The organism is Acinetobacter sp., assembly GCF_036666595.1.
Taxonomy (GTDB): Bacteria; Pseudomonadota; Gammaproteobacteria; order Pseudomonadales; family Moraxellaceae; genus Acinetobacter.
This window is the reverse complement of record NZ_JAVWVO010000006.1, coordinates 115,343-216,262: the sequence shown is the minus strand read 5'-3', so window position 1 is coordinate 216,262 and position 100,920 is coordinate 115,343. Positions and strand designations below refer to the sequence as shown.

The window sequence follows — 100,920 nt, the reverse complement described above, 5'->3', positions numbered from 1 at the left end:
GATCAATCAGTAAAAATCCACACAAGTTGTTCTTCATAATCTCTTAATGATCTTCTCACTGATTCGTCATCAGCAAGACCTTCGCTTTAAGTTATTCACTACATTGCGTTGGTGTGCTGCGTATTCTATACAGTTTTATTTGCAGCGCAAGTGCATTTATATAAATAATTTTAAAAACCCACCCGACTGGTCATTTTTAAATCAAAATAAATGTTTTGGATTAAATTATAGTCAATATTATCAAACTATCCACTATTTAAATGCACTATCTAAATAATAAAAACAGCTAATGCTGCTTTTATTTTGAATGAATAGGCTATTGTGCTTGTTCAGCAAGCCAAGCCATAAACGCTTGGCGTTCAGATTTAGATGCACTTTTCCAAGTATTAATTAATTGTTGAGCATTGCCAGCACTTGTTAAATCTTTTTGTTTATCTGTCCCAGCTTTCGCAACAACAGCTTGTGACGTATAGACTGGTGCAGGCTGTACCACTGTCGTTGCTTTTTGAGTTAGATCGGTTGGTGCATCAGTAAATAGATTTTGAAGAATGCCTGCATTTTGAGTTTTACTGCCCTTTAGCTCAACCAGTAACTGATTTTTGGCATTGTAGAGACCAAAGATCGGCTGCTTGGCATAAGCTTTTGCATCATCATGGTTTTGCGGAGGATTGATCAGTGCCAAACGGTAAGACTGTTGGTCTTGTAAAATTGGGGTCTTAATATTCACAATCCCTGAGCGAACGATATCGTGTGAGCCAATACCTGGATGCTCTTCAAAAAACTGGGTATAGCGAACACTGATAATATTCTCACCTGCATCAATATTATATTTATTGTCAGAACTGAATAAACGACTCTTAACCTCTTGCCCATTTAAGCCTTCAATTTTTATTTCCTCTGGGGCAGTAATAGTCACTGCTGAAAATACTGAAGTACTCAACATCAATGCTGCTGTTACAAGGGTTATGCGTAAGGTCATTTTTACACTCTATCGATGGTTTATTAAAGTTTAGTTGCACTATGCAGTGTATAAATGACAATTTTATGACAATTTCTGAGCTTAGAACCAACTCGCAACTACAATATATATTGCTAAGCTTTGATATTTTAAAGATAAATCCCTAAACAAAAAAAGAGCAGATCAACTCTGCTCTTTTTCATTTTAATGACTAGCTATTAATTAAATTTTTTAAAGCGATCCACTTCCGCCATAAATGTTTTCTCACCTGCAGGTGCTTCAATCGAACCAAAAACAAGTTGTGCACGGAGTTTCCAATTTGCGGGGATATCGAAGATTTCTGCAATCTCAGCATCTACGATTGGATTATAGTGCTGTAATGACGCGCCAATATTTTGCTCAGATAATGCAGTCCATACGGCAAATTGAGCAATTGCAGAAGAATGTTCAGACCACACTGGGAAATTATCTGCATAAAGTGCAAATTGTTCCTGCAATGATTTTACAACATCTTGGTCTTCATAAAATAAAACCGTGCCATAACCCGCAGCAAAGCTATTAATTTTCGTATTTGTGCCTTCAAAAGCAGCTTCTGGAACAATTTTACGTAAAGTTTCACGTACGATATTCCAGAACTGTAAATGCGACTCACCAAATAAAGTCACAATACGGGAAGTCTGTGAATTGAACGCAGACGGGCTGTGATTTACCGCTTCTTTAATTACAGATTCAATTTGTTCTGGTGTTAATGCTACGTTTTTACCAACAGCATAAATGGTGCGACGTTGTTTGATGTGGTCTAAAAATGACATGTTATTTTCCTCAGCGATCTCACGATCTTGTTATATACAGATTCATATTCATCATAGCTATTATTTTGAATTTGAACATGCTTAATTCAGCGACATAGTGTCTTAAAAATAGAACAATATGCCACAATATTACAGAACTTGATCCAGAGACCAATAAAGATTATCTCGTGTCATTATGCATAGATCATAAAGCGCTCTTCATCTTTATAATGTTCTTTTTCAACGGCTTTTTCCTCTATAGAACCAAAGACCAATTGCGCACGTAACAACCAATGTTTTGGAATCTCAAAAACCTTGGAAATATCAGCATCAATACTCGGGTTATAATGTTGTAATGAAGCACCCAAACCCGCATCTGCTAAACAAGTCCATACAGCATATTGGGCCATACCTGAAACTTGCTCTGACCAAACTGGAAATTCTGCCGCATCAAAAGGAATTTTCTTTTGTAATTGTTGAATGATCTGTTGATCTTCATAGAATAGAACTGTGCCAAACCCTGCCGAGCATTGATCAACCTTCAGTTCTGTACCAGCAAAAATATGCGCGGGGACTAACTTACGCTGCACTTCTTTTACAACATTCCAAAAATGATGATGCGCATCGCCCATTAAAATCACAATACAAGTACTTTGTGAATTATGCGCCGAAGGACAACTTCGCACAGCCTCTTGGATCAATTCAGCTAAATACACCTGACTTAAATGCACACGCTTTCCTAAAACATAAATACTACGGCGCTTTTTTAGTTGATCTATAAATGTGGTTTGTTTTAGGTCTTCTGCGTGATTTTTTTTAAATTTTAAGTCTTTGGTTAAATCCGTTGTTAGAACTTGTCCAATTTTATGTAATAAAGCCATACCGTGTTCCCCAAAATGTACAGTGATGCCTATTGTGTTAGGTGCTAGTGTAATCTCAGGAGAATCACTTATATTCATTACGTGATTCCTAAATGATTGTTTTTAAAACAAACAAATTGAATAAAAAAATAAACTCCGCATTTAGCGGAGTTTATGTGACTGATCTAACACTTTAAAATTGTGCTGTTCAATCTTATTTCTCTGTTTCGAACAAAGCAGCAACAAAGGATTTTGCAGAGAAAGGACGTAAATCGTCAATTTTCTCACCAACACCAATGAAGCGAATTGGAACATGTGTACGACTGGCAATATTAAATAGTACACCACCTTTCGCAGTGCCATCGAGCTTGGTAATCGTCAGGCCTGTCAAACCAACCGCCTCATCAAACATTTCTACTTGATTAATCGCATTTTGACCCGTTCCTGCATCGACCACCAACATAACTTCGTGTGGTGCAGTCGCATCAATTTTTTGCATGACACGTTTTACTTTGGTCAACTCTTGCATGAGATGACCTTTGTTATGTAAACGACCTGCGGTATCTGCGATCAAGACATCAACACCTTTCGCGCGTGCACTTTCAAACGCATCGAAAATTACGGAAGCGCTGTCAGCACCATGACCTTGTGCGACTACGGCAATATTATTACGTTCACCCCAAATTTGAAGCTGTTCAGTCGCTGCCGCACGGAAAGTATCCCCCGCAGCAAGCATCACTTTCTTGCCTTCACCTTGTAAACGTTTTGCCAATTTACCAATGGTTGTGGTTTTACCCACACCGTTTACACCCACCACCAAAATCACATAAGGCGTTTTGTTCGGATCGATATGTAAAGGTTTCACACGTGGTGCTAGTAAAGCTACTAACTCTTCCTGAAGCGCTTTATATAGTGAGTGCGAGTAAATTAAATCGCCACGTGCAGTACGTTCAGTTAAGTTGGTAATAATGGTTTTCGTTGCATCAACACCGATGTCTGCGACCAAAAGCTGCTCTTCAACCTCTTCAAGCAGTTCGTCATCAATTTCCTTACCACCGATCAAAATATTGACCATACCATCGGCAAGGTTTTTACGAGTTTTGGTCAACCCGACTTTCATTCGGCTAAAGAAACCACCCCTTTCAGATGCTTCTGTTTCTTCTGAGCTTGTTTCAGTCACAATGACTGGATTAACCACTGTTTGCTCTTTTGTTTCAACGATTGGCACATTGACCACAGGTAAACTTGGTAGTGTGACATCGTCATCCCCGATATCAGCATCAATCAAAAATTTGTTCTGCTCATTAGATTGCTGTTGCATGCCGAATCCTTGAAAAGCACTGCGTTTAAAAAGACGGATTCTACCATAAAAGATAGGCTTTCGCTTAGCAACAATACTTTATGTAAACACTTAACAAATCAATACTTCTGGCGCTTGATCTACTTCGCATTTTTCTTAAGAATGGTTATTTATTGAAATGCTTTAACTTCACTTCAACCTGAGCCCAAATTTTATATGCATCACTTATTAGTCACGCATTCTTATAAAAAAAGTTTAGTTGCACTGGGTTTAACTCTACTTTGTTTACCTATAACTACCCATGCACAAATACGCAGTGAACTTACCCGCAGTAGTTTTGAAACTACTTTAAGCAATGGCTTGCAGGTGATTATCCGTGAAGATCACCGCTCACCGATGGTCATGACCCAAATTTGGTACAAAGTCGGCAGTACCGATGAGTCTGGAAATATAACGGGTATTTCTCATGTACTGGAACATATGATGTTTAAAGGCACATCCAAAGTTCCCAATGACGAATTCAGTCGCTTAAGCCGAATCTATGGCGGTACCGTAAATGCCGCAACATTTACCAATTACACCAATTACTATCAGCTTTATCCTAAAACTTACTTCCCGATGGCTCTAGAGCTTGAAGCAGATCGTATGCGCAATCTCTTACTACGGAAACAAGACTTTGACCCTGAAATTAAAGTGGTGATGGAGGAGCGACGCCTGCGTACCGACGACAACCCACGCTCACTTGCTTTCGAACGCTTCAAATGGATTTCGTATCCCACAAGTCACTATCGTCAACCCGTCATTGGGCACATGAAACACTTGCAAAATATAAGCCTAGATGACGTGAAACAGTGGTATCAAAAATGGTATAGCCCAAACAATGCAATCTTGGTGATTGTGGGTGATGTCAATGCAGAATCCGCCCTCAGACAAGTTCAAAAATACTTTGGCGACATCAAAAGTCATCCAACACCTGTACGCAATGATGTGACTGAGTTTGAGAACATTGGCTACCGTCACATGGAGCAAAACACCAATGTTGAGGTGCCAAATTTATATATGGCTTGGAATGTGAAATCACTTGCAACAACAAGCAATCCAGAAGATGTTTACGCGCTCACACTTATTCGAAGCTTGTTAGATAGCGGGATTAGCTCTCGATTGCAACAGCGCCTTGTGCGCGACAAAAAATTAGCGACCGCACTGAGTGTCAGTTATGACCCTTATAACCGTGGAGACAGTTTATTTAGTATCTCCGCACTTCCAGTCACTGGCGTGGAACTTCCAGAGCTACAAAAAGCCATTGAACATGAAATTGAGCGACTCAAAACAGAAATTGTTCAACCACAAGAGCTTGAACGGATTAGCACACGCTTTGTTGCAAACTTAATTTATGGTCAAGATGACATTGTCGGGCAAGCAAAGATGATTGGAAACTTAGCAGTGAACGGTTTGAATTATCGACTGATGGATCAGCTTCCACAGCATTTTGAAGCAGTTACACCTGAAGATATTCAGCACGTTGCCCAAACCGCTTTTGTTCGTAATAACTTAAGTACGTTGTACCTTCAACCAGAAAAGAAGGCCGCAAAATAATGAAAAATCAAAAGACCGCCTTTCGCCTGCTATTTATTACCATGTCTGCTTTTTGCACTACCAATGTAATTGCAGATGTAAGTACAAGCAGTGTTAGCAATGATGATCCACGTACATTACAGTCTATTGCTTCTCTACAAAGCTTAAAACAAGTTCAAACCAGCGACCTTTATACAGCACCACATGTACACGAACTTAAAAACAGATACAAAGTTCGAAGTCTATTTGTTGAGTCACTCGCCTTGCCGATGGTGGATATTCAACTTACCTTTAATGCAGGCTCTGCACGAGATATAGAAGTAGAAAAAGGCCTATATGGCGTTGCCAATATGGCGGCACAACTCATCGATGAAGGCACTACGCAACATGATGCAGTTGAAATCGCGAATGCCTTTGAACAAGTCGGGGCTCGTTTTAGCGTAGCTGCACACCGTGACATGTTTGTGGTTCGACTGCGTTCGCTGTCTGACCCTAAAAAACTAGATACTGCAGTGAGTACTATGCTTGAAGTATTAAAAGACTCTACTTTTAAAAATAACAGTATTAGTTTGATGGTGAGTAATACCCAAGTGGGTCAGAAGCAATTGAAAGAAAGTCCGAGTCGATTGATGAGTATTCGCTTTTATCGCGCGCTCTACGGTTCGCACCCTTATGCTGAACCGATTACGGGAACCAATGGCAGTATTAAAAAAATTACGACTCAGCACTTAAAAAAATTCAGAGATGAATTTCTGGTTAGTCAAAATATGAATATTGCACTGACAGGCCAACTCAGTGCGAAACAAGCGCAGAAACTAGCTGAACGAATAAGTGCAGCCCTCCCACAAGGTGAAGCGGCAAAGCCACTTGCTCTACCACAAGATAAACCCAACTTTGATATTCAACATATTCTGTTTAATTCAACTCAAGCCCATGTCACCATGGGACATCTATCAACCACGCGGGATGATCCGGATCGTTTAGCGCTCGAACTAGCTAACCGTATGTTGGGTGGGGGTGGATTTAGCTCCATTTTAATGAAAGAACTACGCGTTAAACGTGGATACACCTATGGAGCAAACAGTGCTTTTACATTTAGTCAAGCGGCTGGAAGTTTTAGTCTAAGTTATTCAACCCAGCAAGATCAGCTCATGGACAGTATACAAGTGGCACATAAAGCCCTAGTTGACTTTGTCCATCAACCAATTGATGCACAGCAGTTAGAAGAAACTAAAGCCGGTATGTTACGCAGCCTACCCAACAGCTATAGCAGCAATGCAAACATCAATGCACAACTCGGCTCTATAGGATTTTATCAACAAGATGCGAATTATTTAGCAGATTACCCAAAACGTTTAGCTGCGATCACGCCTTTAGATGTTCAAAATGCGATACGTAAACACATTCACCCTGAAAGTCTTACGCTTGTGATTGTCAGTAACGCTTTAGATAAAGAGCAACTTCGACATATTTTAGAATTGAATCTTGATCCGAACATTAAGCAAAGCATACCGCATCCTGATCAAATTCCTGCGATTATTGAACCTCCGGAGCCAATGCCGGAAGCTGCTTCGCCCGATTCTGTTCAAACTGATGAGCCTGCATTAATCTAAAGTAATCAATATAGGAAATCTGGTTTTCCAAAACCAGATCTTGAGCCATCTCTTGTGTTTCTGGGAAAGTCGCTTGATGAGATAAGCGACTTACATTTTCAAATTGGTTTGGAGAAATAGGCTGAGATAAAGCAATACTCGATAAAACGACAATAAGCATAATGATCGATGCCATCAGACCATTATAAATTTGTACAAGCGTAATCTGTGATTTTAATTTAAGAATTTTTTGGATCGCAATGTGCATAACCTACCTCTAGTGAAACTAGTGTAAGTAGTGAATTGCATAATCACAAGTTGAAATGCTGAAAAATGCCCCCATTAATGCTAAAGAGGACATAATTTCAGCAAGTCAGATTGTTTGTAAAGCAAAAGTCTAACCAACAATGCTACGAATAACTGCAAAATAGAGCACCAAGGCAATTACCCCCAATGCAATCATAATGGCGAAAGCCCCAACACCATTTTCTGCATCTGCAGGGTGTGCAGGATCGTCATCTGCAATACGTCTTAGCTCCCCATTGTATGTTTCATAAAAATCAACTCGTTGATTTTCATCAAGCTGACGTGTGAAATCATAAACTCGTTTACGTTGTGCCAAACAAAAATCCCCAAGATGAATTTCTTGATGGAAAACTGCTTCATCTAATAGTGTTCGGTGATATTGCGCCAACGCTACAATTTGAGAAACAGTTGGAGGCATATCAAAATCAAAACCGTCTAATGTATTTGTCATGTTATTCTCCTTATAAAATACAGTTTCCTGTTTTATTATCATATTCAATCTTTTGATTGTTCATTGTTTAATCATGTAAACAAAATAAGATGAAGAATACTCGACAATATATTTGACAATTCCAGCAATTTGTAATAAATATTTAACATTAGCGTGATATTTATATCTAAAGGTAAAATTACCTTTAAGTGATCATAATTAGAATAAGGAGCTTAATATGATTCAACAAATCTCTCATCATGACTTAGAACATGCGTATGCGGATGCAGTAAACACCATTCAATCACAAATGAACTTCGTAGAAGCAGTACAACAGTTAGAAAGCGTTGCACGCGCTGGCCACGGTAAAGCAGCACTGTTTTTGGCAGAACTTTATTATCAAGGTTTCCGCGTAGAGCGCGACTCGCTTAAAGCACAATACTGGCAACAGCTTGCCACCATGAAAGCATAATAAAACGTCACCTAGGTGGCGTTTTTTTTGAGCCTAACATTTTGATATGACATATTTATTTACATAGTTATGCAAAGCTTACACTGAACTTTCATCTTAATTATTTAAAATAGCGTCATGTTCCTTAATGACATAACGCTATGTACAAAATTTTGAAACTACAACCGATTTCAAATCATTTATATTTAAAAATCAATATTCTAAGAGGCATGATGTACTGCGGTATTCTTTGGGGGCTTTACAACGCTGAACAGCAAGGCTGGGCGATGACCTCAGATCACGATGACTATGTTTTCCCCTTTTGGCTCAATGGTTTACACGCACACCAATATGCTCAATTACACTGGCCAAACTATATTCCTAAAAAAATCACGCCGCAAGATTTCCAAAGCGCATTACTGCCTACTCTGTCACGCTTAAAAGTCACCCCTGCGCTATGTAATGGCACAAAGCGTATGAAGCTCAGTACATCTCAAATGCGTCACTTTTTCTTCAATGACCGTATTCTAGCGCCAGCTTAAGGCTCATTAAAATAATGAAGCTCAATTAACTTATTATTTTATTGAGAGCTATGACTGTAAAGTATTTGCTTTTTTTTTAAATCGCGCTAATTTAAATATAAAAGAATAACCACAACCGAGGATATGCCCTATGACCAATGTTGCTCAAGTATTAAAAGATAAAGTACATCAAGCAATCTACACCATCAGCCCTGAAGCCACCGTTCTTGAAGCAATTTCACTTATGGCAGATAAAGGCATTGGTGCACTTGTGGTCACACACGGAGAACGCGTTGTAGGTATATTGTCCGAACGTGACTACATGCGCAAAGTCATGTTGATGGAACGTACTTCAAAACAAACCACAGTCAATGAGATTATGACAGCCAAAGTACTAACGGTCACAACAGCCGTTACGGTTGAAGAATGTTTAGACCTGATGACAGACCGCCACCTACGTCACTTGCCCGTGGTTGAGCAAGATAAATTATTGGGACTCATTTCGATTGGTGACTTAGTTAAAGCGGCAATGGATGATCAAAAGAAACTGATTGAGCAACTACAACAGTATATTTCAGGTTAAGTTTTAATGTTTAGGTGTTAAACCATAAACATATACTCAGTATTAGCTACTAATGATAAAAAGATAAAACCAAGATCATAAAAAATCCCTGCTCTAAGCAGGGATTTCTATGTAAATATGGAAAACTTGAACCTTAATTCAGACCTAATTTTGCAGCGACATAGTCTGCATCTTTGTCGCCACGACCAGATACATTCACCACAATTTTAATATCTTTGGCCAACTTTGGAGCTTCACGCAGTACCCATGCCACGGCATGCGAGCTTTCAAGTGCAGGGACAATCCCTTCAACACGTGACAACCGCATAAACGCATCCAAGCACTCTTGATCAGTCGCAGTGGTGTATTCAACACGACCTAAATCTTTCAGCAGACTGTGCTGAGGACCGACGCCAGGATAATCTAAACCTGAAGCAATCGAATGCACTGGTAACGGTTCACCTTGATCATTTTCAAGTACATAACACGCCATACCATGAATTTGACTTGGTTTGCCTAAGGTTAAGGTTGCCGAGTGCATGTCGGTATCTAGACCATGACCAGCAGGCTCTACACCAATTAGTTTCACATCTGCATCGTTTAAAAATGCGGTGAAAGCCCCCATAGCATTTGAACCACCACCGACACATGCAACCACATAATCTGGGTTAGCACCAAAGCGCTCATGGGTTTGTTCTTTAATTTCTTTACCAATAATCGACTGGAAGTCTCGCACCATCATTGGAAATGGATGTGGCCCAACAACCGACCCAATAGCATAGATATAATTGCTTGGATCTTTTAAATACTCTTCAAAAGCACTGTCCACAGCATCTTTCAACGTTGCAGTACCACGTGTCACTGAAATGAGTGTTGCACCAAGAATTTTCATTTTGACGACATTGGGATGTTCTTTTTCAATATCCACCTGCCCCATATGAATTTCACACGGAATCCCGACCAAAGCACAGGCTGTTGCTAATGCAACGCCGTGTTGGCCTGCGCCCGTTTCTGCAATGACTTTGGTTTTACCCATATATTTTGCAAGCAGCGCTTCACCCAAACAGTGATTAATTTTATGTGCGCCTGTGTGGTTTAAGTCTTCACGCTTTAGATAGATCTGTGCCCCGCCCAACTGTTCAGATAACCGTTTTGCATAAAACAACGGACTTGGACGACCAACATAGTGCGCAAACAGTTCAGCAAGTTCAGTTTGAAATTCTTCTGTTACACGAATTTGCTCGTAAGCGACTTTAATGTCATCCATTGCCGCTTTTAAGTGAGGTGGGATAAACTGACCACCATAGTTCCCAAAAAAGCCCGCATCATTCGGCAAAGCAATACCATTAATTTGATGATCCATTTTTTATGATCCTTATTCTTTAAATATGCTTTCTTTCCAGCTTTATCGTGCTAAATACTTGGTCATATCCTCAACACCTTTGAGGGTCATTGGGTACATATGGTCTTCAAAAATTTGTTTAATTAAACCAATCGTATGGGTGTAATGCCAATAACGATCTTCTTCTGGGTTCAACCATGCTGTTTTTTCAAAATGATTGCATAAGCGCTGCAGCCAGACATTGCCTGCCTCATCATTCATATATTCAACCGAACCACCCACAGAATTGAGTTCATAAGGTGCCATAGAAGCATCCCCAACCACAATTACACGATAGTCGCGTCCGTAGGTATTGAATAAATCCCATGTATTCATACGGGTGCTTGAGCGACGCACATTGTCTTTCCAAACATAGTCATACAAACAGTTATGGAAATAGAAATATTCTAAGGTTTTAAACTCAGTTTTTGCCGCACTAAACAGTTTTTCGCATTGCGCAATGTGTGAATCCATCGATCCACCCACATCAAACAACATCAGCACCTTAATACGATTACGACGCTCAGGCACGAGCTGCACATCGAGTATGCCTTGCTTCGCGGTTTCACGAATTGTACCGTCGATGTCTAACTCTTCAGCCGCACCTTGTCTGGCAAATTTACGTAAACGACGCAATGCCATCTGCATTTGGCGCGTTCCGAGAATTTGATCATCATCCAAATTCTGATATTTACGTTGTTCCCAAACTTTTACAGCAGAACGTTTACGTCCCGGCCCACCAATACGCACCCCTTCAGGATGATCACCATAAGCACCAAATGGAGACGTTCCTCCAGTGCCGATCATCTTGTTTCCACCCTGATGTTTCTTATGCTGTTCGCGTAAGCGTTCTTCCAGCATTTTCATGAGTTCTTCTAATGAACCGGCTTTCTTTAATTCTTCACGCTGCTCAGGAGTTAGATGCTTTTCTATGAGCTCTAAATCAAACCAGTCTTTCGGTAACTTTTGAACTTTATTGAGTAAATCATCTAAATCAAAAGTTGAAATTCCATCAAAATAGTCCTTCATACCTCGGTCAAATTTGTCAAAGAAGCGTTCATCTTTCACCATAATAGTTTTGGCGAGTTGATAAAACTCTTCTTGATCAGCAAAGACCAAACCTGAAGCAACAGCTTCATTCAGATCGATCAGTTCACGCGTCGAGACGGGAACACCGTATTTGCGTAAGGTATAAAACAAGCGCACAAACATGCGTGTTTCTCCTTTAGCGACGCGACATAAAGGCTAAACGTTCAAGCAACTGTACATCTTGTTCGTTTTTAATAAGTGCGCCATATAAAGGTGGAATGGCTTTAGACTTATCATGATTACGCAGTACATCTTCTGGCATATCATCGGCCATCAGCAAGCTTAACCAGTCAATCAACTCAGAGGTTGATGGTGGTTTTTTTAGACCCGGAACTTGACGTAATTTGAAGAAAACTTGCAATGCTTCATTGACCAATGCCATTGAAATTTGCGGAAAATGAACATCAATAATTTCACGCATGGTTGCGTCGTCTGGAAATTCAATATAATGGAAGAAACAACGACGTAAGAATGCATCTGGAAGTTCTTTTTCATTATTTGAAGTAATAATCACAATAGGACGTTGTGATGCAGTAATGGTTTCGCCCGTCTCATAGACATAGAAAGACATCTTATCCAATTCATGCAACAAGTCATTTGGAAACTCAATGTCCGCCTTATCAATTTCATCAATCAATAAAACACAACGTTCTTCACTGGTGAACGCTTCCCACAATTTACCCGGTTTAATATAGTTTTTAATGTCATAAACACGGTCGTCACCCAGTTGACTGTCACGTAGACGCGAAACCGCATCATACTCATATAAACCTTGCTGGGCTTTTGTGGTTGACTTGATGTGCCAAGTCAATAATTTTAAGCCTAAGCTCTCAGCCACTTGTTCAGCCAGTAAAGTTTTGCCTGTACCCGGCTCACCTTTGACCAATAAAGGCTTTTGTAAGCTACGTGCAGCTTTTACAGCAAGTTTTAAACTATCGGTAGCGATGTACTGATCTGTACCCGTAAATTGTTGTGTTTCAACAGACATGATTAAACCTTATTTTTATTAATTACAGTGGTGAATGATTGTTACTGACAACTACTTTGGTTTTATTAGCCACATATTTTGACCAAAAGAAACCGATCACAAGCCCCACACCCATGACAAAGAGAATCAGTGACAAATTTGACCAAATGAGTGCTGATTCTTTCGTTAACACACCGAAAAGCAAGCCAAAAATAGCCGGTGCAATCGATGAGTTTGGACCTTCGGAAACCGTTGGCGTCAATAAAACGGCAAAGATCATCATCCATGTGATGCCACCCAACAGCTTCGGCAGGCGTGTGGCGATGGAATACCAACACCACAAAATCAGCAAACTGCCCAAAAGGTAAACTGTGACAGCAATACTGTCTTCAGGAATTGAATCGAGCATTGAAAGAAAACTATCCACGGTGCAACTCCTGAATTATGCTTTATGCGCCACGAAGGCCTTCTGGTGCCACAGCGTTCGGATTGATTAATCCTTCTGGCGGCATTTGTAGGAAGAAGCCTTGAGTTTGAATCGAATCCATGACATGCAATACATTTACACGGGCCAATTTACGCGCTTCACTCAGCTCTAATGACATCACAAAAGTCGCTCGACCAAATGCAACACGAACAGCTTCAGGTAAAACATTCAATGGGCTAAAATCTTCAGCGGCTTGATCGGCTTCAGTTGGGCAAGCAATATAAAGATACATTTCATCTTTTTTGCTTGATTTATAAATAGAACATTGCATATCTAAAACAGCACTCAAATAACTCAAGCCACAGGATACATCAAATAAAAGCAGCTGACATTAGTCATGATTAACGCATCAGTCGTGATTTTGTATAAATATTCAAACTTCAGACCAATTGACTAATTATTAATCCATCACTTTCATTTGCGTCGAAAGATAGCTTTCATCACGGCGTAGGAGCTGAATTAAAGGTTGGGTTAACAAATCATAGCGCCAACCTAATAAATAATCAGGCAAGTCTTGCTCATCATTATGAAAAACCACATGTTGATGCAGTGCGTTCATCCACTTTTTGCGCATCAACACTTCTTTAGGAATGCTGGTTTCATTGACCACATTTTGAATTAAGTGATCAATCTTCTCTCCCACATCTTTTGAAGAATGACGGATCGGACGTGCCATGCGTAGCGGCCAATCTGCTTGCTCAGGCAAGAACTTCACCAAATCTAAAATGGTTTTGCCATACTCGCGGACAACGTTTTGACGTATGTCTTTTACACCCGATAACTGAAAAGCATTTTTTGGGTTTTTTTCAACCAAATCAATCATGCTTGAGTTTTTCAAAATGAAACTACGTGGTGTATTTAGCGCTTTCACCATGTGTTCACGCCATACAGCCAACTGCTGTAACTGCATTAACTGACGACGTGAATGTCGATAGTTACCAATATCTTGATAGAGTAAATGCAAAGGCGTTTCTGTCGCGATTTCTTGCGTCAGATGCTGACAGTCTTCAAGTGCAAAATGTAAGAGTGACTTTGAATCTAGTTCTTGTTTAACTTTTTCTGAGAGATTCATCAAGTACAGCACATCGTTTGCCGCATAGCTCAGTTGTGCAGGGCTTAATGGACGTGCCAACCAGTTTGAACGCGTTTCCCCTTTGTCGATATCAACATCCAACATTTGTTTCAGGGCATTTTGATAGCTCACTTGTAAGCCATGTCCTAAGAAAGACATACCCACTTGGGTATCAAATACATTGTTTAAAGTTTTATGCTGTGCATAGTGATAAATCAGGTCAATATCTTCGCTACATGCATGAAAGACATTTTGCTGTGCGCGAAAAAGTTTATTCCAAAATTCAGATAAATCGAGTGTCGTCCCATCAAGTAAATAGACATTGTTTTCGACATTGATTTGAAATACGCCTAACTTCGGCCATAAAGTATCGACTTTGATGAATTCTGTATCGAGTCCATAGACTTCGTTACGATCCATTTTTTCTAAGACTGGTGTTAAGTCTTGTTGCTGCTGAATAAACTGAAACATATCCTACTGCGTCTAATGCTAGATGCTCTTTGGGCTATCTTACCTGAATAAGATGATTTAGCTATCAAGATTTCTAAAGGTTTTTTAATTATTTGCCGTTTTTTGTGATTTTTTTATACAACTAGATTCAAATTAATATTTTTTTTATCTTAATCAAGATTGCAGTCTTGTAGCTCAACTAAAAAATGAAACAAGTATCGAAATACTTATTTCATTCGCATTCTATTATGTACAGCTTGGCTTAAGGTATGACTATCGACATATTCAAGTTCACCACCCTGTGGTACACCTTGTGCAATACGCGTCATTTGGACCGGTAAATGTTTCGTCGCCTCGACCAAATAATGCGCTGTGGCCTGACCCTCTACCGTTGCATTGGTCGCCAAAATTACTTCTGTTACTTTACCATCGCCTAAACGCTGGATTAGATAAGGAATGCCGATTTCTTCAGGCCCAACACCATCAAGTGGAGATAAATGCCCACCCAATACATGGTACTTACCGCGGAAACTGCCACTCTGCTCAATCGCCATCACATCTGCGGGTGACTCAACCACACAAAGTAGTTGATCGTCACGTTCATGCGAGACGCAAATATCACAAACTTCGTTTTCAGTCAGTGAGTGACACAAACTGCATTCGTGAATATAACTGGTGGCTTCGTTCAAAGCATGTGCAAGACCCACAGCCCCTTCACGATTTTTCATAATCAGATGAAGCGCCATGCGCTGAGCCGATTTCGGCCCAACACTTGGCAAAATACGTAAAGCTTGTACCAATTGATCAAAACGATCGCTAAACACTATACGTATTCCTTAATTAGAATAAACCAGCAAGACCCGGTGGTAAGCCTGCACCTGAGTTTGCAGCTTTCATACGCTCTTCAGTGATTGCTTCTGCTTGACGTGCCGCATCATTCATTGCCGCAGCAATTAAGTCTTCAATCATGTCTGCATCATCTTGCAATAATTCAGGATTGATTTCGATACGTTTTACCACATTACGGCAAGTCATCGTCACTTTAACCAAACCACCACCAGCTTCAGCATGCACTTCAGTTTGTGCAAGTTCTTCTTTGGCTTTTTTAATGTTGCCTTCCATGTCTTTTTGCATGCGTTGAGCTTGCTGCATTAACATATTAATGTTCATTAAAATCTCCGAACATAAAATTAAAAATTAGATTAAGTCTAAACCACGTGTGATATCGCGAATAATATCATCAATATCTTCTAAACCAACAGAAACACGAATTAAACCTTCACGAATTCCTGCGGCTTGTTTCGCTTCTGGTGAAAGTTTGCCATGGGTAGTCGTTGCAGGATGGGTAATGGTCGATTTGGCATCGCCCAAGTTACCTGTAATTGAAATAAACTGGGTATTGTCAATAACAGTCCAAGCCCCTTCGCGCTCGCCTTTCACCTCAAAAGAAACAATCCCACCAAAGCCTGTTTGTTGCTTCGCTGCAAGTTCATGCCCAATATGCTCAGGTAAGCCTGCGTAATACACTTTTTCGACTTTCGGGTGTGTATTTAAGAATTCTGCCAGCTTTTGCGCACTTGCTGAGTGCTCGCGCATACGTAAACGTAAAGTCTCTAAGCCTTTTAAGAATACCCATGCATTGAAAGGACTCATTGAAGGCCCTGTGGTACGTACATAACCAAACACTTCTTCGAGTAATTTATGACTACCCACCACGGCTCCACCGAGAGCACGACCTTGACCGTCCAAATACTTCGTCGCTGAATAAATCACCAAGTCCGCACCAAACTCAATTGGGCGCTGTAATACTGGCGTACAGAAACTATTATCAATTGCTAAAAGTGCGCCATTGGCATGTGCGATATCAGCAAGTGCTTGAACGTCTGCCACTTCAGCCAAAGGATTCGACGGAGACTCAACAAAGAGCAATTTAGTTTCAGGCTTAACGGCATTTTTCCATGCATCTAAATCTGTTAAATCGACAAAGTCGACAGTTACACCAAACTTAGCCACATATTTTTCAAACAAAGATACGGTCGAACCAAATACCGCACGTGAACAAATCACATGATCACCTAGTTTTAAAAATGACATTGCAATAGCCATAATTGCGGCCATACCTGAACTGGTTGCCACTGCCCGTTCTGCACCTTCTAAAGCTGCAAGGCGTTTTTCAAACATTGCAACAGTTGGGTTGGTAAAACGCGAGTAGATGTTCCCTGGCTCTTGACCTGAAAATTTTGCTGCGGCCTCTGCTGCATTTTCATAGACAAATGATGAAGTTAGAAAGATAGGTTCGCCATGTTCTCCCTCGAAACTACGCGTATGCCCAGTACGAATGGCTAAGGTATCTAATTGGTATTCAAATTCGTCTTGTAGGCTCATGGCTCTGGTTCAGTCGACAGACTGCCTTTGTAAAGAATTGCCAACATTTTGAGCGTCTAGGCTATTTAAGGTCAAGGTAAAATACGCGAATATTGATTAGACTTCGATCAAACTTTCTGCTTATTTGAGATCTAAGACCTATATGCACTCTTTAAAAACTAAAATTTCAACGCATCAAAATAAATTAAAGAATCTTTCTACGCGTATTTTTAATGGAAAGTCACTCATTTTGTCACAAAGCACACCTTATGAAGTGATTGAAACATTTGATCTGACCCAAATTCGCTATTACGCACCTGAAGTGCGTAAGTATAAAGAACCCTTAGTTTTTGTGGTCCCACTAGCCATCAATATGTCTATTTACGACCTTTATCCTTATCGCTCGCTGGTGAAATACTTCCAACAGCAAGGCTTTGCCGTATATGTGATTGATTGGGGGAAATTAAATATTCATAACCGTCATTTTAACTTTCTGACGTTTATTGATCATTATATTCCACTCTGTATACAAAGCATTTTAAAACATAGTGATAGCGAGCAAATTTCTCTGCATGGCTGGAGTATGGCTGGCATTTTCGTGACCTTGTATACCGCCCTGCATCAACCTAATTTTGTGAAAAATTTAATGGTTTTGGGGAGTCCAATTGACAGTTATAAATCTGGGCGAAATGGACAGTTCTTTGCATACCTCAATCGAATCATTTCAAAAAGCAAAGCATTACAACAGCAAATTTATCAGGGCAAAATACCAAAGCGTCTACTTCATACTTCTGGAGGGTTAAATACTTTTGGTTTTAAAATCATTGATCCTATCGGATGGTTTCAAAGTCATAAGAATCTGCTACTTAATTTAGATGACCATGAAGCCTTGTATGAACATGCCACCATTGGCGGTTTTCTCAATCGTATGATTGATTATCCCGGCGGCATCAACCAAGACATGCTTTTTAATGTTTGGCTGCGTAATCCACTCAAAACTGGACTAATCACATTAAATGAGAAAAGCATAGCTTTAAAAAATATACAGTGCTCATTGCTTGTGGCTGCGGGCACAACAGACCAACTTGTTACAGCAGAGGCAGCTCAGCCATTAACCCAATTGACAAGTAGCACCGATGTCACGTTTACTCTTATCCCAGGGGGACATTTAGGACTGATGTCGAGTAAGCGTAGTGCCGATGAATTTTGGCCACAACTGGCTCAGTGGTTAAGTGAACGTTCAAGTAAAATTTAAATACTAAGGTTTGACATGATTCAGTCAGTTGCATTTATCGGTCTAGGCGCCATGGGTTATCGCATGGCATCACACTTACCTAAACACTTTGAACGCGTGTGGGTATGGAATCGCAATTTTGATAAAGCAAAACAACATGCCGAAGCCTATGGCACGCAGGCGGTCGAACTTAAGCAAGCAGTTCAGGCCGATGTAGTCTTCTCTTGCCTTCCAACCAGTCAAGATATTGAAGACTTACTTGCACAAGTTGAGCTTAAAGCAGGCAGTATTTGGGTCGATTGCACCAGCGGTGTACCTTCTTCTGCAAAAAAAGTAGCTGAACTGCTTAAACAACACGGTGTGGACTTTTTAGATGCACCTGTGAGTGGTCAAACCATTGGTGCTGATAATGCAACCCTTACGGTTATGATCGGTGGTGATGCCGCAGCTTTTGAACGCGCACTACCAGCTATTCAAGCGTTTGGAAAACTGATTAAGCATGTCGGCGAATCAGGTGCTGGTTTTGCAGTTAAAGCCGTAAACAATATGCTTTTGGCTGTGAACCTCTGTGCTGTTGCCGAAGGTTTTACCACACTCAAGGCTCATGGCGTAAACTTAAACGAAGCATTAGATTGCATTAATGCATCGAGTGGTAAAAGTGGCGTCACTGAAACTGTTTTGCCCCAGCGCATCCTTAACCGCAGCTTTCCGCTTACGTTTGCACTCCCTCTATTGGCAAAAGATACGGGCATCGCCGTTGATTTAGTCCGCGAAGCAAAACTATCCGCACCTGTGATTGGACTGGCTCAAAGTTTAATTCAAACTGCCAGTGATTTATCTGAAGCAGACAGCGATTTTTCTTCCGCAGTTAAACTATATGAGTCATGGAGCAAAATTACTTTAGAGTAATGCTTATCATAGTCAGTCATACTTTAACTTTAATCATAAGTTAAGCTATTCCGATGACCGAACAAAAAGCCTCATAAAGAGGCTTTTTGTTTATTTCTAATTTTATTGACGTTTTGATTCATTAAATGTCTAACTACATATTTAAAAGCCATACGCTGTATCAAGCTGAGTTCCTGTTGATGCAAATTATAAAAATCATCTGGGCTATCAAATAAACCGAAATCTTGGTTAATCCCCTTATCTTGGATAAAAGTATCATTCAAATTCCAATCGATAGGTGGATTTTCAAAATTCTCGGTAAATACCCCAAAACCACAAAAGGTTGTTTTTTGATGCTTATTTATACTTTGTAATTTTTCTAGATAGAGTCGATCAAGAATTACACCCTCCAAAATATACCATTGTCCATTCACATGAACTTCGACCCAACTATGTAAAATATTCTTGGGCGATAACTTATACCAAATGCCTTTGATTGCGCCTTTTTGTAGGGCTTTATCGATGGTAAACCCGTGTATCCGAGTGGCTACCCCCACCGCTCGAAGTAACGCCATCAATAACGTTGCTTTGGTATTACACTGACCATAACCGTCGCTTAAGACTTGAGATGCCTGTATCGTATCTCCCGTGTTATAGCCAAATTGAACCTCATCACGAACGAAGTTATAAATATTTCTCACCTTATCTACTTCATCAAGATCTCTCCATTTGCGTTGTTCAATCAAATTATGAATTGATGGATGATGATAATCTAAAATCGGTGTCTGTTCTAATAGCCTTTGCATACTCAGCTCTCCAGTCTAGTCATTTGATTTAAAACTATGGAGTTAGTCCAAGGTCAATATTTTTACTGCCCACTTTTATAATGAATTAAGACTAAAGATTGTTTTGAGCTTGATTAATTTTATAGTAGAGCTCTGTATACTCAATTAATTCAGCACATATAATTTTGTATAAAAAACCGAATTAAATTTAGGATAAACAATTTATGCTCAAAGTCATTGCTCAGGATTTTATTAAACTAGAACATATTGATAGAGTCATGCCTTTATATCGTGAACTTGTAGAAAAAACAAAAGCGGAACCGAGATGTATATCCTACGACCTATTTATTGATCAGAAAGATGCTGGGCATTTTATATTTATTGAAGAATGGCCTGATCGCGCAGCGCTAGATGCGCATTGTGAAACGGAGCATTTTAAAAGACTAGTACCATTAATTGACCAATACCAAAGAGCTGCAGGAACGTATATATTGATGGATAAGTTTTTACACCAAAGTAGCTTCACCTAAATCGAATATGGCATCGAAAAATAAAACTATCCGATAAATACGTCCATATAAAATTACAGCGAAACATCTTAATTTAAATATTTTTATCTTTCATTGCAGGCATGAGGATTTCTTTAATACAAGATGCATTACTGGTGGAGATGATAAATTTTATGGCTAGAATGACATCAGATAAAGGAATTAAAGCATGATTAGTCTCTGCCAATACAGTTGCGGTTGGAACATCTGCTTCATATTCTGTCGCCAAATACCCTAGATTTAAAACACTCACCCCAATCAGGTCGTTACGCAAAATCTCCCGCAATGATTGAGCAATTCCACGCAAAGCATATTTCGTTGCAGAAAAGACCAACTCTTTGCCATTATGATTATCTACACCCCATGTAGAACCAATCAATATGACTTTAGCGTTATCCGATAACTTTAAATTTTCTATCAAGGACTGAAGAGACTGAATACAGGTATTAATATTTGTATTTAGAATGGTATTTAACTCAGCAGATGAAACCTCTTCAAAGTTATAATTCTCTGTAAAAGCATTATTTTCCCAGATTCCAACATTATAAATAAGAACATCTATTTTTTCATCTTTGACTGCTTTTTTTACTTTATCCACCGCATCTTCAGGAGTAGATAAATCTGCACAAATCCAATTCAATTGAGCATTATTTTTAGGCATATTACGGGAGACACCATAAACTTTATCCTGAGCTTCAGGCACCAAGTTTACAATCGCTTTGCCTAAGCCTCTACTTGCGCCATAAATTAGAAAAGTTCGACTTAAACCATTCATATTTTAATTCATCCTTTCATAACGAACTACATAATGATTTAAACTTAAGTTAAGTGTAAATCAAGCTTTATTCATCATTTTATATTTTGCTCAATGGTTTATATTTAGTCGCTAAAGACTATGATTATCTAAATTACAGACAATAATTTATATTTCCATAATTTGTTTTCCACCCACTTATTTCAAGTAACTCTTTGACACATTTCATTAAAAAATAGTAATAAATGAAGTTTTTAGACTGTCTAAAATAAGCATGAAAAAAGTCTATTTTAGACAGCAAAATATCATTAAACGATAATGATGCATAAGCGCTTAATCCAAAAAAAATGAATAACTTAAAAAAATTCATTGCTAATCGTATAAAAATGCCTGAAATAGCATTTGAGATGAGGCGAACATTAAAGGTTAAAAATGCTGACGCACCGAAGCACTGTGGCCCTCTCAATGAAATTTAAAAATGTTAGAGCCTAAGAAAAGTTGTAAAAATAGACTAAATTAAATAAAAAACTTAAATATCCATTTCTACCTGGTATTCTAGAAGCAATTGATATATATACATTTTATGTATTATATGCAGCAATTATGAAGTAAAATTACAATTGAGTAAGAACTCACCATTGAATAAACAGAACAAACCCCTATAAAGTAATAGCGTGACTACATACAATGTTACAAACTGAGGAAATTCTCATGAAAAAGTTGACTGTAGCGGTTTTTGCCAGTCTTGCAACATTAATCGGGGCGCAAAGTTTTGCGGCATCACCTGAGCAAGAGTGCCAAAAATTAAAAGATGATCATGATGTCATTTATGCATCTAAAGGTTTCTGTTTTAAGGACCCTGAAGCGAAAGCAAAATTTGGCAATGATAATTGCTACACCACTAAACCCAAATTCTCTGAAAAAGAGCAACAACGTCTTGACGCCATTAAAGAACGTCAAAAAGAACTAAACTGTAAGTAAATCAGTTTAAGCGAAACTTAAGGAATAGACATGGCTTACGATGAGCAAAACATTTTTGCACGAATTTTACGTGGTGAACTTCCAGCCATTAAAGTATATGAAGATGACCAAGTTCTTGCATTCATGGATATTATGCCTCAAGCAGACGGTCATACTTTAGTCATACCCAAAACACCTGCGGTGACTTTACTCGACCTCCCTGCCGATGCTGCTGCCTACACCATTCAAGTGGTACAAAAAGTAGCAAAAGCCATTGAAGTCGGTTTGGATGCCCAAGGGATTGTTCTCATGCAACTGTCTGGAGCTGCTGCTGGGCAAACCGTTCCCCATGTACATTTCCACCTCATTCCGAGTTCGGTACATGAGCTAGGTAAGCATGCGTTACAAATGGGTGATCAAGAAAAAATCAAAGCGCAAGCAGAAAAAATTCGTGCTGCTTTGTAATTCCATCCATTCAATCAAGGAGCTTCGGCTCCTTTTTTAGGCCTAAAAATAAATAAGATCAAGAATATAAGTATCCAGAATCTACCTTAACATTTTATCGCGGAAATACCTTTGACATTGGATTGTTTAATATTTTTGTAATATTCCCTTAATATTAATGACTTATTTGTAATCAATAATGAGCGCCAAGAGACAGAAGTCTGATGAATAAAAAGACGACTGAATAACCTTTTATAGACGAATCAACAAAAAGTCTTTCTTGGAGCTACACATGAAAAAAACACTTTGCGCATTAGCAGTTGGGGCAACTTTACTTACACCAGCTTTAGCGATGGCTGCTGACGTAAAAATTTATGGCCGTGCGCATGTTTCTTTAGACTATCTGGATGATGGCGCTGACTATAATGAAGTTGGTCTTTCTTCAAACTCTTCACGTCTAGGCTTCAAAGCTGAACAAGAACTTGAAAATGGCATGACTGTATTCGGCCAAATTGAGCAAGAAATTAACTTCGCAAGCGGTTCATCAAATGACAACGTTGAGTTTGCTACTCGTGATACTTTTGTAGGCTTAAAAGGTGACTTCGGTCAAGCACGTGTAGGTCGTTTTGACAGTCCGTTCAAAGCTGCACGTGGTCCAATCAACTTCTTTGGTGACATGGTTGGTGACGTACGTAACGTAACACGTGTAGGCAACTTGAAGTTTGATGAGCGTAATGCAAACACCATCGAATATAAATCACCTAAATTTGGCAATGGCTTCAATGTATTAGGTGCACTTTCTTTACATGAAGCGAATAGCCCAGATGCAACAAAAGATGGCGCTAAAGACAAAGATAAAGCCTATGACTTAGCTTTAACCTATAAAGAAGGTAACGTTGACTTCGCTGCTGCATACGAGCACTACGAAGAAGAAGCAACTAACGGTGAGCGTGATGGTTTCCGTATCGCTGGCGCATACAAAATCACACCTGACTTTAACTTAGGTGGCATGTACCAATTCCTACAACATGACAACTCTACAGTTACTCCTGATGCACAAGTCTTTGGTGTAGCGGGTGAATACAAGTTTGCTCCAAAAACTTTAGTACGCGGTGAAGTATTCTACCGTGATGTCGATGCAGATGATGCAAACTCAACATTACTCGCTGTTGGCCTTGAGCACCGTCTAGACAAAGCTGTTCGTGTTTATGGTAACTTAGCAACGGTTATTAATGATGACAAATCAAACCTAACCCCTTGGAAAGAAGGCCGTACAAATAGCGTAAGCGGTGTAGCGGGTGAAAACAGTCTTGGGCTTTCTCTAGGAATGCGTTACGACTTCTAAGTTAACGCTCCACTAAAAATTAAAAAACACGCTTCGGCGTGTTTTTTAATTTAGAATTTTAAGTAATAAAACAGCCATTGTATGATGGCTTTTTATTTCGGATTTAGCGCTTTAAGAAACCTGAAACCAAGTTTAATACCTGTTGGATATCCGCGTTGGCTTCTTGAGGATTAGTTTGTCCTGCTTGTGGGGTGAGTGAATCAATAATTTGCGGTAACACTTGTGAAATAGCACTATATACATCTTGTTTAGGTGCATTGGCTTGCTCTGCAACTTGCTCCACCGCGGCATCATCAAACAAGTTTTGCACTTGCTCTGGATTTACACTGGCATTTTCTCCTGGCCCTGTAGAAACCCAGTCCTCAACCTGACTGCTTAAACCTTGCCCTTTGAGTTTATCTAAAGCTGCCTGCAAGCCACCTTGCTGCTGAATCCATGCCAAAATCAAAGGCAATACCGCAATCAATAAACTTTTTCCGCCACCTGCAAATCCTGAGTTCTGCGAGTTTGGTGCCTGCTGCGACTGCCCACCAGTCAAACCACCCAACACCGAACCTAAAATATCGCCCAGACCACCCTGTTGTGTTTGACCCGTACTACCCGCTCCGAGCTGTCCAAGCACCGAACCCAAAATTCCACCCAAACCACTTTGCTGGTTTGACTGTTGCTGACCGCCCATGGCCTGCTTTGCCAAAATTTCTATAATATTATTAAGGTTCGTCATCACTTTATCTCGTCTAGGTTTTTAAACAGCATACGATGTTTAAAAAAACCCTATAGAGATAAATTGTTAATTTTTGCTATGAATGAAAAAATAGGGTTGCAGTCGAATCACCAACGGAATTTATTCCAGTTTTCAGGATTCGCCCAAAATTTTGAATTGAACCAGTCAGGCACATGCTTATAGGTCAAAATATTAAATTGCCATAAAGCAAAGTCTTTACCATGCGTCGTTTTATCGATTAGCTGCGTAAAACCTAAAGCGCGAAGCAGTTGTTCATCCTGCAATTGACTCACCACCACAATACGCTTTGCCATCAAATCTCTTAAACGCACCAATAGTTGTGATTTTTGTTGTGAAGTTATATTTTGCATTTCTGCCGTGTCAAAAAGCACAAAACCTAAATCATAGCGCTGGGTAAAAGGCAGACTTAAAAAGTCAGATACGCTAAAATATTGCCATTGAATAGATTGATGATGATTTGGGCTGAGATCCTGCCCAATGCACAATGCAGTTGAAATAGGCTGTTCTTGAGATAAATCGTCTAGCATAGAAGTAATGACGTTCAGTTCAGCCATAACCGCATCCTTAATATTGAGTGAGTAATTCTGTATGGAACTTCAAGGCATTTGCCATAAAATGCATGCAGGTCTTAAGGACCTTAGTGTAACTGATCAACATACACACAAGGCAAATGTTGAATATAAATTTATCCTAGATCGCTCAGAAGTTGACCTTCCTTTTAACTTGGGTCAAGAAATTGAGATCGAATGGACTGGTAAAATCTTCTGTGTTTCATGTGGTACGAAGACTTCTAAATCGTTTTCACAAGGTCATTGCTTCAAGTGCTTTAAAACCAAAGCCTCTTGTGACATGTGCATTATGAAACCTGAAACCTGTCACTACCACTTAGGCACCTGCCGAGAAGACAGCTTCGCGCATGAAGTTTGCTTTCAGCCTCATATTGTTTATTTAGCCAACTCAAGTGCCCTAAAGGTTGGGATTACACGGATTAGCCAAATGCCAACCCGTTGGCTCGATCAAGGTGCAACTCAAGCACTCCCGATTATGAAAGTCGGTTCGCGTCGCCTTTCAGGCCAGCTCGAAATTATGTTTGGGACACAAGTGGCAGACAAAACTGATTGGCGTAAATTGCTCAAGGGCGAAGCAGAACCACTCGACTTGATTGAAGTTCGCGAACAACTCATCGAAGAGTTTGCACCTAAAATCCAAGCCATTCGTGAGGAATTTAGTCAAAACCTTGAGTTCAATGAAACAGTTGAGCTTTTGGATACTGAACTGCCACGCGAGTTTGTTTATCCAGTTGAGCAATATCCTGAGAAAATCAAATCCCACAATCTTGATAAAACTCCCGTGATTCACGGCAAGTTACAAGGGATTAAAGGTCAGTACCTGATTTTAGATACAGGCGTGATTAATATTCGTAAATATTCAGGTTATGAGCTCAAAATTCGTGCCTAAGCTTGTTTATCTACACACATAAAAAAACCTGCACGAATGCAGGTTTTTTATAGCATGCGATTATTTAATTTTCGCATGTGCTTTTAAGTATTGCACATAATCTTCAGCTTCTTGCTGACCACGAAGTTGTTGATATAGCTTCGAAAGCTCAGCCAACTCAAGTGCCCTAAAGGTTGGGATTACACGGATTAGCCAAATGCCAACCCGTTGGCTCGATCAAGGTGCAACTCAAGCACTCCCGATTATGAAAGTCGGTTCGCGTCGCCTTTCAGGCCAGCTCGAAATTATGTTTGGGACACAAGTGGCAGACAAAACTGATTGGCGTAAATTGCTCAAGGGCGAAGCAGAACCACTCGACTTGATTGAAGTTCGCGAACAACTCATCGAAGAGTTTGCACCTAAAATCCAAGCCATTCGTGAGGAATTTAGTCAAAACCTTGAGTTCAATGAAACAGTTGAGCTTTTGGATACTGAACTGCCACGCGAGTTTGTTTATCCAGTTGAGCAATATCCTGAGAAAATCAAATCCCACAATCTTGATAAAACTCCCGTGATTCACGGCAAGTTACAAGGGATTAAAGGTCAGTACCTGATTTTAGATACAGGCGTGATTAATATTCGTAAATATTCAGGTTATGAGCTCAAAATTCGTGCCTAAGCTTGTTTATCTACACACATAAAAAAACCTGCACGAATGCAGGTTTTTTATAGCATGCGATTATTTAATTTTCGCATGTGCTTTTAAGTATTGCACATAATCTTCAGCTTCTTGCTGACCACGAAGTTGTTGATATAGCTTCGAAAGCTCAGCCAACTGCTCATCTGTCAACGCACTAGACGTCGTCTTGTTTACGTTTGATACCGCTACCACCACCATTTCTGTTGGCAATAATGCTGTTGTTACAGACCACAGTTCTGCTTTTGGTGCCGCTTGGCTAAACGCCGCACGCTCAACTGCACGTGGTAAGCCTTGTGAACGAATAAACACTTGCGGTGCAGTAAAGGTCAAACCGCTCCTGGCAACTACTGATGCCGCTGGTTGAGTTTTAAAGTCTTTCAAGCTTTGAGCAATTTTAGCTTTAGCAGCATCATAAGCTTTTTGTTCAACCAATTTTGCTTTCACACGTGGTGTTGCTTCTTGAAGCGTTTGTACACCTGCCGCATGATAATCACGTACTTTTGCCCAAACCACATCCCCATTTGGAAGTTGGATGCTGCTGGTCGCGTTACGATCACCATTTTTAACGTCATCGTTAAACAGTTTCACTTTAACCGCAGCATTACTTAATACAGGGTGCTGTGTAGATAAGGTCATACCTTTCACAGTTTTAACTTGTACACCTTTAACTTCTTGCGACACCACGTCTAGAGCATCTGAGTCTACAACCAGTTCATTTAGACTGTTTACAGTGTCAGAGAATGCATTGGCTGTTTTATTCTTTTGAACTTCCGCAGTCAAACGTGCTTTTTCATTTTCAAAAGATGGCAACTTCACAGCTGGCGCATCAGTTTCAATGACATGGTAACCAAATTCAGTTTTTACAGGCGCTGACACTTGACCTGATTTAAGTGATGCTACAGCTTGGTCAAAAGCATCACCAAAAGTGCCTTTGTTATAAACTGCTAAAGCACCACCATTCGCTTTAGATGCAGTATCTTCAGAGTATTGAGCCGCAGCTGCTGCAAAGCTTGTTCCTGCTTTAATTTTTGCCACAACTTCTTCTGCACGTTTTTTCGCTTCAGCATCTGTACGTGCATCCGTCGTAATCAGAATATGTTTAACCAAAGGCGCAACATTATCTTTTTGTGCTTCAACAAACTGTGTATAGGCTTGCTGCAACTCCGCATCTGTAGCAGGTGAAGCAGCAGCAGGAACATTGGCTGGTGTTAACAACACATAGTCAACATCCACACTTGCCACTTGTTTAAACATAGCTGGGTGTTGCTTGTAATAGTTTTCAATCTCTTGTGCTGAAACCTTGACGTTCTTTTTATATTCATCAAGATTTACATTGGCAAACTGCACAGTACGCTGTTCTGTTTGTAAGTTAGCAATTTGTTGAATATCTAGTTTACTCACCAATGCATAATCAACAAAAGTCGAACGCATCATTTTTAATGCATGGTCTTGACGTAAGTTTGCAACGAGCGCATCACTACTCATACCCACAGACTGCAAATAGCTTGAATAACGTGTTTCTGAAAATTTTCCATTTTCTTGAAAACTTGGCTGTTGAGCAATCATCTGTTCAATTTGAGTATCACTGAGTGAAATGCCCAGCTTTTCAGCCTGTTGCAATAACAAAGTATTTGCGATCAGTTGATCCATCGCTTTATCTTTAATAAAGCTTTGGTTGAGTAAAGTTTCATCACCATTGGCATAAGCTAAGAATTGTTCTTTAAAGGAAGCGGTTAAGGTCTCTAATTCCTTTTCAGAAATATCTTGGCCATTGACTGATTTTACAGCGTCTTTTGATCCGCTACTAAAATATCCTTCAATACCTACAAGTGCTAAAGGGGTCAAAAACAAAATGAGCAAAGCTTTGCCCAACCAACCCTTAATAACTTTACGAAAAGATTCCATAAGTATTCCAATATTTTATTTGCCCGAGATTTTAACTGAAAAGCAGCAATGAATGAATGTGTTATCGACACATTTTCTAATGTTTAATAAAAAACGCGCCGAAAAGGCGCGTTTTTTATTTATTTAAAAGATTAAGCAACAGAATCTTTTAAACCTTTACCAGCTTTGAAGCTTGGTACTTTGCTTGCTTTAATTTCTAAAGTAGCACCAGTTTGTGGGTTACGGCCAGTACGTGCAGCACGTTCTTTCACGTTGAAAGTACCAAAACCAACAAGTGTAACTGTATCACCAGACTTAAGCGCTTCAGTGATTGAAGCAATTGTAGCGTCTAAGGCCTTACCAGCATCAGTCTTAGACAATCCCCCTTTCTCTGCAATTGCATCAATTAATTCTGATTTATTCATGTGGATCGCGTCCTCTTAATATCGTTTATTTAAGGTCCAAAAATTTAGTATAAATTACCGTAACGCCTTTATAGCAATGCTTTAGGTGAAAACGCAATACTCTGTATATGCTTTTTTGGAAAATAAATCACAAAAAAACGTTGAAAAAGGTACAAAAGCACAACCAGATCACTTTTTATTCACTTTTTCGTTTAACTTCTTATTTTCTTCAATCAAAACATCGATTTTATCATTAAGTTGAAGAATCAGGTTTTCTAAGTACTGAATATCTTTCACCGTGACCAATCCAATCCGGTTTAAGGAGTGATTTACTCCACGATCCACAATCTTCTCAACCTTATCTTTAGTATCCGTCACCGATTCACGCGCTTTCTCAGATACCTTTTCAACCGTTTGGTCAGCAATTTCAGTGGTTTTAGATTCTAACTCTTCGCCGACTTGGACCAACGAGTCAAATAATTTATTCCCCTCTTCCTCTGCACGTGAAAAAGCACCCAAACCGGCTAACCAGATTTGCTTGGTATACTTTCTAAAATCCAAACTATTTTTACGATGAAAATGATGCTTAGCTTTTGTTTTTTTTAGTGTTTCATCTTCTGGCGAAATATCATCCAACCCTATATCTGCTTTTTCCATTAGCACCATCTCCTGCATGATTTATGTGCAAAAACATCCAAAAAATCTTATAGATTGCACTATACTAGCAAATATTAGACTTGATCGATTTGTAAAACTGTTCTACAAAGCATCTTTATTACATTTTTATTTTTAAGTCTGAAGTTTTTGCGAGCAGGATGCTCATTTCAGGTCAGGATTTAGGTTACTACTTATGAGTGATTCTCAAAAAGAATACAATCAAACACATATGCTACTCACTATGGTGATGATTGTTCTTGAGACGATCTTTTCTCTTATTTTAAAATACGACCGCGTGGTTGCACTTCATTCTAAAAAGTTTGTTGAGCAAAATATTGCGATTAAAATAAATAGCTACCTGCCTTATTTTGACTTCTATATCACCTTTACCGCTCAAGGTGTTTTATTTGACGCCAAAGCACCCGAAAAACCGGTCGACTTAGATGTACGCACCACATTGATGGATTTAATTAAAATTTTCGTCTTTGGAAACCGTCGTAGTATTAAAACCATGCGTATTGATGGTGACATCACCTTAAAAGATGAGTTCCGAGATTTAATTTTACATTTTAGTGCACCTAAAGTTCTTGCCGATTGGAAAAACTGGTTAACTGAACCAACTGATCCACAAAATGTGGTTGCATCTAAAAAGCGCATTGCACCACTGTTAGAGAAAATTGAAGAACAACGTTCTAAAATCAACACTCTACAGGTTGAAGTGAAACAATACAAAAATCGTATCCGCCGTATCGAGCAACGTCAAAAACGTATAAATGTCACATTTTTTGTGTTTTCTATACTTTTGATTAGCTTATTGGTATATAATATTTGGCTTGCATAACTACATAATATTTCAAGCAAATTAAATACGCACAATCCCTATTAAAAAAACTTGACTATTTTAGTCAGGATTCTTAAAATCGGCACATCTAGTCTAATCATGTGTATCGAATCATGCGCTTAACAACTCGCGGACGCTACGCAGTGACTGCTCTACTTGATTTAGCTTTGCAGCCAACTGAACAAACGATCACGCTTGCAGAAATTGCAGCTCGTCAAACTATCTCTGTTGCTTACCTTGAGCAGTTATTTGCGAAATTAAAGCGCCACGGCTTAGTTTCTAGTATTCGTGGTGCCAACGGTGGTTACCATTTAGCTCGTCGCGCTGATGAAATTACTGTATTAGCAGTTATTGAAGCTGTAAACGAAACAGTTGATGCCACTCGCTGTGACCATAAAGGCAACTGCCAAAATGGTGCAATGTGCTTAACTCACGATTTATGGCAAGAACTCTCCCATCACATTGCCGACTATCTCGCTAAAATCACTCTTGCTGACCTTGTAGCACGTGACAACGTTCAAAAAGTTGCCATTCGCCAAAACACAGCACCTTCAGATTCAGCCCTTTTATCGGTAACAGGTATTTGACATGAAACGTCCAATTTATCTTGATTATGCAGCAACAACTCCTGTAGACCCTCAAGTCGCTGAACGCATGATGGAATGTCTGACATTTGACGGCACATTTGGCAACCCAGCATCTCGTTCTCATGCTTACGGTTGGCAGGCAGAAGAAAAAGTAGAATATGCACGTGAACAAGTTGCGAACTTGATCAAAGCAGATCCACGCGAAATCGTTTGGACTTCTGGTGCAACTGAATCAGATAACTTAGCTCTTAAAGGCGTAGCACAATTCTATGCGTCTAAAGGCAAGCACATTATTACAAGTAAAATTGAACACAAAGCTATTTTAGATACTTGCCGTGAGCTTGAGTCTGAAGGTTTTGAAATCACTTACCTTGAGCCACTTCCAAACACGGGTTTAATTACCCCTGAAATGGTTGAAGCAGCTATTCGTCCAGACACTATTCTTGTTTCACTTATGATGGTAAACAACGAAATTGGTTCTGTGACTGATGTCGCGGCAATTGGTGAAATTACTCGTGCACACAAGATCTTCTTCCATGTCGATGCGGCGCAAGCTGCAGGTAAAGTTGAAATTGACCTTTCAACCATGAAAGTTGACCTTATGAGCTTCTCTGCTCATAAAATTTATGGCCCTAAAGGTATTGGCGCACTCTATGTACGTCGTACTCCACGTGTTCGTTTAAAAGCGCAAATGCATGGTGGTGGTCATGAACGCGGTATGCGTTCTGGTACACTTGCAACACACCAAATCGTTGGTATGGGTGAAGCATTTGAACTTGCAGGTAAAAACTTAGCTTCTGAACAAGCACGCATTCGCGTACTTCGTGACAAGCTTTGGAATGGCTTACAAGACTTAGAACAAATTTTCTTAAACGGCCATCCAACACAAAACGTTGCGAACTACTTAAACGTAAGTTTCAACTTTGTTGAAGGTGAATCGTTAATGATGTCGTTGAAAGACGCGGCTGTATCTTCGGGTTCAGCTTGTACTTCAGCAACATTAGAACCTTCTTATGTATTACGTGCACTAGGTTTGTCTGACGAACTTGCGCACAGCTCAATTCGCTTCAGTTTTGGTAAATACACCACTGAAGCAGACATTGACCATGTACTTACAGTGACGCGCTCTGCGGTCGAGAAACTTCGTGAACTTTCTCCACTTTGGGACATGTACAAAGACGGTATCGACCTTTCTACAGTTGAGTGGGCTGAACACTAATTTTTCCCATTGAAGTCATCCACATACTGGATGACTTCATTGAAAAATCAAGTTTTGACCCCATATTTAATATTAACGCTGACCCCGAGGTTTGGAGACGCATCATGGCTTATAGCGAAAAAGTAATTGACCATTACGAAAACCCTCGTAATGTAGGTGTATTAGACAAAAATGCTGAAAACGTAGGTACAGGTATGGTCGGAGCACCTGCATGTGGTGACGTTATGCGTTTACAGATCCAAGTAGATGACAACGGTGTGATTGAAGAAGCACGTTTCAAAACTTATGGTTGTGGTTCTGCTATTGCATCTAGCTCTTTAGTGACTGAATGGCTAAAAGGCAAAACTTTAGATCAAGCTCAAGCGATCAAAAACATTGATATCGCAACTGAACTTGCTCTTCCTCCAGTAAAAGTACACTGTTCTGTACTGGCTGAAGATGCTATTAAAGCTGCTGTTGAAGACTACCGCAGCAAAAAATCTAAAGCTTAATTGCTTCGCATTTTAAAGAAAGATTAGGGAGTTTTCATGATCAACTTAACTGAAAATGCTGCAACTCATATCAGCAATTATTTAAAAAATCGCGGTAAGGGTGAAGGTATTCGCGTTGGCGTGAAAACTTCAGGCTGTTCTGGTTTGGCTTATGTGCTTGAATTTGTCGATTCAATTGATGCACATGACACCACCTTTGAGCAGTTTGGGGTGAAAGTATTCGTAGACCCAAAAAGCTTGGTTTATCTCGATGGTATGGAGATGGACTACGTGAAAAATGGTTTAAACGAAGGCTTTGAGTTTAACAACCCAAACAAAAAAGGCGAATGTGGCTGTGGTGAATCTTTCACCGTATAACAGTTCATTAACTTGCTTTTCAACATTAAAACAGTGTGTATCACACTGTTTTAATTGCATTTACATAGAGTGTTTTTGCTTTCGCAATGACCCCCAATTTAGCGCGGAATCCCTCTCCTATGAATCATTTTGAGTTGTTTAACCTCCCAGTAGCACTCGATATTGATTTAGCAACCTTAAAATCAGAATTTTTAAAGTTGCAGCAACAATATCACCCAGATAAAGCTCTCGATAAAGATCAAGCCCTCATAAAATCAAGTGAGATCAATCAAGCATTTAAAGTTTTATCTCAGGTTGATAGCCGTGCAGGATATTTATTAGGATTAAAAAAACAAGATTATCATCTTGATCAATCCATCAATGATTTTGAATTTCTCCAGTCTGCCTTAGAAATCCGTGAACAACTTGATGAAGCACGTTCAGCAGATGAATTACAATCACTCAAATTAGACGTTCAACAATGGATTGATGGTTTAGTCCGCGAATTCAAAATTGATTTTGAAGAGGAAGATTGGGCTGAGGCACGTGATGATGTCCGCAAACTTCGCTTCTTTGTAAAAGTCATGCATGACATTGATAAAGCTGAAGATCGTTTTGAAGATGACGATAGCTTTGATTTAGATGATGAATTTTAACTTATTTTTAATTTTTGACGCTCAAAGGATGTAACACATGGCTCTCTTGCAAATTGCAGAACCTGGACAATCAAGTGCGCCACATGAACACCGTATTGCCATTGGTATCGACTTAGGTACAACTCACTCTCTAGTTGCAACCGTACTTTCAGGCAAAGCAAAAGTTTTGCATGATGAACAAGGTCGTGTCTTACTCCCATCGATCGCGCATTATGGTGTAAACCAAACCCAATATGGCGACGAAGCAAAACCATTTTTGACTGCCGATCCTAAAAACACCATCATTTCAGTCAAACGTTTTATGGGACGCTCTAAAGCCGACATCAAATTTCAACACCCCTACACTTTAGTGGGTGAAGATAATCAAATGCCTGCTTTTGAAACTGCTCAGGGCCGCAAAACCCCTGTCGAAGTGTCCGCTGAAATTTTAAAGCAACTAAAAGATCGTGCTGAAGCGAGCTTAAAAAATGAAGTCAATGGTGCAGTGATTACCGTTCCTGCATACTTCGATGAAGCTCAACGTCAAGCGACACGTGATGCCGCACAACTTGCTGGTTTAAATGTACTACGACTTTTAAATGAGCCTACTGCTGCTGCGGTTGCATATGGTCTGGACCAAGAAACCAATCTTGCGCACGATCACAACTATGTGATTTATGACTTGGGTGGCGGTACGTTTGACGTTTCAATTTTACGCTTTTCACAAGGCGTGTTTGAAGTGTTAGCGACGGGTGGACATACCGCATTAGGCGGTGATGATCTTGACCGTTTAATCGTAAAATGGGCGAAAAAAGAACTCAACATTGAGCAGTTCGATGACACTGAATATGCACACGTTTTAGTTGCTGCACGTAAAGCCAAAGAAGCTTTAACTGATGCAGAAAGCGTTCATTTACAAGTCCTAGAGCATAGCTTAACTCTTGATCGCACGACATTTGAAAGTATTATCAAAGTTGCTTTAGATAAGACGATTAGTGTGTGCAAACGCGTCCTCCGCGATGCGAAGCTTGAACTCAGTGACATTCAAAATGTGGTTTTGGTCGGTGGTTCAACTCGTTCTTATGCTGTACAAAACGCTGTACGTGATGTGTTTGCTCAAGAGCCATTATGTACCATCAACCCAGATGAAGTTGTTGCTATTGGTGCATCGATTACAGCCAATCAGTTGATTGGAAACACAGCCGATGGCGCATTACTGCTTGATGTAACACCGCTTTCTCTCGGTCTAGAAACCATGGGCGGCTTGGTTGAGCGTCTTATTTCACGTAATACTGCAATTCCAGTTGCACGTCGTCAAGAGTTCACCACCTACCAAGATGGCCAAACCGCGATGTTGATTCATGTGGTTCAAGGTGAGCGTGATTTGGTTGAGCATTGCCGTAGCTTAGGTCGTTTTGTCCTTCGCGGTATTCCACCAATGACTGCAGGTCAAGCACGCATTGAAGTGACCTTCCAAGTGGATGCCGATGGCCTACTGACGGTTTCAGCCAAAGAAACAACCTCTGGCGTACATGCACAAATTGACATCAAACCATCATATGGTTTGGCTGATAGCGACATGGAACGCTTACTGCTTGATGGTTACAAGTTTGCTGAAGAAGATAAAAATCTTCGTCACTTACAAGAAACTAAAGTTGAAGCAAAACGCGAACTCGAAGCTTTAGAGCAAGCCCTGAAAGTAGATGCTCACCTGCTCACAAATGAGCAACAAGTTGCATTAAATGCAGCTAAAACTTCATTAGAAGTAACACTTGAAACAACAGAAATCAAAGCAATTGAATCTGCTGTTGAACAGCTTAAAATACACAGTGATGCTTTTGCAGCAGCACGTATGAATCAGCATATCGATGCAGCGCTGAAAGGCACAAAACTCGACGACTGGTCAAACTCAAACTAATTTATAGGTAAAGACTATGCCACGTATTAAAGTTCTCCCACATGCGCAAATCTGCCCAGAAGGTGCTGAGTTTGAAGTTGAACAGAATGCAAATCTTTGTGAAAGCTTACTGAAAAATGGAATTAAGATTGAGCATGCTTGCGATATGTCCGCTGCATGTACAACTTGCCACGTTGTGGTACGTAAAGGCTTTGACAGCTTAGAAGAAATGAATGATGTTGAAGCCGATCTGCTGGATCGTGCTTGGGGCTTAGAACCTGACTCTCGCTTGTCTTGCCAAGTGAAGTTAGTGGATGAAGACTTAGAAGTTGAAATTCCTAAATACACGATTAACCACGCATCTGAAAATCACTAATTTTCAAAGTGTAAAAAAGCCACTCATTGTAGTGGCTTTTTTTCGACTCTCGCTTTGTATCTCACACCATCAACTTAATGATATTCATTTTTCTGAACAGGTTCTATTACTTCATCTTCAAGATTGAGTTTGACGATACCTTGCGAATTGGTCATCTTCTGTTGGGTTTGAATGCGTTGAATCATTTTTTCCAAGACTTGAATCAACTGTGGATATTCAAAATTCTGCACTTCATCTAAGTTCAGCAGTAAATGAAACCCTTTATATTCATAATCAAACCAACGTTGATAGTCTGATTTTTGCGAGGTATATTTTTCAACGACTTGCCACGTCTTCACAGCACCTTTAATTCCCTTGAGGAAAATCGGCGCTTTCGGCGCACAAAGATAGTCATTTTTTACTAAATTATGCGTATCGTCCGAAATTAAGATCTCATCCACTTGTGCTGCACTTTGTAAACGTGCAGCAAGGTTTGCATCACGACCAACAATGGTATAAGCCATACGGTGCGACGCGCCATAATTCCCTACGTGACAATACCCCGTAGAAATTCCCATACGAATATGTAATGGTGGATAACCCATTTTCACCCAACGCTCACGTAGGATTTTCATTTGCTGACGCATCGCCATGGCCATTTCCAAACAGTTTTGAGCATCACGCTCTACACCTTCAGAATTAGGGTCACCAAAGAACACTAAAATTGCATCCCCCATGAATTTATCAACAGTACCTTCATATTGCTTAGCAATCTCGGTCATGTGTTTTAAATAATCATTAAGTAGGAATGCTAAATCATCCGGAATTAAGCTTTCAGAAAGCTCGGTAAAACCCTGAATATCTGAAAAGAAAACTGTCAGTTTTTTACGCTTGTATTCAATTTTCGCTTCAGACTCACCTTTCATGATCGATTGCCACAACTGAACTGGTGCATAGCGACTCAACTGATTGGCAAACTCCATATAACGGTTCATCTGATCAAAATAGTGATTTTTCCGGCGGTATATGTCTTGCATTTGGTTGCGCTGATAATAACTCCCCACGCCAAAATAAGTGGTGAGGCACAAAAAGCCCAATACAATCAGTTCGGTACTGGTGGCCTCGAAATATTCACCAAAACCAAAGACAAAGATAATTGAGATATAAAAGACAACCACCCCAATCAGGCTGGCCAAAGACACCATCAAAAAAGAAACTTTATTGCTAATAGCCGTATAAAGCATAGCAAAAATGGTTAAAAATGTGAGAACGATGCTGAGATGTACGGCGGCTAGAATGATCGCTGTAATGACAATATCTATAACAAACATCACACCGCGCCGCATGGTATTATTAAAGCGATAACCTAACCACCTGGAAAATGGCGGTGTGATTAATAACACAATGAGCAACAGCAGCGGCACGTAAATCTGATATTGCGTATCTGCCATCGTATAATGATAGACGATGGTTATTAAAGACAGCATGCCATATCCCATCACACGATGGAAATACTCAAATTGTTTGGGCTCTTTAGATAACCAATCGTCTAATGGCACTGCTCGTTCCCCACTATGCGCACGATCAAATCATCCCTGATTTGATTTTTCACGTGTATTAGTCCATACGCCAATCAAATGGCATATCACCTTGACCACGTAGTGCAAGCATTAAAGTTTGACGCATATGCGCAAGCACTTCATTGCTATAAGGAACAGCGGGTGTACCCCAAACTGGTTTTGGCCATGCTACGTCGTTTTGATAACGCACAACATGGTGGAAATGGAGCTGCGGAACCATGTTACCTAAAGCAGCAACATTCATTTTGTCAGCACGGAATACACGAGCCAATTGGCTTGATAACCAACTTGACTCACGTAAAAACTGTTCTTGGTCGGCTTGACTGAGTTCATATAACTCAGTGATGCCTGGCACGCGTGGAATTAAAATTAGCCACGGGAATTGCATATCATTCATTAAGCGACATGTTGAAAGTGGAAAGTCGCCTACAAAAAACGTATCTTGAGCAAGTTGTGGATGCAAACTAAACATATCTTTATAAATGATGCAAATTAGAATAATGGCTAATACTATCACATCCAATCAGAGGTGAATATTGCAAGCAATGTGTTTCAACACAAATAAACTACGTTTTACTTTGAACTACATCACATTTATTACTTTAATAAATTTCATCAAAAAATCAAGTCTTTCTTTTTATAGCGCAAGTCCGCAAGAAAGACCTGATATCTGTATGAAATCACAGCAAATTAGAGCTAAATTTTAATGCAATTCTTTCAATAAACTTTCCAATAAGTCATTGATAAATTGAATCCGTTTTTCATATTCCTCTAGCATTACCATCACCTTTAAGCGCTGACCACCCTCCATCCTAAAAAAGGTCGGATGTTTTTGCATCATCTGAATAATACTAATCGCCTGAACAGGAGTATCTGGTGAAAATTCAATCGCACCCCCATTGGCAGAAATATCCACTTTGGTAATGCCCAGTATTTCTGCTTTCAAACGCATCTGGTGCACAGCAAAAAGCTGCTTCACAGGTTGTGGTGGTATCCCAAAACGGTCTATCAACTCCATACGAATGTTATCGAGTTTTTCCTGACTGTCCGTATTACTAATGCGCTTATAGAACAATAAACGCTGATGGACATCTCCCAGATATTCATCTGGAATCAAGGCCGGCATATGTAAATTGATTTCTGCGGTCAGTGAGAGTGGCGCATCGAAGTTTGGGGTTTTGCCTTTTTGAATGGCTTTGGTCGCCTTTTCAAGCATCTCCATATACAAGCTATAGCCAATGGCTTGCATTGAACCACTTTGTTGCTCGCCGAGTAACTCACCCGCTCCACGAATTTCCAAGTCTTCCGTAGCCAACATAAAGCCCGCGCCTAATGTCGATGCCCGCTGAATCGCATCTAGACGTTTTTCAGCATCGCCTTTCAACCCTTTGATGGATGGCACCAACAGATAGGCATAGGCTTGGTGATGCGAGCGCCCTACACGCCCACGTAGTTGATGTAACTGCGCTAAACCCAGCTTATCTGCCCGCTCAATTAAAATTGTATTGGCATTCGGAACATCAATCCCTGTTTCAATAATGGTTGAGCAGACCAGCACGTTATATTCTTTATGGTAAAACTGCTGCATAACTTGTTCTAACTCGCGTTCACGCATTTGACCATGTGCAACAGCCACGCGTGCCTCAGGGACCAACTCTCGAAGACTCTCTGCTGCACGTTCAATCGTTTCCACTTCATTATGTAGAAAATAAACTTGTCCACCACGCAGCAACTCACGCAAGATGGCTTCTTTAACTGAATCACCCGTATGTTCTTGCACAAAAGTTTTTACCGCTAAACGTCGTGCAGGTGGTGTGGCAATAATGGATAGATCACGCATACCACTAAAGGCCATGTTTAGAGTCCGTGGAATTGGAGTTGCAGTCAGAGTCAACATATCCACATCTGCACGCATTGCTTTAATCCGCTCTTTGTCACGTACACCGAAGCGGTGTTCTTCATCCACAATCATCAAGCCTAAGTCTTTAAACTGGACACTTTCTTGTAGAATTTTATGCGTACCAATCACGATGTCGACTTTGCCCTCAGCTAAGTCTTCAATCGTTTTCGTATGTGATTTACTGCTGCCAAAACGTGATAAAACTTCGATGCGAATAGGCCAGTCTGCAAAACGGTCTTTAAAAGACTCATAATGCTGTTGGGCCAGCAACGTCGTCGGCACCAAAACAGCCACTTGTTTGTTGTTCTGTATGGCTAAAAATGCTGCGCGCATCGCAACTTCGGTTTTACCAAAGCCCACATCGCCACAGACCAAGCGATCCATAGGTTTAGCCAATTGCATATCATACAAAGTCGCTTCAATGGCATTGGCTTGATCGAGTGTTTCTTCATAGGCAAAGCCACTGGCAAACTGCATATATTGACCTTGATCTAACTCAAAACCAAAACCTGGTTTGGCTTGACGACGGGCTTGGATATGTAATAATTCCGCTGCTACATCATGGATTTGCTCCAACGCTTTACGTTTTGCTTTACTCCAAGCATCAGTACCCAGCTTATGCAAGGGTGCTAAGTCCGGGTCACCGCCACTATAACGGCTGATCAAATGTAAATTGGTGACAGGAACATAGACTTTGGCAGCATCGGCATAATCGAGCTGCAAGAACTCATAGTCTTGATCATCAATACTTAAAGTGACTAAGCCCGCATAACGCCCCACACCATAGTCGATATGCACCACCGGCGCACCCATACTCAGTTCAGTCAAACTTCGGATGAGAAACTCTTCCGAAACCTCTTGCTGGCGTTTACGACGACGCTGTACAACGCGATGCTCATACAACTGATTTTCAGAAATGATGCTAATGCTGTCTTTTAATACCAAGCCACGCTCTAAGGGCGCACTGGTAATTGCAATGGCATGCAAGGATCTTTGAAATTCAGCAAAATTCTCGACATTAGGAATCTCCCCCAATGTGGCACGCAAGGCATCTTTTAAAGTTTCACGACGCCCCGCACTTTCAGCAACCAGTAATACTGGATGATTAGCAGCATCAATATACTGTTTAACCGCATGAAAGGGCTTTTCATTTTTAGGATCGACTGCTAAACGTGGTGGAAGCTCAGTGTTTAAATTAATCACACCCGCTTTTAGATCAAAAGCCTCGACTGAGGCAATAATACGTGGAAAGGTATTGAGCTGTTCTAAAACTTGATTGGTCGAAATAAAAAGATGGTTAGGGGCTAAAATTGGCTGGTCAACATTATGACGACGGTCTTCATAACGCCTATCGATTTCTTTCCAAAAATTATCCAAACCATCATCAACTTGCTTGTCTGTAATGACAATGGAATGACTCGGTAAGTACGAAAGCAGTGTACTTTGAGTTTCCATCTGCGCAGCACTGAAAAATAGCGGGAAATAGAATTCGATACCTGGTGATGCAATCCCTTCTAACACATCCTGATAAATTGGATTTTTCTTTGGATTTGCAGTCGGAAACATTTCTGCATAGCGATCACGAAAGATGCTGCGCGCCTCTTTCAACGGAAACTCTTTTGCCGGTAATACGGAAAATTGTTTTAAGTTCTGCGTAGTACGCTGCGTTTCAGGGTCAAAAAATTTAAGGGTTTCAATTTCATCATCAAACAAATCTATACGAATTGGTGCGGCTTGACCTGAGGCATAGATATCCATAATGCTGCCACGAACCGCAAATTCACCATGGTCATATACTGTGTCGACCAAATGATAGCCTGCTTGAATCAAACGCTTCTTTTGCTGTTCCAATTCAAACTTTTGACCGACGTGAATATCAAAGTGTTCTCCCAACACCCACGAAGTCGGCGCTACACGCTGCGCCAAGGTCGAAGCCGAAATCAGTAAGACACCTGTTTGCGGCATATTGGATAAAATCGCGAGACGCTCAGATACAATATCTTGATGAGGAGATAAACGATCATAAGGCAGAATTTCCCAGTCTGGGAAAATGGTCGGTCGAATACCGTAAAACTCAAATTCACTTTCGAGTTGTGCTAAGTGTTGATTGTTTTTTGCCACAACCACAAAAAGCTTTTTATTTTGTGTGCTTAACGTTTGAATCAATAATGCAGCTGAAGAGCCGAGCAAATTTCCCAGCCAACGTTTTTCGCCTGCTTTTAGTTGTTGCACATTCAGTTGGGAGATTTCTTCTTGGAACATGGACATGGCTTTAGCGTTTAAAAACATGCATCATATACTAGCATGATGTCCTCTCGCTGCATGTTATTTTTCACGACAAGAACAACATCAATCTAGCGCTAAGTCCTTTTTACAACTCAAATTTATGGTTTTTAAAAAACTTACTTTTTGTCACGTATAAACTGGTAATAATAGTCATTGAGTAGCTTAATCATTCGCTTTAACTCGGTTAAGTTTTCTAGATTATTACCTAAACGTGTGACAAATCGCTCATTGGCAATTTCCAAGTCGATCTTTTCATTGATTAACATAGCACTATAAAAAAGTGCATTGAGGTCATCAAACTGACTAATTCTACGATTTGAAAAATAGGTTAAGCGTTCAGCATGTATGGCATTTAGCACAACACCTTCAATGATAAAGCCTTTTTCATCATCATATTCAATCTGGTGCTGCTGCAAGAAAAGTTGTTCTGGTGCATCTTTCTTTAATTTAAATAATTGACTCAATTTACTCAGCATAGACATCTAATCATGGTTCTTCACTCAGACTTATTGTAGTTCTAACTGCTACCTTTTGTTAGCACGGATTGGCTTAAAAGTATAAAAGCAGCGCATTGACTACTTTTATACCTATATATAGTTATAAATGTCTTAGCGAACTTATGCTAAAGGTACAACCGTCGGCGTCACCTCAGTAACCAAATTTTCAAATAAAAAAAATGCGACCTAACGGTTCCCGAGTAAGTAACCCTTGCCCCAATACTACGCATGACTACATCCAAGCATAGGTGTTCATTGGCTTGAATATATTTGGTATTTAAGGCTGCAATACCATTAATAAATTGCTAAACGCAGCGGCGTTGGATAAACATCATTGGTCGATTGAGATTTATTGACAAGGTCATTTGGATGAATAACCTCGTATTTACCTTAAGAAAGGAATAGATGCTTTAATGCAAGATTGGTCAACACTTCGTTGCTATTCATATTAATTTGTGGTGCCCGCTCTATCTTGATAGACATCTATAGGGAAAAGCGTATGTCTAACCTTCAATAGTTTGGCTCAATTGATCACATACCACCGCAATGGTCTGCACAATTTCAGGAGAGATTTTGCCAAATGTGCAGTTAATTTATACCGACTCTATTTTCACTTGTGCCAAAGCAAGCAGAAAATGCCATTGAATTCCTATTTTCTAATTAGAAATTTGAAAGTTTTCCAATGCTCTCAAAGCAAAAACGCCCTAACAGAATTAGGTTAATGGTGAAATATTCGTCTTTTTCACCTATTTCATGACTGTAAATACATTTCATAAATGAAACATTTTATATGGAAATGTGCCTACTCTGCAGGTAATGTAATTTTTCGTAAGCAATAAAAAATCATAAATTATAACTAGCCTGCTGATTTTACGAAATAAAAGCTTAGAATCTCATTTACCCTATAGAAAAGAATAATAATTGACCAATAAATAACATATTTTCAACAACTTATTGTTTAATTTTAAAAAACAATTAACAATTACACAAGGTATACAAAAACACATCACAACTGTTACAGAGTGTAATTTTATTTTTATGCTTGAATCGCCGTCTCAAACAAAGCGATTAAAAAATCTCCCAAGTCGGATTTTGCCAAGGAATGCCTATGAGTCAAATTAACCCCACCCTCATCACATTTTTAGTTTATATCATTGCCATGGTTGGCATCGGTTTGTATGCATACAAGTCCACAAACAACTTTGATGATTACATCTTAGGTGGTCGTAGTTTAGGAAGTGTGGTTACTGCGCTTTCTGCAGGTGCATCAGACATGAGTGGCTGGTTACTGATGGGCTTACCGGGTGCAATTTATTTGTCTGGTTTGTCTGAAGCGTGGATTGCCGTAGGCCTAATCATTGGTGCATGGCTCAACTGGTTATTGGTTGCAGGACGTTTACGTGTGCATACTGAAGTCCAAAACAATGCCCTCACCCTACCTGATTATTTCACAGGTCGTTTCGCAGATCGCAAACGTATCTTGCGTATGATCTCAGCTGTCGTTATTTTAGTATTCTTCGCGATTTACTGTGCTTCAGGCATGGTCGCAGGCGCGCGTCTATTTGAAAGTATCTTTGGTTGGAACTACACCACTGCACTTTGGATTAGCGCAATTGCAACCATCAGTTATGTGTGTATCGGCGGCTTCCTTGCAATTAGCTGGACAGACACCTTCCAAGCAGGTCTAATGATTTTTGCTCTGCTGCTTACCCCAATCATGACTTACCTTGCGATTGATGGTAATGCTGCACAGTTCACAGTCTTACTTGAAACGGCTCGCCCACAAGCGATGCATATTGTTTCTGAACTCAGCACTGTTGCCATCCTGTCATCATTGGCATGGGGCTTAGGCTATTTTGGTCAGCCACACATTTTAGTGCGCTTCATGGCTGCGGATTCTGTGAAAACGATTCCTGCTGCGCGTCGCATTGGTATGACATGGATGATTTTATGTCTAGGTGGTGCGGTAGGTGCTGGTTTTATTGCCATCGCGTACTTCCAACAACACCCTGAACTGGCGGCTGTGGTTTCTCAAAACCCTGAAACTGTGTTCATGGAACTGACTAAACTCTTATTCAACCCTTGGATTGCGGGTATCATTTTAGCTGCAATTTTAGCTGCGGTGATGAGTACATTAAGCTGTCAGTTACTGGTTTGTTCTACAACATTGACAGAAGACATGTACAAAGCTTTCATCCGTAAAACCGCTTCTCAAAAAGAATTGGTTTGGGTGGGTCGCTTCATGGTTATTGCTGTTGCTGTTCTTGCAATTTGTTTAGCAAGCAACCCTGACAGTAAAGTTCTAGGCCTTGTCGCTTATGCATGGGCAGGTTTTGGTGCGGCATTTGGTCCACTGATTATCTTGTCTTTGTTCTGGAAGCGCATGACCTTGAATGGTGCTATTGCAGGTATTATTGTTGGTGCAGTAACCGTGATTGTGTGGAAAAATGCATTAGGACACTTAGGTCTATATGAAATTATTCCAGGTTTCATCTTCTCTTGGATCAGCATTGTAGTGGTAAGCTTAATGGGTAAAGCCCCTGAAGCTGAAGTAGTACAACGCTTTGAACAAGCAGACAGTATGTACAAACAAGCGATGGCTGAAATGAAAGAAGAATCTACACAACGTTAATCGAACGTGTAGACCAAAAAAAGGGGCTTTTAAGCCCCTTTTTTACATTTCATGTACTGAATTATTTCGACACAGGTTTGTATTTAAGTTGGATACGTGAGCTTTCTTTGATGACTTCCATCACGGGATAACTGCGCGTTTCTTTAACGCCCGGCAGTTGCCACAAGACTTGACCTGAGATTTTCCGGAACTCATCCATACTGGCACAGCGAATCTTCACCACAAAATCAAAGCCCCCACTGGTCATATGACATTCCACAATTTCATCATGCTGTAGCACGGCATGGCGAAAATCTTCCAAGACATGTGGCGTGGTTTTATCCAAAAGGATCTCCACAAAAACCACAAAACTAGCATTGAGCATGTTTGGATTTAAGCGTGCCTCATAACTCAGAATAAAGCCTTCCTTGGTTAATTTTTGCACCCGTGCCAAAGCAGCCGTCGCTGATAAGTTCACTTCTTCGGCAAGTTTAATATTAGATATTTTTCCATCTCTTTGAAGAATATCTAATATTTTGATATCTGTTCGGTCCAAGCTAAAAATTGGGCTCGTCATCTGAATTAATCTCTAAATAGCATACAAATTATAGTGAGTTATTCGGCATTCTTTCTGTAATCATAAATTAATTACTATAGATCTCTCAACACATTATTGTATGCACAGGATGTAGGCATGAATATGATGGAAAGCAATACGCATTTCAACGACGCTCAAACTCAATTTGAATATATTACCGAATTCAAAGAAAAAAGTGAGCTTGAAGTTGAAATCAATACCGCTTGGCGACGTGCCGAAACTGACTGTGTTCAAAACTTATTAGACCACAGCAAAATCTCTGACGAGATGAATCAACGCATTCATGAACTTGCGTTTGATTTGGCTCATACTTTACGTGAACGTAAAAGCGGCAGCGGTAAAGCAGGTATTGTACAGGGTCTCTTACAAGAATTTGCACTGTCTTCTCAAGAAGGCATCGCGCTGATGTGTTTAGCTGAAGCTTTGCTTCGTATTCCAGACATGGCGACACGTGACCTATTGATTAAAGACAAAATCAACCAAGGCAACTGGAAAGAACACGTTGGTCAAAGTAACCTGATGTTTGTCAATGCGGCAGCATGGGGTCTCATGCTGACTGGCAAGCTGATGGAAACACCAAAGCAAAACAGCTTATCAGGCACTTTAACAGGCTTATTGGCACGTAGTGGTCGTGGCATCATCCGTAAAGCGGTTGATGTAGCTATGCGTATGATGGGCGAACAGTTTGTGACTGGCGAAACCATTGGTGAAGCATTACAACACGCTGAACGTCTTGAAGAAAAAGGCTTCCGCTATTCATACGACATGCTAGGTGAAGCGGCACTGACCGATCATGATGCTGATCGTTATATGAAAGACTATACCGATGCCATTCATGCCATTGGTCAGGCGTCAAAAGACAAAGATGTTTATGACGGCCCAGGTATTTCAATTAAATTATCTGCTCTACACCCTCGTTACCAACGTGCACAAGTTGCACGTATGCATGAAGAGTTGTACGGCAAAGTCTTTACGCTTGCTAAGTTAGCGCGCGGTTACAACATCGGTTTAAATATTGATGCAGAAGAATCTGAACGTTTAGAAATTTCTTTAGAAATGCTTGAACGCCTATGCTTTGAACCAGAACTCAAAGACTGGAAAGGCATTGGTTTCGTTATCCAAGCGTATCAAAAACGTTGTTTCTACGTGGTTGACTACATTGTAGACTTGGCTAAACGTAGCGAAAAACGCTTAATGATTCGTTTAGTGAAAGGCGCGTACTGGGACAGCGAAATCAAGAAAGCACAAATCGAAGGAATGACCGACTACCCTGTATTTACCCGTAAAGTACATACAGACTTGTCGTATATCGCATGTGCGAAAAAATTATTGGCTGCACCAGAACAAATTTACCCACAGTTTGCAACGCACAATGCGCAAACCTTAGCGACTATTTATGAAATGGCCAACCCAGAGAAATACTATGTGGGTCAGTATGAGTTCCAATGCTTACACGGCATGGGCGAGCCACTGTATGAACAAGTAGTTGGCGAAAAACTAGATAAAAAACTAGGTGTACCTTGCCGTATTTATGCGCCTGTCGGTAACCATGAAACACTATTGGCTTATCTTGTACGCCGTTTACTTGAAAATGGTGCAAACACCTCTTTTGTAAACCGTATTGCAGACAAGTCACTCGCAATTGATGATTTGATTGAAAATCCAACTCAAACCATTTTAAGCAGTGCAAAACGTGAAAATATCGTGGGTCAAAAACACCTTTCGATTCCACTTCCTGCTGAGCTTTATGGCCAACTGCGTGCAAACTCTAAAGGTTTAGATCTTGCAAATGACTCTGAATTAGCTCAGTTGAACCAAACAGCTCAACAGTTTGCTAAGCACCAATGGTCTGCTGCACCAATGGGTGAGCACATTCAGACCAATGAAGCCGTTGTTCCGCAAAGCATTATCAACCCAGCACGTCACACAGATGTTGTCGGTTATGTACAAGAAGCCACAACTGAACAAGTTGAGCAAGCATTAAACAATGCGCAAGCTGTTCAAGACATTTGGGCACGTACGGCTAAAGACACTCGTGCGAGCTACCTACTTCGCGCTGCTGACTTAATGGAAGCTCGCTTAGAAGAACTGATGGTTTTACTTTGCCGTGAAAGTGGTAAAACGTATGCCAATGCCATTGCAGAAGTTCGTGAAGCTGTAGATTTCTTACGCTACTATGCAACGCAAATGATTGATCTAGATGCAAACGCAGAAGTTGAGCCTTTAGGCACGATGCTATGTATTAGCCCATGGAACTTCCCTTTGGCTATCTTCACAGGTCAAGTCGCTGCTGCATTGGTTGCGGGTAATACCGTGATTGCTAAACCAGCTGAACAAACGCCATTGATTGCAGCTCAAGCGATTCAAATCTTATGGCAAGCAGGCGTACCTCAAGCGGCTGTACAGTTGATGCCGGGTCGCGGTGAAACTGTAGGTGCACAGCTCAGTGCATCAGAACAGGTTCAAGGCATCATGTTCACAGGTTCTACTGAAGTTGCTAAGATTTTGCAAAAAACTGTGGCGAAGCGTCTAAGTAAAAATGGTGAAAGCATTCCCCTGATTGCTGAAACAGGCGGTCAAAATGCCATGATCGTTGACTCATCAGCACTGACTGAGCAAGTTGTACTTGATGTCGTCAGCTCAGCTTATGACAGCGCAGGTCAACGTTGTTCTGCTCTTCGCGTACTGTGTGTACAAGAAGACAATGCCGATGCCGTGATTCAAATGCTTAAAGGTGCAATGCAGCAACTTCAAGTGGGCAACCCATATCTACTTAAAACAGATATTGGTCCTGTAATTGATGCTGAAGCGCAAGAAAACATTCAAAAGCACATCGATAAAATGCGTCAAAAAGGCCATCGCGTACATCAGTTAATGCGTAATGATGCTCAAGACTCTGAACTAGATGCAGGCACGTTCATTACACCAACACTAATTGAGTTGCCAAATCTCAATGATTTAGAGCGCGAAGTGTTTGGTCCTGTGCTGCATGTGATTCGCTTTAACCAAGGTTCACTCAAACAGCTACTTGAGCACATCAACAGCAAAGGCTATGGCCTGACGATGGGTCTACATACCCGTATTGATGAAACCATTCAAACTGTCATGACCCATGCTGAAGTAGGTAACCTCTACATCAACCGTAACATCGTGGGTGCAGTTGTCGGTGTACAACCTTTTGGTGGCGAAGGTTTATCAGGTACAGGCCCTAAAGCGGGTGGTCCAATTTATCTATATCGCCTAATGCAAAACTGTTCTGCGAAAAAGTTGAATAAACCATTTGCAACAGGTGCTGACTTAAACCCTCAAGTCGAGTTCAGCAACTCTGCATTGTTCCTAGAGTGGGCAGTTAAAACCTTCCCAGCAGTGAAATTGGCAAAAATCGAGAACTTCTGTTCAGGCCATCATTACGAGCTGCAAGGTCCGACTGGTGAAAGCAACCAATACATGGTGATTCCGCGTCATGCAGTCTTGTCATTAGCTGAACAAGAAGCGGATCAACTACAACAGTTGAATGCGATTTTTGCAGTTGGTAGCCGTCCAGCGGTGCTTGCAGATAACAGTTTTGTGTTAAAACACATGCCAAGCATGCCTAAAGCATTGGCTCAAGCGTTCCATGTCATTAAAGACATCAAAACTGATGCTTTTGATGCAGTATTGCACCATGGTACAACAGCGCAGCTTTTAGCTCTGCAACAGCAGATTGCTGAGCGTCAAGGTGCGATTGTAGGTATTACTCACCTTAGCCCATCACAAACTGCCATCCCTTTGGAACGTTTTGTGATTGAGCGCGCTATTAGTGTTAACACTGCAGCTGCTGGTGGTAATGCAAGTCTTATGACTCTGAACTAAGTCCAATTTAAACCTGTAATCCTCATCGGGACTGCAGGTTTATTACTGTGTTTCCTCTATTGCCAAGTCAACATCTCCTGGTCTGTTTACTTGGCATTTTTTATGCGGCTCAGTTTGGCCCAATCTGCTCGAAAATTTCCGATATAGCACAGCATCAAGCCATCTGTAGCATGAATAAACCCCACGCTTTTGCTGAATATCTTTAGGCTAATTCGGCAAACTTTGTTACCATCTCTTTTTTCAATATGTTTGCGATTTTTACTGCATATGACTTCTTCTTATCAACAACAACTTGACGCCAAAATTGAACGAATTACAGCTCAATTTTCTGAATTCACTCCACCTTCGCTTGATGTTTTTCAATCTCCTGAAAAACACTTTCGCATGCGTGCAGAATTCCGTATTTGGCATACCGAAGATGATATGTTTTATGCCATGTTTGAACGCGATGAAGACAATCAGAAAAAAGTCATTCGTATTGATGACTTCCCAATCGCTGATGCCAGTATTAATCAGCTCATGCCTGTTTTATTGGCAGAACTAAAAAGCAACGATCTCCTCTCAAAACGCTTATTTGAAGTGCATTTCTTAGCGACTTTAAAAGGTGAAATGCTGGTTTCGCTGATTTATCGCTGCCCACTCGATGAACAATGGCAGGTTTTAGCCAAACAACTTTCAGAAAAATTAAATATTAAGTTGATTGGTCGTAGCCGTGGTCAAAAAGTGGTACTCACCGATGAATTTGTGGTGGAAGAACTACAAGTTTTTGAGCGTAAATATCAGTACAAACAAATTGAAAGTAGCTTCACCCAGCCCAATGCACAAGTCTGCCAAAAAATGCTCGAATGGGCATGCAATGCTGCTCAGCAATCAAATAAAGATTTGTTAGAACTTTACTGTGGCAATGGAAACTTCACCCTACCGCTTTCAACCCGTTTCAACCGTGTTTTAGCCACTGAACTGGCTAAGTCTTCAGTATATGCGGCGCAGTGGAATATCGAACAAAACCAAATCGATAATATTCAAGTCGCACGTTTATCGGCAGAAGACTTCACACAAGCCTATAATGGTGAGCGCGCATTCCGTCGCTTACAAGAGGCGAATATCGATATGAGTAGCTATGAGTTCGATACCGTGTTTGTTGACCCACCGCGTGCGGGCATTGATGATGAAACCTTAAAATTGATTCAGCGTTTTGAACGGATCATCTATATTTCGTGTAATCCTGACACCTTACATGACAACTTAAAAACACTCAGCCAAACCCATAAAATTTCACAGTTTGCGCTGTTTGACCAATTCCCCTATACCCACCATGTCGAGTCTGGGATTTTACTAGAAAAAATTTAAACAATTTGTTGCAACTTAAACCGTAGAAAAAAGAAGCTCAAATGAGCTTCTTTTTTAATTTTCATGAAAAAAGATAAACTTATATAAAATGCAAGTATTTCAACTGTCATAATAACGTTAATACCTTGCGCTATAATCGGAATTTTTCGACATCGATCGCTGCTTTTATCTCTCACGCTGACTTGCATTATTTTACAGATTGGTTATATTTCACCCTATGTTAGGTTGTAAATGAAGTCTATATGAGTTTTTGGCAAAAGCTGTTTTCGAATGAACAGCAAAACGAGCATAAAAATCAAATTGCTTGTGTTGAAAATGACTGCTCTTGTAAAACCAATGAACAGCTCATCGAAAAGCTTAAAACAGCGACCGATGAAGACGTGATTGTTGGGATTAAAAAGGTATTAGCTTCTCGTGGCTATGGCCGTAAGGAGTTAAATGAACTTCAGCATCGACCTCTACAGTAGTAGAGTCACTGAATTTTCATCAAAAAGGCACTTAGATTGATCTAAGTGCCTTTTTTTAATGTCTGTACATCATTCTGCTTATAAAAAACCACGGTATATGAAGCACAGTACACTTTGCACGTTTAAATATTATACAAAGCCTTAAATTTTTGTTACCTTACAGGCTCAATATAAAAATCAATAATGTTTGAAAATTAAAGGTTTAAGCAATGAAAAAATTACTTATGGTCAGCACATGTATTACCCTTTTATCTTTAACAGCATGTAGCAAGATGCCGAAAGCTTGTATTGAGTCTTGGGAAAAAATGGAAAAACTTGCCGAGCAGATGGGTTTACCTGAAGAACAACTCAAAGAACAAAAAAAGAAATTTGAAGAAGACGTGAAAGCGATGAACACTGAAGAAGCAACACGCATGTGCAGTACCCAAAACTCACTTTTAGGTCTAGTGGATCAATAAACACTACTTCATCTTAAAAGAGGATGCTTGCATCCTTTTTTAATGCGATCACAAAAGCTAGATATTCCTTTCCAATCGGTCTCCTTTTATTTCTATCATCGTAAACTCAAATAACCGAAACCCACTAAACTGTCGATTATTCCTAGCAGAAGCTTTAAAATACAGATAAAAGACAACTGTAATCAATTAGCACGTATTAGGCATGCAACAACAAAAAGTCCACTACCCCTTGGGGGCTCATCTCATAGTCAAACATTTTGGCTATACGCATCACGGCATATATGCTGGGCGTGGACGTGTGATCCATTATTCAGGTTTTGCGCATCTTTTTAAAAAGCATCCGATTGAAATCACTTCTATCGAGAACTTTAGCCACGGACGTAAAATTACAGTCAATCAGTACCAAGATCCCAAATATAAAGGCCGTAAAGTGGTTCGCCGTATGCGCTCACGCATGCATGAAAACAACTACCATCTTATTATCAATAACTGTGAACACTTGTGCACGTGGGCCATTACAGGTGTTGAAAGTAGCCCACAAGTCATCAAGATGATGAACAGACTTACTACTATTGGCTATGTCAGCTCTATGATGAGTTTCATGAACAGCCTGATGTTAACGCTGACCACCACCTGTTTTGCCTTAGTGCTCTATATCAAAAAGAAATTACGTGATAAAGCCAAACAGCAGCTTGGGAACTATTTTGAGTTTAAAGAGGAACGCTCTAAAAAAGATCACTGATGTGAACGCAATTGAAAAGGCGGAAATTTATCTTCAACCAAGTTAAGCTGAATATCGTATTCAAGCCATGCCTTGGCACCATCTAGCACTGTAGTAAAGCCACCTGTTGCATCCATCACATAATGAATCAGCTCATTACCTTGTAACTCAATGTCATAATTTCGAATGATCACATAGGTATTCATGCTGTCGATTTTTTCAAATACAAAATCAACTTTTGTTTTAGGCGTGCCCCATTCGATGCAGATCAGCTCATTTTCAACAACTTGTAGGACATGAGTCGAGTGCGTAATTTGGTATTTATCCCATGTCCAATCGACCATTGCGCCTTTTTCTAAATAACCAGAAGACTGACTAAACCAAAACTTGGTGGTTATGAGTGGATCAACAAAAGCGTTAAACACAATATTGACAGAACGCCGAATCAACATCTGAGTTTCGATCACGGTAGTCATTGTTATATCCCTATCACTTTTAAACTTAGTGATAGCACATCTCAACAAACCAATCATATCGAAAATTTGTTATGGCTCAGGCAATCTGCTGATTTTCTGTTATGGATTTGTTCACTGCTTTAACTTAAATTGGCTCTATGCGCACTCACTGGTTCTGGCAAGGATTCATTTAAAGAACTCAGCATTTCACGCTCTATGCCCCGTACAATAGCATCTAAAGGCAAGTCATTTTCCTGAAGCCCAAAGGGTTCTTCTAATTCTGCACTCAGTGCATCTAAACCCAATAAGAGATAGGCAATTAAGGCCACGATCACCGGTGACCAAAAACCAAGACTGGAACTTAAACTAAACGGTAAAATGAGACAGAAAGAGTACACAGCACGGTGTAACAAAACCGAATAGGAAAATGGCAGAGGTGTAGATGAAATACGGTCACAACCAGCGTGAATATCGCCCATTGCCACCGTATGCTTGGTCAGCATACTGTAAATAATATCGCTAATCTCACCACGCTTATACAACGCCGCTAGATCTTTCTGCGTAAGCTCTAATAGATATTGCGGTGGATTAATATGCGTAGCCAATATTTGCCACTGCTCTACTGCCAGTTGTACTTTGGCTTGATAGTGGTCATAGGTATGACTTTGCTGCCGTAAACGATCTCGAAGCAAATGGCTAAATAGCATCACGCGATACATCAAAACTGTACGCTCTGTATCATTTAAGACATAACTATCACGAATTATATGCCGTGCGTTGGCAATCATTGCGCCCCATAGCTTACGCCCTTCCCACCAGCGGTCATAACACGCCGTATTTCGAAAGCTTAAGAAAATCGAAAGAATCACACCAAATACAGTAAAACCAATGACAGGCACTGCGGGAACCGTCACGTAATGTTGAGTCGCTAGATAAACCAACAGTGTTGAAATTAAAACACCGACCATCAGTGCCGGAAACACTTTCGGTAAAATGGTGCCACGCCAAGCAAAGAGTAATGCAAAGCTATTGGTTTTATCTCGAACGATCACAGTGTATTCCTATTGGTTTCGCTACGAAAAGGCTCAACCGAAGTTGAGCCTTATATCTATATCCACATCAAGCAAACAGCGCTTATTTAGGCTTAAAGCTGTCTTTTAAGTCTAAAATACGGTTAAACACAGGTTTCTCTGCTGTATGGTCGTATTGATCTGCAACAAAATAACCTTCACGCTCAAATTGGAAACGATCTTCAGGCTGTGCTTGTGCCAATGCAGGCTCAATCACCGCGTGTACAATTTTCAACGAATCAGGGTTCAAGTTCGCTAAGAAGTCATCACCCACTTCAGGGTCTGACTCTGTAAACAGGCGATCATAAATACGCACTTCAGCAGGAATACCTTTGGTCGCAGATACCCAGTGAATCACCCCTTTAACTTTACGACCTTCTGGATTTTTGCCCAAAGTTTCAGGGTCGATTGAGCATTTCAACTCAACCACTTCACCGCTTTCATCTTTAATTACTTCATCACACTTAATGACATAAGCATGACGCAAACGCACTTCGCCACCCGGAATTAAACGCTTGAAGCCTTTTGGTGGTTCTTCTTCAAAGTCTTTCCGGTCAATGTAAATTTCAGAGGTTAACGGAATTACACGTTCACCCATGTCTACATTTGGATGACGTGAATGGGTTAAATCCATATCGTTAGGCAAGTTGGTGAGCGTAACTTTAAGTGGGTTCAACACCGCCATACCACGCGCCGCAACATTTTCTAAAGACTGACGAATGCAGTATTCAAGCATTGCGACATCAACAATACCATCTGACTTCGACACACCAACACGCTTACAGAAGTCACGTAGGCCTTCTGGGGTAAAACCACGACGGCGCATACCAACAACGGTTGGCATACGTGGGTCATCCCATCCATTGACATAACCACCTTCAACCAATTTACGCAATTTACGCTTAGAGGTAATGGTGTAGTCGATATTTAAACGGCTAGATTCATACTGACGTGGTACTGCTTCCGAGTGAACTTTCTCAACCACCCAGTCATAAAACGGACGGTGATCTTGGAATTCCAAAGTACATAATGAGTGAGTAATGCCTTCAATTGCATCGGATAATGGATGCGCATAGTCGTACATTGGGTACATTTTCCATTTATCACCTGTTTGGTGATGCTCTGAATGGAGTACACGGTACAAAATAGGGTCACGCATATGCACATTTGGAGATGCCATATCGATCTTGGCACGCAGAACAGCTTCACCTTCTGCAAACTCGCCATTGTTCATTTTTTCAAAACGCACAAGATTTTCTTCAACTGAAGTATCGCGATAAGGTGAGTTTTTACCCGGCTCAATAAAGTTACCACGGTTCAAACGAATTTCTTCAGGTGACTGCAAATCAACATAGGCATCACCCTGTTTAATCAGTTGAATCGCCCATGCATGAAGCTGATCGAAATAGCTTGATGCATAGCGTGGTTCGCCATTCCACTCAAAACCTAACCATTTAACGTCATTGGCGATCCCATCTACATATTCTTGTTCTTCTGCATCTGGGTTGGTGTCATCAAAACGTAGGTTACAAAAACCATCAAACTCGTTGGCAATACCAAAGTTTAAGCAAATCGCTTTCACGTGACCAATGTGTAAATAACCATTCGGCTCTGGCGGGAAACGCGTGACTACTTTTTGCGTACGACCTTCAGCCAAATCATCGGTAATCACTTGGCGAACAAAGTCTAAGCCTGGCTGTTGTTCTTGCTGCACTGCGACAGAGGCATTGTTACTTGGTGTCGGGTTATTTGGCAGTGTTGAAACAACATCATTCGGCTTCATAGTTTAAAAATCACTTTGATGAAAAAAATTAAGGAAAAATAGGGTCCTGTTATACGAGCATAATTCTAACTGATCTATCAGTCGATTTATGAATATTTTACAGCCCCTTAAACGATATTTGATCTATTTTACAAAGAAAATAACGTTTTTACTTGCCTTGTAGTTTACAGTTTGCTTATGCTTCTCACAACCAAAAAACCCATGGCTTTGATGTCCATGATTAGGAGATTACACAATGAGTTTTCCTCAAGTCGAATTAAACACCAATAAAGGTCGTATTGTTCTTGAACTTAACAACGAAAAAGCACCGATTACTGTTGCTAACTTCTTAGAATACGTACGTGACGGTTTCTATGACGGCGTAATTTTCCACCGCGTGATCGATGGCTTCATGATCCAAGGTGGTGGTATGGATGAAAACTTCAAAGAAAAAGCAACACGTGATGCAATTGAAAACGAAGCTGATAACGGCTTAACCAATGACCTTGGTACAATTGCAATGGCGCGTACACAAGCACCTCACTCTGCATCTGCTCAGTTCTTTATTAACGTGGGTAACAACTCTTTCCTTAACCACTCTGGCAAAAATGCACAAGGTTGGGGTTATGCAGTTTTCGGTAAAGTAACTGAAGGTCTAGACGTAGTAAACGAAATTAAAGGCGTTCGTACTGGCAACCGCGGCTACCACGCTGACGTTCCACTAGAAAACGTTGTGATTGAATCTGCTAAGATCATTTCTGAATAAAAAACGTCCTCCCCGCCCTTAATGAATTTTAAAGCAATGCTTTAAAATGGAGTAATAACCAAAAGACTTATTCCATTTTTCAATTAAGGGCTGAGGATGTTTAAAGGAAACTTCCGTGACCTATTTGTTTATCGCTGATTTACACTTGTCACCCGATCACCCTCGACTCGTTCGGGGGTTTTTAGATTTATTAGAGGCTTATAAAAACAAGAATACCCAACTGTATATTTTAGGCGATTGGTTCAATGCATGGATTGGCGACGACTACACTGCTCCTTGGCTAGATGAAATTATTAGTGCCTTAAAACAATTTTCAAATGCAGGTAATCACATCTATTTCTTAACAGGTAACCGTGATTTTGCCCTAGGACAACAGTTCCTCGACCAATTTAATGGTCAACTGTTAGCCGAAGTATGCACGCTCGAACTTTCAGATCACACCATTCGTATTGAACACGGAGATCTACTCTGCACTGACGACGTATCCTATCAGCGTTTTCGCAAAATTATTCGAAATCCACTTCTGCTGAAGTTTTTAAAAAGTACGCCGCTTGGCTTTAGACAAAAACTGGCTAATGGTTTCCGTAAAAAAAGCCGTCAAGCACAACAGTTTAAAAGCTATGAAGTCATGGATGTGAATCAAGATGCTGTTCAAGCAGCACTAAAAAATGTCGATTTACTAATTCACGGGCACACCCACCGCGCCAATATTCATGATATTGATGGGAAAAAGAGAATTGTACTCGGTGACTGGAAAGAAGATTCCGCTCAGATTTTAGAAATTAATGCGAATGGTCATCTACAAAATTTGGCATTAAAAAAATGGCAGTATTAATGCCATTTTTTTACTATACCAATCAATATTATACATAATGCTAACTCAAGTACTTACCGCCTTAATTCAACTCATTTAGACGATACAATTGATTAACACCGGTATAAAAGCTCAAACCATCTAAGTTCATTGGAAGAGTTTCACCAGATTCGAGTTGAATCATATGCCCCACTTCAACCCAGATTAAACCGTGATTTGTATTTTGTTGACGTTTAAGTGGAACCAATTTTACATTGATTTCACTACCATTTACGGCTGTAGCAACACGCCATGTATTTAAAGTTGTCAAAATTTTAACTCACTAAGTGAGCTTTTTGTGATGGAACAAAGAGATTAATAAAACGGGTTTTGAATAATAATTCTGTAGTTACAATGATGATATTCAAGTCATATGCCTGAACTCAGATAGATCACAATCAGCTATATCATAGAAAAGTAGGAACAATACCTACTCGTAGTCTGCATTATACTAGGTTGTCAAGATTTAAGCAAAAGTAGTCCATTTTTTAATAGAATGACTTTTTTATTATTTTATCTGTTTGAAATAAAAAACTTTTCATGTAAATACTTTATTCACAGGCGCTTAAATGCGTGTTCAGCCAGCACACATATTCAACTAAAATCTAAGTCTGTTCGAGTTGTAGCGTGATCACAAGTCTCCTTTCATCGGTTAGAATGAGACATCAACAATAAATCGAGTGCGATTATGGATCTGCTAAATATTTCAAAAAGCCGTTATACAACCAAAGCTTATGACCCAAATAGAAAGATCCCTCATGAACAGTTTACTCGATTATTAGAAATTCTCCGCTTAACACCATCATCTATCAACATCCAGCCTTGGCATTTTTTCATTGCAGAAAACACAAACGCCAAAGAACGAATTGCAAAAGCACTGGTGGGTAAATACGCATATAATGCTCCCAAAGTACTAGATTCATCACATACAATTTTATTTTGCACCAAAGCCGATATTTCTGAGCAACATTTGGAAAATTTATTACATCAAGATGACTTACATGGTCGTTTTAAAGATGATGCCGCTAAGCAAGGCCAAAAAGACAGTCGTTCAGGTTATGTCAACTATTACCGCAATGAAAAAGGTGATGTGCAGCGCTGGGCTGAGAACCAAACCTTTATTGCTTTAGGTCAGATTCTATTGGCGGCAGGTATTGAAAAAATTGATGCGACGCCAATTGGTGGTTTTGATGAATCCATTATTAGTGAAGAGCTAGGTTTAGGCGAACAAGGTCTAATCCCTTCTGTATTACTCACACTAGGCTATCGGAGTGACGCCGACTTCAATGCAAAATTGCCAAAGTCTCGCCTAAGCAAAGAAGATATTTTCACGCAGCTGTAATGCTATTTGTATATAAAAGGGACTTAAGTCCCTTTTATATTTTGGGCCTAAAAATTGCTTCATCATGTTCAATGTCAAAAACAAAAAAAGTGAGGTTACTGATGTCTGTTAAGCCCAATATACCGATGAAATTTGAATGTGCACATTGCAATAAAATCTATTTAGGTCAGTATCAACATATTATGCGCCCTCACTATCCCGATTGCCCCAGTTGTGAGCAACCAGGGCTGTTATTGGGAATTGCAGTAATTGAAGATCTGCTCAAACACCCTTTTTCCTTTGTGCAGAACTATTTTAAACAGACATTGCGTAAGCTAAACAAGCCACGCTTGTGATACCCAACAGCAATCCGATGGCTGTTGCGAGTTTGAGCTTCTCTTTAAAGAAAAGCAGCCCGCTGAATACGCCTAACAGCACCACCATAATATTCATGCCTGCAAAGACCACCGCCGGGCTGTCCTTGAGTAGCAGATGAGCTTTGACATAAAGTGCGATATTGGCAAAGTTCAACACGCCAAGACATAAACCTGCCATGACGTTCTTAGTTAAGCCGATATTTTTCGTGGTCACAGCAACATAAGCGACTGACAATAAAAACGCGCAAATAAACATCAGGTTTAACGCAACGGAAAACTGCACCCCCAGCCCTGTTGTATATTTGAGCAAGACATCAATCAGCGCATAACCAAACCAGACCAGTGCTAAATACCACACAGCCTGTTTTTGACCTTCCCCACCACCAGAGGCATTGGTAAATAAAATGCACATCACGGCGGCAAGCCCCAAGACTACCCCAACAATTTTGAGCTGATTAAACTGTTCTTGAAAAATAAAATAAGCCGCCAATAAGGACAAAATCACCGACAAACGTTGTGCGATTTCTGTTTTGACAATGCCTGCATATTGTAAAGACTTGGCTAAAAATAAGAATACACTCGGCAACAAGACACCAAGCGCGACAATCAGCCACCAAGGGGTATTTGAAATAGAAACGTGGCTTAGATCAGGTTTAAACCAGAAGTAACACAGTAAACTGGCTGAAGCATAGTTCCAGCTGATCATCTGGATCGGATCAAATCCTTTGTTTTTGCCCCATTTTAAAAGAATGGAGACCACCACACTACAACAAGCCGCAGCAAATATCAGTTCCATAGCACACTCTTATTATTGTCACTTGAATTACACACATAGAAAAGCCCACATCAGGGTGGGCTTTTCCAATATAAATCATTCAAAAAGAATTATTTATAACGATCAACCATTTTCTCTAAAGAAATTGGACGAATCTTATCGGCATTGCCCGCGGTACCAAATGCTTCATAACGGTCAACACAAATTTGTTTCATTGCATCTACAGTTTTCGCGAAGAATTTACGAGGGTCAAATTCACTTGGTTGTTCAGCCATCATACGACGCATTGCACCAGTCGATGCTAAACGCAAGTCTGTATCGATGTTGATTTTACGTACACCGTGCTTGATTGCTTCAACCAATTGCTCAACAGGAACACCATAAGTTTCTTTGATGTCGCCGCCGTACTGATTGATGATCGCTAACCATTCTTGAGGAACAGAGCTTGAACCGTGCATCACAAGGTGGGTATTTGGCAGCGCCGCATGAATTTCTTTAATGCGGTCAATTGCCAAAATATCGCCTGTAGGTGGACGCGTAAATTTATACGCACCGTGAGAAGTACCCACTGCAATTGCAAGTGCATCTACATTGGTATCCGCAACGAACTGACGAGCTTCTTCAACTGAAGTAAGAAGTTGAGAATGATCAAGAACACCTTCAGCGCCCACACCATCTTCTTCACCTGCCAAACCAGTTTCAAGGCTGCCTAAGCAACCGATTTCACCTTCAACTGAAACACCGCATGCATGCGCCATTTGTACTGTACGACGAGTTACATCAACGTTGTATTCATACGTTGTTGGTGTTTTACCGTCTGCACCCAATGAACCATCCATCATTACTGATGAGAAGCCCAATTGAATTGAACGTTGGCAAACGTCTGGATCTGTACCATGGTCTTGATGCATTACCACTGGAATATGTGGCCATTCTTCAATTGCAGCCAAAATAAGATGACGTAAGAATGGAGCACCTGCATATTTACGCGCACCCGCTGATGCTTGTACGATAACAGGTGAATTTGTCGCATCTGCTGCAAGCATGATTGCGCGCATTTGTTCTAAGTTGTTTACGTTGAATGCTGGTACGCCGTAAGCATGTTCGCCGGCGTGATCCAAGAGCTGGCGCAATGAAATAAGAGCCATAATGTCCTCCCAGTTGATGCGACATATTCTACATGCTCAAAGGTTTCAATTCAGCAACAAATAACACTATTTAAAAAAAATCCCCGCAATTGCAGGGACTTTTTACGAAATTCGCGTGTATTTAGTGCGCTGTAGCTGCCGAAGCCTCTACCGCAGGATCTGCTGTTGCAGCATCTGCTGGTGCATTTGCAACTTCAGCAGGAATGTCTTTGTTCTTTTCATCCAACTCTGGCTGATCAATCGCATCAATTGCCGCTTGTTGTTCAGCCGTTACAGCTTCTTCAACTGCTGCTGCTTCAGATGCCGCAGCGGTTTGATCTGGTGCTTCATTTTTCTTACAAGCAGTCAGTGCCAATGGTGCTAACAAAAGTGCAGCAAGGGTCATTTTTAAATTCATAATGTTTTCCTAGAACAGATGATTTAATGCCCTGTAGTTTATTTCAGCATTATTTCATTTTCATGACTGAATGATGAATAGATTTGTAAGCCCATAAAAAAAGGTTGACCGAAGTCAACCTTTTTACAACAACATGAGCACACAATAATTATTGTGCACGCTCGATCAGCGCTGCAACTGCTGGAAGTGTTTTACCTTCGACAAACTCAAGGAAAGCACCACCACCAGTTGAGATATAACCAATTTTGTCTGCAACTTCGTATTTATCAATAGCAGCTAAAGTGTCACCACCACCGGCAATAGAGAAACCAGCAGATTCAGCAATCGCTAAAGATAAAGTTTTTGTGCCTTCGCCGAATTGATCAACTTCAAATACGCCCACTGGACCATTCCAAAGAATGGTTTTAGACGTTTTCAGAATGTCTGCAAATGCTTTTGCCGTTTCTGGACCTACATCCAAAATCATGTCATTGTCAGTCACATCTTCAACTTTTTTCACGACAGCTTTTGCTGCTGCCAATGAACCTAAGAAGTCTGAAAAATCGATTTCAGAGGCATCAGCTACTACAACATCCGTTGGAAGCGGTACAGAAACTTTCGCCGCAATCGCTTTTGCAGTTTCGATCAAATCATGTTCACACAATGATTTACCGACATTGAAACCTGCTGCTGCCAAGAAAGTATTGGCAATACCACCACCCACGATCAATTGATCACAAATATCAGAAAGTGATGTCAACACATCTAACTTAGTCGATACTTTAGAACCTGCAACAATAGCAACCATTGGTTTTTCAGGTGTTTGTAATGCACGACCAAGTGCATCTAACTCAGCCGCCAATAAAGGACCAGCCGCCGCAACTTTCGCTAAACGTGCCACACCTTCAGTTGATGCTTCTGCACGGTGCGCTGTACCGAATGCATCCATCACAAATACATCACAAAGGGCTGCATATTTTGCCGCAAGTTCTGGGTTGTTTTTCTTTTCACCCGCGTTAAAACGGCAGTTTTCAAGGAGTACCACTTGACCTGCGGCAACTTCAACACCATCAAGGTAATCGGTCACTAATTGAACGTCTTGACCTAATGCCTCAGTCAAATACGCAGCAACAGGTGCTAATGATTGTTCTGGTTTTGGCTCACCTTCAACTGGACGACCAAGGTGAGAATAAACCATTAGGGCTGCGCCTTGTGCTAACGCTGCTTTAATTGTTGGTAAAGCGGCACGTAAACGTGCATCACTTGTAATCACACCATTTTTAACAGGAACATTTAAATCTTCGCGAATAAGAACACGTTTACCCGTTAAATCGAGGTCAGTCATACGCTGAAAATTCATGTAGAGCTCTCTTTCTATATATAAAAATCGCGTCGATTTTAAATGATTATGCAGAAAAAGGTTAGCATCTTTTGCAGAAAAGCAAACGAAAGGCAAAGTTTTGCTATCATAGTGAAAAGTCTCACTAGATTTAGCATTTATGTCTATTCATCCTGATCCAAATCTAAACCGTTTAAACGTTTTGGGTGAACCTTTAGCCAGCTGTTGTTATTCCCCGATCACGGGTTATTTCCGTAATGGTTTTTGTCATACAGCACCTTCCGATTTGGGACAACACACGATCTGTGTCGAAATGACCTCTGAGTTTTTAAATTTTTCTCAGCGAGTGGGTAATGATCTCATTACCCCTGTGCCTGAAGTTGACTTTCCAGGTCTACAGCCTGGCGATTTTTGGTGTATCTGTGTAACCCGTTGGGTAGAAGCTTATCAAGCCGGTTTTGCGCCTCCTGTTAAAGTTCAAGCTTGCCATCAAGCTGTACTCTCCTATGTGCCGCTGAATGTGCTTATGGAATATGCAGTCGAATGAATACTTCAGAAATCATCTTGGCATCAAGCAGTCAAACTCGTAAAGACCTCATGAATCGCTTACGTCTAGACTACCGCTGCGTTGTCCCTGATATAGATGAATCACCTCGTGGTGAAAGCCATGCCGATGATTTAGCCAAACGATTGGCTTATGAAAAAGCGCATGTCATTGCATCACAGAACCCTGAAGCGATCGTGATTGGTTCAGATCAAGTGGCATGGCGTGAAGGTGCACCCGATATTTTTATTGGTAAGCCATTGAGTACTGAAAAAGCCATTAAACAGCTACAGGCCAATTCGGACAAAATTGTCTACTTCAGTACCGCACTCAGCGTGCAGCAACATTCAACAGGTTTTGAACGTAGTCTGGTTGAGCACTATAAAGTTAAGTTCCGTAAACTGGGACTGCCTGAAATTCAGCGTTATGTTGAAGTTGAACAACCACTAATGTGTGCTGGAAGCTTCAAGTGTGAAAGCCTTGGTATCAGCTTATTTGAACAAATGATAGGACAAGATCAAACTACATTGATGGGTATGCCTATGATTCAGTTATGCAATATTCTGCGTGAATTAAAAGTACTTGTGCCTTAATTCTGTAGAAGTATTTTTAGATGCTTCCCCAATAAATTGAACAGCAGCAGATGTTGCTGTTCAATTTTGAGCATTAAATGTAACAACAGCATTAATATAATATATGACCAATCGCTCAAAGCTTTTTAGACGAATTTGCTGAGAGATAAGCTTGAATGAGTCGTTTAAAGTACATTCGAATTAATAGACTACAGTACAGCGTAATGACCATAAAAAGAATAAGAAATGAAAATAGACCAATATTATTAGGGTCAAAGCTACTCACATTTTCCCTCTGTCTAAAGAGATATTTGACAAATAACAATGCCAATACCAAATAGCCATACCACATTTTATTATATAGCGGATGATCTTCAGCAAGACTTTTGGCTTGTCTAAAAAGTAAGATATGCTGATATTGCGGCACCTTAGCCAAATTTTTTGTTTTGTATATCCTATCGATTGAGGATGATTTTTTCGCTAATTTGGACTGACTTTTCTCTCTTTCTTTTTGCAATATCTCATTCGCCATTTTCTCGGCATCTTCTTTACTTAACATTATTTTTCTTCACTATATTTTAGACCTATTATGCTGTAAAAATTTTGATGCCTGCAATCATAACGACTCAGACAAACTTAATTTATTTAAATCAACCAAGCGCATTTAAATAAATCTAACGATACTTGCGCATAGGCCTTCGATCATAAGACAATAGTCACAATATTGTTTTAAATTTGCTTAGGCTATTTTCATGTCCCAATCTCTTGATGTTCTTGGCGGTATTACAGCTGAAAAATTCCTTGCCGAATATTGGCAAAAAAAGCCATTATTGATCCGCAACGCGATTCCTGAAATTATCAATATTTTAGAACCTAGCGATATCATGGAACTGGCTTTGGATGAAAATGTCACAGCTCGTCTCATCAAACAAAAAGATCGTGACCCAAATCAGTGGTCGGTCAAGTCTTCACCGCTGTTAAAAGCTGATTTCCAAAAGATGCCAAAACTCTGGACTTTATTGGTTCAAGCCGTAGATCACTACTCTTTTGACTTAGCAGCACTCTGGAAAAAATTTCCGTTTATTCCGCAGTGGCGCCGTGATGACATCATGGTGTCTTATGCACCTAAGGGTGGCTCTGTCGGAAAGCATTTTGACTTTTACGATGTCTTTTTAGTTCAAGGTTATGGTCATCGTCGTTGGCAGTTAGGTCAAATGTGCGATGCTGAATCTGAGATTGTTGCAGGCCAACCTTTAAAATTACTGCCTGAAATTGACGTACATTTTGACGAAGTATTAGCACCAGGTGATCTACTTTATGTACCACCGGGTTTATCACATTATGGTGTAGCTGAAGATGACTGTCTGACCTTCTCTTTTGGCTTCCGTATGCCAAACGTCACCGACATGGTAGACCGTGTAGGCGACAAACTCTCTGATAACGCTCTGCTGCATAATCCTTTGCTCGATATTGTCCGTGACCAACAAAGCCCGATCGGTCAATTAACACAAAACGAATTGGATTATTTAAAGGCAGAAATTTTGGCGCAGCTGCAAAACTCAACGTTGCTTGAAGATGCCATTATGACCTTAATGTCAGAGCCAAAGTACCCTGAAAACATTCCTGATGCTGAAGAAATTGGCACAGGAGATCTAGAAGGTATTTTAGACCAGGGTTATCAACTGATCTTAGAACCCGCTTCTCGCCTACTTTATACTCATGAGGAAGATGAATTCTTATTTTGGGCCAATGGTGAAGGGCTATGCATTTCGGAGCAATTTGCACCATTACTTAAGAACTTAGCAGATGGTGAAGCACTGTTACTTGATGAAAGCTTATATGATGCCGATATTCTAGAAGATATTGCGATGCTGATGAACGAATCTGTCTTAATGCTACTCCCACCCGACGAAGCTTAAGCAGACCAAGTGCTGGGTAGTCTAATCTACTCAGCACTTTCTCCTTCACCAAACCTTAAACTGGCAATAATTTTGGTACAACCTTTTTCAGACTCGATATTGAGCTCAGCACCAATTTTTTCTAAACGCATTTTCATACTGCGCATACCAATACCCATCCCGTGGTTAAGCACACACTCCACATTAAAACCTACGCCATCATCCTGAATAATCATAACCAAGTGAGTTGTACTTGGATAATACATTTTTACATCAATATGCCGTGCTTGACTGTGCTTCATAATATTGGTCAAACTTTCCTCAAGCACACGAATTAAAGTCAAACATTGTAGAGCTGTCGGTTGTATTTCCCATGCCTCAGGAATGCTCCAAGTCGCTTCAATATCCAACTCATCCATGATCTGACTAAACCGATGCCGAACAGGAGCAATCCATAACACAGGATTATCTGGCGTTTTGTTATTGGTTAAAGAACCACTGTCAATAATTTGTCTTAAGTCATCTCGGAGCAATTTCAGGATGGATAAAAATTGCTGATTCGACATGGTGCTGGAGCTCTGATCCACCAAAATCATGGAACGAACCAAAGATGCCCCCAAACCATCGTGCAAATCATGCGCTAAATGAATACGCTCTTGTAAGCGGACATTTTCAAGCTCTAATTGGTGTCGAGCATATAAACTAGAGGACAGATTACTGGTCACAAAGCTCACTCGTTGCTCAAGTTCACTATTAAACCTTTGTATCTTTTTAATATTTTTATCTAAACGTGTTGCGAGAATAATCACGATAAAAAAAGTGATCACTGGTGAGGTATACGGCGACAAAGGCTGATGGTCATTAATATGCCCATCAAAAAGTATTGAAATATCGTAAAGCATGACCACAAGAATCACACTCAAACAAACGACCAACAAAATAAAATCACGGCGCTTGGTCTTATAGGCACGATAAATCACGAAGCAAAACGATGCGATAAATAGTGCTATACACAACAGGAAAATCACAGCAAATACGATATTGACCATCAAACTTGGGATAAACAAGATGGTGACAATACACACCGCAGCAACTAAAAATAAGGTTTTCTCTAATTCAGCAAACTTTGTTTTCACAAAACGTAGCAAGTAAATGGAAAAGCAAACATTGTATAAAACAAAATAAGTCAGGTTGGTTTTCATGACCCATAAAGAATTTGGATATGGAAACACTTCTCGGTTGATGACATTCCAAATAAACAAGACCCAAAATAGGCAACTGATAGAAAACCACAGAAAAGTAGTTTCATTGCGTCTAAAAAACCAAATGACAAAACACACCAAACCTAAGGTGGTGGAAATAACTAAGTTGACTTGAAACAGTGCCCTTTTATTCCAAAGTCGTTTTTGTTGCTTATCATATGCTGTTGTGATATCAGAAAATTCTAGATTGCCTAAACCTGGACTCTCATAACTATTACCAACCACATAGACCCAAATGTCATTGTTTTTTTGTTTTAAGCTTTCGACAGGAAGGATCCAAAAACGCGGGGTATTCCAACTCTTGGACAAGGGCTCAACTAAATGCTTATCTTTCCAAAGTAAATTTCGATTAAAAAAAACAGCGCCTGCACTACTCATGCCTTCGACGGAAAATGCTAAAGGCTGTTTTAACTCATCACTATCCTTACAATTCCAGTGCCAATTAAAATGGTACCAAACGCCGCCATCGTAATGTGGCCAGCGCTCTGTCCAAATATCAGGGTTTTTGACCTCTATCCATCCGGTCTTTGGAACGACATCGATAGAGCTTGTTTTCACCGCAGAAATTTTATCGACATTCACCTTACAGGTCGGACTGACAGCAAAGTTAGTTTGTGCAGAACTGGCAAAACTAAGCACACACAAACACAGTGTGACAAAAACGCTTAGCCAGCCATTTCTCATAAAATACCTAAAGAACGCGCAGTGCTGACGGCTTTGGTTCTTTTTGAAACAGAAAGCTTGCGGTAAATATGCTTAATATGACTTTCAACGGTATAGCGCGAAACGAATAATTGCTCAGCAATTTCACGATTACTCAGACCTTGTGCCACCAAGTTAAGAATTTCTGTTTCTCGATTGGTGAGTTGGTCATAGTCCTGACCATCTAACTGCTCTACACGCTCAGTTTGGGGGGTATTTGAGGTCGAGATTTGATTTAAAATTTCGCGAGCAATAAAGGGGTCAATCGGTGCACCGCCACGCAAAATACTCCGTATCGACATCAGCACTTCGGCATCATCACGTTCTTTAAGCACATAGCCATTCGCTCCTGCCTTAATCGAGGCAAATAAACTTTGCTGTGTACTCCATGCCGAAATCACCAAAATTAAAGCGCTTTCGTCTATCTCTCTGAGTTTCTCGATTAAGGTAATACCATTCCCATCGGGCAACCCTAAATCGACTAAGGCTAAAGAAATCGGTTGTGATGTAATAATTTGCATGGCTTCAGCTAAATTTTTAGCAAAAATCAGCATATCTTGACTATAGCCCAGTTCCGACAGGATCAGATCTAGGCGCGAGCGAATCATGGCTTCATCTTCCACGATTAAAACAGGTGCAGGCAAAACAGTTTCCTTATTTTTCACTGAAGCGTCCCCTTTTTCTTATCATTCTTCAACCACACTATACCGATGCAAGCTTGGCCTAACCTATCCCTAGAAGTAAGTAATTTATATTTTTTTCTTTTGAACAATAAGCGCTTGTTCATATTCATTTTATATACTTTAAATTCTGAAAGATATCAATCTGTATAAAATTTATCCGTAATTTTAATATTGGATTGCTCCTGCGAATAATAACGGGCTTAACAACAATTTATTACTTGTAGATGAAATAGAGACTTGGCACATTAGGTCTAAACAACCAGGAAGGATGCCCAGCCATATGTCTAGCCCTGCTCAATCCATACGTCATAAATTACTCAATACTTTTTTTTCACGGCACTCCATTTGGCTACTGTGTATTTTTATTTTCTTGAGCATTTCTTTTTTTCATTATAGCCACACCCCTATCTATATTAATTATTTTATTTCGGACACTTTACTGAACAGTATTTGGCTAATCACAGGTTTACTGAGTCTTGTTGGCTTGCATGATGTTTTACAAAATAAACATTCGATCTTAAAGAACTATCCGATTATGGGGCACTTTCGTTTTATTTTTGAAGATTTCCGCCCCGAAATTCGCCAATATTTTATTGAGGCCGATCAAGACGCACTGCCTTTTTCACGAATGCAACGTAGTTTGGTCTATCAACGTGCAAAAAACCAAAATGCAGATAAACCATTCGGCTCCATTATCGATGTCTATGCAGACAATTACCGCTTCATGACTCATTCACTGAGCCCATGCACACCTGCCGACCCTAAAACCTTCCGTATTCTGGTGGGCAATTCGCAATGTTCACAACCTTATAGTGCTTCTATTTTCAATATTTCAGCCATGAGTTTTGGCAGCCTGAGCGCCAATGCCATTCGCGCTTTAAACAAAGGAGCGCAAATGGGTGGTTTTTACCATGATACTGGCGAAGGCAGTTTAAGTCCGTACCATCTTGAGTATGGAGGCGATATTGTTTGGGAGTTAGGCAGTGGTTATTTTGGCTGCCGTACTCTAGATGGTCAATTTGACCCTGAAAAATTTGCCGTTCAAGCCAAACGACCTCAAGTCAAAATGATCGAAATCAAGCTCTCTCAAGGTGCAAAACCCGGCCATGGTGGGATTCTACCGAAAGATAAAATTTCTGAAGAGATTGCCGAAATACGGGGCGTCAGTCGCGATCATGACTGTGTTTCTCCCTCAAGTCACTCTGCCTTCAAAACGCCAATTCAGATGATGCATTTTATTCAAAAACTGCGTGAGTTATCTGAAGGCAAACCTGTCGGTTTCAAGCTGTGTATTGGTCAGCCTTGGCAGTTTATGAGCATTGTCAAAGCCATGTTACATACTCAAATTATTCCTGATTTTATTGTCGTAGATGGCTCCGAAGGGGGGACTGGTGCAGCACCTATCGAGCTGATAGACAATATGGGGGTACCACTACGTGAAGGCTTACTTTTTGTACATAACACACTGGTCGGTGCTGGCTTACGTGATCAGATCAAAATTGGTGCCAGTGGTAAATTGGTCAGTGCCTTTGATATTGCCAGTACCATGGCAATTGGTGCAGATTGGGTGAACTCTGCACGAGCGTTTATGTTTGCGGTGGGCTGCATTCAAGCGCAAAGTTGTCATACCAACCAATGCCCTGTTGGTGTTGCGACACAAGATAAAGAGCGTCAAAAAGCACTCCATGTGCCCACCAAAGCCGAACGTGTGCTGCATTTTCATGACAACACATTAAAAGCACTTTCAGAAATGATTGCTTCAGCAGGCTTAAAACATCCAGCAGAAATTAAAGCGCGCCATTTAGCGCAGCGCATTAATGACCGAGAAATTCGAAACTATGCGCAGCTACATTTTTGGTTAAAAGATGGTGAGCTGCTGTCTTGTGAAAATAAAGATGAAGAAAACTTTTATTTCCGTATGTGGAATATGTCTAAACTAGAACATTTTTAAATAAAAAGGAGGCCCTATCAGCCTCCTTTTTATTTTCGATAACAGAAATCACAGAATGTTAGTAATATCCACTCGATGAACCCTGTGCATGTAAAAAGGCTGGAATTAGACCTGTTAAGGCGGCACGAATATCCGAACGTTCATTGATCAATTGATGCGAACCTTCCTCCAACATCAATAAAGTCTGTAAGCGGAACTTTTCACGAATAAACTCAATGTTATAACGCCAGTCTACCGTCTGATCCAACGCACCTTGAGCTAACCAAACTGGAATGCGGCAGGCTGGGCGCTGCTCCATTTCCAACATCCATTTGGACATAGCCAAAATCCAATCCATACCCATCATGCGAGGTTGTAGCGGATCTTTTAAACGGACAAAGCGTAAGAACTCAGGATTATGGTTATTCCGCCTAAAATGACGCGGCACTTGACGTTTAATCCGACGAATAATGCCTAGTCCAACCGAGTTATGCCACCAAGCGGATTTTGCAGGTCGAATGAGTGGCGACAACAACAAAACACGTTGCACATAAGGGTTTTCACGGCGTTCGGCAAATTCAAGCAAATGATGCATCAAAATTGCACCACCCGTGCTCTGCCCTATACCTAACCACGGTTGCGGTAGCTGTACGGCATGTTTAACATAGCGCACCACAGCATGTAACACATCTTGATAATGATCAAAATTTTGGATATTCGCAGGTGATCCATCACTGAGTCCATGCCCCGGAAGATCATAGGTCAATACACTAAAGCCTTGTTCAAGCAACTCTTTAATAATGGGTTGATAAATTCCGCTATGCTCTAAATAGCCGTGCAACAGACAAACTGAACCTTTGATTTTTTCAATTTTAGGTGCAAAAACTTGGACATGCAGCTTAAACAAAGGCATTTGAACATAACCTTGCCAGTGATCACAGTCCAACGCATCTAAACCGTATAAACGACGATAAGACACCATCTCCACCGATGCCTCATACGGCTGGTTTAGATTCAAAGGCATTAATATCTGTGGTGTTGTCTCACGACTCGGCACAGGAAGTTCAAGCTGTTTGAGTACCGAAGGATTTAAAAAAGGAAGTTCAGGCATTATGGAATCTCCCTACAGTCACTCGAACCCAACAGTACATCGCGTATCGTTGCGAGCATTTCATAATTGGCACGGCGACTATGATCATAATTTTGTTCACTTGGACGCCATTGGGTTAATTGGGTCGGCATAGGTGCCTCAATCGGCTGTGTTTCGATACCATTTAAAGCAAATAAACGGCGTGTACGTGGCATATGATATTGATCTGTAATTAAAATCACTCGTGGTGCGCCACCTTTTTTCTGCAACAGCAAAGAGCTAAAGCGGGAGTTTTCGCAGGTATTCATACTACGATCTTCCAATAGTTTCGCGTCGACTCCACGCGCCTTTAACCATTTTTGCATATACGGAGCTTCGACACCGCTGAGCACAATGGGGAGCTTAAACTGTTGTTCAACTTGTAATGTAGTTTCAAGACGTAATCGCGTATATTCATTCACTACAATATCTTTACGATTTTTGTCTAAAGTTAATCCTCCACCCAAAACGACTATGGCATTCGGCATGTTTAATGCCGCTTTTCTCTCTTCATTTTGTGCATGTATTTGTGCGATGTCCTGATAGATTTGTTCATCTATCGGCTCTTCCTCTACAGTCTCTACTTTATGCGTTTTTAAAAAGTCGAGATAATGTTCCATCAAGGCTTTATTTTCTTTGCTATTCAGCTCTAACAGTTCTTTGACATTTTCGGTCGGATCAACCTCAGAACTTGCCGTCTCAACCACCAAAGGAATCTGAGGCTTTTTCTCTTTTTCTTGCTCTTCACGCTGTTCAGAAATAATTAACTGTTGCAGTGCTTTATAACGTGCCTGAATCGTGGTTAGGTTTTGCGAATTATGCTCTTTGATTTGCTCTTCCATCAACTGTAAGTACGCTTGACGGGCAATCCACAAATCAGAACCCGGTTCTAAGCTTTCTTGCTCACTGAGTGCCGCCATTTTTTGACTTTGTGCTGCAACTTCATTGACATCTACAGGGACAAAGGCATTCAATGTCGCCACAATCAGCTTTGAATAAAAAGGCGTATAAATAAAAATCATTAAACAGCCGAAAAATGCAAACAGCACCGAAGTGATTTGCATTAAACGCACCATTTTATGGGTTTTACTCATACTTTTAACGATCCTGATGAGATTGGATTAGACCCGCCGAATTAAATAGCACAGGCTCAGGTTCCAACAAAACTTTAAATTTATTATACACATCCTGCTGTACTGCACGGTATGTGCTCTGTACATCGTTCAAATCTGCATTGGCATAATTCACTAAAACCAAGGCTTGTTTGGCAAACATCCCGACTACACCGAGCTGCTTACCTTTCCAGCCCGATTGATCAATCAACCAACCAGCTGCGATTTTAACATCACCATTCGGCTGCGGATAATGTGGCAGTTTTTCAAATTGTTGGGCTAAAAGGTCATAAGCTTGCTGACTAATAATTGGGTTCTTAAAAAAACTGCCTACGTTAGGAAATTCTTTAGTATCAGGCAATTTACTTTGACGAATCTGAATCACTTGTTGTTGTAAATTAAAAGCTGTTAGCTCATCACCCACGGCTTGTTTTAAGTCACCATAGCTAATTTTCAAATCTTGTTTTTTCAACAACTTGAAAGTCACATGTGTAATCACATAGCGATTTGGATCATCTTTAAAAATACTATGACGATAACTAAATGCACAGTCTTTAGCTTGAATATCGCTAAATGTTTTCAACTGTCGGTCATAGACTTGTACGCTTTCAATGAACTCACCGGCCTCTACACCATAAGCGCCAATATTTTGTACAGGAGATGCGCCCACAAGGCCCGGGATCAATGCCAAATTCTGTAAGCCAAAGAGATGGTGTTCTGTCGTCCAAAGCACAAAGTCATGCCAAACTTGTCCCGCACCAACTTGTATGGTTTTGGTATTCGCATCTTCAGACAGGTTTTCTACGCCTAGAATATTCATATGCACAACTAGAGCATCAATTTGTGCAGGAAGCAGCATATTACTTCCACCAGATAAAATCATGACATTCAAAGCGTGTTGCTGTGCATAATCCAATGCTTCAACAAGCTCATCTGGACTGTGAATTTGAACATAATGAGAGGCTATCGCATTTAAGCTTAACGTATTAAAAGGTTTAAGCTGTTTTTGTGTTTCGATTTGCATGCACGAACCTTAATTACTGTTCAAATTGTTGTTTAAAAATACTAACCCACGCTTGGCTGCTCGACTCACATTGGTCAAGAACACGCTCAAAACCAGCAGATCCACCATAGTAAGGGTCAGGTAATGCTTGCTGTGGATACTGTGCGTCGTATTCAGACATGAGTGCAACTTTAGCGCGGAGAGGTTGAGCACCAAATTCAGTTTGCGCTGTTTGATACAACGCTTGAATATCATCAAAATTATTGTGGTCCATCGCCAAAATTAAATCGAAATGGGCAAAATCACTGGTCTGTAACTGTCGTGCGCGTAAGCTGGATAAATCATAGCCCCGTTTTAAAGCATGTTCTTGACTACGCAAGTCAGGTGCTTTGTTGGGATGGTAATTACTGGTCCCCGCCGAATCGATTTCGATATTGAGCTGATGTGCATCACAAAAATGTCTGAGAACCACTTCTGCCGTGGGAGAACGACAAATATTTCCTAAACAGACACATAACACCTTATAGGGCGCTGTGAATGACATAACCACCTCGAAACAGCTTTATTTTCAAGTGTCTTATGTTAAGTTATTTAGAGGATGAATCCTATAGAAGTACAAAACAATATTGTTGGATAAGATATAAAAAAGGATGCTGATATGAACCAATTTCAATTTCAAACTGTGCCGAATATTATTTCAGGCTTAGGCAGCATTCAACAGCTCAGAGACATTTTAACAGCACGTCCTTATCAGCATCTGTTATTGGTGACAGATGCAGGAATGTTAAAGCATCAGCTTCACCTTCCCATCTTAGAAATATTAGAAGATCTCTCGATCACTTACAGTATTTACAGTGAGGTTGAAGCAGATCCGAGTGAACAGATTGTTTTAAATGCGGTTGATTATGCCAAAGAGCAAAAGGTAGATATCGTTTTAGGTTTTGGTGGCGGCAGCTCTATGGATGTTGCAAAAATTATTGCCATACTCAGCCATCCTGCACAGCAGCAAAAGTTATCAGATCTTTATGGGGTGAATAATGCCCGAGGACCTCGCCTACCCTTAATTTTAGTCCCCACCACTGCAGGGACAGGCTCTGAGGTCACACCGATTTCCATTGTCACCACAGGTGAAACAACAAAGACTGGCATCGTAGCACCCGTTCTTTTTGCCGATATCGCGATTTTGGATGCAACTTTTACTGAAAACTTGCCACGTCATATTAGTGCTGCTACAGGCATTGACGCGATGGTACATGCGATTGAAGCCTATACCTCTAAAATCAAGAAAAACCCCTATGCTGACATGTTGGCGAAACAGGCTTTAAAACTGCTGAATCAAAACCTCAGTTTAGTGCTAGAAGATGGTCGCAATTTAGAAGCTCGACAAAATATGTTAGTCGGTTCGATGCTGGCAGGACAAGCCTTTGCCAATGCCCCTGTAGGTGCTGTTCATGCGCTTGCTTATCCATTAGGTGGACATTTTCACATTTCTCATGGACACAGTAATGCCTTAGTGCTGACAGAGGTTTTAAAGTTTAACCTCCCCAAAGCTAAGCAACATTATGCGGAACTGATCTGCTGGCTCGACCCAAAAAGTACAGGCTGTACCGATGGTCTTTCTGATCTTTTCGTCGATCATATGCAAAACCATTTGGACCGTAGTGGTTTAACCTTAAAACTCAAGGCATTGAATGTTTCTGAACACAGTCTAGACCAGCTTGCAACCGATGCCATGTTGCAAACACGCCTACTACAAAACAACCCAAGAGAACTAGAGTGGCAACAGGCACGCGAAATTTATCAAGCCATTTACAGCTAAGCCATATAATTAACTTAGGCTATTTATAAGACAATTTTAAGGATAATAACGATGAGACAAGCTGCAAAGACACGTGACCAATTTCATTATTTTCTACCGATTCAAACACGTTGGTCGGACAATGACCTCTATGGCCATGTCAACAACGTAACCTACTATAGTTATTTTGATACTGCCGCAAATGCCTTACTGATTGAAAAAGCAAATTTTGATATCCACCAATCACCTATTATTGGTTTAGTGGTCGACTCAGCATGTAGTTTCTTACATGAGTTGTCTTATCCTGAGATTATTGATGTTGGTGTGACTATTTCTAGAATAGGAAACTCTTCACTCACTTACGAACTTGCCATTTTCAAATTTGGTCAAGAAACTGCTTCAGCTCAAGGACATTTTGTTCATGTCTTTGTAGACCGTGAAACACGAAAAAGCACCCCGATTCCCTCTGAAATGCGGAGTGCTTTGCGCCACTACTTAAGCCATGGCATTACTTAAGTTGGATATTGTGTAATTCACCATCAAAAGTTTGTACAAGACCTTTGACCGTATCTTCGTTTTGCAGTAATTCATGTGCACGTTGAAATGCTTTTTGCTTGCGCTGCGCCTGCATAGTGTACGGCGTAATCGTTTCAACTTCTGCATATTTCACATCAAAACGCGTCTGAGGCCATTCAGCTTTGAGCGCATCTTCCAAGACATGACGTAATTGGGTGAGGAGTTGCTCATAACGCTGCGGAATCATAAACACAGACTCGGCATTAATTTGCCCAGCCATTAAACCTTGCTGAGCTAACTCTTGTACCGCGGGTGATAAGCCACTGCTTCTGAACCAGTATTCCCACTTCTCTACCGTCCACTCACCGACTAACTGCTGCGGTTGTAGCTGCAAAATATCTTGTGGCATTAAATCGGTTGGTGCAGATGAAACCCGTTCAGGTTGAGCAGGCTCTACAATAGCAGTAACAGTTTGCTGACTTTCATTTTCTACAACTTGAGAGTCCTCAACATTAGCAACTGAAAGTACTTCATTTGCTAAATCAAAAGACTCCGCTTGTACAGCAGGTTCAACAGGTGCTTCATTTTGACTTTCTATGTCTAACGGTACAATTTCATCAAATAAGAAATCATCACTATTCGGTTCATCATCATTGCTTTGCGCATTAAATTCGTCTGCTTCATCTAAATCGAACAACACTTCATCGCTTGAAGGATCGAATACGATTTGATCAGATTGCTGAGATACATCCACTGGTAGTTTACTATCTTCGGCACTTTCTGAAAGATCGACATCATCAAGTTCAGGCTTAAACTCAGGTTCTACATTCTGAGTTATTTCAGCATCTTCAAATGCCGCATCAACGTCTGTGCCTTGAGCATCTTGCTGCAAAGCCGTTTCTGGATCAGCACTCCGTATTGCCGTTTGTTGTACAGATTTAACTACAGCGCTATTCGTCTGAGCTACCAGTACTTCATTCGGTTGTAATGGACGGAACGCTAACATACGCAGCACTGACATTTCAAAGCCTTGCTCTTGCGTGACTGCTAGCTGTAATTCAGCACGCCCTTTACATGCAATTTGATAATAAAGTTGTAAGTCTTGCGCAGCAATTTGCTGAGACAATTGCATGATTTTTTTATTAATTTCAGCACTATATTTGAGACTAAGTTCTGGCAAATATTGTAGTAATGCCAATTCATGTAAAGTCGAAATCAGCTGATCTAAAACTAAAGATACATCCAGTGCTTGCTGGCGGAATTGCATCAGCAACTCACTCACCCGTTGTTTTTGGTTTTGATGTATCGCAAGGATCAGATCATAAATAATGGTACGGTCGATTAAACCCAACATTTCTTTGACATCTTGGTGCTGGATAGCGCCCTGACCGTAAGCAATCGCTTGGTCTGTCAAAGAAAGTGCATCACGTAATGAGCCTTGGGCAGACTCTGCAATTTGCCAAATCGCATCTTGTTCGGCTTGAATGCTTTCTTTATTTAAAATGTTACCCAGATGCTCGGTAATTTCATCTACAGCCAAAGGGCGTAATGTAAATTGCAAACAACGCGAAATCACGGTAATGGGGAGCTTTTGCGGATCTGTCGTTGCAAAAAGGAATTTCACATGTTCAGGTGGTTCTTCCAATGTTTTGAGTAAAGCATTAAAAGAATGCGTAGACAGCATATGTACTTCATCGATCAAATAGACCTTAAAACGACCTTGTGTCGGTGCATAAGGCACATTGTCTAAAAGCTCTCGCGTATCCTCGACTTTAGTCCGTGATGCCGCATCGATTTCAATTAAATCAATAAAACGACCTTCATTCACGGCAGTACAGGTTGGGCAAACCTCGCACGGCGTCGAAGTCACCCCTGTTTCACAGTTCAAGCACTTCGCCAAAATACGGGCAATGGTGGTTTTTCCGACCCCACGCGTTCCTGTAAATAAATAAGCATGGTGCAAACGCCCGCGCTCTAAAGCACTGGTTAGTGCTCGAGAAACGTGGTTTTGACCCACTAGCTCATTAAAATTACGAGGACGATATTTCCGTGCAAGTACTTGATACATGTATGCTCCTTTTTATAGGCCTAAGCATACTGTTTTTTTGCCAAAGAGTGAATGAATTACTTCACTCCGTTCTCGCATTTCTAAGCTATAAAGCTGATTTAGATCAATAATTCAAAAACCATTAGCTCCATTTTTATCCCACTCTCTATCTCAAGCTATTTATGCATTTAGATTATAGATTTGAAATAAAGTGAGAGCTTTGGAAAAGTAAAAAGGTGTAAATATTAAAATGAATTTCTAAAATACAGCTATTTAGGAAATTAAGCTGGTTTCACCAAAACAAAATCACTCTGCATTTGATATTTTTTTCCAGTCACATCTTCACGTATTTCTAAAACACGATCTTCTAAATCGACATAAAGTAAGTTTCGCGTTGTCACGTTGACTAACTCTACCTTGTGCTGATCTTGAGCATTAAAACGAAGTGGTCCAGTCAAAGTTTCGATTTCATTATGACCACTCAAACTTTCTCGTTTTAGGGTGTAGGTCATGTTTTCATGCAGCTCTAGTGCTACTGCCATACCTGGACAGTCTTCACAACGGGACAAACACCCCATACACGGCGTTGTCCCCTGATAACTCCCAACCCACGCAGGAATAATCTGCTTTTGTTCTGCCATTTGGAGTTTAGACTGATCATGTTGCGTTTGATTCGCCTCGGAACAACCTAAGAGTAATCCTGTAGCAACCAGCGGGATAAGAATGGGAGCCTTCATGTCACAAATATTCAAAACCTAAACCGCGACGAACATAACATATTTTAGACGATGACTATATCTCATGCCTGTCAAAACCAACCTTTTTTGCCTTTTAAGACTGCATCTGCGCAGCGTAAACTTTCTTGGCTCAAGGCCCATAGTCGATAATCCCCGGTCAAAGAACCTGTAGCAAAGTTATGTGTATAGGCAAAACTTAAGCCTCGCTCACTATCGCCCCAAGCACCTGAACCATTAAAGCCCATATGACCAAAACCCTGCTCTGCGGTTTTTCCTAAGGTTAATATACGGTGATACCCCAAGCGCCAATGCATAGGTATCGGCATCACCCGATCTCGATAGGTATATTGCACTCGACTCAATTCAGAAAACACATCAGGGCGAATCAGCTGCTGACCTTCCCAAATCCCTTTTTGAGATAGCATCGCATACACTTTGGCTAAACTATTGGCTGTAAATACACCATTTGCAGCAGGAATGATCGCCTGAATCGCATCATCATGGTAAAAGCTGACCTTTTTCATGCCTTTGGGAATCATGCCATCCTGAAAGTCTTGTGGATCTTGCCCTGACCACTGCATCGCTTTATCCAGCAAGGAAACTTTACGCACTTTCGTTGGACTTTTTTGATTTGGTTGGATAGGTACAGGACGCGTAATAGGTCGTGCGATACGTTTTAATTCAGCACTGGGTGCACCAAAGTAAGCCCCATCTAGCTCAAGTGGCTTAACTAAATAGGTTTGGAAGAGTTCAGTTAAAGGTTTCCCCGTTGCTTTTTCCAAAGCACCACCGACTAGCCAACCAAATGACAAAGGTTGATAAGCAGCATCTTCACCAATTGCAAAGCGTGGTTGTGCCTTTTCAAATACGTCTAACATATGTGCCCAATCCAACATCTCTGTTGCATCGGCAATGTTATTACGGATATCAAATAATCCGCTTTGATGACTCAGCACGTGTCTTAGAGTCATCTTCCCTTTGCCATTTTGGGCAAATTCAGGCCAATAATCTGCAATGGGTTGGTCATAGCTCAGCACACTCTGACTGACTAAAATATGTGCCAAGGTTGCGAGCACGCCTTTGCCCGTCGAATAACACACCGACATCGTATTGGCCTGCCAAGGAGAATCTACCGCTGCCAAACCCGTATAGATATCGACAACTTTTTCACCTTGAAAATATAAAACACAGGCTGCACCACCATATGCTGAACGAGCATCTTGTACGCGACTAAAGAGATGGGCAACACTTTGAAAACGTGGGTCAACGTAGCCTTGGTAATGGTTCGGATTCGCTTGTAAATATTGTTTTAAAATTTTCATTTACACATCCTTGTATTTTTAAGCGGACATAAAAAAGCCCAGTGTAATCTAAACTGGGCTTTTTAAAATTATAGTGCTTTGACCTGTCCCGTCACATGCGGTTTTTGATTCTTACTATTTCGAATTAAGAAAGCTGTATTTGCACCTTCTGTCGCGGTCATAAAATCGACTGTTGACGGCAAATACATCGGCAGTTTAAACCAAACATCCGCTTCATAAGCATCAGGCAATGCCATCGAAGCCAACGCTCGCGCCTTACTCCACATGCCGTGCGCAATGGCCTGTTTGAAACCAAAGGCTTTTGCTGTCACCGCATGAATGTGGATGAGGTTGAAGTCGCCCGAGGTCATTGCATAACGACGACCTGTGTTTTCAGAGACTTCCCAGACAGCATTCGGCTGATAATCTGGAGTCGTTGCTTCAACTAATTTTGGTGCTGTTTTACCATCGGTCTTTTGACGTGCTAAATACGTGGTTAATGCTTCAACCACCACTTCATTGCCAACTTTCACTGTGGTAATAAAGTCAAATTGAACACCTTTATCATGTGGCTCAAGCGCGCCATATTTACATGATAAAGTGAGGGTTTCATTGACGCCAACTTTACGCATTTGTTTGACTTGATTGCGGATATGCACCAAACCTAACACGGGAAATGGAAACGGCTCTTGCCCCATCATGTGCATTTGTAGGCTTTGCGATAGTACAGCCAAATAAATCGCAGGAATATAGCCATTATTTTTAAAGCCACACACTTGGTTATAAGCTTTCAAATGTTTTTGATCGACGTTAAAAGAATCCACCACATACTCAACCTGCGGTAAGACTTTTTCACCTTTTGGTTTTTTAAAGATCAAACCTTGAATGACTTTTGGATAAGCCATATATGGTTTTGGAAGTTGACTAAAATGGCGAGTCTTCATACTGAACCTTTGAGAAATTTTTATTTCAATATTTTTTGAAAGCTCCTTCTCCCTCAGGGAGAAGGTTGGGATGAGGGAAAATGCCATCCCATTTATAATATAAAGAATTTATCCCCCTCTAAAGGAGAGATAAATTCAAGCTTTTAAATTAAGCACCCAACAAGCTCTGACCACAAACGCGTACCACGTTGCCGTTTAAACCAGTCGATGCTGTCGCTGCAAATAAAGCAATGGTTTCAGCAACATCTACAGGTAAACCACCTTGGCTCATCGAGTTCATACGGCGGCCCGCTTCGCGGATTGCAAATGGAATCGCAGCAGTCATTTGCGTTTCAATGAAACCTGGCGCAACCGCATTGATGGTAATACCATTCGTCAACGTTGGAGCAGTAAATTTAACTACACCAATGACACCTGCTTTCGACACAGCATAGTTAGTTTGACCTAAGTTGCCTGCAATACCTGAAATTGATGATACACAAACAATACGGCCATTGGCATTTAAACCGTCGTTCGCAAGTAAATAATCATTTACACGTTCAATCGCAGACAAGTTAATGTTAATCACCAAATCCCAAAGCTCAGGCTTCATATTTGCCAAAGTTTTGTCACGAGTAATACCTGCGTTATGCACGATGATGTCTAAACCGCCTTGAGCAGCTGCCGCAGCTTTGATTTTTTCACCGGCATCGTTTGCTGTGATATCAATTGCCAGTGTTGAACCACCGATCTCACCTGCAACACGGTCAAGATCTGCTTGCTGCTGTGGTACGTCTAAACAAATCACATGCGCGCCATCACGTGCCAAGACATGCGCAATCGCTTCACCAATACCACGGCTCGCACCTGTTACTACAGCAGTTTTACCTGCCAGTGGTTTAGCCCAGTCTACATCTACAACAGCAGCTTTAGATACGCGAATCACTTGACCAGATACATAAGCAGAACGTGGAGATGCTGCAAAACGTAAAGTTGACTCAAGATTTTCTTCCGCACCTGCATCCACATAGATCAAATGTGCTGCAACACCCTTTTTAAACTCTTTACCGACTGACTTCACGAAGCCTTCAAGCGCGCGCTGTGCAATCGCTTTTTTCACGCTACCCGCAGTTTCAGGTGTCGTACCTATCACAATCACACGACCAGAATCAGCCACTTGACGTGCGATAGGATTAAAGAAGTTATATAATTCATTGAGTTGTTCTGATGACTCAATGCCTGATGCATCAAAAATAACAACTTTGAATTTAGACTCTTTGTCGCCTGCATTAAATGCACTTAAGTTTAAGCCCACTTGAGCCGCAACTTGTTGTAACTGTGTATTGTTACCTGCATAGCTATTAGCGTGAACATTTGCCAACACTTGCGCAATTGCACCAGACAATGAACTGTTTGTTGCTGCACCCAGTAAAACAGCACCTTTAATAACAGGCGTTGCTGACTCAAAACGGTCTAAAAAAGTTGGTGCAGGTAAACCCAAATTTTTAATGACAAATTTACCAATTGGAGATTTTGCAAAAGTTTGGTATTGATCAGTCATGTTTTTTATCTCTCATACAAATTAATTGTTGATGGATTCAAAGATATCCTTTTAACTTCAAAGTGATGTCTAGAGTCTTATATTTCAATAGTTCCATCGGTTTCTATAGAATCATACTTGAGTTATAGATGATATGTCTTGACCTGAAAGCCTGTTGCAATGTCATTCTAGTCAATTCAGCCCTTTTTATAATATGCTAATGTACACCCTAAGAATAGATTAACATGCTTGGAAAAGCCTTATGAGCAAAACAACTCAAGAAAATCCAGCAGTGGAAAATTCTGCTACGGAAACTGTGTCAAATACATCAAAAAGTACATCTCGTAGAACTAAAAGTACTGGCACAACAACCCAATCAGTAAATAATTCAACTAAGCCGACTCGCACTCGTGCTGCGTCAACTCGTAGTAAAAGCCCCGCTTCTTCTACAAATGCTTCAAAACCAAAAACTCAAACTGCTGTTCAACAGGATCAAACCATGAGTCAAAACACTGTTCGCCGCGTAGCTATTATCGGTGGTAACCGTATACCTTTCGCTCGCTCAAATGGCGCATATTTCACCGCTTCTAATACAGATATGTTCACAGCAGCGCTAAACGGTCTTGTTGAACGTTTTAACCTTCAAGGTCAACGCCTTGGTGAAGTGGTTGCTGGTGCGGTACTTAAACACAGCCGTGACTTTAACATGACCCGTGAATGTGTACTAAACACTGCACTTGCACCAGAAACACCTGCTTACGATATTCAGCAAGCATGTGGTACGGGTTTACAAGCAGCGTTCTTAGTTGCCAACAAAATCGCACTGGGCCAAATTGAAGTGGGTGTTGCTGGTGGTGTAGATACGACTTCTGATGCACCAATTGCATTTGGTGATGGTTTACGTAAAGCATTGCTTGAACTCAACATTGCAAAAACAGGTAAAGACCGTTTAAAAGCTTTAACCAAAATCAACCTAAAAGACTTGATGGATGCGCCGAAAAATGGTGAGCCACGCACAGGTCTTTCTATGGGTGATCACCAAGCCATTACTGCGCTTGAATGGGGTATTGCACGTGAAGCGCAAGACGAACTTGCTGCATCTTCACACCAAAAAATGGCTGCGGCTTATGAAGAAGGTTTCTTCGATGACCTGATCACACCATTCTTAGGTTTAGAGCGTGATAACAACTTACGTGCTGACTCTACTGTTGAAAAACTTGCTAAGCTCAAACCAGCTTTTGGTAAAGGCGATGCGCGTACCATGACCGCGGGTAACTCAACCCCACTTACGGATGGTGCGTCTTGTGTGCTTTTAGCATCTGAGGAATGGGCAAAAGCAAACGGTCACGAAGTGCTTGCTTACTTAACCTTCCAAGAGACAGCTGCTGTTGATTTCGTTGAGAAAAAAGAAGGCCTATTGATGGCACCTGCTTATGCAGTTCCACGTATGCTTGAGCGTGCTGGCATTAAACTTCAAGACTTCGACTACTACGAAATTCATGAAGCATTTGCATCGCAAGTTCTTTCAACGTTGAAAGCTTGGGAAGATCCAAAATTCTGTAAAGACCGTTTAGGTTTAGATGCTCCACTCGGTTCAATTGACCGCACTAAACTTAACGTAAAAGGTTCTTCACTTGCAGCAGGTCACCCATTTGCTGCAACGGGTGGCCGTATCATTGCTACTGCTGCGAAGTTGATTAACCAAAAAGGCTCAGGTCGCGTACTTGTTTCAATTTGTGCTGCTGGCGGCCAAGGTGTAACGGCAATTATTGAAAAATAATCTCGCCTTCGCAGTTAAAAAGCACCTCTTTTGAGGTGCTTTTTAACTGGTCATAATGATCAGTTCAATCTATAAATAAAAACATAAAATAACCAAATACAAAACTATGCGAAATTCATCCCCATTATTGGCTTATCTCAATACACCGATTCCCTATTATTATTTTTACCTCATTCCCTTAGGACTAGCACTCCTTGTGGTCAGTTTTGATGTTCACTTTCAAGGCGTGTTTCCAAGTACCAACACATCCAACTTGTCCAGTCCACATAAATTTCTCAATGACTTTTTTGCTATATGTACTTTCATCTGTATTGCCCTTATTTTTATCAATTATTTTCGTCTACAGCTCAATAGACAACAAGTCCAACACATTAAACAACACTACGCAAAACTGAATACACATCAACGTTCAATGTTTAGCCCGCTAGGCTTATTGTTTTTTACTTTTATGTTGCTCTTTTTCTGTTTAAGCTGGTTTTTGATCAGTGATGAAATCCCACACACAGATTCCAGTACAAAGAAAGGCGCAACCATGGTCTATCTAAAAAGCTTTGCACATCCATATATTAGCGCTGTAGTGAATAGCTTACACTATGCCCTCACGGTTCTTTTTGTCTTGATGATCCCTTATATTTTCAATGTCAGAAAATTCACATAAGAATCGCTGCACATTAAAAAGCCACGACATTGCGTGGCTTAATTTTTAATTTGAATATTGTGCTTCAGGTTGAATACCCAATTTCGCCTCCAGCATGTCATAACACCACTGGAAGATAAAGGTATAAACCAAAATACACATGGTTAAACTGAAGTCGAGTACGATGGCTTGCCAAATACTCATTTGCATTGCATATGCGACCATTGGGATGGTTGCAAGCATCAAACCACCTTCAAAACCAATCGCGTGAAGAACACGCACGCCGATGGTTCTTTTTAGCTTTCTTTTCGCTTCAAACTTTTCAAAAAAATGGTTAAACACCATATTCCATATGACCGAAGTGACTGCCATGGCGATACCAAGTACACCTGTGACTTCTAAAGGCATATGGAATATGAAACTTAAGGCAACAGCAATGATCACCAATAGGATGATTTCATAGCTGAGTGCATGAATAATCCTTCTTTTGGAAATCAACATTTTTAATTACTCTTTCATGATTGGATGTTGGCTATTTTATTTTTATAATATTGATTAATCGAGTTAGGTTCTTTCAACAGAATTGAAAGATGGGAAATTATGAATATCAATCAAGAGCAACTGATTATTTTTAAAACCGTGATTGAGTCTGGCTCATTTTCAGCCGCTGCACGCAAGTTGGGTAAAGTACCATCGGCCGTGAGTATGTCAATTGCTAACTTGGAAATAGACTTAAACTTACAACTCTTCTTACGTGAAGGACGTGAGCCCACAGCAACTGCGCAAGCCCTAACCTTGTATGAAAAGACCGAGCAACTACTGACCGAAATGAACCAATGGAAGCAACATGCCTATGCCCTAAGCCACGGTTTGGAGTCCTCGCTCAACATTGTAGTGGTATCTGAACTGCTGCATATGCAATGGATCGACTACATCGCGATATTAGAGGCCGAATTTCCCAGTCTACAAATCAATATTTTTTCTGCACCTCAAGAAGATGCACAGAAAATGTTACTCAACGGCACAGCACAACTGGCGCTGATGTTTGAACGTGAGCAACTGGAAAGCAGTGAACAGTTTGTAGAATTAAAACTCGAAACTTTAGTTCCCGTCGCGAATAAGGACTTTATTCTGGCGCAATTTCCACAAGTCAGCTTTGAACAAATTCAACATAGCCGTCAAATCGTGGTTGCCAGTCGCGATAAAAGCATTAAGCCAGAATTGCTCTATTCCAAACAGTATTGGCGGACAGACAACCATCACTCAGCTTGCGCCTTAATCATGCAAAACTTTGGTTGGGGTGTTTTACCCTTAGAAATGTTGAATGAAAACCCTCAGCTCAAAACTCAGCTCAAAATATTAGATCTGCTGGATTTCACACCGAAGTTTGAATATTTTGTGGACTTGGTCTGGAGTCGCGAAAGTGAATTGGGCGCAGCTGCGCGTTTTTTAATCCAATACATCCGAAATCAACGTAAAAAAGTATAATAACTGCTGTTAAAACGTCCGAATCTACTTGGGTTAAAAGCAGTTTATGTTATAAATAATTTACGGGTAATAACTTTAAGAACGAACAATCAATGACACAAACAGCATTAAACCAATTAAAAAGCTTAACCACCATTGTTGCCGACAGTAGCGATTTAGCGGCGATTAACCAATTTCGCCCGCTCGATGCAACCACCAATCCATCCCTAATTACAGCCGCTGCAAGTCAACCTGAAAATAAAGAGTTGATTGAAGACGCTTTCGCTCAAGCCAAAGCTGAAGGCTTTGAAGATGACTTACTTATTGAACGCACAATCGACATTCTTACCGTCAAATTTGGTGTTGAAATTCTCAAGTTGATTGAAGGTCGTGTTTCCACAGAAGTGGATGCCGCGCTGTCTTATGATACCAATGCCACCATCGAAAAAGCAAAAGAGCTGTTGGCGCTATATAAAAATTACGGCGTAGATCAAGATCGTATTTTAATTAAAATTGCTTCGACATGGGCAGGCATTCAAGCAGCGAAAGTGCTGGAAGCTGAAGGCATCCATACCAACTTAACGCTTTTGTTTGGTGTGCATCAAGCACATGCTTGTGCGGAAGCGAATGTCACTTTAATCTCACCTTTTGTTGGACGTATTTTAGATTGGTACAAAAAGGCCGAAGGCGTGGACAGCTATCCCGTTGAAAAAGACCCTGGCGTACTCTCTGTGAAGCAAATTTACCAGTTCTATAAAGCACATGCGGTTAAAACAGAAATTATGGGTGCAAGCTTCCGTAGTATTGACCAAGTGTTGGGGCTAGCTGGCTGTGACCTGCTGACTGTTGCGCCTAATTTATTGGCTGCACTTGAGCAAGACACGCGTGAAGTCAAAGTGCAGTTATCTGCAAGTGATGTTATGCCTGCGACAGCACCACTTAACTCACTCAGTGAAACTGAGTTTAGAGATCAAATTGAACATGACCTCATGGCAACGCAACTGCTACAAGGGGGGATTGATGGATTTATTAAAGCTCGTCAACAACTGAACACACTGTTACGTCAGTCTTTTGGTTTAGATGAAGAAATTTCAGCTTAACTTGATTTTTCTTCTTTTAAAAGCCGATTTTGTTATCATGCAACATCGGCTTTTTTATTGAGAATGCGTTGTGTTTGGTATTATCGACATCGGTACTTATATCATCGGTACAATTCTAATTGTGATTTTGCCAGGTCCAAATTCTCTTTATGTGATGTCTATCGCCTCACGATTTGGTATTAAGACGGGTTACTGGGGTGCGTTGGGTGTTTTCACGGGTGATTTGATTCTCATTCTATGTACCGTGCTGGGTGCAGCATCTCTTTTACATGCTTTTCCTTGGCTGTTTATTTTATTAAAAATTGTTGGTGCACTGTACCTGTCATACTTGGGTATAAAGCTCTTGATTGCAGGAGTCAAAACGTGGAACTCCAGCCCACAACAGCTTGCAGCAAGTACAGACCAGAGCACATTACAAACCTTACATCCTTTTCGTTCAGCACTGACCATTAGCCTTTTAAACCCAAAAGCCATTTTGTTTTATCTGTCTTTTTTTGTGCAGTTTGTCGACCCAAATTATGCTTACCCAGCACTGAGCTTTGCCTTACTTTCCATTATTCTGCAAATCATCAGTATGGCCTATCTTAGTATCCTGATTTTTTCAGGTATTAAGCTGGCGAGCTATTTCAACCGACAGTTCAAAGTTGCCGCTGTCGCAGTGGCGACCGTCGGTCTGCTGTTTTGTGGCTTCGGCTTAAAACTGGCGCTTTCCACATTGTAATTTTCGTGAATAATCTCATTATTTTCGATAAAAAATCCATCATGTGCTGTTTTCTTTTTCAAGAACCAGCGTATGATCCTTGAACAATAGTAATTTTCACTCATTCAAATTATGTTTTGATCTTCATGCAAAAATTATTTCAAGATTTCTCAGTTCCAGCAGTATTCGCAGGTTTTATTACCTTCCTCATTGGCATTAGTGTCTCTTCCGTCTTGGTCATTCAGTCCGCCCAAGTCTTAGGTGCAAATACCGCGCAAATCAACTCATGGTTCTGGGCTTTAGGTCTGGGTATTGGTTTGAGTGGCCTGCTTTTATCTTGGAAACTTAAATATCCTGTATCGACCTCATGGTCTACAGCGGCACTGGCCTTAATTATTGCTACAGGCAGTGGTTATAGTTTGCATGAAGCAATTGGCGCATTTTTGGTCTGTGGTTTAGTTACCGCCATTTTGGGCTTTTTCGGTATCTTTGAAAAAGTACTGACGTATATCCCGCAAAACCTAACCAGTGCCATGCTGGCAGGTGTGTTGTTGAAGTTTGGTATTTCATTGTTCGCCAGTATGCAAGACCATTGGGGTTTTATTTTATCCATGCTGGTGGCTTATATTGTTTCTAAGCGACTTACCCCACGTTATTGCATTGTCATTACAGTCATTGCAGGCTTATTACTCTGCCCGTTATTCTTAGACTTCCATACGCCTCAAATCACATGGAGCCTAGCGCAACCTGTTTGGATGGCACCTGAGTTCAGCATGTCTGCTATTTTAGGTTTAGCGCTGCCTTTGTTTGTAATCAATATGGCATCGCAGTACTTACCGGGTATTGCCATGATTAAAAGCTATGGCTATAACCCCCACGTCAATCAACTGATTGGATGGACAGGTACTGCTCAAGCCTTACTCGCACCCTTTGGCTGTTATAGTGTCAATACCGCCGCAATTAGTGCAGCTGTCAGTTTAGATGAACAAGTTCACCCTGATCCATCGAAACGCTATATTGCTGGGATGAGCTGTGGTTTTTTCTACATATTAATGGGACTATTCGCAGCAACCCTGACCAGCCTTTTACTGTCTTTCCCTGCAATCTTTATTACAGCCTTGGCTGGTATTGCCTTGTTTGGCACGATTAGTCATAACATCGCGATTGCATTTGAAGCGGTATCAGACCGTGAGGCAGCCCTCATGACATTCTTATTCAGCGCATCTGGGGTACAGTTCTTTGGCATTGGTTCTGCCTTTTGGGGACTACTCTTTGGTTTTGCAGTTATGTTTATATTTAAGTTTAAAGCCAAAAAAGTTTAAGCCTTCATATAAAAAAGCACCCTCTATGGGTGCTTTTTTATTTTCAAATATTGCTAACTTGAAAAATTAATGCTGATAACTTCGTTGAATCAATTCTTGCTTAAGCTGCATCGTCTCAGACAGATTTTCCACCTCGGTAAATGCTGTGAGCCAAATGCCATCTGCAGCATAACGCAGAATTTTAAGCTCCAAATCATTGTCTGTATCCTGATGTCGAGCCAAACGTTTCTCAAGCCACTCAATCCAATACTCATTAAAGGTACGATCCGTCAGCATGATCATCGAAATAGCTGACCAAGAATGCTCTAAACCTAGCACCTGCTTTTCCAAAGTAATTTCAATATAGGCTCGGGTAAAGCAACCATAACGATCACGGTCTCGACTAATCAACTCATCAACAACACGATCTAATTGTTCAAGCTGTTCCACAACCATCGCTTCTAGTAGCTTTTTTTTGTTTGGAAAATGATGAAAAACACCGCCCTTACTCACACCAACCAAATCAGCCACAGCTTGTATAGAAACCCCAGTCACGCCTTTTTCAGCAGCCAAACAGATCGCATGTTGTAGAATACTTTGGCGAACCTGTTCCGGTGCCTTTTTACGTGAACTTGCTTGTTGCATCGAACTTAATGCCCTGTTGAATTTGAAAATAAGTTAATCACGACCACACCAGAAACAATCAGTGCAATACCGATCATTGCTGCGAAATCTAGACTCTGTCGGAAAACAAAGTAACCAATCAGAGCGGTTAAAACAATACCAACACCCGCCCAAATCGCATAAGCAATACCCAATGGAATCACTTTAATCACTTGAGACAATAAATAAAATGCCAACGAAAATAGAACCACTACCGCTAGTGAGGGTAATAGCTTGGTAAAACCTTCCGACTTTACCAAAAAAGTCGAACCAATCACTTCAGAAATAATTGCCATCGCCAGCAATGCATAAGCCATTAATATAGGATTCATCAGAAACTCAATCACAAACATACCGAACGGTCGGTATGTTATTAAAATACTAAAAATTAAACAAGTCTTTCTGTATACTTTTTTATTTTGTTTTAGTCGGCATTGAGGTCTGTTTTATAAAATCAATAGTTCGATCAAAGGTGAGCTGGCTGGCTTGTTTACTCATCATAAACTGATATTCATGCACCAAAAACTCCTTAGAGTCTGGATAGAAAGCCTCTGTGACTGCAACCTGATGCTGCTTTAACACCTCGACGAAAGGTAAAGACTGGCTCTTGGTTAAAAAGTCTTTATTTCCTCCACTGATAAAGACAGGTGGATACTGTGACGTAATATGTTCAATGGTTGAAATCGACTTTAAAAAAGCTGCATCTTCTTTACGCTCCCCTGTATAAGCTTGAACCAAGTTATAGACACCCCATTCAATAAGCCTGAGTTCCTCGGGTGCGGTATTCACAAAGCGATATAAGTCATAAATACCACAGTGCAAAATTAGCCCTTTAAGGTGTTTCGGCTGAATGCTCGGCTTAAAATTGGATGCTTGAGCAAATGCGGGATTCGTCAAAAGCGCAGCATAATGACTGGCAATATTGGCTCCAGCAGAGTCTCCTGCTAGATACAGTTGGTTCGGGTTAATATGATACTGAGCAGCATTTAATTGTAAGAAATTCAGTGCATGATCGACTTGCTGTAACTGAGTGGGATAAATAGCCTCAGGTGCAAACTGATACTGTACAGAGACCACGTTAAATCCTTGATTGGCCAAAAGTTTGAAATAACCTCGCGCATGCTCTTTTGACCCCGAAACCCATCCGCCGCCATGAATCCAAACCACTGTGGGCACTGCGTTTAATTGTTCAATATTTTTGGGTTGATAAATGTCAACATTCAGCTCAGGGCTAGCTTGATATGGAATATTATTGTGTACGATGACATCGGGAGGCGCAAAGCGATCCAGCATTTTCATTTGAATATTAGTTGCTGTGTTAAATGTACCCGCAATCAGTTTGGTGTTCTTTTCTACACTTTGACAGGCGCTCAATAGCACAATCATGAAAACAGCACTAAGCACTTTTATTATTGGTTGAAAAATCATACTGTTCGGCCCCATCCTTTTTTCAAATGATTCTAATACAATCCCTATCACATCGCATGATTAAACAGACCTCATTTCAGCCTCACTTAAACACCAGAAGCATCTTTTAAAGAATATCGCATTAAATCTGAAACTTGAGTTTTTCACTCAAGATTTTGGACACGTAAATCGGCATTTACTTGCATTATTTTCTTTTAATTTCATGAATTTTCAATTTTTAGCCCGATCAAAATTGAACATTTAATGGCAGTGTGTTATCAATAAATCAAGAACTAAATCTTATACAAAAAGGAGTCCCTCTGATGGCTTACCAACATATTTTAGTCCCTGTTGACGGTTCACAAATTTCTTTTTCTGCGGTTAAGCAAGCGGCTGAAATTGCCAAAGTTTTTGGCAGTCAACTTACATTGATTAGCTTAGTCGCTGAGGACCCACTCAAAGATGCCGATTTTTACTATACTTCTCCAATCATGAAAGACTATTTCATACAAGCCTATAACAATGCTGAGAAAGCCCTTCAGGATGCTGTTCAAATTGCACAAGAACAAGGTGTAACAGCACAATCTAAAATCATTAAAGGTGAAGTCTCTGAAGATGCTGTGGTCGAAACAGCAACTTCACTGAAAAATGACCTGATTGTAATGGGTTCACATGGTCGTAAAGGCTTTCAAAAATTCCTATTAGGCAGCTTTGCTCAAGATGTTCTCAAGTCTACTGAGCTCCCAGTTCTCATTGTTAAAGCTTAATCAACCATAACGCGTCTTTATGTGAGCTGATTTCGCATGTACTGCAAATGATTCGCATAAAGATGCACCCTTAAGGAGAAGATAATGAGCTACAAACACATTTTAGTTGCGGTCGATGAATCACCCATGTCTTATGCTGCGGTTGAACAAGCACTTGAGTTGGCCAAAGATTTAAATAGTCGTGTGACGCTCATGAGCGTGATTGCGGTCGATCCATTTGTCGGAGTCGACTTCTATAAAGTTGCACCAGCCATTACCGACTATTTCCTACATGCTGAAAAAGTCGCTCAAGAGCGTTTAGCCGAAGTTAAGCTGTCATTTGACCGTGATGAAATTGAAGTAGCTACCAAAGTGATCCGCGGCATCTCTCCTTCTGAAGGTATTATTCATGTGGCCGATGAAGTCGGTGCAGACCTGATTTTGATGGGCTCACATGGCCGTACAGGCTTTAAAAAGATGATGTTAGGCAGTGTGGCGCAAAATGTTCTCACGCAGTCTCCGATACCTGTGCTGATCGTAAAAGTTTAAGTATTATTTTAAATAAAAAAGACTGCCGAAGCAGTCTTTTTTATTTGGCAGAATTCGTTCACTTCATTAGCTTTTACTAATCTGCTGATGCAAATTTTGCAAATAATGCTCTGCTGCCGACTGTTGCATAAAAGTTTTTTGAAATAAACCCGAAGCCTGATGGTTATGCGGACTATACTCAACATTGACTTGAAATGTTCCTAGTTCAGCGCTTTTCGCAATACGAATAGCAATAATATGAACGGTATTTAAATAAAACCCATCTTCAATTTTAACTAACATATCTGTTTACACTCTACATGTTTATCTGCCCAATAGCCTGTATACATAAGCCGAAAAAAATACAGAATATTGAGCTAATCATCTGTTATGCCATAACATTATACCCATAAAATGCGATTTATTTCACACTATTCACATGAATATTCATTATTTATAAAAATATTAATGTGCACTCTTCATGCTGTCATTCTTCAGTTTGCATAAAAAAAGCCAGTCTACTGACTGGCTTTTTTTATGCTTAGATCAGTTAAATACTTAACATACTGCTTAAAGTTTCACTGACATTTTTAGATTTCACTAGTGGTTTTAAAGCCTCAAGCTTTGCTTTCACTTCGCTACGCTGTGGCTCTGCCAAGCTATACCAGCGAGATAAAACTTGAAGTAAACGAGAGCCAACAATTGGGTTTTTCTCATCTAAATACTTTGCCAGTCCAATGAAATGATCCACACCAAAACTCCATGTGTTCACAGGGTTTGCATTTAAGCCGCCACTCACTGAACGAATGCGGTTCGGTACGCCCAAATCATAATCGACATGTGAAGTGAGATATTGAATAGTTTCCGTCGTAGCACAAGGATGAGCCGCTTGAAGTGTGAACCACTGATCTAATGACAAAGCCTCATCTTTAAAACGTAGATAAAAATCACGTAAAGCCGCTTCTGCTTGCGGTGCATCATTCCACACCAAGACACGTAGTGCACCTAAACGTTCAGACATATTGCCTGTGGCTTCATATTGCTGATATGCCAGCTCAAAAGCACTTTCATCGCCTTGACGTGCCATCATACTGAGCATGATGTTTTTCAGCGCACGGACACCCATGGCTTGTGAGAACTCTTTTTGCAAATCTGGGTCTAAAGCCAAATAAGTGTCTTTACAAAACGCCCCTAGCTCACGTGCAAGTTTGTCAATCAAAGCATTACGCTGTTCTTGAATCTTGGCTGGTTCATAGTCAGTGTCGATGCGACTACCCAAATAACCTTCACTTGGCACATCAAATAAACGTGATGCCAATAGTGGATCTTGTTCAACAAGATCTGGCAGCGTATTTTTAATGGCTTGAATATAAATATGCGCATCATGACCATTGAGCAAAATACGCTCAAGTAGTGTTTGCGTTGCTTGCCATTGGTTAAAACCATTGGTTTCGTATTGAATCAGGAACGCTAACTCTTCATCGGTATAGTTAAATTCTAAATTGACGGGCGCAGAAAAATTACGCAGTAATGACACAACAGGTTTCGTACTTAAACCGCTAAACACAATGCTGGCTTGGTCTTGATCGAAAAGATATACACCGTCTTTGACGGCATTTTCAAATAAACTGTCTGAGTTTAAAACCAATTGCTCACCTGTTGCAGCATCGAACAGCGCTAAAGCGACAGGGATTGGAACAGCTTTTAGATTCGGATATTTAGGATGTGCTTTTAAACTTTGCTTAAAGTTTAAGGTATAAGTTTGTGCAGCAGCATCATAGTGACCTTCAGCTTCTAACTTTGGTGTGCCTGGTTGGTTATACCATGTTAAGAAATTGGATAAATCTACGCCTGAACCTGCGGTTAAAGCGGCTACCCAGTCTTCAACTGTCACAGCTTGGCCATCATGGCGTTCAAAGTATTCATCGGTTCCTTTACGGAATTTTTCTTTGCCTAATAAGGTTGCCATCATGCGGTTAATTTCCGCACCTTTTTCATAGACCGTTGCAGTATAAAAGTTATTGATTTCCACAAAGTGGTCTGGACGCGGCGGATGAGACAATGGGCCTGAATCTTCTGGGAACTGATGCGCTTTGAGTACCGCAACGTCATCAATACGTTGAACCGCAGCCGACTGCAAATCTTCTGAGAAAGATTGATCACGGAAAACCGTTAAGCCTTCTTTTAAACACAATTGGAACCAGTCACGGCAAGTAATGCGGTTACCTGTCCAGTTATGGAAGTATTCGTGTGCAATCACCGACTGTACCCGCATGATCGCGGCATCTGTCGTGTATTCTTCATCCGCCAAAACACATGACGTATTAAAAATGTTTAGACCTTTATTTTCCATCGCCCCCATGTTGAAAGCGCTGGTAGCCACAATCATATAATTGTCTAAGTCATAGGGACGACCATAGTGTTCTTCATCCCAACGCATCGAATGCTTTAAGGCTTCCATTGCAATATGACATTTCGGAATATCTTTTTCTTCGGCATAAATTTCTAAAGCCACATCACGGCCTTCCGAGGTCACATAACGGTCTTTTAAAACAGCCAAATCACCAATCACACAGGCAAACAAATACGCTGGTTTTTTTGTTGGATCTTGCCAAATGGTATAGTGACGACCTTCGCCTGCCTCGCCCGCTTCAATCAAGTTACCGTTAGCAAGGAGCACTGGATATTTTTTATCGGCTTCTACACGTGTGGTGAAAACTGAAAGGACATCAGGACGGTCTGGGTAAAAGGTAATTTTACGGAATCCTTCAGGCTCATTTTGGGTAACAAACAAATCTGATGCGGCTTGGTATAAACCTTCAAGTTGTGTATTTGACTCAGGATGAATGATCACCGATGTCTCAAGCTTGATCTGATTTGGTGCATTACGAATCACCAACTGCTCAGTATCAAGCACATATTGCTCTTGGCTAAGTTGCTGCCCATTTAGCACTAAACTTTTCAGCTCTAAATCACGCCCAAGTAAAACCAAATCACCCTCAGTTTGGCGCGTCAGCTCCAGTACAGCATCAACTTGGCTATGCTCATCATAGACTTGAATATCGAGGTGAATGCTGTCTACTAAAAAAGATGGTTTTTGATAGTCTTTTAAATAGACGGTTTGATCTGCTTCAATAATTGGATTTGCCGCAATATTCATGTCATGTCCTAATGCTATTGGTCTACAGCTTTATATTGTGTATGTTTTGATCATACGACAAGTTTGCCATGCTGTCTGTGTATGTTGAATGATATTTATATGGGCACGTTGAATAGGCTTTTCAATTCTATTTGTCTTATCCCGCGCATATGATTGCACCAAGTGAATAAGAAACAGTCAACGCCCTTATCGTGCCGTGCTTGTTTAGCAATATTTGCACCAGCCTTTACACTTTACACAGTGCCATTAGCTCTCTACCATTCTAACGCTGAGAAACTTAAAGACATCGATAAGATATAAAGCCAGCTCTTTTCAACTATCTAACTTAATTTCAAATCGGCTACATTTTGTGCACAGTTTTTGCTTGTATCTAAATATGCATAGCGCATGATAAAACTTAAGCAAAACAAATAGAGGTGTGAGATGTACTTAAAAGACCATATCGTCCGCGTCGAAAATATAAAAATGCTGCAAGCAATGCATGCTGCAAAAATTGATCATAAAGTCATTGCCCTGTTCATGAGCTGTGAAGGGATGCCATTACAAGCACACGATGTCAGCAGCATTCTAAATCACTACGACACACTGGGGAGTAAAAAGTTGCCAAGCAAAAAAGTTCAAGCCATGATTGAAGCTAAAAAATTAGGTATGGAAGATGACTCTCTACCTTGCCCCGTTTAAATTCTACTTCTACAAAAAATACGGTGCATGCCGTATTTTTTTCGCCCTATATTCACCACTGCATTGCTTCACCCGTCTAGCGTTTACAAAGCACCTCTGCTTGTTCAATTACACTGCAATTTACAGCGCCTTTCTGAAATTTTAGCGTGTATAATTTGAGAAAATCCTGAGTCTCAAATTCATCTTATGTCGCTTCAAATTTTGCACAAACAACTTGATGAGAGCACGCCTTGTCCACTTTGTCAGGCGGCCATGTTTTGGGTGGATGCTGAACAATACGACAAAGAAATTAACTTTCATGAATGTAGCCACTGCCAACATCGTGTTTTTAGCAATTCAAATTTAAATTGCCACTGCGACAGTTGCTTAGCGCAGCGCAAAAAAATATTGAAAGAAACCCGCCAGCAAGAACAGCGTAAAACTAAAAATCAAAAAGACATTTATGAGTTTGAACTGGGCCAGCTCAGTTTTATGCATAAATTATTTTTATTGGCCCTGTTAGATGACTACGCACAAGAACATACCCAGCATCAAGAGTTTATTGATTGGGAACAGATCAAATATTTTAGCATCACCCCCAATTATCTGTTTCAAAACAGTCTCGTCAAACAACTGGTAAAAGAACAAATCCTCGTTGCCAAAGATTTTGCCAGTGAAGCCCATCAGTATTATATTAATGTGCGTTTGGACGGCTATTCTGAACCCAGCTTATTTAGTGTTACGCAGCAGTTACGCTATTGGTTTTATGAAAACCTTAGCCTTGGTGTGCCTTTTAAGACCGCAGATGAAGTCAAAAATGCCTTGTACCAATTGCTCTATCAGGAAATTATCCAATTTATGCAGTTTTACTGCCGCACTTGGGGCATTCAAATTGCGGGAAATAACAGTTTCCAAGTGTTTTGTTATCGTTTACTCGATGTACTCGCAGTCGGACAAATTTATTATTTAATCCAAACTGCATTGGAGTATTTATATGAACGTAAAGCCTTACAACCCAGAAATGAAAACTTCATCAACACCAACTTGTTGAAAAAAACTTTACAACAATACCGTGAACGCAGTGTGGCTGAAAAATGGGAAACTTCAACGCTGCCTCGACCGCATAACCTACCATTCAGCAAAATGAGCGAAGTCTTATTTTTCCGCTTTTTAGGCTATGACGAAGCTATTTTCTTCCAGCCTGTCTCTCGTTCATGGCAAAAAATTGAGCCGCGTTTAAGCTTCTATTCGCAAAAACGCTGTATGTACTGCGGTTCAAATGAGCTCACCGTAGATTATGATGCCGACCAATATGTGACTTTATTTTGTCGCAAATGTAAGCATCAAGACCACTATTTCACCAAATAAGGGCACCCACTATGACCCAGCTTTTAGACCTGTCCTTGCTTAACACAAAACAATCGATTCAAGACCAAACCGATGTCTTGGTGGCCTATGTTGCTGAAGCTTGGACTGCCCTGCAAACGCAACAACCTTTGGTGCAATGTATCACCAACAGTGTTGCTGCCAACTATGCAGCCAATGTTTTATTGGCTGCGGGCGCCTCACCTGCCATGATTGATAATCCCTTTGAGGCGGAAAGTTTCACCCGTATTAGTGCAGCGCTCAGTATTAACCTAGGTACGCCAACCTCTGAACAAATGCAAGCCATGCAAATCTCGGCACAAACCGCCCAGCAGCAAAACATACCGTGGGTATTAGACCCTGTGGGATATGGACCATTTTTAAAATGGCGCTCTGAAATGGTAGATCAGCTCTTAGCTTTTCAACCCACCATTATTCGTGGCAATGCATCGGAAATCAGCACACTTGCAGGGAACCAGATCGAAACCAAAGGCGTTGACAGTACGGCAAGCAGTGCCGATGTCTACCATCTAGCAAAAGTACTTTTAGCACAGGCTGAAGTCATTGCCATTTCTGGCGAGTCTGACTATATTCTCTCAAAACAACTTGATGCTGTAATCCAAGTCAATGGTGGTTCGCATTTACAACCTAGAGTTACTGCTACGGGTTGTGCCCTTGGTGCATTAATTGCAGCCTATAGCGCAGTCACCAATCCTGTCATTGCTGCACTGTCTGCGCATGTCCACTTTGCCATTGCGGGGCAACTTGCTTATACCCAAAGCCAAAGCACAGGAAGTTTTAATGTAGCGTTTATGGATTACATTCATCAAATAAAAGCTGAAACCATTTATGAATATGCGGATATACAGCTTATCCGTACCTCAGCCTAAATAAAGTATGGCGAGAGTTTCTGCTTAGGCAACTTCTCGCCCTAAAAACACGTTCATCGCCGCTTCTAGCAGAGTCAGCACATCTAATTTACAGATACACATCAAGCCCATACCAATAAAATAATCAGGCGTATGTTGCATATAAAAGTTGATATGACGACTGGCTCGATTTCGAAGCCGAATCAACTGTTCAGGCGTGGTCTGTGGCAGCACACAAGGATGCACAAACACATCATCACTGCGCTGTTGCACATTCACATGACGGTTTTGCATTAGATCAAGAACCTGTAAGTAATCCTCAGGCATTGGCACTTCTGCACGCGGATAAAAGCGTTTTGAACGTGACGCAAACAGCCGATATACTTTTGGCTGCATCAAACTCGAAACAAACCATAACTGACGCGTAGGATATTTTAAACGATAACCTAAGGTTACTCGAATTGCGGATAAGAGTGTTCTGTTTTGATTTCGGTAGTCAGGTAAAAAAGCGGCACGCGAGCTAAGAATATATAAGGGTTGATGCGCTGTCTTAAGCTTCAAGATGGCAATAATATTTTGCCCAACTATTTTTCCGCGATAATAAAAACGAATAATAGGTAATGCCACTACATCAGGGTTATACATCAATTGATGCAGTTCTGCTGGGATTGCATTTGGAAAAATTTGTCGATCAAAAGCTTCAAGCTCTTCAAATAGAACTTGTTTTTTCTCTACTGAAAGCTTTTTAAAATCAACGACCTTTTCCATAAGTTGCATGAAACACTTCCATTCTTATTTTGATCACTTGTTTTACTGCTATAGTCTAAATGCAATGCTTTGATGAGCATCGGTATAGAAAAAACTGTCTTCACCAAACCGATAGCGTCAAGGACCAAATACGACAGTCCAATTGCGGGCATAGAATAACTGCTTTTTATTTAAGTGCATAGCGCTTATTTTATAAGCAAAAAAAAAATGCCAGCACGTGGCTGACATTTTTCTCACAATCTATTTTTGTAATAATTAAGCAGTACGATAAGTAATATTTACTGTCTTAATTCGGTTTGAATCTAATTCAAGTACTTCAAAGTGAACACCACGGTAGTCCAGTTGAGTTCCAACGTGTACATCACCGTGGGTTTTATCTAGGATTAAACCAGCAACACTGATATAGCCTGCATCCTCTTCAACCAAATCAATCATGCCAAGTTCCAATTCAAGCTGGTATAAATCCAGCATGCCTGTCGCCTTCCACGTCTGATCATCCACCTTCACCAAATCAAGTTGCTCATCGGCATCGGGAAATTCACCAGCAATCGCTTCAAATACGTCAAGCGGTGAAACAAGGCCCTGCACATTACCAAACTCATCGCTCACCAAAACCAATGAACCTTTAGACGTTCTTAACGTATTAATCGCATCAATGACTTTCATTTTTTCAAAAATGTAAATTGGACGATGACGTTTGATCAAGTCTTTCAATTGCTCTTCATCATCTAAGACATCAAGCAATTCTTTGGCGCGCGCAATACTGATCACTTTATCCAAGCTACCGCGGCACACTGGAAATAAACTGTGCGGTACAGACAATACCTGTTCACGAATTTTCTCAGGTGAATCATCAAGATTGACCCACGAAATTTGACTACGCGGTGTCATGATCGACGCGACTGAACGTTCAGCCAATGTCAGTACACCGCCAATCATATAACGCTCCTCATCCGCAAAAGTTTCTTGCGCTTGAAGCTGATCAGGATCTTCAGCTTGGAGCTTGCCACCCATGAGTTTTAAAATAGAATCCGCAGTACGATGACGCAGTGGAATTTTCGCTTCATGTTTTGCCGCATTACGCTCACCAAACTGGTTAAAGGCTTCAATTGCAATGGCAACACCAATACCCGAATAGATATAACCTTTAGGAATGTGGAAGCCGAAACCTTCCGCAATTAGGCTGATACCAATCAACAGTAAGAAGC

At 40.6% G+C, this 100,920-nt stretch carries 102 protein-coding genes and 1 pseudogene (1 of these 103 running past the window's edge); 48 read left to right on the top strand and 55 right to left on the bottom strand.

The genetic code is table 11. The annotated features are described in order from the left end of the window. Positions 1-316: 316 nt before the first annotated feature. From RR876_RS10280 to ftsY, 4 genes are all read right to left on the bottom strand, one after another. On the bottom strand, positions 317-979 hold the full coding sequence (locus RR876_RS10280; RefSeq protein WP_332477297.1) for a DUF2057 family protein: 663 nt from the start codon (positions 977-979) through the stop codon (positions 317-319). Positions 980-1,176: 197 nt separating this feature from the next. Further along, positions 1,177-1,770: a nitroreductase family protein gene (locus RR876_RS10275; protein ID WP_332477298.1), complete on the bottom strand. Its 594-nt coding sequence runs from the start codon at positions 1,768-1,770 to the stop codon at positions 1,177-1,179. Between the two features lie 173 nt (positions 1,771-1,943). After that, the gene (locus RR876_RS10270; protein WP_332477432.1) at positions 1,944-2,630 is read right to left on the bottom strand and encodes a nitroreductase family protein; all 687 of its coding nucleotides are present in this window, start codon (positions 2,628-2,630) and stop codon (positions 1,944-1,946) included. 193 nt (positions 2,631-2,823) lie between these two features. Continuing rightward, entirely contained in the window at positions 2,824-3,930 is a 1,107-nt protein-coding gene (gene ftsY, locus RR876_RS10265; RefSeq protein ID WP_005401241.1) for a signal recognition particle-docking protein FtsY, read from the bottom strand. A gap of 195 nt (positions 3,931-4,125) precedes the next feature. On the opposite strand from ftsY, the gene RR876_RS10260 reads away from it, so the two are divergent. Then, a complete protein-coding gene (locus RR876_RS10260; protein WP_332477299.1) occupies positions 4,126-5,505 on the top strand; it encodes a pitrilysin family protein in 1,380 nt (459 codons plus the stop codon). After that, positions 5,505-7,097 carry a pitrilysin family protein gene (locus RR876_RS10255; RefSeq protein ID WP_332477300.1) on the top strand — a complete coding sequence of 531 codons (1,593 nt, stop codon included), beginning with the start codon at positions 5,505-5,507 and terminating at the stop codon, positions 7,095-7,097. The genes RR876_RS10260 and RR876_RS10255 overlap by 1 nt, the downstream gene beginning before the upstream one ends. Here RR876_RS10255 and RR876_RS10250 read toward each other — a convergent pair. Together RR876_RS10250 and RR876_RS10245 are read right to left on the bottom strand one after the other, a co-directional pair. After that, a complete protein-coding gene (locus RR876_RS10250) occupies positions 7,021-7,344 on the bottom strand; it encodes a hypothetical protein (protein ID WP_332477301.1) in 324 nt (107 codons plus the stop codon). The genes RR876_RS10255 and RR876_RS10250 overlap by 77 nt on opposite strands. 129 nt (positions 7,345-7,473) lie before the next feature. After that, the gene (locus tag RR876_RS10245; RefSeq protein WP_004984633.1) at positions 7,474-7,833 is read right to left on the bottom strand and encodes a hypothetical protein; all 360 of its coding nucleotides are present in this window, start codon (positions 7,831-7,833) and stop codon (positions 7,474-7,476) included. Between the two features lie 217 nt (positions 7,834-8,050). Here RR876_RS10245 and RR876_RS10240 point away from each other — a divergent pair, with 217 nt between their 5' ends. The 3 genes from RR876_RS10240 (at position 8,051) to RR876_RS10230 (ending at position 9,367) form a co-directional block, all read left to right on the top strand. Next, positions 8,051-8,284: a hypothetical protein gene (locus RR876_RS10240; RefSeq protein WP_004697075.1), complete on the top strand. Its 234-nt coding sequence runs from the start codon at positions 8,051-8,053 to the stop codon at positions 8,282-8,284. Positions 8,285-8,424: 140 nt separating this feature from the next. Beyond that, positions 8,425-8,805 (top strand): DUF2750 domain-containing protein, encoded by a 381-nt coding sequence (locus tag RR876_RS10235; RefSeq protein ID WP_062032637.1) that lies wholly within the window; start codon positions 8,425-8,427, stop codon positions 8,803-8,805. A 130-nt stretch (positions 8,806-8,935) separates the two neighbouring features. Continuing rightward, positions 8,936-9,367: a CBS domain-containing protein gene (locus RR876_RS10230; protein WP_332477302.1), complete on the top strand. Its 432-nt coding sequence runs from the start codon at positions 8,936-8,938 to the stop codon at positions 9,365-9,367. 133 nt (positions 9,368-9,500) lie between these two features. Here RR876_RS10230 and trpB read toward each other — a convergent pair whose 3' ends face one another. The 9 genes from trpB to RR876_RS10185 form a co-directional block, all read right to left on the bottom strand. Continuing rightward, positions 9,501-10,709 carry a tryptophan synthase subunit beta gene (gene trpB / locus RR876_RS10225; protein WP_332477303.1) on the bottom strand — a complete coding sequence of 403 codons (1,209 nt, stop codon included), beginning with the start codon at positions 10,707-10,709 and terminating at the stop codon, positions 9,501-9,503. Positions 10,710-10,751: 42 nt separating this feature from the next. Continuing rightward, positions 10,752-11,939 carry a VWA domain-containing protein gene (locus RR876_RS10220; protein WP_332477304.1) on the bottom strand — a complete coding sequence of 396 codons (1,188 nt, stop codon included), beginning with the start codon at positions 11,937-11,939 and terminating at the stop codon, positions 10,752-10,754. A 13-nt stretch (positions 11,940-11,952) separates the two neighbouring features. Then, the gene (locus tag RR876_RS10215) at positions 11,953-12,804 is read right to left on the bottom strand and encodes a MoxR family ATPase (protein WP_332477305.1); all 852 of its coding nucleotides are present in this window, start codon (positions 12,802-12,804) and stop codon (positions 11,953-11,955) included. Between the two features lie 22 nt (positions 12,805-12,826). Next, complete coding sequence (locus RR876_RS10210) at positions 12,827-13,210, bottom strand: hypothetical protein (protein ID WP_332477306.1); 384 nt, start codon at positions 13,208-13,210, stop codon at positions 12,827-12,829. 22 nt (positions 13,211-13,232) lie between these two features. Further along, positions 13,233-13,541: a YcgL domain-containing protein gene (locus RR876_RS10205; protein ID WP_332477307.1), complete on the bottom strand. Its 309-nt coding sequence runs from the start codon at positions 13,539-13,541 to the stop codon at positions 13,233-13,235. 129 nt (positions 13,542-13,670) lie between these two features. After that, positions 13,671-14,813, bottom strand: a complete 1,143-nt coding sequence (locus RR876_RS10200; protein WP_332477308.1) for an HRDC domain-containing protein — start codon at positions 14,811-14,813, stop codon at positions 13,671-13,673. A 206-nt stretch (positions 14,814-15,019) separates the two neighbouring features. Further along, entirely contained in the window at positions 15,020-15,616 is a 597-nt protein-coding gene (gene recR / locus RR876_RS10195) for a recombination mediator RecR (protein WP_332477309.1), read from the bottom strand. A gap of 16 nt (positions 15,617-15,632) precedes the next feature. Then, positions 15,633-15,962 carry a YbaB/EbfC family nucleoid-associated protein gene (locus tag RR876_RS10190; protein ID WP_062032624.1) on the bottom strand — a complete coding sequence of 110 codons (330 nt, stop codon included), beginning with the start codon at positions 15,960-15,962 and terminating at the stop codon, positions 15,633-15,635. A 27-nt stretch (positions 15,963-15,989) separates the two neighbouring features. Beyond that, complete coding sequence (locus RR876_RS10185) at positions 15,990-17,177, bottom strand: O-succinylhomoserine sulfhydrylase (RefSeq protein WP_332477310.1); 1,188 nt, start codon at positions 17,175-17,177, stop codon at positions 15,990-15,992. 142 nt (positions 17,178-17,319) lie between these two features. Here RR876_RS10185 and RR876_RS10180 point away from each other — a divergent pair, with 142 nt between their 5' ends. Beyond that, complete coding sequence (locus RR876_RS10180; protein ID WP_332477311.1) at positions 17,320-18,411, top strand: alpha/beta fold hydrolase; 1,092 nt, start codon at positions 17,320-17,322, stop codon at positions 18,409-18,411. Between the two features lie 15 nt (positions 18,412-18,426). Continuing rightward, positions 18,427-19,299, top strand: coding sequence for an NAD(P)-dependent oxidoreductase (locus RR876_RS10175; RefSeq protein ID WP_332477312.1), 873 nt, complete (start codon positions 18,427-18,429; stop codon positions 19,297-19,299). Between the two features lie 71 nt (positions 19,300-19,370). Here the strand turns inward: RR876_RS10175 and RR876_RS10170 are convergent, their stop codons facing one another. After that, entirely contained in the window at positions 19,371-20,084 is a 714-nt protein-coding gene (locus RR876_RS10170) for a transglutaminase-like domain-containing protein (RefSeq protein WP_332477313.1), read from the bottom strand. Positions 20,085-20,287: 203 nt separating this feature from the next. On the opposite strand from RR876_RS10170, the gene RR876_RS10165 reads away from it, so the two are divergent. Then, positions 20,288-20,593 (top strand): putative quinol monooxygenase, encoded by a 306-nt coding sequence (locus tag RR876_RS10165; protein ID WP_332477314.1) that lies wholly within the window; start codon positions 20,288-20,290, stop codon positions 20,591-20,593. Positions 20,594-20,666: 73 nt separating this feature from the next. Here the strand turns inward: RR876_RS10165 and RR876_RS10160 are convergent, their stop codons facing one another. After that, positions 20,667-21,386, bottom strand: coding sequence for an SDR family oxidoreductase (locus RR876_RS10160; protein WP_332477315.1), 720 nt, complete (start codon positions 21,384-21,386; stop codon positions 20,667-20,669). Positions 21,387-22,076: 690 nt separating this feature from the next. On the opposite strand from RR876_RS10160, the gene RR876_RS10155 reads away from it, so the two are divergent. The 3 genes from RR876_RS10155 to RR876_RS10145 all read left to right on the top strand — a co-directional run bounded on the left by RR876_RS10155 (position 22,077) and on the right by RR876_RS10145 (position 24,114). Beyond that, positions 22,077-22,346 carry a YARHG domain-containing protein gene (locus RR876_RS10155; RefSeq protein WP_004697032.1) on the top strand — a complete coding sequence of 90 codons (270 nt, stop codon included), beginning with the start codon at positions 22,077-22,079 and terminating at the stop codon, positions 22,344-22,346. 30 nt (positions 22,347-22,376) lie between these two features. Beyond that, entirely contained in the window at positions 22,377-22,790 is a 414-nt protein-coding gene (locus tag RR876_RS10150; RefSeq protein ID WP_004697031.1) for an HIT family protein, read from the top strand. Positions 22,791-23,061: 271 nt separating this feature from the next. Next, on the top strand, positions 23,062-24,114 hold the full coding sequence (locus RR876_RS10145; RefSeq protein ID WP_332477316.1) for a porin: 1,053 nt from the start codon (positions 23,062-23,064) through the stop codon (positions 24,112-24,114). 103 nt (positions 24,115-24,217) lie between these two features. On the opposite strand, the gene RR876_RS10140 is transcribed toward RR876_RS10145, so the two are convergent. Both RR876_RS10140 and RR876_RS10135 read right to left on the bottom strand, forming a co-directional pair. Beyond that, positions 24,218-24,838, bottom strand: a complete 621-nt coding sequence (locus RR876_RS10140) for a YidB family protein (RefSeq protein WP_279678180.1) — start codon at positions 24,836-24,838, stop codon at positions 24,218-24,220. A gap of 107 nt (positions 24,839-24,945) precedes the next feature. Further along, entirely contained in the window at positions 24,946-25,413 is a 468-nt protein-coding gene (locus RR876_RS10135; protein ID WP_332477317.1) for a DUF6231 family protein, read from the bottom strand. A gap of 34 nt (positions 25,414-25,447) precedes the next feature. Between RR876_RS10135 and RR876_RS10130 the strand changes: the two genes are divergently transcribed. After that, positions 25,448-26,317, top strand: coding sequence for a DUF2797 domain-containing protein (locus tag RR876_RS10130; protein WP_332477318.1), 870 nt, complete (start codon positions 25,448-25,450; stop codon positions 26,315-26,317). A 151-nt stretch (positions 26,318-26,468) separates the two neighbouring features. Then, positions 26,469-26,975 (top strand): annotated as a pseudogene (locus RR876_RS10125) (DUF2797 domain-containing protein); the annotation flags it as partial. Positions 26,976-27,035: 60 nt separating this feature from the next. On the opposite strand, the gene RR876_RS10120 reads toward RR876_RS10125, so the two are convergent. The 3 genes from RR876_RS10120 to RR876_RS10110 form a co-directional block, all read right to left on the bottom strand. After that, positions 27,036-28,901: a SurA N-terminal domain-containing protein gene (locus RR876_RS10120; RefSeq protein ID WP_332477319.1), complete on the bottom strand. Its 1,866-nt coding sequence runs from the start codon at positions 28,899-28,901 to the stop codon at positions 27,036-27,038. Positions 28,902-29,032: 131 nt separating this feature from the next. After that, positions 29,033-29,305 (bottom strand): HU family DNA-binding protein, encoded by a 273-nt coding sequence (locus RR876_RS10115; RefSeq protein ID WP_004697018.1) that lies wholly within the window; start codon positions 29,303-29,305, stop codon positions 29,033-29,035. A gap of 168 nt (positions 29,306-29,473) precedes the next feature. Next, positions 29,474-29,941: a phasin family protein gene (locus tag RR876_RS10110; RefSeq protein ID WP_332477320.1), complete on the bottom strand. Its 468-nt coding sequence runs from the start codon at positions 29,939-29,941 to the stop codon at positions 29,474-29,476. A gap of 193 nt (positions 29,942-30,134) precedes the next feature. Here RR876_RS10110 and RR876_RS10105 point away from each other — a divergent pair, with 193 nt between their 5' ends. The 8 genes from RR876_RS10105 (at position 30,135) to fdx (ending at position 36,323) form a co-directional block, all read left to right on the top strand. Then, on the top strand, positions 30,135-30,782 hold the full coding sequence (locus tag RR876_RS10105) for a hypothetical protein (protein WP_332477321.1): 648 nt from the start codon (positions 30,135-30,137) through the stop codon (positions 30,780-30,782). 113 nt (positions 30,783-30,895) lie between these two features. After that, positions 30,896-31,369, top strand: coding sequence for an Rrf2 family transcriptional regulator (locus RR876_RS10100; protein WP_004697011.1), 474 nt, complete (start codon positions 30,896-30,898; stop codon positions 31,367-31,369). Between the two features lies 1 nt (position 31,370). Beyond that, positions 31,371-32,588 (top strand): IscS subfamily cysteine desulfurase, encoded by a 1,218-nt coding sequence (locus RR876_RS10095; protein ID WP_004697009.1) that lies wholly within the window; start codon positions 31,371-31,373, stop codon positions 32,586-32,588. Positions 32,589-32,692: 104 nt separating this feature from the next. Next, the gene (iscU, locus tag RR876_RS10090; RefSeq protein ID WP_004697007.1) at positions 32,693-33,079 is read left to right on the top strand and encodes a Fe-S cluster assembly scaffold IscU; all 387 of its coding nucleotides are present in this window, start codon (positions 32,693-32,695) and stop codon (positions 33,077-33,079) included. A gap of 36 nt (positions 33,080-33,115) precedes the next feature. Next, entirely contained in the window at positions 33,116-33,436 is a 321-nt protein-coding gene (gene iscA, locus RR876_RS10085; RefSeq protein ID WP_004697006.1) for an iron-sulfur cluster assembly protein IscA, read from the top strand. A gap of 119 nt (positions 33,437-33,555) precedes the next feature. After that, positions 33,556-34,071, top strand: a complete 516-nt coding sequence (gene hscB / locus RR876_RS10080) for a Fe-S protein assembly co-chaperone HscB (protein ID WP_004697004.1) — start codon at positions 33,556-33,558, stop codon at positions 34,069-34,071. A gap of 37 nt (positions 34,072-34,108) precedes the next feature. Further along, a complete protein-coding gene (gene hscA, locus RR876_RS10075; protein ID WP_332477322.1) occupies positions 34,109-35,968 on the top strand; it encodes a Fe-S protein assembly chaperone HscA in 1,860 nt (619 codons plus the stop codon). 16 nt (positions 35,969-35,984) lie between these two features. Next, on the top strand, positions 35,985-36,323 hold the full coding sequence (gene fdx, locus RR876_RS10070) for an ISC system 2Fe-2S type ferredoxin (RefSeq protein ID WP_004697000.1): 339 nt from the start codon (positions 35,985-35,987) through the stop codon (positions 36,321-36,323). Positions 36,324-36,397: 74 nt separating this feature from the next. On the opposite strand, the gene RR876_RS10065 is transcribed toward fdx, so the two are convergent. From RR876_RS10065 to RR876_RS10050, 4 genes are all read right to left on the bottom strand, one after another. Then, a complete protein-coding gene (locus tag RR876_RS10065; RefSeq protein ID WP_279746645.1) occupies positions 36,398-37,861 on the bottom strand; it encodes an adenylate/guanylate cyclase domain-containing protein in 1,464 nt (487 codons plus the stop codon). Positions 37,862-37,919: 58 nt separating this feature from the next. Beyond that, complete coding sequence (locus RR876_RS10060; RefSeq protein WP_004696995.1) at positions 37,920-38,354, bottom strand: HIT family protein; 435 nt, start codon at positions 38,352-38,354, stop codon at positions 37,920-37,922. A 231-nt stretch (positions 38,355-38,585) separates the two neighbouring features. Continuing rightward, on the bottom strand, positions 38,586-42,044 hold the full coding sequence (mfd, locus tag RR876_RS10055) for a transcription-repair coupling factor (protein ID WP_332477433.1): 3,459 nt from the start codon (positions 42,042-42,044) through the stop codon (positions 38,586-38,588). 140 nt (positions 42,045-42,184) lie between these two features. Further along, positions 42,185-42,550 carry a hypothetical protein gene (locus RR876_RS10050; protein WP_332477323.1) on the bottom strand — a complete coding sequence of 122 codons (366 nt, stop codon included), beginning with the start codon at positions 42,548-42,550 and terminating at the stop codon, positions 42,185-42,187. 1,123 nt (positions 42,551-43,673) lie between these two features. On the opposite strand from RR876_RS10050, the gene putP reads away from it, so the two are divergent. After that, positions 43,674-45,197, top strand: a complete 1,524-nt coding sequence (putP, locus tag RR876_RS10045; protein WP_332477324.1) for a sodium/proline symporter PutP — start codon at positions 43,674-43,676, stop codon at positions 45,195-45,197. A 61-nt stretch (positions 45,198-45,258) separates the two neighbouring features. Here the strand turns inward: putP and RR876_RS10040 are convergent, their stop codons facing one another. Further along, entirely contained in the window at positions 45,259-45,753 is a 495-nt protein-coding gene (locus tag RR876_RS10040; protein ID WP_078426555.1) for an Lrp/AsnC ligand binding domain-containing protein, read from the bottom strand. Between the two features lie 117 nt (positions 45,754-45,870). Between RR876_RS10040 and putA the strand changes: the two genes are divergently transcribed. The 5 genes from putA to RR876_RS10015 all read left to right on the top strand — a co-directional run bounded on the left by putA (position 45,871) and on the right by RR876_RS10015 (position 52,643). Beyond that, positions 45,871-49,626 carry a trifunctional transcriptional regulator/proline dehydrogenase/L-glutamate gamma-semialdehyde dehydrogenase gene (gene putA, locus RR876_RS10035; RefSeq protein ID WP_332477325.1) on the top strand — a complete coding sequence of 1,252 codons (3,756 nt, stop codon included), beginning with the start codon at positions 45,871-45,873 and terminating at the stop codon, positions 49,624-49,626. Positions 49,627-49,893: 267 nt separating this feature from the next. Then, positions 49,894-50,976, top strand: a complete 1,083-nt coding sequence (trmA, locus tag RR876_RS10030) for a tRNA (uridine(54)-C5)-methyltransferase TrmA (RefSeq protein ID WP_332477326.1) — start codon at positions 49,894-49,896, stop codon at positions 50,974-50,976. A 242-nt stretch (positions 50,977-51,218) separates the two neighbouring features. Continuing rightward, a complete protein-coding gene (locus RR876_RS10025) occupies positions 51,219-51,443 on the top strand; it encodes a hypothetical protein (RefSeq protein WP_004984703.1) in 225 nt (74 codons plus the stop codon). A gap of 209 nt (positions 51,444-51,652) precedes the next feature. Beyond that, positions 51,653-51,901: a hypothetical protein gene (locus RR876_RS10020; RefSeq protein ID WP_332477327.1), complete on the top strand. Its 249-nt coding sequence runs from the start codon at positions 51,653-51,655 to the stop codon at positions 51,899-51,901. Positions 51,902-52,103: 202 nt separating this feature from the next. Then, on the top strand, positions 52,104-52,643 hold the full coding sequence (locus RR876_RS10015; RefSeq protein WP_078426565.1) for a lecithin retinol acyltransferase family protein: 540 nt from the start codon (positions 52,104-52,106) through the stop codon (positions 52,641-52,643). Here RR876_RS10015 and RR876_RS10010 read toward each other — a convergent pair. From RR876_RS10010 to RR876_RS10000, 3 genes are all read right to left on the bottom strand, one after another. Next, positions 52,637-53,098: an SRPBCC domain-containing protein gene (locus RR876_RS10010; protein ID WP_004696977.1), complete on the bottom strand. Its 462-nt coding sequence runs from the start codon at positions 53,096-53,098 to the stop codon at positions 52,637-52,639. The genes RR876_RS10015 and RR876_RS10010 overlap by 7 nt on opposite strands. A 119-nt stretch (positions 53,099-53,217) precedes the next feature. Then, on the bottom strand, positions 53,218-54,129 hold the full coding sequence (locus RR876_RS10005) for a bestrophin family protein (protein WP_332477328.1): 912 nt from the start codon (positions 54,127-54,129) through the stop codon (positions 53,218-53,220). A gap of 82 nt (positions 54,130-54,211) precedes the next feature. Further along, positions 54,212-55,930 (bottom strand): glutamine--tRNA ligase/YqeY domain fusion protein, encoded by a 1,719-nt coding sequence (locus RR876_RS10000; protein WP_332477329.1) that lies wholly within the window; start codon positions 55,928-55,930, stop codon positions 54,212-54,214. 235 nt (positions 55,931-56,165) lie between these two features. Here RR876_RS10000 and RR876_RS09995 point away from each other — a divergent pair, with 235 nt between their 5' ends. Beyond that, positions 56,166-56,675, top strand: a complete 510-nt coding sequence (locus tag RR876_RS09995) for a peptidylprolyl isomerase (RefSeq protein ID WP_004696971.1) — start codon at positions 56,166-56,168, stop codon at positions 56,673-56,675. 115 nt (positions 56,676-56,790) lie between these two features. After that, positions 56,791-57,510, top strand: coding sequence for a UDP-2,3-diacylglucosamine diphosphatase (locus RR876_RS09990; protein WP_332477330.1), 720 nt, complete (start codon positions 56,791-56,793; stop codon positions 57,508-57,510). 61 nt (positions 57,511-57,571) lie between these two features. Here the strand turns inward: RR876_RS09990 and RR876_RS09985 are convergent, their stop codons facing one another. Next, positions 57,572-57,799 (bottom strand): hypothetical protein, encoded by a 228-nt coding sequence (locus RR876_RS09985; protein WP_004696967.1) that lies wholly within the window; start codon positions 57,797-57,799, stop codon positions 57,572-57,574. A gap of 417 nt (positions 57,800-58,216) precedes the next feature. Between RR876_RS09985 and nfsB the strand changes: the two genes are divergently transcribed. Both nfsB and RR876_RS09975 read left to right on the top strand, forming a co-directional pair. Further along, entirely contained in the window at positions 58,217-58,870 is a 654-nt protein-coding gene (gene nfsB, locus RR876_RS09980; RefSeq protein WP_332477331.1) for an oxygen-insensitive NAD(P)H nitroreductase, read from the top strand. 101 nt (positions 58,871-58,971) lie between these two features. Beyond that, complete coding sequence (locus RR876_RS09975) at positions 58,972-59,205, top strand: hypothetical protein (RefSeq protein ID WP_332477332.1); 234 nt, start codon at positions 58,972-58,974, stop codon at positions 59,203-59,205. On the opposite strand, the gene RR876_RS09970 is transcribed toward RR876_RS09975, so the two are convergent. From RR876_RS09970 to RR876_RS09955, 4 genes are all read right to left on the bottom strand, one after another. Next, the gene (locus tag RR876_RS09970; protein WP_332477333.1) at positions 59,165-60,022 is read right to left on the bottom strand and encodes a DMT family transporter; all 858 of its coding nucleotides are present in this window, start codon (positions 60,020-60,022) and stop codon (positions 59,165-59,167) included. The genes RR876_RS09975 and RR876_RS09970 overlap by 41 nt on opposite strands. An 89-nt stretch (positions 60,023-60,111) precedes the next feature. Next, positions 60,112-61,149 (bottom strand): class II fructose-bisphosphate aldolase, encoded by a 1,038-nt coding sequence (fba, locus tag RR876_RS09965; RefSeq protein ID WP_004696956.1) that lies wholly within the window; start codon positions 61,147-61,149, stop codon positions 60,112-60,114. Between the two features lie 121 nt (positions 61,150-61,270). Next, on the bottom strand, positions 61,271-61,546 hold the full coding sequence (locus RR876_RS09960) for a hypothetical protein (RefSeq protein WP_332477334.1): 276 nt from the start codon (positions 61,544-61,546) through the stop codon (positions 61,271-61,273). A gap of 148 nt (positions 61,547-61,694) precedes the next feature. Further along, positions 61,695-62,885 carry a phosphoglycerate kinase gene (locus RR876_RS09955; RefSeq protein ID WP_332477335.1) on the bottom strand — a complete coding sequence of 397 codons (1,191 nt, stop codon included), beginning with the start codon at positions 62,883-62,885 and terminating at the stop codon, positions 61,695-61,697. 139 nt (positions 62,886-63,024) lie between these two features. On the opposite strand from RR876_RS09955, the gene RR876_RS09950 reads away from it, so the two are divergent. Beyond that, complete coding sequence (locus RR876_RS09950; protein ID WP_004984725.1) at positions 63,025-63,411, top strand: DUF2237 domain-containing protein; 387 nt, start codon at positions 63,025-63,027, stop codon at positions 63,409-63,411. Continuing rightward, positions 63,408-64,001 carry a Maf family protein gene (locus tag RR876_RS09945; protein ID WP_332477336.1) on the top strand — a complete coding sequence of 198 codons (594 nt, stop codon included), beginning with the start codon at positions 63,408-63,410 and terminating at the stop codon, positions 63,999-64,001. Before RR876_RS09950 ends, RR876_RS09945 begins: the two co-directional genes overlap by 4 nt. A gap of 115 nt (positions 64,002-64,116) precedes the next feature. On the opposite strand, the gene RR876_RS09940 is transcribed toward RR876_RS09945, so the two are convergent. Next, a complete protein-coding gene (locus RR876_RS09940; RefSeq protein WP_332477337.1) occupies positions 64,117-64,539 on the bottom strand; it encodes a hypothetical protein in 423 nt (140 codons plus the stop codon). Positions 64,540-64,732: 193 nt separating this feature from the next. Here RR876_RS09940 and RR876_RS09935 point away from each other — a divergent pair, with 193 nt between their 5' ends. Then, positions 64,733-65,899 (top strand): cupin domain-containing protein, encoded by a 1,167-nt coding sequence (locus tag RR876_RS09935; RefSeq protein WP_332477338.1) that lies wholly within the window; start codon positions 64,733-64,735, stop codon positions 65,897-65,899. Positions 65,900-65,925: 26 nt separating this feature from the next. Here the strand turns inward: RR876_RS09935 and RR876_RS09930 are convergent, their stop codons facing one another. Both RR876_RS09930 and RR876_RS09925 read right to left on the bottom strand, forming a co-directional pair. Then, the gene (locus RR876_RS09930; RefSeq protein WP_332477339.1) at positions 65,926-67,824 is read right to left on the bottom strand and encodes a 7TM diverse intracellular signaling domain-containing protein; all 1,899 of its coding nucleotides are present in this window, start codon (positions 67,822-67,824) and stop codon (positions 65,926-65,928) included. Beyond that, on the bottom strand, positions 67,821-68,507 hold the full coding sequence (locus RR876_RS09925; protein ID WP_195728012.1) for a response regulator transcription factor: 687 nt from the start codon (positions 68,505-68,507) through the stop codon (positions 67,821-67,823). The genes RR876_RS09930 and RR876_RS09925 overlap by 4 nt, the downstream gene beginning before the upstream one ends. A gap of 298 nt (positions 68,508-68,805) precedes the next feature. Here RR876_RS09925 and RR876_RS09920 point away from each other — a divergent pair, with 298 nt between their 5' ends. Then, the gene (locus RR876_RS09920; RefSeq protein ID WP_332477340.1) at positions 68,806-70,476 is read left to right on the top strand and encodes an FMN-binding glutamate synthase family protein; all 1,671 of its coding nucleotides are present in this window, start codon (positions 68,806-68,808) and stop codon (positions 70,474-70,476) included. 58 nt (positions 70,477-70,534) lie between these two features. Here RR876_RS09920 and RR876_RS09915 read toward each other — a convergent pair whose 3' ends face one another. The 4 genes from RR876_RS09915 to RR876_RS09900 are packed head-to-tail and all read right to left on the bottom strand — an operon-like array spanning position 70,535 to position 74,243. Next, on the bottom strand, positions 70,535-71,566 hold the full coding sequence (locus RR876_RS09915; protein ID WP_332477341.1) for an alpha/beta hydrolase: 1,032 nt from the start codon (positions 71,564-71,566) through the stop codon (positions 70,535-70,537). Then, positions 71,566-72,678 (bottom strand): YdcF family protein, encoded by a 1,113-nt coding sequence (locus RR876_RS09910; protein ID WP_332477342.1) that lies wholly within the window; start codon positions 72,676-72,678, stop codon positions 71,566-71,568. The genes RR876_RS09915 and RR876_RS09910 overlap by 1 nt, the downstream gene beginning before the upstream one ends. Positions 72,679-72,682: 4 nt before the next feature. Continuing rightward, positions 72,683-73,720 carry a UDP-N-acetylmuramate dehydrogenase gene (gene murB / locus RR876_RS09905; protein ID WP_332477343.1) on the bottom strand — a complete coding sequence of 346 codons (1,038 nt, stop codon included), beginning with the start codon at positions 73,718-73,720 and terminating at the stop codon, positions 72,683-72,685. Positions 73,721-73,733: 13 nt separating this feature from the next. Continuing rightward, positions 73,734-74,243 carry a low molecular weight protein-tyrosine-phosphatase gene (locus RR876_RS09900; protein ID WP_332477344.1) on the bottom strand — a complete coding sequence of 170 codons (510 nt, stop codon included), beginning with the start codon at positions 74,241-74,243 and terminating at the stop codon, positions 73,734-73,736. Positions 74,244-74,357: 114 nt separating this feature from the next. Between RR876_RS09900 and RR876_RS09895 the strand changes: the two genes are divergently transcribed. Both RR876_RS09895 and RR876_RS09890 read left to right on the top strand, forming a co-directional pair. Next, the gene (locus RR876_RS09895) at positions 74,358-75,518 is read left to right on the top strand and encodes an iron-containing alcohol dehydrogenase (protein ID WP_332477345.1); all 1,161 of its coding nucleotides are present in this window, start codon (positions 74,358-74,360) and stop codon (positions 75,516-75,518) included. 51 nt (positions 75,519-75,569) lie between these two features. After that, positions 75,570-76,013, top strand: a complete 444-nt coding sequence (locus RR876_RS09890) for a thioesterase family protein (RefSeq protein WP_332477346.1) — start codon at positions 75,570-75,572, stop codon at positions 76,011-76,013. Here the strand turns inward: RR876_RS09890 and dnaX are convergent. The 5 genes from dnaX to RR876_RS09865 all read right to left on the bottom strand — a co-directional run bounded on the left by dnaX (position 76,006) and on the right by RR876_RS09865 (position 82,582). Beyond that, a complete protein-coding gene (gene dnaX, locus RR876_RS09885; RefSeq protein ID WP_332477347.1) occupies positions 76,006-78,081 on the bottom strand; it encodes a DNA polymerase III subunit gamma/tau in 2,076 nt (691 codons plus the stop codon). The genes RR876_RS09890 and dnaX overlap by 8 nt on opposite strands. A 260-nt stretch (positions 78,082-78,341) precedes the next feature. Further along, the gene (locus RR876_RS09880) at positions 78,342-78,797 is read right to left on the bottom strand and encodes a copper resistance protein NlpE N-terminal domain-containing protein (protein WP_332477348.1); all 456 of its coding nucleotides are present in this window, start codon (positions 78,795-78,797) and stop codon (positions 78,342-78,344) included. Between the two features lie 71 nt (positions 78,798-78,868). After that, positions 78,869-80,113, bottom strand: a complete 1,245-nt coding sequence (locus RR876_RS09875) for a serine hydrolase domain-containing protein (RefSeq protein WP_332477434.1) — start codon at positions 80,111-80,113, stop codon at positions 78,869-78,871. A gap of 74 nt (positions 80,114-80,187) precedes the next feature. After that, positions 80,188-81,042, bottom strand: a complete 855-nt coding sequence (locus tag RR876_RS09870) for a MaoC/PaaZ C-terminal domain-containing protein (protein ID WP_332477349.1) — start codon at positions 81,040-81,042, stop codon at positions 80,188-80,190. 148 nt (positions 81,043-81,190) lie between these two features. Beyond that, positions 81,191-82,582, bottom strand: a complete 1,392-nt coding sequence (locus RR876_RS09865) for a 3-oxoacyl-ACP reductase (RefSeq protein ID WP_332477350.1) — start codon at positions 82,580-82,582, stop codon at positions 81,191-81,193. A 241-nt stretch (positions 82,583-82,823) separates the two neighbouring features. On the opposite strand from RR876_RS09865, the gene RR876_RS09860 reads away from it, so the two are divergent. Together RR876_RS09860 and RR876_RS09855 are read left to right on the top strand one after the other, a co-directional pair. Further along, positions 82,824-84,341, top strand: coding sequence for an acetyl-CoA C-acetyltransferase (locus RR876_RS09860; protein ID WP_332477351.1), 1,518 nt, complete (start codon positions 82,824-82,826; stop codon positions 84,339-84,341). A 106-nt stretch (positions 84,342-84,447) separates the two neighbouring features. Continuing rightward, positions 84,448-84,999, top strand: coding sequence for a hypothetical protein (locus tag RR876_RS09855; RefSeq protein ID WP_332477352.1), 552 nt, complete (start codon positions 84,448-84,450; stop codon positions 84,997-84,999). A gap of 45 nt (positions 85,000-85,044) precedes the next feature. Here the strand turns inward: RR876_RS09855 and aceI are convergent, their stop codons facing one another. After that, positions 85,045-85,479, bottom strand: a complete 435-nt coding sequence (gene aceI, locus RR876_RS09850) for a chlorhexidine efflux PACE transporter AceI (protein ID WP_062032662.1) — start codon at positions 85,477-85,479, stop codon at positions 85,045-85,047. A 99-nt stretch (positions 85,480-85,578) separates the two neighbouring features. Here aceI and RR876_RS09845 point away from each other — a divergent pair, with 99 nt between their 5' ends. The 4 genes from RR876_RS09845 (at position 85,579) to RR876_RS09830 (ending at position 89,567) form a co-directional block, all read left to right on the top strand. Beyond that, positions 85,579-86,466: a LysR family transcriptional regulator gene (locus RR876_RS09845; RefSeq protein ID WP_126036754.1), complete on the top strand. Its 888-nt coding sequence runs from the start codon at positions 85,579-85,581 to the stop codon at positions 86,464-86,466. A 92-nt stretch (positions 86,467-86,558) separates the two neighbouring features. Then, positions 86,559-87,545: a transaldolase gene (tal, locus tag RR876_RS09840; protein ID WP_332477353.1), complete on the top strand. Its 987-nt coding sequence runs from the start codon at positions 86,559-86,561 to the stop codon at positions 87,543-87,545. Between the two features lie 70 nt (positions 87,546-87,615). Beyond that, on the top strand, positions 87,616-88,266 hold the full coding sequence (gene leuE, locus RR876_RS09835) for a leucine efflux protein LeuE (RefSeq protein WP_004696909.1): 651 nt from the start codon (positions 87,616-87,618) through the stop codon (positions 88,264-88,266). A gap of 125 nt (positions 88,267-88,391) precedes the next feature. After that, positions 88,392-89,567, top strand: a complete 1,176-nt coding sequence (locus RR876_RS09830; protein WP_332477354.1) for a benzoate/H(+) symporter BenE family transporter — start codon at positions 88,392-88,394, stop codon at positions 89,565-89,567. A gap of 66 nt (positions 89,568-89,633) precedes the next feature. Here the strand turns inward: RR876_RS09830 and RR876_RS09825 are convergent, their stop codons facing one another. The 3 genes from RR876_RS09825 to RR876_RS09815 all read right to left on the bottom strand — a co-directional run bounded on the left by RR876_RS09825 (position 89,634) and on the right by RR876_RS09815 (position 91,637). Further along, the gene (locus tag RR876_RS09825) at positions 89,634-90,191 is read right to left on the bottom strand and encodes a TetR/AcrR family transcriptional regulator (RefSeq protein WP_332477355.1); all 558 of its coding nucleotides are present in this window, start codon (positions 90,189-90,191) and stop codon (positions 89,634-89,636) included. Positions 90,192-90,196: 5 nt separating this feature from the next. After that, positions 90,197-90,541: an SMR family transporter gene (locus tag RR876_RS09820; RefSeq protein ID WP_005401176.1), complete on the bottom strand. Its 345-nt coding sequence runs from the start codon at positions 90,539-90,541 to the stop codon at positions 90,197-90,199. 82 nt (positions 90,542-90,623) lie between these two features. Next, positions 90,624-91,637, bottom strand: coding sequence for an alpha/beta hydrolase (locus RR876_RS09815; RefSeq protein ID WP_332477356.1), 1,014 nt, complete (start codon positions 91,635-91,637; stop codon positions 90,624-90,626). Positions 91,638-91,939: 302 nt separating this feature from the next. Between RR876_RS09815 and RR876_RS09810 the strand changes: the two genes are divergently transcribed. Together RR876_RS09810 and RR876_RS09805 are read left to right on the top strand one after the other, a co-directional pair. Then, positions 91,940-92,383 (top strand): universal stress protein, encoded by a 444-nt coding sequence (locus tag RR876_RS09810; protein WP_010326835.1) that lies wholly within the window; start codon positions 91,940-91,942, stop codon positions 92,381-92,383. Between the two features lie 84 nt (positions 92,384-92,467). Next, positions 92,468-92,911, top strand: a complete 444-nt coding sequence (locus tag RR876_RS09805; protein ID WP_332477357.1) for a universal stress protein — start codon at positions 92,468-92,470, stop codon at positions 92,909-92,911. Positions 92,912-92,977: 66 nt separating this feature from the next. Here the strand turns inward: RR876_RS09805 and RR876_RS09800 are convergent, their stop codons facing one another. Both RR876_RS09800 and pepN read right to left on the bottom strand, forming a co-directional pair. After that, complete coding sequence (locus tag RR876_RS09800; protein WP_004696898.1) at positions 92,978-93,193, bottom strand: hypothetical protein; 216 nt, start codon at positions 93,191-93,193, stop codon at positions 92,978-92,980. A 247-nt stretch (positions 93,194-93,440) separates the two neighbouring features. Further along, positions 93,441-96,050, bottom strand: a complete 2,610-nt coding sequence (gene pepN, locus RR876_RS09795; RefSeq protein ID WP_332477358.1) for an aminopeptidase N — start codon at positions 96,048-96,050, stop codon at positions 93,441-93,443. A 423-nt stretch (positions 96,051-96,473) separates the two neighbouring features. On the opposite strand from pepN, the gene RR876_RS09790 reads away from it, so the two are divergent. The 3 genes from RR876_RS09790 (at position 96,474) to thiM (ending at position 98,965) form a co-directional block, all read left to right on the top strand. Further along, complete coding sequence (locus RR876_RS09790) at positions 96,474-96,731, top strand: hypothetical protein (protein WP_004696895.1); 258 nt, start codon at positions 96,474-96,476, stop codon at positions 96,729-96,731. Positions 96,732-96,917: 186 nt separating this feature from the next. Beyond that, entirely contained in the window at positions 96,918-98,078 is a 1,161-nt protein-coding gene (locus tag RR876_RS09785) for a hypothetical protein (RefSeq protein ID WP_259233856.1), read from the top strand. Between the two features lie 11 nt (positions 98,079-98,089). Continuing rightward, positions 98,090-98,965, top strand: a complete 876-nt coding sequence (gene thiM, locus RR876_RS09780; protein WP_332477359.1) for a hydroxyethylthiazole kinase — start codon at positions 98,090-98,092, stop codon at positions 98,963-98,965. A 24-nt stretch (positions 98,966-98,989) separates the two neighbouring features. On the opposite strand, the gene RR876_RS09775 is transcribed toward thiM, so the two are convergent. Continuing rightward, positions 98,990-99,721, bottom strand: a complete 732-nt coding sequence (locus RR876_RS09775; protein WP_332477360.1) for a hypothetical protein — start codon at positions 99,719-99,721, stop codon at positions 98,990-98,992. Positions 99,722-99,967: 246 nt separating this feature from the next. After that, a protein-coding gene (locus RR876_RS09770) for a TerC family protein (protein WP_004696888.1) crosses the window boundary here: on the bottom strand, positions 99,968-100,920 show its 3' portion. Its footprint extends 574 nt past the window's final position; the window shows 953 of its 1,527 coding nt (coding positions 575-1,527); the start codon falls outside the window, past its right edge — the gene reads right to left on this strand; it ends in the stop codon at positions 99,968-99,970.

Coding starts and splice junctions, on each gene's coding strand:
- RR876_RS10280 (WP_332477297.1), bottom strand. CDS start 979: ATGACCTTACGCATAACCCTTGTAACAGCAGCATTGATGTTGAGTACT.
- RR876_RS10275 (WP_332477298.1), bottom strand. CDS start 1,770: ATGTCATTTTTAGACCACATCAAACAACGTCGCACCATTTATGCTGTT.
- RR876_RS10270 (WP_332477432.1), bottom strand. CDS start 2,630: ATGGCTTTATTACATAAAATTGGACAAGTTCTAACAACGGATTTAACC.
- ftsY (WP_005401241.1), bottom strand. CDS start 3,930: ATGCAACAGCAATCTAATGAGCAGAACAAATTTTTGATTGATGCTGAT.
- RR876_RS10260 (WP_332477299.1), top strand. CDS start 4,126: ATGCATCACTTATTAGTCACGCATTCTTATAAAAAAAGTTTAGTTGCA.
- RR876_RS10255 (WP_332477300.1), top strand. CDS start 5,505: ATGAAAAATCAAAAGACCGCCTTTCGCCTGCTATTTATTACCATGTCT.
- RR876_RS10250 (WP_332477301.1), bottom strand. CDS start 7,344: ATGCACATTGCGATCCAAAAAATTCTTAAATTAAAATCACAGATTACG.
- RR876_RS10245 (WP_004984633.1), bottom strand. CDS start 7,833: ATGACAAATACATTAGACGGTTTTGATTTTGATATGCCTCCAACTGTT.
- RR876_RS10240 (WP_004697075.1), top strand. CDS start 8,051: ATGATTCAACAAATCTCTCATCATGACTTAGAACATGCGTATGCGGAT.
- RR876_RS10235 (WP_062032637.1), top strand. CDS start 8,425: ATGTACAAAATTTTGAAACTACAACCGATTTCAAATCATTTATATTTA.
- RR876_RS10230 (WP_332477302.1), top strand. CDS start 8,936: ATGACCAATGTTGCTCAAGTATTAAAAGATAAAGTACATCAAGCAATC.
- trpB (WP_332477303.1), bottom strand. CDS start 10,709: ATGGATCATCAAATTAATGGTATTGCTTTGCCGAATGATGCGGGCTTT.
- RR876_RS10220 (WP_332477304.1), bottom strand. CDS start 11,939: ATGTTTGTGCGCTTGTTTTATACCTTACGCAAATACGGTGTTCCCGTC.
- RR876_RS10215 (WP_332477305.1), bottom strand. CDS start 12,804: ATGTCTGTTGAAACACAACAATTTACGGGTACAGATCAGTACATCGCT.
- RR876_RS10205 (WP_332477307.1), bottom strand. CDS start 13,541: ATGCAATGTTCTATTTATAAATCAAGCAAAAAAGATGAAATGTATCTT.
- RR876_RS10200 (WP_332477308.1), bottom strand. CDS start 14,813: ATGTTTCAGTTTATTCAGCAGCAACAAGACTTAACACCAGTCTTAGAA.
- RR876_RS10190 (WP_062032624.1), bottom strand. CDS start 15,962: ATGAACATTAATATGTTAATGCAGCAAGCTCAACGCATGCAAAAAGAC.
- RR876_RS10185 (WP_332477310.1), bottom strand. CDS start 17,177: ATGAGCCTACAAGACGAATTTGAATACCAATTAGATACCTTAGCCATT.
- RR876_RS10180 (WP_332477311.1), top strand. CDS start 17,320: ATGCACTCTTTAAAAACTAAAATTTCAACGCATCAAAATAAATTAAAG.
- RR876_RS10175 (WP_332477312.1), top strand. CDS start 18,427: ATGATTCAGTCAGTTGCATTTATCGGTCTAGGCGCCATGGGTTATCGC.
- RR876_RS10170 (WP_332477313.1), bottom strand. CDS start 20,084: ATGCAAAGGCTATTAGAACAGACACCGATTTTAGATTATCATCATCCA.
- RR876_RS10165 (WP_332477314.1), top strand. CDS start 20,288: ATGCTCAAAGTCATTGCTCAGGATTTTATTAAACTAGAACATATTGAT.
- RR876_RS10160 (WP_332477315.1), bottom strand. CDS start 21,386: ATGAATGGTTTAAGTCGAACTTTTCTAATTTATGGCGCAAGTAGAGGC.
- RR876_RS10155 (WP_004697032.1), top strand. CDS start 22,077: ATGAAAAAGTTGACTGTAGCGGTTTTTGCCAGTCTTGCAACATTAATC.
- RR876_RS10150 (WP_004697031.1), top strand. CDS start 22,377: ATGGCTTACGATGAGCAAAACATTTTTGCACGAATTTTACGTGGTGAA.
- RR876_RS10145 (WP_332477316.1), top strand. CDS start 23,062: ATGAAAAAAACACTTTGCGCATTAGCAGTTGGGGCAACTTTACTTACA.
- RR876_RS10140 (WP_279678180.1), bottom strand. CDS start 24,838: ATGACGAACCTTAATAATATTATAGAAATTTTGGCAAAGCAGGCCATG.
- RR876_RS10135 (WP_332477317.1), bottom strand. CDS start 25,413: ATGGCTGAACTGAACGTCATTACTTCTATGCTAGACGATTTATCTCAA.
- RR876_RS10130 (WP_332477318.1), top strand. CDS start 25,448: ATGGAACTTCAAGGCATTTGCCATAAAATGCATGCAGGTCTTAAGGAC.
- RR876_RS10120 (WP_332477319.1), bottom strand. CDS start 28,901: ATGGAATCTTTTCGTAAAGTTATTAAGGGTTGGTTGGGCAAAGCTTTG.
- RR876_RS10115 (WP_004697018.1), bottom strand. CDS start 29,305: ATGAATAAATCAGAATTAATTGATGCAATTGCAGAGAAAGGGGGATTG.
- RR876_RS10110 (WP_332477320.1), bottom strand. CDS start 29,941: ATGGAAAAAGCAGATATAGGGTTGGATGATATTTCGCCAGAAGATGAA.
- RR876_RS10105 (WP_332477321.1), top strand. CDS start 30,135: ATGAGTGATTCTCAAAAAGAATACAATCAAACACATATGCTACTCACT.
- RR876_RS10100 (WP_004697011.1), top strand. CDS start 30,896: ATGCGCTTAACAACTCGCGGACGCTACGCAGTGACTGCTCTACTTGAT.
- RR876_RS10095 (WP_004697009.1), top strand. CDS start 31,371: ATGAAACGTCCAATTTATCTTGATTATGCAGCAACAACTCCTGTAGAC.
- iscU (WP_004697007.1), top strand. CDS start 32,693: ATGGCTTATAGCGAAAAAGTAATTGACCATTACGAAAACCCTCGTAAT.
- iscA (WP_004697006.1), top strand. CDS start 33,116: ATGATCAACTTAACTGAAAATGCTGCAACTCATATCAGCAATTATTTA.
- hscB (WP_004697004.1), top strand. CDS start 33,556: ATGAATCATTTTGAGTTGTTTAACCTCCCAGTAGCACTCGATATTGAT.
- hscA (WP_332477322.1), top strand. CDS start 34,109: ATGGCTCTCTTGCAAATTGCAGAACCTGGACAATCAAGTGCGCCACAT.
- fdx (WP_004697000.1), top strand. CDS start 35,985: ATGCCACGTATTAAAGTTCTCCCACATGCGCAAATCTGCCCAGAAGGT.
- RR876_RS10060 (WP_004696995.1), bottom strand. CDS start 38,354: ATGTTTAGTTTGCATCCACAACTTGCTCAAGATACGTTTTTTGTAGGC.
- mfd (WP_332477433.1), bottom strand. CDS start 42,044: ATGTTCCAAGAAGAAATCTCCCAACTGAATGTGCAACAACTAAAAGCA.
- RR876_RS10050 (WP_332477323.1), bottom strand. CDS start 42,550: ATGTCTATGCTGAGTAAATTGAGTCAATTATTTAAATTAAAGAAAGAT.
- putP (WP_332477324.1), top strand. CDS start 43,674: ATGAGTCAAATTAACCCCACCCTCATCACATTTTTAGTTTATATCATT.
- RR876_RS10040 (WP_078426555.1), bottom strand. CDS start 45,753: ATGACGAGCCCAATTTTTAGCTTGGACCGAACAGATATCAAAATATTA.
- putA (WP_332477325.1), top strand. CDS start 45,871: ATGAATATGATGGAAAGCAATACGCATTTCAACGACGCTCAAACTCAA.
- trmA (WP_332477326.1), top strand. CDS start 49,894: ATGACTTCTTCTTATCAACAACAACTTGACGCCAAAATTGAACGAATT.
- RR876_RS10025 (WP_004984703.1), top strand. CDS start 51,219: ATGAGTTTTTGGCAAAAGCTGTTTTCGAATGAACAGCAAAACGAGCAT.
- RR876_RS10020 (WP_332477327.1), top strand. CDS start 51,653: ATGAAAAAATTACTTATGGTCAGCACATGTATTACCCTTTTATCTTTA.
- RR876_RS10015 (WP_078426565.1), top strand. CDS start 52,104: ATGCAACAACAAAAAGTCCACTACCCCTTGGGGGCTCATCTCATAGTC.
- RR876_RS10010 (WP_004696977.1), bottom strand. CDS start 53,098: ATGACTACCGTGATCGAAACTCAGATGTTGATTCGGCGTTCTGTCAAT.
- RR876_RS10000 (WP_332477329.1), bottom strand. CDS start 55,930: ATGAAGCCGAATGATGTTGTTTCAACACTGCCAAATAACCCGACACCA.
- RR876_RS09995 (WP_004696971.1), top strand. CDS start 56,166: ATGAGTTTTCCTCAAGTCGAATTAAACACCAATAAAGGTCGTATTGTT.
- nfsB (WP_332477331.1), top strand. CDS start 58,217: ATGGATCTGCTAAATATTTCAAAAAGCCGTTATACAACCAAAGCTTAT.
- RR876_RS09975 (WP_332477332.1), top strand. CDS start 58,972: ATGTCTGTTAAGCCCAATATACCGATGAAATTTGAATGTGCACATTGC.
- RR876_RS09970 (WP_332477333.1), bottom strand. CDS start 60,022: ATGGAACTGATATTTGCTGCGGCTTGTTGTAGTGTGGTGGTCTCCATT.
- fba (WP_004696956.1), bottom strand. CDS start 61,149: ATGGCTCTTATTTCATTGCGCCAGCTCTTGGATCACGCCGGCGAACAT.
- RR876_RS09960 (WP_332477334.1), bottom strand. CDS start 61,546: ATGAATTTAAAAATGACCCTTGCTGCACTTTTGTTAGCACCATTGGCA.
- RR876_RS09955 (WP_332477335.1), bottom strand. CDS start 62,885: ATGAATTTTCAGCGTATGACTGACCTCGATTTAACGGGTAAACGTGTT.
- RR876_RS09950 (WP_004984725.1), top strand. CDS start 63,025: ATGTCTATTCATCCTGATCCAAATCTAAACCGTTTAAACGTTTTGGGT.
- RR876_RS09945 (WP_332477336.1), top strand. CDS start 63,408: ATGAATACTTCAGAAATCATCTTGGCATCAAGCAGTCAAACTCGTAAA.
- RR876_RS09940 (WP_332477337.1), bottom strand. CDS start 64,539: ATGTTAAGTAAAGAAGATGCCGAGAAAATGGCGAATGAGATATTGCAA.
- RR876_RS09935 (WP_332477338.1), top strand. CDS start 64,733: ATGTCCCAATCTCTTGATGTTCTTGGCGGTATTACAGCTGAAAAATTC.
- RR876_RS09930 (WP_332477339.1), bottom strand. CDS start 67,824: ATGAGAAATGGCTGGCTAAGCGTTTTTGTCACACTGTGTTTGTGTGTG.
- RR876_RS09920 (WP_332477340.1), top strand. CDS start 68,806: ATGTCTAGCCCTGCTCAATCCATACGTCATAAATTACTCAATACTTTT.
- RR876_RS09915 (WP_332477341.1), bottom strand. CDS start 71,566: ATGCCTGAACTTCCTTTTTTAAATCCTTCGGTACTCAAACAGCTTGAA.
- RR876_RS09910 (WP_332477342.1), bottom strand. CDS start 72,678: ATGAGTAAAACCCATAAAATGGTGCGTTTAATGCAAATCACTTCGGTG.
- murB (WP_332477343.1), bottom strand. CDS start 73,720: ATGCAAATCGAAACACAAAAACAGCTTAAACCTTTTAATACGTTAAGC.
- RR876_RS09900 (WP_332477344.1), bottom strand. CDS start 74,243: ATGTCATTCACAGCGCCCTATAAGGTGTTATGTGTCTGTTTAGGAAAT.
- RR876_RS09895 (WP_332477345.1), top strand. CDS start 74,358: ATGAACCAATTTCAATTTCAAACTGTGCCGAATATTATTTCAGGCTTA.
- RR876_RS09890 (WP_332477346.1), top strand. CDS start 75,570: ATGAGACAAGCTGCAAAGACACGTGACCAATTTCATTATTTTCTACCG.
- dnaX (WP_332477347.1), bottom strand. CDS start 78,081: ATGTATCAAGTACTTGCACGGAAATATCGTCCTCGTAATTTTAATGAG.
- RR876_RS09880 (WP_332477348.1), bottom strand. CDS start 78,797: ATGAAGGCTCCCATTCTTATCCCGCTGGTTGCTACAGGATTACTCTTA.
- RR876_RS09870 (WP_332477349.1), bottom strand. CDS start 81,042: ATGAAGACTCGCCATTTTAGTCAACTTCCAAAACCATATATGGCTTAT.
- RR876_RS09865 (WP_332477350.1), bottom strand. CDS start 82,582: ATGACTGATCAATACCAAACTTTTGCAAAATCTCCAATTGGTAAATTT.
- RR876_RS09860 (WP_332477351.1), top strand. CDS start 82,824: ATGAGCAAAACAACTCAAGAAAATCCAGCAGTGGAAAATTCTGCTACG.
- RR876_RS09855 (WP_332477352.1), top strand. CDS start 84,448: ATGCGAAATTCATCCCCATTATTGGCTTATCTCAATACACCGATTCCC.
- aceI (WP_062032662.1), bottom strand. CDS start 85,479: ATGTTGATTTCCAAAAGAAGGATTATTCATGCACTCAGCTATGAAATC.
- RR876_RS09845 (WP_126036754.1), top strand. CDS start 85,579: ATGAATATCAATCAAGAGCAACTGATTATTTTTAAAACCGTGATTGAG.
- tal (WP_332477353.1), top strand. CDS start 86,559: ATGACACAAACAGCATTAAACCAATTAAAAAGCTTAACCACCATTGTT.
- RR876_RS09830 (WP_332477354.1), top strand. CDS start 88,392: ATGCAAAAATTATTTCAAGATTTCTCAGTTCCAGCAGTATTCGCAGGT.
- RR876_RS09825 (WP_332477355.1), bottom strand. CDS start 90,191: ATGCAACAAGCAAGTTCACGTAAAAAGGCACCGGAACAGGTTCGCCAA.
- RR876_RS09820 (WP_005401176.1), bottom strand. CDS start 90,541: ATGAATCCTATATTAATGGCTTATGCATTGCTGGCGATGGCAATTATT.
- RR876_RS09815 (WP_332477356.1), bottom strand. CDS start 91,637: ATGATTTTTCAACCAATAATAAAAGTGCTTAGTGCTGTTTTCATGATT.
- RR876_RS09810 (WP_010326835.1), top strand. CDS start 91,940: ATGGCTTACCAACATATTTTAGTCCCTGTTGACGGTTCACAAATTTCT.
- RR876_RS09805 (WP_332477357.1), top strand. CDS start 92,468: ATGAGCTACAAACACATTTTAGTTGCGGTCGATGAATCACCCATGTCT.
- RR876_RS09800 (WP_004696898.1), bottom strand. CDS start 93,193: ATGTTAGTTAAAATTGAAGATGGGTTTTATTTAAATACCGTTCATATT.
- pepN (WP_332477358.1), bottom strand. CDS start 96,050: ATGAATATTGCGGCAAATCCAATTATTGAAGCAGATCAAACCGTCTAT.
- RR876_RS09790 (WP_004696895.1), top strand. CDS start 96,474: ATGTACTTAAAAGACCATATCGTCCGCGTCGAAAATATAAAAATGCTG.
- RR876_RS09785 (WP_259233856.1), top strand. CDS start 96,918: ATGTCGCTTCAAATTTTGCACAAACAACTTGATGAGAGCACGCCTTGT.
- thiM (WP_332477359.1), top strand. CDS start 98,090: ATGACCCAGCTTTTAGACCTGTCCTTGCTTAACACAAAACAATCGATT.
- RR876_RS09775 (WP_332477360.1), bottom strand. CDS start 99,721: ATGCAACTTATGGAAAAGGTCGTTGATTTTAAAAAGCTTTCAGTAGAG.